General features: G+C 61.5%; 83 protein-coding genes and 3 tRNA genes. 56 read left to right on the forward strand and 30 right to left on the reverse strand.

The window, feature by feature from the left end; all coding sequences use genetic code 11:
- The 7 genes from WC026_RS07005 to hemC form a co-directional block, all read right to left on the reverse strand.
- Positions 1-470, reverse strand: a 470-nt coding sequence (locus WC026_RS07005) for a hypothetical protein (RefSeq protein WP_372710117.1), incomplete at its 3' end; no start/stop codon positions are given.
- A 202-nt stretch (positions 471-672) separates the two neighbouring features.
- The gene (locus WC026_RS07010) at positions 673-2427 is read right to left on the reverse strand and encodes a pentapeptide repeat-containing protein (protein ID WP_372710118.1); all 1755 of its coding nucleotides are present in this window, start codon (positions 2425-2427) and stop codon (positions 673-675) included.
- Between the two features lie 389 nt (positions 2428-2816).
- Positions 2817-2892: transfer RNA gene (locus WC026_RS07015), tRNA-Thr, on the reverse strand.
- A gap of 139 nt (positions 2893-3031) precedes the next feature.
- Entirely contained in the window at positions 3032-4756 is a 1725-nt protein-coding gene (locus tag WC026_RS07020) for a heme biosynthesis protein HemY (RefSeq protein WP_372710119.1), read from the reverse strand.
- Between the two features lie 20 nt (positions 4757-4776).
- Entirely contained in the window at positions 4777-6507 is a 1731-nt protein-coding gene (locus WC026_RS07025; RefSeq protein WP_372710120.1) for a COG4223 family protein, read from the reverse strand.
- Positions 6508-6628: 121 nt separating this feature from the next.
- Complete coding sequence (locus WC026_RS07030) at positions 6629-7369, reverse strand: uroporphyrinogen-III synthase (RefSeq protein WP_372710121.1); 741 nt, start codon at positions 7367-7369, stop codon at positions 6629-6631.
- Positions 7369-8301, reverse strand: coding sequence for a hydroxymethylbilane synthase (gene hemC / locus WC026_RS07035; RefSeq protein ID WP_372710122.1), 933 nt, complete (start codon positions 8299-8301; stop codon positions 7369-7371). The genes WC026_RS07030 and hemC overlap by 1 nt, the downstream gene beginning before the upstream one ends.
- A 111-nt stretch (positions 8302-8412) precedes the next feature.
- Here hemC and tsaD point away from each other — a divergent pair, with 111 nt between their 5' ends.
- The 5 genes from tsaD to acs all read left to right on the forward strand — a co-directional run bounded on the left by tsaD (position 8413) and on the right by acs (position 13999).
- Positions 8413-9516 carry a tRNA (adenosine(37)-N6)-threonylcarbamoyltransferase complex transferase subunit TsaD gene (gene tsaD / locus WC026_RS07040; protein ID WP_372710123.1) on the forward strand — a complete coding sequence of 368 codons (1104 nt, stop codon included), beginning with the start codon at positions 8413-8415 and terminating at the stop codon, positions 9514-9516.
- A gap of 48 nt (positions 9517-9564) precedes the next feature.
- Entirely contained in the window at positions 9565-10575 is a 1011-nt protein-coding gene (locus WC026_RS07045; protein WP_372710124.1) for an NAD(P)H-dependent glycerol-3-phosphate dehydrogenase, read from the forward strand.
- Between the two features lie 254 nt (positions 10576-10829).
- Positions 10830-11267: an EVE domain-containing protein gene (locus WC026_RS07050; protein WP_372710125.1), complete on the forward strand. Its 438-nt coding sequence runs from the start codon at positions 10830-10832 to the stop codon at positions 11265-11267.
- Entirely contained in the window at positions 11213-11935 is a 723-nt protein-coding gene (locus tag WC026_RS07055) for a methyltransferase (protein WP_372710126.1), read from the forward strand. The genes WC026_RS07050 and WC026_RS07055 overlap by 55 nt, the downstream gene beginning before the upstream one ends.
- A 114-nt stretch (positions 11936-12049) precedes the next feature.
- On the forward strand, positions 12050-13999 hold the full coding sequence (gene acs / locus WC026_RS07060) for an acetate--CoA ligase (protein ID WP_372710127.1): 1950 nt from the start codon (positions 12050-12052) through the stop codon (positions 13997-13999).
- A 97-nt stretch (positions 14000-14096) separates the two neighbouring features.
- Here acs and WC026_RS07065 read toward each other — a convergent pair whose 3' ends face one another.
- Positions 14097-14318 (reverse strand): DUF1674 domain-containing protein, encoded by a 222-nt coding sequence (locus WC026_RS07065; RefSeq protein ID WP_372710128.1) that lies wholly within the window; start codon positions 14316-14318, stop codon positions 14097-14099.
- A gap of 133 nt (positions 14319-14451) precedes the next feature.
- Here WC026_RS07065 and htpX point away from each other — a divergent pair, with 133 nt between their 5' ends.
- The 4 genes from htpX (at position 14452) to purH (ending at position 20340) form a co-directional block, all read left to right on the forward strand.
- Entirely contained in the window at positions 14452-15441 is a 990-nt protein-coding gene (gene htpX / locus WC026_RS07070; protein ID WP_372710195.1) for a zinc metalloprotease HtpX, read from the forward strand.
- Between the two features lie 13 nt (positions 15442-15454).
- Positions 15455-16855, forward strand: coding sequence for an RsmB/NOP family class I SAM-dependent RNA methyltransferase (locus WC026_RS07075; protein ID WP_372710129.1), 1401 nt, complete (start codon positions 15455-15457; stop codon positions 16853-16855).
- Between the two features lie 81 nt (positions 16856-16936).
- Positions 16937-18646 carry a heparinase II/III family protein gene (locus WC026_RS07080; protein WP_372710130.1) on the forward strand — a complete coding sequence of 570 codons (1710 nt, stop codon included), beginning with the start codon at positions 16937-16939 and terminating at the stop codon, positions 18644-18646.
- A 110-nt stretch (positions 18647-18756) separates the two neighbouring features.
- Positions 18757-20340, forward strand: coding sequence for a bifunctional phosphoribosylaminoimidazolecarboxamide formyltransferase/IMP cyclohydrolase (purH, locus tag WC026_RS07085; RefSeq protein WP_372710131.1), 1584 nt, complete (start codon positions 18757-18759; stop codon positions 20338-20340).
- A gap of 66 nt (positions 20341-20406) precedes the next feature.
- On the opposite strand, the gene WC026_RS07090 is transcribed toward purH, so the two are convergent.
- From WC026_RS07090 to WC026_RS07120, 7 genes are all read right to left on the reverse strand, one after another.
- Complete coding sequence (locus tag WC026_RS07090) at positions 20407-21867, reverse strand: MFS transporter (protein WP_372710132.1); 1461 nt, start codon at positions 21865-21867, stop codon at positions 20407-20409.
- Positions 21868-21929: 62 nt separating this feature from the next.
- Positions 21930-22583 (reverse strand): TPM domain-containing protein, encoded by a 654-nt coding sequence (locus WC026_RS07095; protein WP_372710133.1) that lies wholly within the window; start codon positions 22581-22583, stop codon positions 21930-21932.
- A 2-nt stretch (positions 22584-22585) separates the two neighbouring features.
- The gene (locus WC026_RS07100; protein ID WP_372710134.1) at positions 22586-23431 is read right to left on the reverse strand and encodes a YgcG family protein; all 846 of its coding nucleotides are present in this window, start codon (positions 23429-23431) and stop codon (positions 22586-22588) included.
- A gap of 36 nt (positions 23432-23467) precedes the next feature.
- Positions 23468-24088, reverse strand: a complete 621-nt coding sequence (locus WC026_RS07105) for a LemA family protein (RefSeq protein WP_372710135.1) — start codon at positions 24086-24088, stop codon at positions 23468-23470.
- A 950-nt stretch (positions 24089-25038) separates the two neighbouring features.
- Positions 25039-25374, reverse strand: a complete 336-nt coding sequence (locus tag WC026_RS07110) for a hypothetical protein (RefSeq protein ID WP_372710136.1) — start codon at positions 25372-25374, stop codon at positions 25039-25041.
- Positions 25375-25510: 136 nt separating this feature from the next.
- Entirely contained in the window at positions 25511-25879 is a 369-nt protein-coding gene (locus WC026_RS07115) for a hypothetical protein (RefSeq protein WP_372710137.1), read from the reverse strand.
- A gap of 278 nt (positions 25880-26157) precedes the next feature.
- Positions 26158-26232 (reverse strand) — tRNA-Gly (locus WC026_RS07120).
- A 156-nt stretch (positions 26233-26388) separates the two neighbouring features.
- Between WC026_RS07120 and WC026_RS07125 the strand changes: the two genes are divergently transcribed.
- The 34 genes from WC026_RS07125 (at position 26389) to pnp (ending at position 64579) form a co-directional block, all read left to right on the forward strand.
- Entirely contained in the window at positions 26389-26904 is a 516-nt protein-coding gene (locus tag WC026_RS07125) for a prolyl-tRNA synthetase associated domain-containing protein (RefSeq protein ID WP_372710138.1), read from the forward strand.
- 5 nt (positions 26905-26909) lie between these two features.
- A complete protein-coding gene (trxA, locus tag WC026_RS07130) occupies positions 26910-27824 on the forward strand; it encodes a thioredoxin (RefSeq protein ID WP_372710139.1) in 915 nt (304 codons plus the stop codon).
- Between the two features lie 26 nt (positions 27825-27850).
- Positions 27851-28534, forward strand: coding sequence for an LON peptidase substrate-binding domain-containing protein (locus WC026_RS07135; RefSeq protein WP_372710140.1), 684 nt, complete (start codon positions 27851-27853; stop codon positions 28532-28534).
- Between the two features lie 31 nt (positions 28535-28565).
- Positions 28566-28793 (forward strand): Trm112 family protein, encoded by a 228-nt coding sequence (locus WC026_RS07140; protein WP_372710141.1) that lies wholly within the window; start codon positions 28566-28568, stop codon positions 28791-28793.
- Between the two features lie 420 nt (positions 28794-29213).
- Entirely contained in the window at positions 29214-30914 is a 1701-nt protein-coding gene (locus tag WC026_RS07145; protein ID WP_372710142.1) for an ATP-binding protein, read from the forward strand.
- A gap of 78 nt (positions 30915-30992) precedes the next feature.
- The gene (locus tag WC026_RS07150; protein ID WP_372710143.1) at positions 30993-31961 is read left to right on the forward strand and encodes a GNAT family N-acetyltransferase; all 969 of its coding nucleotides are present in this window, start codon (positions 30993-30995) and stop codon (positions 31959-31961) included.
- Positions 31962-32210: 249 nt separating this feature from the next.
- Complete coding sequence (mutS, locus tag WC026_RS07155) at positions 32211-35051, forward strand: DNA mismatch repair protein MutS (RefSeq protein ID WP_372710144.1); 2841 nt, start codon at positions 32211-32213, stop codon at positions 35049-35051.
- Positions 35048-37846, forward strand: a complete 2799-nt coding sequence (locus tag WC026_RS07160) for a [protein-PII] uridylyltransferase (RefSeq protein WP_372710145.1) — start codon at positions 35048-35050, stop codon at positions 37844-37846. The genes mutS and WC026_RS07160 overlap by 4 nt, the downstream gene beginning before the upstream one ends.
- Before the next feature lie 141 nt (positions 37847-37987).
- Positions 37988-39574, forward strand: coding sequence for a murein biosynthesis integral membrane protein MurJ (murJ, locus tag WC026_RS07165; RefSeq protein ID WP_372710146.1), 1587 nt, complete (start codon positions 37988-37990; stop codon positions 39572-39574).
- 68 nt (positions 39575-39642) lie between these two features.
- Entirely contained in the window at positions 39643-40680 is a 1038-nt protein-coding gene (gene trpS / locus WC026_RS07170; protein ID WP_372710147.1) for a tryptophan--tRNA ligase, read from the forward strand.
- 64 nt (positions 40681-40744) lie between these two features.
- Positions 40745-41245 carry a universal stress protein gene (locus WC026_RS07175; protein ID WP_372710148.1) on the forward strand — a complete coding sequence of 167 codons (501 nt, stop codon included), beginning with the start codon at positions 40745-40747 and terminating at the stop codon, positions 41243-41245.
- 132 nt (positions 41246-41377) lie between these two features.
- Positions 41378-41932: a NifU family protein gene (locus WC026_RS07180; protein ID WP_372710149.1), complete on the forward strand. Its 555-nt coding sequence runs from the start codon at positions 41378-41380 to the stop codon at positions 41930-41932.
- Between the two features lie 73 nt (positions 41933-42005).
- Positions 42006-42596: a malonic semialdehyde reductase gene (locus WC026_RS07185; protein WP_372710150.1), complete on the forward strand. Its 591-nt coding sequence runs from the start codon at positions 42006-42008 to the stop codon at positions 42594-42596.
- An 11-nt stretch (positions 42597-42607) separates the two neighbouring features.
- Positions 42608-43306, forward strand: a complete 699-nt coding sequence (gene tsaB, locus WC026_RS07190) for a tRNA (adenosine(37)-N6)-threonylcarbamoyltransferase complex dimerization subunit type 1 TsaB (RefSeq protein ID WP_372710151.1) — start codon at positions 42608-42610, stop codon at positions 43304-43306.
- Entirely contained in the window at positions 43303-43791 is a 489-nt protein-coding gene (gene rimI / locus WC026_RS07195) for a ribosomal protein S18-alanine N-acetyltransferase (protein WP_372710152.1), read from the forward strand. Before tsaB ends, rimI begins: the two co-directional genes overlap by 4 nt.
- Positions 43792-43907: 116 nt before the next feature.
- Complete coding sequence (locus tag WC026_RS07200) at positions 43908-44366, forward strand: Fur family transcriptional regulator (RefSeq protein WP_372710153.1); 459 nt, start codon at positions 43908-43910, stop codon at positions 44364-44366.
- A 5-nt stretch (positions 44367-44371) separates the two neighbouring features.
- Positions 44372-45250 carry a lysophospholipid acyltransferase family protein gene (locus WC026_RS07205; protein WP_372710154.1) on the forward strand — a complete coding sequence of 293 codons (879 nt, stop codon included), beginning with the start codon at positions 44372-44374 and terminating at the stop codon, positions 45248-45250.
- A 72-nt stretch (positions 45251-45322) separates the two neighbouring features.
- Positions 45323-46672, forward strand: coding sequence for a tRNA (N6-isopentenyl adenosine(37)-C2)-methylthiotransferase MiaB (gene miaB / locus WC026_RS07210; RefSeq protein WP_372710155.1), 1350 nt, complete (start codon positions 45323-45325; stop codon positions 46670-46672).
- Positions 46673-46797: 125 nt separating this feature from the next.
- Positions 46798-47799 (forward strand): PhoH family protein, encoded by a 1002-nt coding sequence (locus WC026_RS07215; RefSeq protein ID WP_372710156.1) that lies wholly within the window; start codon positions 46798-46800, stop codon positions 47797-47799.
- A complete protein-coding gene (ybeY, locus tag WC026_RS07220) occupies positions 47799-48314 on the forward strand; it encodes an rRNA maturation RNase YbeY (protein WP_372710157.1) in 516 nt (171 codons plus the stop codon). The genes WC026_RS07215 and ybeY overlap by 1 nt, the downstream gene beginning before the upstream one ends.
- Before the next feature lie 21 nt (positions 48315-48335).
- Positions 48336-49361 carry a hemolysin family protein gene (locus tag WC026_RS07225; RefSeq protein ID WP_372710158.1) on the forward strand — a complete coding sequence of 342 codons (1026 nt, stop codon included), beginning with the start codon at positions 48336-48338 and terminating at the stop codon, positions 49359-49361.
- Positions 49361-51004 (forward strand): apolipoprotein N-acyltransferase, encoded by a 1644-nt coding sequence (gene lnt / locus WC026_RS07230; RefSeq protein WP_372710159.1) that lies wholly within the window; start codon positions 49361-49363, stop codon positions 51002-51004. The genes WC026_RS07225 and lnt overlap by 1 nt, the downstream gene beginning before the upstream one ends.
- 110 nt (positions 51005-51114) lie before the next feature.
- A complete protein-coding gene (locus WC026_RS07235) occupies positions 51115-51579 on the forward strand; it encodes a helix-turn-helix domain-containing protein (protein ID WP_372710160.1) in 465 nt (154 codons plus the stop codon).
- A 203-nt stretch (positions 51580-51782) separates the two neighbouring features.
- Positions 51783-53000 carry a methionine adenosyltransferase gene (gene metK, locus WC026_RS07240; RefSeq protein ID WP_372710161.1) on the forward strand — a complete coding sequence of 406 codons (1218 nt, stop codon included), beginning with the start codon at positions 51783-51785 and terminating at the stop codon, positions 52998-53000.
- A gap of 139 nt (positions 53001-53139) precedes the next feature.
- A complete protein-coding gene (gene trmB, locus WC026_RS07245) occupies positions 53140-53808 on the forward strand; it encodes a tRNA (guanosine(46)-N7)-methyltransferase TrmB (protein ID WP_372710162.1) in 669 nt (222 codons plus the stop codon).
- Positions 53809-53935: 127 nt separating this feature from the next.
- Complete coding sequence (rimP, locus tag WC026_RS07250; RefSeq protein WP_372710196.1) at positions 53936-54577, forward strand: ribosome maturation factor RimP; 642 nt, start codon at positions 53936-53938, stop codon at positions 54575-54577.
- Positions 54578-54581: 4 nt separating this feature from the next.
- Positions 54582-56213, forward strand: a complete 1632-nt coding sequence (gene nusA / locus WC026_RS07255) for a transcription termination factor NusA (RefSeq protein ID WP_372710163.1) — start codon at positions 54582-54584, stop codon at positions 56211-56213.
- A gap of 32 nt (positions 56214-56245) precedes the next feature.
- Positions 56246-56926, forward strand: coding sequence for an RNA-binding protein (locus WC026_RS07260; protein WP_372710164.1), 681 nt, complete (start codon positions 56246-56248; stop codon positions 56924-56926).
- Positions 56927-56937: 11 nt separating this feature from the next.
- A complete protein-coding gene (gene infB, locus WC026_RS07265) occupies positions 56938-59664 on the forward strand; it encodes a translation initiation factor IF-2 (protein ID WP_372710165.1) in 2727 nt (908 codons plus the stop codon).
- A 163-nt stretch (positions 59665-59827) separates the two neighbouring features.
- Positions 59828-60370, forward strand: a complete 543-nt coding sequence (locus WC026_RS07270) for a YcxB family protein (protein WP_372710166.1) — start codon at positions 59828-59830, stop codon at positions 60368-60370.
- Between the two features lie 62 nt (positions 60371-60432).
- Positions 60433-60783 carry a 30S ribosome-binding factor RbfA gene (rbfA, locus tag WC026_RS07275; RefSeq protein WP_372710197.1) on the forward strand — a complete coding sequence of 117 codons (351 nt, stop codon included), beginning with the start codon at positions 60433-60435 and terminating at the stop codon, positions 60781-60783.
- Between the two features lie 5 nt (positions 60784-60788).
- Positions 60789-61709: a tRNA pseudouridine(55) synthase TruB gene (gene truB, locus WC026_RS07280; RefSeq protein WP_372710167.1), complete on the forward strand. Its 921-nt coding sequence runs from the start codon at positions 60789-60791 to the stop codon at positions 61707-61709.
- 210 nt (positions 61710-61919) lie between these two features.
- Positions 61920-62201: a 30S ribosomal protein S15 gene (gene rpsO / locus WC026_RS07285; protein WP_372710198.1), complete on the forward strand. Its 282-nt coding sequence runs from the start codon at positions 61920-61922 to the stop codon at positions 62199-62201.
- Positions 62202-62374: 173 nt separating this feature from the next.
- Positions 62375-64579, forward strand: coding sequence for a polyribonucleotide nucleotidyltransferase (pnp, locus tag WC026_RS07290; protein ID WP_372710168.1), 2205 nt, complete (start codon positions 62375-62377; stop codon positions 64577-64579).
- A gap of 174 nt (positions 64580-64753) precedes the next feature.
- Here pnp and WC026_RS07295 read toward each other — a convergent pair whose 3' ends face one another.
- The 5 genes from WC026_RS07295 to fabA form a co-directional block, all read right to left on the reverse strand.
- On the reverse strand, positions 64754-65014 hold the full coding sequence (locus WC026_RS07295) for a hypothetical protein (protein ID WP_372710169.1): 261 nt from the start codon (positions 65012-65014) through the stop codon (positions 64754-64756).
- A gap of 145 nt (positions 65015-65159) precedes the next feature.
- A complete protein-coding gene (locus tag WC026_RS07300) occupies positions 65160-66005 on the reverse strand; it encodes a glutamate racemase (RefSeq protein ID WP_372710170.1) in 846 nt (281 codons plus the stop codon).
- A gap of 48 nt (positions 66006-66053) precedes the next feature.
- The gene (gene fabI / locus WC026_RS07305; protein ID WP_372710171.1) at positions 66054-66923 is read right to left on the reverse strand and encodes an enoyl-ACP reductase FabI; all 870 of its coding nucleotides are present in this window, start codon (positions 66921-66923) and stop codon (positions 66054-66056) included.
- Between the two features lie 134 nt (positions 66924-67057).
- Positions 67058-68290 carry a beta-ketoacyl-ACP synthase I gene (gene fabB, locus WC026_RS07310; RefSeq protein ID WP_372710172.1) on the reverse strand — a complete coding sequence of 411 codons (1233 nt, stop codon included), beginning with the start codon at positions 68288-68290 and terminating at the stop codon, positions 67058-67060.
- Positions 68291-68352: 62 nt separating this feature from the next.
- Positions 68353-68877 carry a 3-hydroxyacyl-[acyl-carrier-protein] dehydratase FabA gene (gene fabA / locus WC026_RS07315; protein ID WP_372710173.1) on the reverse strand — a complete coding sequence of 175 codons (525 nt, stop codon included), beginning with the start codon at positions 68875-68877 and terminating at the stop codon, positions 68353-68355.
- Between the two features lie 264 nt (positions 68878-69141).
- Between fabA and irrA the strand changes: the two genes are divergently transcribed.
- Positions 69142-69588, forward strand: a complete 447-nt coding sequence (gene irrA, locus WC026_RS07320) for an iron response transcriptional regulator IrrA (protein WP_372710174.1) — start codon at positions 69142-69144, stop codon at positions 69586-69588.
- 28 nt (positions 69589-69616) lie between these two features.
- Here the strand turns inward: irrA and WC026_RS07325 are convergent, their stop codons facing one another.
- Positions 69617-70213, reverse strand: a complete 597-nt coding sequence (locus WC026_RS07325; protein ID WP_372710175.1) for an SH3 domain-containing protein — start codon at positions 70211-70213, stop codon at positions 69617-69619.
- 174 nt (positions 70214-70387) lie between these two features.
- Here WC026_RS07325 and WC026_RS07330 point away from each other — a divergent pair, with 174 nt between their 5' ends.
- A complete protein-coding gene (locus tag WC026_RS07330; RefSeq protein ID WP_372710176.1) occupies positions 70388-71386 on the forward strand; it encodes a 2-hydroxyacid dehydrogenase in 999 nt (332 codons plus the stop codon).
- A 37-nt stretch (positions 71387-71423) separates the two neighbouring features.
- On the opposite strand, the gene WC026_RS07335 is transcribed toward WC026_RS07330, so the two are convergent.
- The 4 genes from WC026_RS07335 to coaBC form a co-directional block, all read right to left on the reverse strand.
- Complete coding sequence (locus WC026_RS07335; RefSeq protein WP_372710177.1) at positions 71424-72260, reverse strand: ThiF family adenylyltransferase; 837 nt, start codon at positions 72258-72260, stop codon at positions 71424-71426.
- 119 nt (positions 72261-72379) lie between these two features.
- Positions 72380-73381 carry a cysteine synthase A gene (cysK, locus tag WC026_RS07340; protein ID WP_372710178.1) on the reverse strand — a complete coding sequence of 334 codons (1002 nt, stop codon included), beginning with the start codon at positions 73379-73381 and terminating at the stop codon, positions 72380-72382.
- A gap of 133 nt (positions 73382-73514) precedes the next feature.
- Positions 73515-74093, reverse strand: coding sequence for a dUTP diphosphatase (gene dut / locus WC026_RS07345; RefSeq protein WP_372710179.1), 579 nt, complete (start codon positions 74091-74093; stop codon positions 73515-73517).
- Positions 74090-75370, reverse strand: coding sequence for a bifunctional phosphopantothenoylcysteine decarboxylase/phosphopantothenate--cysteine ligase CoaBC (coaBC, locus tag WC026_RS07350; RefSeq protein WP_372710180.1), 1281 nt, complete (start codon positions 75368-75370; stop codon positions 74090-74092). Before coaBC ends, dut begins: the two co-directional genes overlap by 4 nt.
- Before the next feature lie 122 nt (positions 75371-75492).
- Between coaBC and WC026_RS07355 the strand changes: the two genes are divergently transcribed.
- The 3 genes from WC026_RS07355 (at position 75493) to glpD (ending at position 80019) form a co-directional block, all read left to right on the forward strand.
- Positions 75493-76014 (forward strand): copper chaperone PCu(A)C, encoded by a 522-nt coding sequence (locus WC026_RS07355; RefSeq protein ID WP_372710181.1) that lies wholly within the window; start codon positions 75493-75495, stop codon positions 76012-76014.
- Positions 76015-76527: 513 nt separating this feature from the next.
- A complete protein-coding gene (locus WC026_RS07360; protein ID WP_372710182.1) occupies positions 76528-78456 on the forward strand; it encodes a sodium/substrate symporter small subunit in 1929 nt (642 codons plus the stop codon).
- Positions 78457-78525: 69 nt separating this feature from the next.
- The gene (glpD, locus tag WC026_RS07365) at positions 78526-80019 is read left to right on the forward strand and encodes a glycerol-3-phosphate dehydrogenase (RefSeq protein ID WP_372710183.1); all 1494 of its coding nucleotides are present in this window, start codon (positions 78526-78528) and stop codon (positions 80017-80019) included.
- A 17-nt stretch (positions 80020-80036) separates the two neighbouring features.
- On the opposite strand, the gene WC026_RS07370 is transcribed toward glpD, so the two are convergent.
- Both WC026_RS07370 and WC026_RS07375 read right to left on the reverse strand, forming a co-directional pair.
- Positions 80037-80558: a hypothetical protein gene (locus WC026_RS07370; RefSeq protein WP_372710184.1), complete on the reverse strand. Its 522-nt coding sequence runs from the start codon at positions 80556-80558 to the stop codon at positions 80037-80039.
- 286 nt (positions 80559-80844) lie between these two features.
- Positions 80845-81975: a sensor histidine kinase gene (locus tag WC026_RS07375; RefSeq protein ID WP_372710185.1), complete on the reverse strand. Its 1131-nt coding sequence runs from the start codon at positions 81973-81975 to the stop codon at positions 80845-80847.
- A 359-nt stretch (positions 81976-82334) separates the two neighbouring features.
- Here WC026_RS07375 and mprF point away from each other — a divergent pair, with 359 nt between their 5' ends.
- Positions 82335-84965, forward strand: a complete 2631-nt coding sequence (mprF, locus tag WC026_RS07380) for a bifunctional lysylphosphatidylglycerol flippase/synthetase MprF (RefSeq protein ID WP_372710186.1) — start codon at positions 82335-82337, stop codon at positions 84963-84965.
- Positions 84966-85029: 64 nt separating this feature from the next.
- Positions 85030-86340, forward strand: a complete 1311-nt coding sequence (locus WC026_RS07385) for an AcvB/VirJ family lysyl-phosphatidylglycerol hydrolase (RefSeq protein ID WP_372710187.1) — start codon at positions 85030-85032, stop codon at positions 86338-86340.
- 23 nt (positions 86341-86363) lie between these two features.
- Here the strand turns inward: WC026_RS07385 and WC026_RS07390 are convergent.
- The 3 genes from WC026_RS07390 to ubiG form a co-directional block, all read right to left on the reverse strand.
- A tRNA-His gene (locus WC026_RS07390) sits at positions 86364-86440 on the reverse strand.
- A 131-nt stretch (positions 86441-86571) separates the two neighbouring features.
- The gene (locus WC026_RS07395; protein ID WP_372710188.1) at positions 86572-87231 is read right to left on the reverse strand and encodes a rhomboid family intramembrane serine protease; all 660 of its coding nucleotides are present in this window, start codon (positions 87229-87231) and stop codon (positions 86572-86574) included.
- Positions 87232-87249: 18 nt separating this feature from the next.
- On the reverse strand, positions 87250-88029 hold the full coding sequence (gene ubiG, locus WC026_RS07400; protein WP_372710189.1) for a bifunctional 2-polyprenyl-6-hydroxyphenol methylase/3-demethylubiquinol 3-O-methyltransferase UbiG: 780 nt from the start codon (positions 88027-88029) through the stop codon (positions 87250-87252).
- 208 nt (positions 88030-88237) lie between these two features.
- Between ubiG and WC026_RS07405 the strand changes: the two genes are divergently transcribed.
- The 6 genes from WC026_RS07405 (at position 88238) to WC026_RS07430 (ending at position 96111) form a co-directional block, all read left to right on the forward strand.
- Entirely contained in the window at positions 88238-89500 is a 1263-nt protein-coding gene (locus WC026_RS07405; RefSeq protein ID WP_372710190.1) for an aspartate kinase, read from the forward strand.
- A gap of 69 nt (positions 89501-89569) precedes the next feature.
- Entirely contained in the window at positions 89570-91864 is a 2295-nt protein-coding gene (gene ptsP, locus WC026_RS07410; protein ID WP_372710199.1) for a phosphoenolpyruvate--protein phosphotransferase, read from the forward strand.
- A gap of 219 nt (positions 91865-92083) precedes the next feature.
- Positions 92084-92665, forward strand: a complete 582-nt coding sequence (locus tag WC026_RS07415; RefSeq protein WP_372710191.1) for a helix-turn-helix domain-containing protein — start codon at positions 92084-92086, stop codon at positions 92663-92665.
- A gap of 62 nt (positions 92666-92727) precedes the next feature.
- Positions 92728-93807, forward strand: a complete 1080-nt coding sequence (gene prfA, locus WC026_RS07420) for a peptide chain release factor 1 (protein ID WP_372710192.1) — start codon at positions 92728-92730, stop codon at positions 93805-93807.
- 13 nt (positions 93808-93820) lie between these two features.
- On the forward strand, positions 93821-94708 hold the full coding sequence (gene prmC, locus WC026_RS07425; protein ID WP_372710193.1) for a peptide chain release factor N(5)-glutamine methyltransferase: 888 nt from the start codon (positions 93821-93823) through the stop codon (positions 94706-94708).
- 443 nt (positions 94709-95151) lie between these two features.
- On the forward strand, positions 95152-96111 hold the full coding sequence (locus WC026_RS07430; protein ID WP_372710194.1) for a DUF4167 domain-containing protein: 960 nt from the start codon (positions 95152-95154) through the stop codon (positions 96109-96111).
- The last annotated feature ends 259 nt before the right edge of the window (positions 96112-96370 follow it).

Genomic DNA, 96370 nt, shown 5'->3' on the forward strand with positions numbered 1-96370 from the left:
AAACCGCGCAGCAATAAGGCTCCATAAGCAAGAAGGCCCCCGATATCGGGGGCCTTCTTGCTGGCGTCGGTGCTGCACTTTTGCTCCGGAAATCTGCTGCACATTCTCTCCGGCGTTGACAGAAGGGAGCAGTTCTTTTCAATCGACACCTTCTGCAAGGTTTCAAATTCGCCTTTTAAACGTCCAAGCTCGGCGGCGGATTGACCATCACCCTTGATGAACAGCAACGACGGCCAGAAAAGAACAAGGCCAACCCCCATTGCAACCGAGTCACTCGTGGCCTTTGAGTCTTGAACACCCGCTAATTCAGACGCTCGGGCCGATACCCGTTGAGCTTCAGTTCCGATCTGTTGGCAATTATAATTGCTATATTGGAGTGGGGAGACATATTGCGGGGCAATGTCAGTCGACGATGAAGCGCACCCCGCTATTATCACGCAGACAAGAGTCAACCCCATTACCTTTTGCATTATAACCTCCCCCAGCACAACGCGAGCAACCTAGTTGTGCTCGGAATGATTCGCTGTTGTTGAGGGGGAATTATCCACTGTCGCGTAACGCGATATGCAGAGGCTTGGGGGGCATCGTCCTCCCCCATTTCGGTTTTGCAATTAGGCTAATGCAATCTAGCTTCTGGCAAGCGCCCCGCAACGCCGACTTTCGCTCAAGCTGCTAGCGAATAAGCAAACGTCCCCGAATTGATGCGCCGATAAAGAACACCAAAATAAGGGTGAGAATTTTCTGCGTAGCCTCAAGCAAAGTCGCGACCATGCCTTGACGTCCTTGTGGCCCGCTATTTCCTAGGCAGGCATCGATACGAGCGTCGCGGGCTTCATTTTCGGAGGCGACAATCAAAGCATTCTTCACTGACAAATCTAATGCCGCCGAAAACGCGTCGCCCTCTGCACCATTGCGACATGGGAGCGTTTGGTGTGAGGCAAAATTCGCAAGACCATCTCTGCTTAATGGAAGCGTGCCACTGTTCGTCAAATACAATGGCGGGAAAATTACAAACGCGAACAAGAAAAGCCACAGCGTAGGACGGAGCCAACTCTGCCCGTAATTTGCAATCAACCCATAGAACCGGCTGGCGACACCACCGCCTAGTTTCAGTTCGCGGACCAGAAAATCTGCCTCGGTGCGTTTCTCGTCCGCTTGGCCTGCGATCTTCCGGAGCGCGCCAATCCGTGACAGCGTATCTTCCCGCGAACCGGGCAGCTTCTCGTTCTCGGGGAGTTGGGCTTCTGAAAGATTTGGCGCCAACGTCAAGTTAGCCTGCCTAAAATCAGGATATTGCTTGAAGCGAGCGGCAGCCAGATAGACGTCAGACCGCATTTGGGCACGCTGAAAGATTGCGTCTCCGGAGAATGTGCAATCTTCGAAGTCCACTTGCTCTTGAAATCGGGCATGCGTGAAGTTAGCCGCCACGCACTCGTGAAAATGGGCCTCTGAAAACGAAACCGGACCGTTGCACGCCATGTTCCCGAAGTTTGCTATGACGTCGCGTGGCTTACCCTCGGAATACCAAGGCTTGAAGTGAGTTCGCTCGAATGAGGCGGAGCGATGAAGGTTTGCGTCACCGAATTTCGCATCCTTGAAAGAGACGACCTCTGCCTCACCCGGCGCAGACAGAAATACCGCGCCGTCAAAATTTGCAAAAAGATCAGCCGTTCCATAGCTTGGCGACTGTTCGCTGTCGTCCTGCTCTTCGGTTTGCTCTAGCGAAAACCAGCTTCCTTCGAACGTCGCACCTTTGTGAAACTCAACAGCTTCGAAATCCGCATTCCCCGAGAATAGAACCGAATTGAAGGCAGCCGGTCCTTTGAAAATTGCCTCCGAAAAGCGTGCGTGGCTGAGTTGGTAACGAAACGTTGCATATTCGAAATCGGCTTCGCTGAAGAACTCCGACTTTCTAAACTCTGCCGCACCGTTGAAAGTGACCTTGGAGAAATTTGCGGTGCTGCGAAATTTTGCACCATCGAAACAGGCTGACGAATAGAATCTTTGGCCTTTGAATGTGACCATCGATACGAATTCAGCGTTTTTGAAGTTTGCGCGGTAAAGCGCGGATTTATCTTTGAAGTAGACTGACGAAAAGAATTTGGCGCCGGCGAAATCTGCTATGCTGCCAGTCCCCTTGTCGTTCCAAACTCTATGGAAGCGCACCGGACCGAGAAATCTCGCGCCGGCAAAGCTGAAGCCGCGAGTAAATCGGACGTTCTTTAATTCGACCGGGCCATTGAATGTCACGCCACGGAAGTCGGACATGTCCGAGACGACCGTGTTTTCCAGGCGCAGACCATCGCGCATCTTGATGGCTGGCGGTTCTAGCGTCTCTGGTTTGCTTTGAGTTTGAAGAAGCTCTTCGTCGTCTTCTTCCTCTTCGATGGCCGACCTAAAACGCGCAACACCGTCCGACGCAGCCATGAGACGTTCCCCCCACTCATGCTCAACGCGATTGTTAAAGCGCAGGGGCAGAACGTTGTCTATGCACTCTCGTATGGCGATTGATTTTTATTCTCAGAAATCGAGCGCCGTCTATCTGAACCGATACAAACTACACGGGTCCCATAGGCGCGTTTTGGCTCCCGGGTGCCCTCGTGCTTATTCGCGAAGGGAGGCGGCCTTTCGCCTATTTGGCTGGCGCATGGGGTCTCGGCCATCTCGCGTCATTGGCGGGACGACGGCGCTGCTCGTTCGGCGTTTCAATCCAACTCTTCACGCCGCGCGCGAGACGGACCGCCGCGATTGCAAAAAACGCACTCCCGAGGAGATGCCGGTTCGTTCAATAGCGGACTGATTTCAATGGGATGTGATGGTGCCGCTTGGGTGACTCGAACACCCGACCCCGTCATTACGAATGACGTGCTCTACCGGCTGAGCTAAAGCGGCAAACCGCCCGAAGGATTTAGACCTCGCGGGAAGGCGCGAGGGATACCCTCACCGGTTCAGAATTGCAAGCCTCCAGCATGCGTCCGTTTCGATCGCTTGGCGGGCACGGCAAGCTGCATGTGCGACCTTTCGTGACGGCCTAGCTGACTGCACGGAAACTGCGGCGCGCTATCGGCTGTTCGGGTTCTGGCACGGGCGGTTCCGTTCCCGGATCGTCGGGTGCGCGTGGCGTGACGAAAAGCTTCGAACCGTCCTTTTGAACCGATTGAACGGGGCGAATTTCGCGTGGAGGTTCAGTCGCCGGGACGTCGGCTGTTGCGATTTTTTCGGTGGTGGCGGCGGGCTTTGCTGCCGTGGCTGGCGCGGCGTGCTCGGCCGGCTTTTCCGCGACTGCAGCCACGGTCGCGCTTGCCGCCTCAGGGGCCGGCTTGACGGTGACCGTGACAGGCTCGGCGTCGATGACGTCCGCCTTCGTTTCGCTGGGGTTATCGCGGGAAGAGGATGCAGGCGTCTCGGCCGGAGCCTCGATCGCGATCAGCTCTTCGATGCGGCGCGCCAGGATTTCGTTGCGCGTCGCATCGCGTGTCTCGACGGGGACGCGCCACTGGAAGGCATCAAGTCTGCCGTCGACCGGCGAAATCGGTTCCCAATGATCGGAGATGACACCGTCGGCGATCCATGCCGGATCGCGAGCCGCGTTCATCGCACGCGCCAGCCATTCGCGGACGCGGCCTTTCTCGCCGTTCTCGCCTGCTTCGATGCGCGCCATCAGGGTTGCGACGCGCTGGGTCAGGCGCTCGGGCAGCAAGGGCTCGAGAACGCGGCGGGCTTCGTCGTACATCCGGGCTTCGATCGCGGCGGTCGCCACGGCAATCGGGCTCTCGATCGAATGCGGATTGAGCGCCGCGAGCTGACGTTCGCGATCGAACCGATCGCGCGTGCTGTCGCCGACGCGGGCGTATGCATAAGCCGACGCGAGATCGGGATGGGGAGACTTGGCCCACGTCTTCTGCAGGACCTTCGCGGCCTTGGCGGTATTTCCGCGCGAGGCCAGGATGCGTCCGGCGATGGCCGCGGCGGGCACGAGGTCGGGTGCAAGGCCATGGGCTTCAAGCGCCAGAGCGAGCGCCCGGTCGGGAGAATCTTCCTCGACATTGCGGGCCTTGGCGGTGAGAAGAACGGCGCGCTTGCGGTCGGCATCGGCCTTCGCGATGTGCCCGGTCTTGCGCGCGTGCTGCAACGTCTCGAGAGCGGCGGTCCAATCCTTTTGTTTGCACTGCTGCTCAAACAGGGCGGTCGCCGACCAGCCGAGCTTCGGGTTGGCTTTGAGCGCGCGGTCCGCGAACTGGCGGGCGGCCTCGTCGGCGCCCTGGCGCTGCGCCTCGAGGAAAAGTCCGCGCAGGCCGAGTTGCTCTGTCTCGGGCGACGCCAGCATTGCCTCGTAGATGCGCCGAGCGGTTGCGCGGTCGCCGGACAATTCCGCCGACTGGGCGCGCAGAAGGTGGGTCAGCGGTTCGTGCGGCAGCGATTTGCGGGCCTGCAACGCGAAGCGCGACGCCAGCGTACCGTCGCCTGCACCGATCGCGATCAGGCCGCTCGATACGGCATCAAGGCCTTTGCGCTGACGCCGCTGCACGAGCCGATCGCCGATGGCGGCCGGGCTGTTCCAGAGCGCGCGAAACACCGACCAGAAGAAAACGATCGCGGCGACGGTCGCGGCGAGGAGAACGACGGCGCGGAATACCGACGTCTCGATATCGTATCCCTGCCAGACGATCTGCAGCGTGCCGGGGCGATCGGCGAGCCAGGCAAGGCCCGAAGCGATCAACGCAATTGTGACGAGATAGACGACGAGGCGCACCATGACGCAAACCCTTCGCTGGACTAAGGCGCTGACTTGGCCACGGGCGCGGCGCCCGGAGCAATCGATGATTTGAGCTGTGCTTCGAGCTGGGCGAGCGTGCCGTCAACGCCAACACGCGCATTCAATCTGTCAAGGAAGGGACGAGCTGCGTCCTGTGCCGGTTGCGACAGGTCTTTCGAGGTTTCGAGAACATCGCTGAGACGACCGTCGTTCAGCGCGACCTGCATCCGTCCAAGCACGGCTTCGGTGCTCTTGTCGTCGGGCTTCAGATCGACGCGGCGGACGCGAACCACGGATTTTGCTTCCGCCCAAAGGCGATCCATCACCCCGGAATTCTGAGCGCCGGTTTCGGCGTCCATAGCGGCGTTGGCCGCCGGGCGGAACTCAGTCTTAAGCTCGGCGAGCGTCGGCGCGCCGGTGTTCTGCAAGTCCTTCAGCGCATTCAAATCGAGCGAACCGGCAGCGATATTTTCGATCTCGGCGAGTTGCGACGAATATTTCTGGCCGCTGTCGATGACGCGTTTCAAATTTTGCAGTTGCAGGGCGAGGACGACCTGCTCGGCGGTCTTTTGCCGTGCGCCCTCGCTTTGGACGACCTGCTGAATGCTGTTTTCGAGAGAGGCGGTGCGCTCCGCAACCGGCGCGACGGCGGCGGCGACGTCGGCTGGCTTCGCGACGTTCGCTTTCAGCGTATCGAGCGCCGTCGCGACTTGGGCCGTCTGATCCTGAACGGTTTTGAGATCGGTGGCGACGCGAGCGGTCGCATTTTTGTTGGCGTCGATGTTGGCGTCGATGCGCGCGGCATCGGTCTTGAGGCTCGCGACGTCCTTGTCGAGGCGCTGGGTGCCCGCCTGCGCGGTTTCGCTCGCGGCGGTGGCGACCTGCACGCGGCTGTCGACGTCCTTCGTCACGTTCGCACGCAAAGCGGCGAGCTGTGTCGGCAAGCTGGTCTCGAGATCCATGACTTTCGCCGTCAGACCGGCCAATTGCTCGATGCGGGTCGGATTTGGATCGTTGACGCCGGCATCAGCCAGAGCCTTGAGCTTGTCCTCGAGTTTGCCGACGCGCTCGATGACCTGTGTCGAGCCGCTATCCGATGCGGCGGACGCAAGCGCGGCTTTGGTTTCCGCGACGAGACGTTTCTGGCTGTCGGTCAACGCGGGGATCGTCTGCGCGGTCTTCTCGAGATCGGCGAGGCGATTGGTAACGGCATTGAGATCGGACGCGGGCGCGTTCTTCGACACTTTTCTTTCAAGTGCGCCGAGGCGCTCGGAAAGCGATGCGGTGTCGTTGGCGAAGCGCGACGATGTCGTTTCGAGTCCGAGTTCCGGGATCACCCATTGCAAGGCCAGGAACGAAAGCACGCCGCCAACGATACCGGCGACGAGATGGCTGAAAAAGCTGCCGCGCCGTTCGACGACGACTTTCGCGTTTGCCGGTTTGTCGGTCGTCGATGATGCGGACTTCGCTTGGTCGGACTTTTGCGGTTCGGCTTGCATCCTGGCCTCAGAGTTCGATTGGGGGCGGGCGCTTTCTGGCGTCGCATAGGTCGAAGCGGCGGCGGGGAAGGGGACTTGCTGTTCGGGCAATGAGCTGGCGCGGGATGCGCCCTTTGACGCCCCGGGATCGGCGCCTTTTGCGACCGGCGTGATCTTGATCTCGGTCGCTTTCAGGTCGAGCGTCGCATAGGGACGTTTGGCGGGGGCTCCGGGAGCGCTGCCCGAGCCCTTATTCGATTTGTCGTCTGCCATTAGTACTCACGACTCCGTACGAAACTCGCAACGAGATCCGGGAGCTTTAAAATTCCCGGAAAACTATCGAGCCTGCTGAACTTTGCTGGCGGGCCTCGAAATCGCTCCTGCTTGCGCCTTCTTACTCTGCTTCCAGACGTGCCGCGAGACGTTTCAGCACGATAAGTATTTCTTCCTGGTTAGGGCGGTTGGCAACAATGATGTTTTGCGGTTCGAGGCGAGACTTCAGGACGTTTGCGACGGCTTCAGAAATGCAGAGGTAGCTTATTCCTGAAAGATCGTTCGGTTTTGCGGCGACGGGGGCAATATTTGCCCAGGTTTCGGCCGTTCGCGGCGACATTAAAACGACGACATCGATGGCGCGATCACGAAGCGCATCGGCAACGCGGGGCGATAACGTTTCCGCTGCAACAGATCGATAGGCGACGACCCGCCGGATCTTTACGCCCTGTTCGGCGAGAACCTTTGGGAGGTCGAACGCCAGTTGTTCGGCCGCAAGGTAAACGAATGTTCCGCCAACGGCTTTCGCTCTTCGCACGATTTCGGGAACAAGCTCGGCACCGGTGCCCGGTCCCTCAAAGATGTCCTGGAATCCCATTTCGCGCGCCAAGGACGCGGTCCCGGGTCCGACGGCGAGCAGCGGCCGCGTCAACGCGGGTGCGAGCGCCGGGGACGCTGCCAGCGCTCGCAAGGCGTTGCGGCTGGTGATGATCAGTGTCGACGCGTCATCGATAGAAGTCGGAGGGATGTCGTTCGGGACGATGCGGATCAGCGGCTCCAGGCTGACCTCGCAGCCGAGCCGTTCAAGCTCCGCTTTCAGCGTTTCTCCGTCGCCCTTGGGACGCGTGACCAGAACGTGCATCAGGCGCTCGAGCGGACAAGAATGGCCGGATCGGCCTTGCTCAAGACTTCATCGGCCGCGGCGAGGCCGATGTCTCGGCCCGCGTTCGAGGCGCCGGTGCGGGAGACGTCATATCTTTGCCTGCCGTCGACGGACAGGATTTGTCCGCGAAACGACAGGCGGTCGCCGTCGATCGTCGCATGAGCCGCGATCGGTGTGCGGCAGGAGCCTTCGAGGCGCATAAGAAAGGCACGTTCTGCGGTAACTGCGCGTTCTGCCGCGATATCGTTCAGCGGCGCGACGAGTGCTTCGGCTTCCTTGTCGTCGGCGCGGATTTCAAGACCGATCGCACCTTGCGCGGCGGCGGGCAGCATGTCTTCGTCGGAAACGATTGCGGTGATCCGATCGGCAAGACCAAGCCGGTTCAATCCGGCAACGGCGAGGAATGTCGCCTCGGCGACGCCGTCTTTCAGCTTGCGCAAACGCGTTTCGACGTTGCCGCGAAAATCGATGACGCTGAGATCGGGACGCACGCTGAGCACTTGCGATTTGCGCCGGAGCGACGACGTTCCGACGACCGCACCGGTAGGCAGCGCGGCGATGTTCGCGTGTTTCAGGGCGATGAAGGCATCGCGCGGATCTTCGCGCGGCAAGACCGCGCCGATCGTGAGCCCGTCCGGCAGCGCCGTCTGCATGTCTTTCATTGAATGCACGGCGATGTCGATTTCACGGGCAAAGAGCGCGTCCTCGATTTCCTTGGTGAACAAGCCTTTGCCGCCGATGTCCGACAGGGGCCGGTCGGTCACGCGATCGCCGGTGGTTTTGATGATTGAAATCGCGATAAAGTCCTCGGGAAGGCCGTGCGCCTTGGCAAGCCGGGCTCGGACTTCATGGGCCTGGGCCAGCGCCAACGGCGAGCCACGTGTCCCGATACGAATGCGGGCAGCTTGCAAAGAGGTTTCTCCGGATGCTAGGCGGGGCGCTCGGCGCGCTGGCCAATTCGGGCGCCATTAATGCTCTAAAGGAAACTGAATTCCAACCTCGCCCCGCAAGAACTTAACGAGATGATGCCGCACGTCGATTCCGCTCAAGGTTCCTCGCTCGTTCTCGGGATTGAGACGAGCTGCGACGAAACGGCTGCGGCCGTTGTCGAGCGGCGGTCCGATGGACAGGGCCGCATCCTGTCCAATGTTGTTCTATCTCAGTTCGACAAGCACGCGATCTACGGCGGCGTGGTTCCGGAAATCGCCGCGCGCGCCCACACCGATTGCCTGGATCGGCTGGTGGAGGTTGCCTTAACGGAAGCAAAAATCGGATTTTCCGATCTTTCAGGGATCGCTGCGGCGTCGGGACCGGGGCTTATCGGCGGTCTCATTGTCGGGGCGACGACGGCCAAGGCGCTGGCGCTCGCGACGGGGAAACCGTTTCTTGCGATCAATCATCTCGAGGCGCATGCGCTGACCGTTGGTTTGACCGACAGCGTCAGGCCGCCCTACCTGATGCTTCTCGTCTCGGGCGGGCATACGCAACTGCTGCTGGTCGAGGATGTCGGGCGCTATCGCAGGCTTGCGACGACGATCGACGACGCGCTGGGCGAGGCCTACGACAAGACGGCGAAGCTTTTGGGTCTGCCGATGCCGGGTGGTCCGGCCGTCGAGAACGCGGCACTTAGCGGTAATCCCAAGCGGTTCAATCTGCCGCGTCCGATGGCCGGGCGCGAGGATCCGCATTTTTCATTCGCAGGTTTGAAAACGGCTGTGCGGCACGCGGCGGCGAAGATCGCGCCCTTGTCGCAGACGGATGTCGCCGATCTCTGCGCATCGTTCCAGGCGGCAGTTTGCGAAAGCGTCGCGGACCGCGTGCGGCGTGCGATGCGCGTTGCTCTTTCGTCGCTTCCCGAAGATCGGCCGAAACCTTTTGTCGTTGCCGGTGGTGTTGCGGCGAACAAAGTTCTGCGCGCCGCACTTGTTGGCGTATCAGAGGAATTCGGCTTCACGTTTCATGCGCCGCCGCTCGGGCTTTGCACCGATAACGGGGCGATGATCGCGTGGGCTGGAGCTGAACGGCTGGCGCTCGGGCTTATCGACGGACTCGAGGCGCCTGTCCGGCCACGCTGGCCGCTCGATCCGGACGCCGTCAAGGCGGCAGGTGCGGGGATCAAGGCATAAGTCTGAAGCACGCTTCATCATGGCGTGCTAAGCTTTGGCGGCATCGGAGTGGGGGACGCGTCTTTGCAATTGCGATCGATCAGCATCATCGGCGGAGGCGCGTGGGGAACAGCGCTGGCGCAAACGCTCTCGTACAACGATACCGGCGTGACGCTGTGGGCGCGCGAGCCGGAAATCGTCGAGGACATCAATGCGCGTCGCGTCAATCGCGTCTTTCTGCCGGGCGTGGACCTCAACGCGTCCATCCGCGCGACCGGCGAGCTTGCGAAGGTCGCGACGGCGGACGCAATTCTCGCTGTCGCTCCGGCACAGCATTTGCGCGGCGTACTAACTGAGCTGGCGCGACATCTGCGAGGCGGCGTTCCTATCGTCATCTGCTCGAAGGGGATCGAGCAGGAGACCGGCAAGTTCATGGGCGACGTGCTCGAAGACGTCGTGCCGCAGGCAACCCGCGCCGTGCTCTCCGGTCCAAGCTTTGCCGCCGATGTCGCGCGCGGGTTGCCGTCAGCACTGACGCTTGCCTGCCGTAATGAAGCCGTGGGGCGGGCGCTTGCCGCGTCGCTCTCGTCGCGCCAGATGCGGCTTTATTGGTCGAGTGACGTGCTTGGCGCGGAGCTTGGCGGCTCGGTCAAGAACGTGCTCGCGATTGCAGCCGGGATCGTCGAAGGGCGCGGGCTTGGAACCAGCGCGCACGCGGCCATCGTTACGCGTGGCTTCGCTGAATTGCGCCGTTTCGGAGAGGTGATGGGCGCGCGCCCGGAAACGCTGCTCGGGTTGTCGGGCCTCGGGGATCTGATTCTGACGTGCGGCAGCGCCCAGTCGCGCAACATGTCGCTCGGCCGAGCATTGGGCGAAGGGCGGTTGCTTGCAGAAATTCTCGGTAGCCGGTCGGCTGTGACCGAGGGCGTCTATACGGCTGCCGCGCTCGTTCGCCTGGCGCGTAAAAAGAATGTCGAAATGCCGATCGCGGAAGCGGTGCACGAGATCATCGAGGGGCGGCTCGGCGTCGACGAGGCGATTTCCGGACTGATGCAGCGTCCGCTCAAGGCCGAAGACTGAGGACGGCGTCGCTACCGTTCGATAAGCGGCGACGCCTTTACCGAATTTCAAGATAGTTCCGACAAGGTGTCCTCAACAGGCGGCCACGACCCCACAGGGTCCAGGCGCCACGCTTGCGCAAAGCGTCCGTTGTCGTGTCGCGTCCAAAGACCCCGTGCTCGTCGAGCATGGGGTCTTTGATTTTTTGCGACGGGTTGAGCGGATTTGCGTTTCACGCTAGGCATCGCCTCGATGATTTATAAAGGCGCCTGCCCATGCCTGCCTATTGGCTGTTGAAATCAGAGCCCGACGCGTTCTCGTGGGACGCGCTCGTGTCGCGGGGCGCCAAGGGCGAGTCCTGGGATGGCGTGCGCAACTATCAGGCGCGCAACAACATGCGTGCGATGAAAATCGGCGACCTCGGATTCTTCTATCATTCTAATGAGGGGAAGGACGTGGTCGGGATTTGCCGCATCATCGCGCTGGCACACCCGGAAGCGAAAGACGAAACCGGAAAATGGGAGTGCGTCGACGTCGCGGCTGTCGCGCCGGTGCCGGAACCGGTGACGCTTGATGCGATCAAAGCCAATCCGAAGCTCGTCGGCATGGTGCTCGTCAACAATTCGCGCCTTTCGGTTCAGCCTGTTTCCGCCGATGAATGGAAAGAAGTGTGCCGCATGGGCGGGGTCGATGCACGGAAGTTCAAGGTGTGAGCAGCGAGCGTCTCGACCGCGCGGACCCGCAATCGCTCGCGGATTTCATCAAAGCGAACACCAAATTGCTGGCGCCGCCTCTGGTTCCGGAAATCGTCCTGTATCTCGCCGCGGAGTCGCTGCCAATTTGGCAGAAAACGGAAGATCAGCTCGGCGAGATGAACGTGCCGCCACCCTATTGGGCCTTCGCCTGGGCCGGGGGACAGGCGGTGGCGCGCTACCTGCTCGACACTCCTGAAATCTGCCGGGGGCTGCCGGTGCTCGATCTCGGTTCGGGGTCCGGCATATCCGCGATCGCCGCCGCAAAAGCCGGAGCCGCCCGCGTTCTTGCCGCCGACATCGATGCCCTGGCCCTTGCCGCTATAGGACTAAATGGTAAAGCGAACGACGTGCAGATCGACGTCACGGGGGCCGATCTCCTGGCGCAACCGGGAGCGCGGGAAGGCGTCGTGATCGTTGGGGACCTTTTTTACGAACGGAACCTTGCCGATCGCGTCCTCAGGTTCATAGATTCCGCGAAATCAGAGGGGTGCGTGGTGTTCGTCGGCGACCCGCAACGGAGTTATTTTCCGCGAGACCGCTTCGAAAAGCTCATTGAATATCAGGTTCCCGTGACGCGCGAACTCGAGGATGCGGAAATCAAGCGGACGGCGGTGTGGCGGGCCTGAATGCTGCGATTTCGCCCGGTCCTACCTTCGAGCATGTTGTGGGGCACGGATTGTCGCATCATAATGAGCGGAATAATGGCCGCATTCTAGACGGCTAGCCGGAGGAACGTTCGAATGTCCGACAAAGTCTATCCTGTCCCAGCGGAGTGGGCGGAACGCGCTTACATCGACGCCGACCAGTACCGGAAAATGTATGAGCAGTCCGTGTCCGATCCGGAGGGGTTTTGGTCGGACGCCGGCAAGAAGCTCGATTGGATCAAGCCCTATAGCCGCGCCAAGAATACCTCGTTTGATCCCGGCAACGTCGATATCCGCTGGTTCGAGGACGGGACGCTGAATGTTTCGGTGAACTGCATCGACCGGCATCTGGCGAAGCGCGGCGATCAGGTGGCCATCATTTGGGAAGGCGACAGCCCGAACGATAGCGAGACGATCACCTACCGGCAGTTGTCCGAGCGTGTGCAACGGTTCGCGAACGTGCTCAAGAAGCACGGCGTCAAGAAGGGTGACCGCGTCACGATCTATCTTCCGATGATTCCGGAGGCAGCCTACGCGATGCTCGCGTGCACGCGCATCGGCGCGGTGCATTCAATCGTTTTCGGAGGCTTTTCGCCGGACAGCTTGCAGAACCGTGTCGAGGATGCGGAATCGACGGTCATCATCACGGCGGATGAAGGTTTGCGCGGCGGCAAGCCCGTTCCGTTGAAAAAGAACGCCGATGCCGCGCTCGCCAAATGCGCGGGCGACAAAAAAATGCTCGTCGTGCGCCGCACCGGCAATCCGGTGGCATGGATCCCGGGACGGGACCTTTGGCTGCATGAGGAACTGGAGTCGGTTTCAGCCGAATGTCCGCCGGAAGAAATGAGCGCGGAAGATCCGCTCTTCATTCTCTATACGTCGGGATCGACAGGAAAGCCGAAGGGCGTGGTGCACACGACGGGCGGCTACCTGCTCTTCGTCTCGATGACGCATCAATACGTTTTCGACTATCACGACGGCGACATCTACTGGTGCACGGCCGACGTCGGCTGGGTGACGGGCCACAGCTACATCGTCTATGGGCCGCTTGCGAACGGCGCCACGTCGCTGATGTTCGAAGGCGTTCCGACGTATCCGAGCGCGTCGCGGTTCTGGGACGTCATCGACAAGTGGAAGGTCAACATCTTCTACACCGCGCCGACGGCGATCCGCTCGCTGATGGGAGCGGGCGATGATCTCGTCAAACGCTCAAGCCGCGCATCGCTTCGGCTTCTCGGATCGGTCGGCGAGCCGATCAATCCCGAGGCTTGGGAATGGTATCATAACGTCGTCGGCGAAGGCCGCTGCCCGATCGTCGATACGTGGTGGCAGACGGAGACTGGCGGCATCATGATCTCGCCGCTTCCGGGCGCGACCGATCTGAAGCCCGGTTCCGGAACGAAGCCGTTCTTTGGCGTGCAGCCTGCGCTCGTCGACGACAAGGGACAGTTGCTCGAGGGTGAGGCCCAGGGCAACCTCGTTATGCTCGACAGCTGGCCCGGGCAATCGCGCACGATCTACAAGGACCACGACCGGTTTGAAAAAACGTACTTCTCGGCCTACCCAGGAATGTACTTCAGCGGCGATGGCTGCCGGCGCGACGCCGACGGTTACTACTGGATCACCGGCCGCGTCGACGACGTCATCAACGTTTCGGGACACCGTATGGGAACGGCGGAAGTCGAGAGTGCGCTGGTCTCGCATCCCAAGGTCGCGGAGGCCGCCGTCGTCGGATACCCGCATGATCTCAAGGGGCAGGGCATCTATTGCTACATCACGCTCATCATGGGTGAGAATGGCGATGATGGTTTGAAGAAAGACCTTGTCGCGCACGTGCGCAGGGAAATCGGACCGATCGCGTCTCCCGATCTCATCCAGTTTTCGCCGGGCCTGCCGAAAACGCGATCGGGCAAGATCATGCGCCGCATTCTACGCAAGATCGCGGAAGACGATTTCGGAAATCTTGGCGACACCTCGACGCTCGCCGATCCAGCGGTCGTCGATGAGCTGATCACGAACCGGCAGAATAAACGCGACGTAGCCTAGAGTGCTTCCGGAAAAGTGGGAACCGGTTGCCCGCTAAGAAGCACGAGAAAGCAAAGAGCTAGAGCCTTTCCGCGATTCCAGCAAAATCGGAAAGGCTCTAGAAGTCCGAGGCGATGCCACCCGTTTCCCAATCGCCGAAACGGGTCGGCTCGGGTCCAGAGCGCCCGCCGACTTCGGCCGGTCGCGCCTGATTGGCGGCCTGCTGGCGGCGTGCTTCGGCCTCCGCCAGGGCCCTTTGGGCTTCCGGCGTCAGCGACCGCGCCTCGCTTTTCGCCTCTGAAGGCTCGACGTTGCTCTCTCGATCAGGATCGGTGTTCACGGCGGAGGTGCCCTTTAATTATGGCCGGAGACCGGCTCCTTCAGGCCTTTATACGATCTTGACGGGACCATATATATGCTGCGGTCGGCCGCACGATGGCCGGTGGTCGCTTATGGGATCGTCACGAATGCCGATGAACTATGCCAGGACAGCGCTTCTTCTAGCCGTGCTCACCGCGATTTTCGTGGCGCTCGGCGCTGCCGTCGGCGGAAAGTCCGGTCTGGTCTTCGCCTTCTTCGCGGCGATGGTCATGAATGCGTTCAGCCTTTGGAAGTCCGATACGGCCGTATTGCGCATGTTCAAGGCGCAGGAGGTCGACGACCGGTCGGCTCCGGAATACGTGCAACTCGTTCGCGATCTCGCCAAGCAAGCCGGACTGCCGATGCCGCGTGCCTACGTGATGAACAATCCGCAGCCCAACGCATTCGCGACCGGGCGCAATCCATCAAACGCTGCGGTCTGTGCGTCGACAGGGCTGCTCGAAACGCTGAACCGCGACGAGCTTGCGGGCGTCATGGCGCATGAGCTTTCGCACATCAAAAATCGCGACACGCTGACGATGGCCGTCGCGGCCACGATCGGCGGCGCGGTTTCGATGTTCGCGCAGTATTTGCAGTTTGGAATGCTGTTCGGCGGCGGACGCAGCGGTGAGCGCGGCGGGCTCGGCGTTCTAGGGACGCTGGCGGCGGTGATCATTGCGCCAATGGCGGCCGGGCTCGTGCAAATGGCGATCAGCCGGTCGCGCGAATATCAGGCCGACCGCATGGGCGCGATGATCTGCGGCAACCCGCTGTGGCTCGCATCGGCGCTCCGGAAGATCGACAGGTCGGCACGACGGATCGAGAATCCGGAAGCGGAATCCGTTCCGGCGGCTGCGCACATGTTCATCATCAATCCGCTCAACGGGCACGGCGTCGATAATCTTTTCTCGACACATCCCAACGTCGAAAACCGTATCGCCGCGCTCGAATCTCTTGCCCACGAGATGGGCGTAACGTCTGCTTCGCGCGGTGAAGCGGAGCCGACGGATTGGGACGCGATGCCCGATACGTCCGACGACAGTCGCGGCGAAGTCTGGATCGGCGGTCAAAAGTACACGAAGCCTCCGAGCCCGTGGGGTTGACGTGTCGAAAGCGATGAGCAACGACCGCGGCGCCCGGTTTGGTAAGCGCACTCCGCAGCGTCCGCGCGACGCGTTGAAGCCGTCACCGTCACCTTCGCCAACGAGCGGCGATGGCTTGCCGGCACGCGACGTCGCCGTTTCGGCGCTGTTTTCCGTGCTTGTCGAGAAGCGTCCGTTCGACGACGTCTTTGCAAAAGCCTCGGCGGCGCGGGCTCTAGCGCCGCGCGATCGCGCTTTCGCGCGGCTGATCGCGACGACGGTTCTGCGCAATCGCGGGTCGCTGCAGGCGGTGCTCCGGACTTACCTCGAAAAGCCATTGCCCGAGCATCTCGGCCGACTCGAACACATCCTTCTCGCTGCGGCCGCGCAGCTTTTGCTGCTGCAAACGCCTCCGCATGCCGCCATTTCGCTTGCGGTCGATCAGTGCCGGGCGGATCGCAACGGGCGGCGCTTCGGCAATCTCGTCAATGCCGTGTTGCGGCGCTTGAGCGAAAGCGGCAGCGGGCGTTTTGCGTCGCTCGATAATGCCACGCTGACGTTTCCGGACTGGCTGCTCGACAGGTGGAGCCGCACGTATGGGGTGGCCGAGGCCCGGCACATCGCGCGTGCGTCGCTCTCCGAGCCGCCGCTGGACATCACTGTCAAATCCGACACCGATACGTGGGCGTCGCGCCTCAACGGCATCGCGTTGCCGACGGGCTCGATACGCTGCTCGCATGTCGGGCGCATTGAAGAACTCGATGGTTATGCCGATGGCGCATGGTGGATCCAGGACGCCGCAGCCGCCTTGCCGGTGAAGCTTCTCGGCGATGTGAGCGGGCTTTCGGCGCTCGATCTTTGCGCCGCGCCGGGAGGCAAGACGGCGCAACTGGCGGCGGGCGGTGCGCGCGTCGTCGCCGTCGACAAGTCAGCGGGACGATTGACGCGCCTCAACGAGAACTTGCAGCGGCTTGGGCTCTCGGCTGAGGTGTCCGTGGCGGATGCGCAAAGCTATACCAGCGAGATGACGTTCGATGTCGTTCTGCTCGATGCCCCGTGCACGGCGACGGGAACGATCCGCCGTCATCCCGACATTCTCTATCTGAAGCGGCCGGAGGACGTTGCGGCGCTTGCGGCGTTGCAGGCCAAGCTGTTGCGGCAGGCGGCTCGGCTCGTGAAGCCCGGCGGCACGCTGCTCTACTGCACGTGCTCGCTGGAACCCGAAGAAGGTGAGGATCAGATCGCAGCCTTCCTTGCGGAGCATGGCGATTTTCGTCGCAGGCCGATCGCGCTTGGCGAGGCCGTTGTGCCGCTGTTGTGGCGAACGGCCGACGGCGATCTCCGGACGCTTCCGTCTAATTTTCCGGAACTTCCTGAAGGACTTCGTGGCCTCGACGGCTTCTTTGCGTCGATGCTGGTCAAATCCGATTGTTAACGGATAGCTGGTCGCCGCGCCTTGTTTTCGTGCCGTCGCAAGGCTAGGTCGGAAGCTATCGCGCGTCAGCCAGGGAAACGCATGCCGAGCCTCAACGTCACGGAGCGTTTGAAAATTCGCTCGCTGTCGGTCGAGCGGCTGCGGCGCCGGGCTCTGACGCGCACGCTGTCGTCGCCGACTTTCCGCTGGCGTTACGCCGGAGCCGGAGCCGACCAGATTCTCATCGTGCCCCAGGAGCTGCGGGCGGCCGATCCGAGTTTCTGGAGCGAGGTTGCGCACGGCCATTTCGGTCTGGCTTCGCAAATCGCCGACCTCAAGGGCGCGTCGCCGTTCCGTGTCCAGCCTCCGAGCCTTGCTTGGGCGCGTGAGCTTCATGGTTTCGGCTGGCTTCGTCATCTTGCGGCGACGGAAGAAGAGGAAGCCGAGGCGGCGGCGCGCGAACTCGTTCTCGATTGGATCGCGCTGCGGAATACCGCAAGCGGCATCGCCTACGAACCGGAGATCGTCGGACGGCGGCTCATTTCGTGGATCGCGCAGGCGGGCATGCTGCTTGAAAATCTCGACGCGCGCTCCTATTCGGCGGTCATGTCGAGCATGGGTCAGCAGATCGTCACGCTGAAAGCGACGTGGCGCAGCGCACCGGACGGAATTCCGCGATTGATCTGCCTGATCGCGCTGGTGCTCTCCGATCTTGCGGTCTCGGGTCACGACCGGCAGCTTAAGGATGCGCAGGAGGCGCTGATCGAGGAATTGCGCCGGCAAATCCTCGAAGATGGCGGGCATGTGAGCCGCAGCGCCAGCGTTCTCGCGGATCTGATCCTCGATCTGCTTCCGCTCGGCCAGTGCTTCCATTCTCGCGGCCGCCAGCCGCCCGAGGAGATCAGCGCCTCGGTCAAAAAATCGCTGGGTTTCCTGCGATTCATGCGTCTTGGCGACGGCATGCTGGCGCGTTTCAATGGCGTCAGCACCGGGTCTCCCGCGACGGTCGCGACCGTGCTTGGCTATTCGGGTTCCGATCTCGAAGTGCCCGCTAAGGCGCGCGCGTCCGGTTACGTCCGGCTGGAGCGCGGCGATACGGTCATCGTCGCAGACGTCGGATCGCCGCCACCGCTTGAAATGGCGACGGAGGCGCAGGCTGGCGCGCTTTCGTTCGAACTGTCGTCGCGGCAATATCTCGTTCTGGCGAACGGCGGTTTTCCGGGGCCGGCCGATCAGAGCTGGGTTGCCGCCGCGCGCGCGACCGCAAGCCACAATACGCTCGTGCTTGCGGAAACGTCGTCATCGCGCCTCGTGCGTCACCCGCAGCTCGAGGCGATGATCGGAGGCATGCCGATCAAGGGTCCGGACAACGTCTTCTCGGCCTCGGGCGACAAGGATGGTCATGTCTTTATCAATACCAGTCACGACGGGTATTTGAAGCGCTTCGGGCTGATCCATTCGCGCCGTCTTTCGTTATCCGCCGACGGCAATAGGCTCGAAGGCGTCGACGCGCTGAGACCGCCGAAAGGGCAGCTCCGGCTTAAGACCGATCTTCCCTACGCGATCCATTTTCATCTGCATCCGGATTGCCTTTGCACGCTCGATCAGCCGACCGTCTGCCGTGTGAAACTCCCCGACGGGCGCGTTTGGATTTTCAGCACCAAGGATGCGGCGCTGACGATCGAGGAAAGCATTTTCTATGTCGACAGTGCAGGCCCGAGGCCGTCGCTCCAAATCGTACTTCGCGGAACGACGTTCGGTGAAACCGACGTTCACTGGTCGATGCGTTGCGATCCCGCCATGCTTGGCTAAGCCGCAGGATTGCTCGGCATAACGCGGCACAATCGCGCGTTTCTCTTTGAGTAGGATGGTTTTGCGCGTGAGAGCGTGATAACCGCGTCTCGCAACCATGCGGGGTGACTATGGCCGATCCGACAATACGACGCGCGCTGCTCTCGGTTTCCGACAAGGGTGGGCTTCTTCCCTTTGCCAAGGCATTGGCCGAGCGGGGTGTCGAGATCGTATCGACCGGCGGCACGGCGTCGGCACTGAAGGCGGCCGGGCTAAACGTCATCGACGTTTCGGAGCTGACTGGCTTTCCCGAGATGATGGACGGCCGGGTGAAGACGCTGCATCCGCGCGTGCACGGCGGGCTTCTCGGTATTCGCGGCAACGCAGAACACGAAAAGTCCGCGAGCGATCACGGCATCCTTCCGATCGATCTTTTGGTGGTGAATCTCTATCCGTTCGAGGCGACGGTCGCGAAGGGCGCGTCCTATGAGGACTGCATCGAGAACATCGACGTCGGCGGTCCAGCGATGATCCGCGCGGCCGCGAAAAATCACGAGAGCGTCGCGGTTATCGTCGAGACCGAGGATTATGCGCGGCTGCTCACCGAGCTTGCCGAGAACGGTGGTGCAACGAAGCTGGCATTCCGCAAGCAGCTCGCGGCGAAGGCCTTCGCGCGCTCGGCGGCTTATGACGCGGCGATCAGCAATTGGTTCGCGGGCGTGCTCGAAACGGCTGCGCCGGAGTGGCGGGCGTTTGGCGGCAAGCTCGCGCAGTCCCTTCGCTATGGCGAGAACGCGCATCAGTCGGCGGCGCTTTACATTTCGGATCGCGGCCGCGCCGGTGTCGCGACGTCGCGACAGCTGCAGGGAAAAGAACTCTCCTACAACAACATCAACGACACGGATGCAGCTTTCGAGCTGGTGTCGGAGTTCGATGCGAAATTTCCGGCGGTGGCGATCATCAAGCACTCCAATCCGTGCGGGGTGGCGATCGGCGGTTCGCTGAAGGACGCTTATCTGAAGGCGCTTGCGTCAGATTCCGTCAGCGCGTTCGGCGGAATCGTGGCGCTCAACCAGGCGATCGATAAGGACGCGGCGGAAGAGATCACGAAAGTCTTCACCGAGGTCGTCATCGCGCCGGACGCGACGGACGAGGCGAAGGCGATTTTCGCGGCGAAGAAAAATCTGCGGCTGCTGTTGACGGGCGGCCTTGCGGAGGGGCGCGCCGCGGGCCTGCTCGTCAAGTCCGTGGCGGGCGGTTTCCTCGTGCAGACGCGCGATAACAAGAATTCCGATGATCTCGATCTCAAGGTCGTCACGAAGCGGGCGCCTTCGTCAGCGGAGCTTGCCGATTTGAAGTTCGCGTTCAAAGTCGCGAAACATGTCAAGTCGAATGCCATTGTTTACGCGAAAGGCGGCGCGACGGTCGGTGTCGGTGCCGGTCAGATGAGCCGCGTCGACTCGGCGCGCATCGCAGCCTGGAAGGCGGCAGAGGCCGCGAAAGCGCTGGGTTTGGATGCGCCGCTGACGATTGGTTCGGTCGTGGCGTCGGATGCCTTCTTCCCGTTTGCCGATGGCTTGATCACGGCGGCGGAAGCGGGCGTGACGGCGGTCATACAGCCGGGCGGTTCGATGCGTGACGACGAGGTGATCAAGGCAGCTGACGAGCGCGGGCTGGCGATGGTGTTCACCGGAGTTCGTCACTTCCGGCATTGAAGCCGTTCGCTTCCCCCACACCTGACCCCTCCCCGCAAGGGGGAGGGGAAATATTGGGGCTACGACTTAGCTTGTGTGCGGCTTCGTTCGGACGAACAGCATCAGCACGACGCCGGTCAGCAGGAATGCGAGCACGGCCGACATGCCGATGCGTTGGCTGCCGGTTTCCTGCGTCAGGAACGCGACGGCGAACGGCGCGAGGAAGGCCGTCACCTTTCCGGAAAAAGCGAAGAGGCCGAAGTATTGCGTGATCTTTTCCGCCGGCGCGAGGCGGGCGAGAAGCGAGCGGCTGGCGGCCTGCACGGGCGCCGCGACGAGGCCGACCAGGACGGCGAATGCGAGGAAGACTTGCTCGCCTATCGACGAGAATGGCTTTGATCCCGGCACTTTTTCCGCGACCTCGGTCGTGAACAGGATGTGCGTTTTATCGACCGAGAGAATTCCAATCGCTCCGACAACGAGCGCCAGGAGCGCGCAGACGATGACGGTCTTGGGTCCAAACCTGTCATCGAGACGGCCGCCGATCAGCGCGCCGAATGCGCCGACAAGGGTGAGAACTATGCCGAAGATACTCAGTTCCAATGGTCCCCAGCCGAAGACCGACGCGCCGTAAATACCGCCGAACGCGAAGATCGCGGTCAGGCCATCGGTAAAGATCATGCGCGCGATCAGGAAGATCATCAGGCTCGGCATTGACGGCAGAGATTTGATCGTGTGCCAGAGTTCCGTCGCCGCCGAATGCCGCGGCTCGGTTGAGCTGCGCGGCACTCGCTTGTCCGGGACGAACAGGAAAAACGGGATGATGAAGATCGCGAACCATACGGCGGCGAACGGGCCGGTGATGCGGTCACTTTGATGCGAGGTGCCGTCGAGGGTCAGCAGCGGATCGAGGCCGAGAAGCGTTGTCGTTGCCCCCGGTATCGGGACAAGGAAGCCGGCGACGAGCGCCAAGCTTACGAGGCCGCCGAAATAGCCGACGGCCCAGCCCGTTCCTGACAAGCGTCCGAGTTCGCTTCTCGGCACGAGGCCGGTCATGATCGCGTTGGAGAAGACGCTCATCAGCTCGGCGGCCAAGGTCGCCACGACGAAGCCCGCGAGCACGAGCAGGATCGTGGTCAATGGCGCGCCGGGTGTGCCGAGCCAGAGCGTGCTCAATCCTGCGAGAAAGACGAGCGAGAGCACGCCCATCCAAGGCTTGCGCGCGCCGCGGCCGTCCGCCGCCGCGCCGAGAAACGGGCTCAGAATTGCGATCAGCAGGCCGGCGACCGAAGCTGCGTAGCCCCAGAGCGCCTGTCCGCAGGCAGCCTTCTCGCTGCCTTCCGCGATCAGCGTGCCGCAGACTGGGTTCTGGACGATGGCATTGGCGAAATAGGGAGCGAACAGGAAGGTCTGCACCAGCGTGTAGTGCGGCTGCGTCGCCCAGTCGAACAGCATCCACGATACGAGGGCTCTTGGCGGCGCGCGTTCGGGTTCAAGAGCTGCCGCCGATGTTCCGTTCGCGGCTTCGCCGACATCGCCTGTCGCCATGGATTTCCCCTTCGTTGGTGCTTGCGAGCGCGTGCCCGGCGCGCCTCAGCAGATTTGGGCTGTCAATCCCTAAGCACGATCAGATGGTCGGGAAGCTCGTTCGGGTCGATCGAACCTGGCGGGAAATGCTCCGACAGATGCGCGCCGATACGCTCGATGGCGTGGACGAAGCCGTCGGTCGCTTTTCCGGCACCGATCTCGCTCGTGAATTCATCGACGATCGATTGCCATGTTCCTTTCGGGACGCGCCCGTCGATGCCGCTGTCGGCGATGATGTCGACGCGCTGCTCGGCGAGCGACACGAAAATCAGGACGCCCGTGCGGCCGGTCGTCGTGTGAAGGTTCTGCGCGAGGAACTGTTCGGCGGCGCGACGGCGCGTGTTGGCGCGCAGGATCGAACGCGGCACGAGCGCCATCCGGATTTTCGGGTGCCATGCGAGAAAGAACAGCGCCAGAAAGACGATCAGCTGGATGAGGAAAATGATCTGAACCTTCATCCAGGTGAAATAGATGAGCGGCCAGGGAACGATTAGCGCCAGAAGCGCCGCCCACATCAGCGGAATGTGCTCGTAACGGCTGCTTTGATCCGCGACGACGGCGACGATCTCGCCGGACGTTGTGCGCTCGGCGTTCGTGATCGCCTGGGAGATCCGCTCGGCGTCTTTGCTGTTGATGAAGCCCATCGATCGCAATCGTTCCGTTGTTTTCGCCGTCATCGTTACCAGCTTCCCGATGCTCCGCCGCCGCCAAAGCTGCCGCCGCCACCGGACCAGCCGCCACCTCCGCTGTCGCCGCCGGACCAGCCACCTCCGCCGCCCCAGCTTCCCGTGCCGCCGGGAATGACGACGATGCCGCCGCGCCGGCGCCGTCCATCGGGCGTGCCTGCCTGCATGGACTGGGAGTTCCTGTAGTTGATCCATAGGATAAACGCGACGAACATCAGGAAAACGAGCAGCTGGAACATCTCCGCTGAGTCGTCCTGATGAGGCTGTCCGCCTTGCGCCCGGCGCTTCACCTCTTCGGGATCGCCGAGAACGACCGTTCTGATGTCGCGAACGCCGTCCTTGATGCCGCCCGCGTAGTCGCCGCGCCGGAACTTAGGCAGGATGGCATTCTGGATGATGAGCGCCGCCATCGTGTCGGTCATGAAGGGTTCGAGGCGGCGGCCGACCTCGATGCGGACCTTGCGGTCGTTGGGCGCGACGATCAGCAGAATGCCGTTGTCCTTGCCCTTCTGGCCGATGCCCCATTTGCGCGCGAGGCCGATGCCGTAGTCCTCGATCGCGTAGCCCTCGAGCGATTTGACCGTGACGACGGCGATCTGGTCGGTCGAGGTTTGCTCGAGTTCGGCGAGAGTGCTTTCGAGGTCAGCCTTGTCTTGCGGCGAGAGCAGTCCGGCCTGATCAGTGATGCGGCCGGAAAGGTCCGGATAGTTCGGCGCCGCGTAAGCCGGGGCGATCATAAATGCGCACGCCGCAAGCAGGGCCAGCAGTGCGTTGCGCACGCTCGCCCAAGGCTCGCGACGTGACATCAAGGACCGAGCGGCGATTGCTGCGCCAGTCATTGGATTGACTCCGCCAAGGCGTTCAAGCCGCAGCCGTTACGACTTGCCGAAATCGACCTTAGGCACCTTCTGGTCCTCGGCCGGGATATCGAATGTCGCCATTTCCTTCGCCGAAGGATAAAGCGCGGTTTTCCAGAGGCGTCCGGGGAAGGTGGTGATCTCAGTATTGTAAGCGCGGACGGCGTCGATGTAATCGCGGCGGGCGATGGCGATACGGTTTTCGGTGCCAGCCAGTTCACTCTGCAGCGCCAGGAAGTTCTGTCCCGACTTGATGTCCGGATAGCGTTCGACGACGGCCATCAGCCGCCCAAGCGCGCCGCCGAGCGTCGATTGCGCATCCTGGAATTTTTTCATCGCGTCCGGATTGGTCAGGATGTCGGGCGGAATTTGTATGTTCGTCGCCTGCTTGCGCGCTTCGGTGACTTCGGTGAGCACCGTCTTTTCCTGGTCGGCGAAGCCTTTCACGGACTCGACGAGATTGGGGATGAGGTCGCTGCGGCGCTTATATTGGTTCAGGACCTCGCTCCAGTTGGCCTTGGCCTGCTGCTCATATGTTGGAATCGTATTAATTCCACAGCCGGCCATTGCGAGCGCAGCTCCGATGATCGCGAATAACGCGAGCGGCCGTACGACAAACTTTCTGGTGATGGCGGTCATGACGCGGGTCGTCCTGTTCTGGCGCCTCGCGGGCGCGCACGCAGTGAGCTTCGCAAGGCCGTTACGGCCCGCCCTTTCCTATGAGCTTCCAGGACTGCGTTCAAGTGACGGAACGTAGGGGACGCCGCCTTTCAACGATTAATGCGCCTCCGGCGTACCCCGTCGGTTGCAAAGCGATGCCTCGGATGGCAAAGCCGCATTTCGATGCGGCCTTTTTCAATTCCGGCAAAATCGCGCTAAGTTGGAAGCCTGTTATTCGCGGGGGGATGAATTGGAATGAGTTGCTTCCAGCGCGATAACGATACATCGACGCGTATCGGGAAGGCGGTCGCGAATACGGGAATACTGAAAACCGCGGCCACCATAATCATACATGCCAACGCAGCCTGCATGACCTGAATGATGTGCTTCAATCGAATGCACCCTTCTGTGACATTGCGGGTGCATTTTGCAGATCGAGTATGGCTTCAGGTGGGCGCCTCTGCGGCGCAGAGAAGAAAGTGCGGCGAAGGAACACCGCCGCACTTCTCAGACTGTCACGACCAGCGGCAAAAGCGGCGGCCATGTCTCCACCAGCAATGACGGTGGCGATGATGCCAGTTGCGGCGCCAATACACGTCCTGTGTGGGCGAAGCCTGTTTGGAGATCAGGTTTAGAGTGTGGATGTTTCCGTTGACGGTGGCGCTGGCGTATCCTGCACCGAGCACCATCGTGACAGCGAGAATTGCTATCCCCAATGTCGTCCTCATTACGTCGTCTCCTCGATTGGCGGCGCCGCCTTGACGCCGGGAGCAACTATAACGAGCGCGTTTTCGTGCTTCTCCATACGGATTTGTGAGAAAGTGTATTTTCGCGGGACGGGTGCATCCGCGATACGCTTACATTTTCGTATGGCGACTTATGCTTGTTCCGACGTGAATGAATTGCAGCTGTATTTTTAAAGCCGCAAATTACCAGCGAAGCCATTCGAGCGATTTCGGCCCGCGGCAAAAATCCTGGCGATGCAAATAGTGGCAGCGGCGGCCGTCGAAATAATCATCTCTGGCAAATGGGTCGCCGGCATAGGTCGAGAAGCCGAACCCATACCCATGAAGCGGGCCGCGACGCGAATAGCCTTTGCGCTTGTGAGCGGCGTGTTTGTGACGGGTCGCGGCATGCGCGGTGTGTGGGTGGTGCTTATAGGAGTGGTGCGCGCGAGGGTGAGGGAGCGTGCTGGCGTTTGCAGCGGGCGCGAGCCATGCCAATGCCAGAGTCAAACTGGCGAACGCGATCGTGCTCTTGGTCATGTGCTGCCTCTCGATGCGACGTGGTGCGGCCTGCGTGGACTGCAAGGATAAATAGTCTTGATTGCCAGAGCGCAAGAATGGCTCCGGACGGTTAAATCCGGAGCCAGCCCGCTCAACTTCGATATTGAATTGCGGTTTAGTAGCTGCAGTAACGCCGTCCGTGGCGCCAATAGCAGTCGGAATAGTCGAAATCATAATAGTCGTCGTCATAATAGTATGGATCGCCCAGGTAGATGCCCGGGCCCCAACCGTACCAGCCGCCGCGCCAGTGGCCGCCACGCCCTCCGTGGCCATGCCCGCCGTGCCATCCGCCGTGAGGACCGCTGAAGTTGCGGACCATCCGGGCACCGCCCAAATTTCCGCCTCTGAAGCCGCCGCCATGCATGCCGGAAAAACCGCCGCCGCCGCCATGACCGCCGAATTGCGCGGCTTCAGCCGCCGGAACAAATGCTGCTAACGATAACGCTGCGCCGATCGCAGCCAGTGCGCTTACATATGTCTTCATATGAACCTCTGCGTTTCCGAGCCGCGTTCGCTGTTTCGCATTGCCGACGGCTCTTCATGCATGAGCAACGCATTCTTCTGGCGAAGGTTGCGGAACGTGTGAGAGCGTTGCAGCAGATCTGAGAAATTCGCACGGCCCGGACGAGAATGTCCGGTGAGAAGGTGCGCGGCTGCAAAGTGGGGAATGGGCACGCATTTCCTGCGCCGCAGGAGCGGTTTCCAAGCGCGAATTTCGGCGATTATGGCATTGGCAACAGGGTGGGGCGTCCCTGTAAAGTCTGGAGCGGGCGAAGGGATTCGAACCCTCGACCCCGACCTTGGCAAGGTCGTGCTCTACCCCTGAGCTACACCCGCAAATCCATGACCTCGACACCTTGCGGCGCCGAGAGACACGCCTTATGGCGCAAGTGCCAACCCATTGCAAGGGGCGGAAAGCGACTGACCACCACGCCGCAGGACAGGCGCCGGGAGAGACTGCTAACGGCTTTAAAGCGAAGGAAGAATGCCGATATGCCTCTCACCCGCGACGAACTGCTGGCCCGGCTCAGTGAACTTGGTATCAAGACGACGACGATCGAGCACCCGGCCGTGTTCACCGTCGCCGAAAGCCAGACGGTCGAGATTGCGTTGCCTGGGGCTCACACGAAGAACCTGTTTCTCAAAGACGAGCGCGGCAGGCTTGTCCTCGTCATCGCAAAAAGCGCCACGGGCGTCGATCTCAAAGCGCTTGCCAAACGTTTGGGCATGGGGCGTTTTTCGTTCGGAAAGCCGGAGCTGCTGATGAGCACGCTTGGTGTGACGCCGGGATCGGTGACGGCATTCGCCGTCGCAAACGATGAAGAGGGGCGTGTGAATGTGGTCATCGACGAGGCTCTGATGGCGCATGACAGCATGAACTGTCACCCGCTGGAGAATACGGCGACGACCAACATTGCGTGTGAGGACCTTTTGCGGTTCATTCGATCCACTGGCCATGAGCCCCGCGTCATGGCGCTGACCGCCGCCGACGTTGCGGCGAGGAGTTGAGATCCATGGAATTCGGCACGAAAAAGTCTGGCCCGGGAGCTGCTGCTGCCGGGGACGTCATCAAGGATACGACGACGGCGTCGTTCAAGGCGGATGTGATCGACGCATCCAAGTCGACGCCCGTGATCGTCGATTTCTGGGCATCATGGTGCGGCCCGTGCAAACAGCTGACACCGATGATCGAAAAAGTCGTGCGCAGCTACAGCGGCAAAGTCCGGTTGGCGAAAGTCAACGTCGATGAAAACCAAGCGATTGCGGCGCAGCTTCGCGTGCAGTCGCTGCCGACGGTCCTGGCGTTTCGCGACGGTCAGCCGATCGACGGGTTTGTCGGCGCGCAGCCGGAAAGCGCCATCAAGGCGTTCGTCGATCGCCTGATCGCCGACGATGCCGATCTCGGTCTTGGCGAACTGTTGAAGTCGGCTGAAGACCTGCTGGAGCAAGGTGATCTGCAAGGCGCGGCGGAGATCTTCGCGACGGTCCTGCAAGAGGATCGGACCAATGCCGAGGCTCTAGCGGGTCTCGCGTCCTGCTATTTGCGCAGCGGCGATGTCACGCGCGCCAAGCAGACGTTGGCGCTGGTGCCGCCCGACAAGCGCGACGTGGCCGCCGTCAGGAGCGTCGAAGCCGCCGTGCTGCTCGCGGAAAAAGGTTCGACAGCCGGCGATCTCTCGGCTCTGAAGCGTCGACTCGAAGGAAATCCCCAGGATCATCAAGTCCGTTACGATCTTGCCGTCGGGCTGGCGGCCAACGGCGAACGAGGCGAAGCCCTTGATCTTCTGCTTGATCTCGTCAGGATGGACAGCCAATGGAACGATGAGGCGGCGCGCAAGCAACTTTTGCAATTCTTCGATGCCTGGGGTCCGAAAGAGCCGCTCGTGAACGAAGGACGCCGCAGATTGTCGTCGATCTTGTTTCGTTGAGAGCACGCGTGCCTGCGGAGATGAATTTGACGCTTACTGAACGTTATGCGCGGCCGGCGGATTTGCCGGCCAGAATTCCCATATTTCCGCTGCGCGGCGCAATTCTGCTGCCACGCGCAACCTTGCCGCTCAATATCTTCGAGCCGCGCTATCTGGAAATGATCGACGATGCGATGTCGGGCGCGCGTGTCATCGGCATCCTGCAACCGATCCTCGCGGACGACGAAGATCAGGAAAGTCCGCTCGACAAGGCAGCGAAATTACGCTCCGTCGGTTGCGCGGGGCGGGTAACGTCGTACCAGGAACTCGACGATGGCCGGCTGATCATCACGTTGACCGGTATCACGCGGTTCGAATGCGTGGGCGAAGCCGAAACGGAAAAACCGTATCGCATCATGAGCGTCAGCTATGACCGGTTCGCGCAGGATTTGACGGAAGGGCTCGGAGAAGAGCTCGTCGACCGGAAAAACCTGCTGCGCGTGCTGAAGATCTATCTCGAGGTCAACCGTCTGAAGACGGACTGGTCGACGATCCAGCGCGCGTCTAATGAATTTCTCATCAACGCGCTGTCGGTCATGTGCCCATACGGACCGGAAGAAAAACAAGCGCTGCTTGAAGCGAAAGATTTGAAATCACGCGCCGAGGTGCTGGTGGCGCTCGCGGAAATCGATTTGGCGTCGAATGGGAGCAGTGGTTCGACGCTGCAGTAAGGCATGGTAGAATCGCGCGAGGTTGTCGCACGTGGTCTCGGACATCGAAAGAGAAGACGAACAGGCGAGCGCGGTCGATCCGAGACTCCTCGAATTGCTCGTCTGTCCGCTGACGAAAACACGGTTGATCTATGACGCGCCGGCGCGAGAGTTGATCAGCAGGGCGGCTGGGCTCGCTTTTCCAATTCGGAACGGCGTTCCATTAATGATCGAGGATGCCGCGCGCGCCTTGACTGATGACGACCTCAAAAAGCGTTAGAATTATTATGTATCGCGCTTGGCGGCATGCTGATGACTGCTACGATTTCTAAGAAATTGGTCATAAAGTTTGATCATTTTTGCCGCTTAACCAAATCTCTTTAGAGTCCATAAAACATGATCGCCGACTGTCCGGCTCCGCATTCCAGGGGCAGCGGCTTTGTTTCAAAAATTCATTCAGGCGAGATTTTTTGATTGGCGCCCGCCGCGCCGGGCGATCGCGTTTGTTCAGCGTCTAGCGAAGTCTCGGCGCGTTGCGCAGGCATTGGCGTCGGCGGGTATCGTTGCCGCGATCTGCGGTTTGGCTCGCGAATTGTTGATACCCAATTCCGGGATGCCGCTTGTCGTTGCCGGGATTGTTTTCCTTTCGCTCAGCTCAATATGGGGCTTGCTTCAAACCGGCCCGACGGATCGCGGCGCGATGCGCCGTTCGGATGATCTGGGTCATCACGAAACAGCAGTTCTCGAAGATGCGAAGGATGCTCATTGGGAATTCGCGGACCGTGCGTCGCAGTATCGTGAGCTTCTCGATGTACAACGCGATTTCGTCGTCCGCCGTTTGGCCGACGGGCGCCTCGTTTTTGCAAACCGCGCATTTTGCGAAGCGTTCGGTGTTCGCAGCGACGCTCTACTCGGCTCGAGGTTCGAGCCGCCCGTGCTTGCGGAGGATGATCATTCGGATGCTGCCGCTTATGACTGCCGCGGCGCGCAACTCGTTCATACGCAAAAAGGGAAACGCTGGATCGCCTGGGATTTCCAGGAGATTAGGGGCGAACATGGCAGTGTCGAATTTCAAGGCGTCGGGCGCGATATTACGGTCGAGCGCGGGATCGAACGCGAGCTGAAGGAAGCGCGCAACCAGGCCGAAATGGCGAGCCGCGCCAAGTCCCGTTTCCTAGCGTCCATGAGCCATGAGATCCGCACGCCGATGAACGGCATCCTCGGAATGATCAGTCTTATGCGCGATACGCCACTCGATGCCGAGCAACGGACGTGTGCGCGCATCGTCGAAGATTCCACGCGGGCGTTGCTCAATCTCATCGACGACATTCTCGATTTTTCAAAAATCGAGGCCGGCAAACTCGATCTCGCGAATAAGGCGTTCTCGCTCAAGACCTGCGTCGCGCAGGCGATGCAGCTTCTGGCGCCGAGCGCTGCGGCAAAGCGCTTGTCGTTTACCTCGACGGTCACGGGCGACGTGCCGGAGTGGGTGCTCGGCGATGAAATGCGCGTTCGTCAAATTGCCCTGAACCTGCTGTCGAACGCCATCAAGTTCACCGAGAAGGGCGGCATCGGTGTCTGTGTCTCGCTCCTAGAGGAGAACGGCGACTCCGGCCGCGATTGCGCAGTCGCGATCAAAGTCACTGATACGGGCGTTGGGGTTCCGGCAGAGTTCATTGCGCACTTGTTCGATGAGTTCGAGCAGAGCGCCGTGACGAGGACGCGTCAACCTGGGGGGACGGGACTCGGGCTTGCGATCTCGAAACGCCTCGCGCAGGCGATGGGCGGCGACATCCTCGCTGAATCGGATGCCGATCAAGGTGCTTCGTTCACAGCGGTTCTTCGTTTCGATGTCGCCGAGCGGCCGGACTCCTATGTCCCGGTCGCGCCGGTCTCGCGACTTCCTTTCGCGTCCGAGGTCAGGGTCGCAACCGACATCGTAATGGACATGGGAACGGCCGGCAACGGCGGCGGCTTCAATGTTCTCATTGCCGAGGACAATCCGATCAATGCGCTGCTTGCCCGCAAGATCGTCGCGCGAGCCGGCGGGACTTCGACCATCGTTGGAGACGGCCGCCTTGCGATTGCGGCCGCGCGTGAGACGCTGCAGAATCGTCAACCTGCATTCGATCTCATTCTGATGGATGTTTTGATGCCCGTCGTCGACGGTTTGACGGCAGCGAAGGCGATCAAGAAGCTTTTTGACGAGCGCAGGAATTCCGGGCTCATTTGCCCGCCCATCGTCGCGCTCACGGCCAACGCTTTCGCGGAAGACCGCGAGCGCTGCTATACGGCCGGAATGGACGACTATCTTGCGAAACCGTTCGAAGCCCAGCAGCTGCACGAGGTGCTGTTGCGCTGGATGCCGCAACGGGCAAAAACTGCGTCACCTGCGGCCTAGTCCGCGCGTTAAAAATCTCAAAACTGTCACGGAATCATGCTAGCTCCGGCAGGGGGAGTCAGGTGAGGAAGGTGTGCGATGTGGCAGCCTATTGCGGCCCGCGAGAAGCGGCGCGCAGGATTGCCGGTAAAGTTTCTGGCGGGACTCGGAGCCCTTGATGCGCTGAAAAGCTCGTCGCGGGGCTTCAAGGTTTTTTCTCGCAGCATCGAGCCTAAGATTTACGGCCGCGTAGGAAATCTCGAGGTTCGGCTGGCGCGGACGTGGTCCGAAATCAAGCTGGCTCAGCGGCTCCGCTATCAGGTCTTTTACGAAGAGATGTCGGCGACGCCATCGCGGCTGGCGCAATTCCGCCGGCGTGATGAAGACGCTTACGATGCCATCTGCGATCATTTACTGGTCGTCGATCTTGACCAGACAAAGCCAGCGCGGAGCGGTCGACCGGAGCGCCCGAAGGTCGTCGGCACATACCGCATTCTTCGCCAGGAGGTCGCCGAGCGCGGACCCGGGTTCTATTCGGCGAGCGAGTACGAGATTTCCGCGCTTCTCAACGCTAAGTCACGGACGCACCGCTTCATGGAGCTGGGCAGATCGTGCGTGCTTGCGCCCTATCGCAGCAAACGTTCCGTCGAGCTTCTCTGGCACGGCCTGTGGACGTATGTGCGGGAAAACCACATCGACGTGATGATCGGATGTGCGAGCTTCGAGGGTATCGACCTCAAAGAGCACGACGTGGCGCTCAGCTATCTGCACCACCACGCTCTGGCGCCAAAGGAATGGCGCTGCCGGGCGCGCGACGAGCTTTATGTTCCCATGGATCGCGTGCCCGCAGGCTCCATCGATATGAAGGCCGCGCTGCGAGCCATGCCGCCATTGATCAAAGCCTATCTGCGCCTCGGCGCGTATGTCGGAGACGGTGCGGTCATCGACCGGCAATTCGGTACGACGGACGTCATGATCATCATGCCGGTCGCAAATATTGATCCACGGTATTTCGAGCACTACGGAACGCCGGCGGAGACCAAGAGCCGGATTGCCGCCGACGCCTGATTGAGGTGAGCCGCGAAATTCGCAGACCGGTCGCGCAAATCGGCAACACTCGCCGTTTGACGTGAATTGTCCCGTTGCAGAGCCCCAAGCAGGCTCGGCGCGTCCGGAGCATTGGCAACGTGGCTCTGGATAGCGGATGCCCAGCCGGTTGCCGTCCAAGCTGCCGCAACCTATGCATAGCGCTGGGTCTCTCCGGATTATGGGATATTTGTCCGGGGGCCGCTGGGGCTAACCGGAACGATCTTCTGAATGTCGAAACACGACGTGCAACGCCGGAACCGGCACGTTGAACCGGACGCGCCGCCAGCTCCGACGGAGGCTGGCGCGAACGCGGGCGCCGAGCGCGCAGCCGCGATCACCGACGCGACGCCGTCGATGGCGCAATATCTTGAGATCAAGGCTGCCAACCCGAACAGTCTGCTCTGGTATCGCATGGGCGATTTCTACGAGCTGTTTTTCGAGGATGCGGTCGCCGCATCGGAAGCGTTGTCCATCGTTCTGACGAAGCGCGGCAAGCATCAGGGCCAGGACATTCCGATGTGCGGCGTGCCCGTGCATCGCGCCGACGAGTACCTGCAGCGGCTCATCCGGAAGGGGTATCGCGTCGCCGTTTGCGAGCAGCTCGAAGATCCGGCGGAGGCGCGCAAGCGCGGCGCCAAGGCCGTCGTCAAGCGCGACGTCGTTCGCCTGGTCACGCCGGGCACGGTGACGGAAGAGGCCCTTCTCGACGCCAAGGCGCGCAACTATCTGACGGCCGTCTATTGCGAAACGCCGCACGAGATCGGAACGACCGACGCCGAGGCGCGCCTCGCTCTTGCTTCGCTCGACATTTCGACGGGCGAGTTCGAGGTCGGCGACGTTGCTGGCTCCGATCTCATCGGAGAACTGATCCGGCTGGCGCCGAGCGAGGTCATCGTCGCGGACGGCTTGCTCGGCGATCAGAATTTCGTTCGCGCGGTTGACTATGCGGGCGGCAAGGTGACCCCAATCCCGGATGCCTATTTTAACTCCGGCGCGGGCGGACGCGATCTCAAGGCGTGTCTCGGCGTCGCGGATCTTTCGGCCTTCGGAGCCTTCTCGGCTTCCGAGCTGGCGGCGATCGCGGCGGTTCTGAAATACGTCGATCTCACGCAGATGGGGCGGAAACCACTCATCAACCCGCCGCGTAAAACGGCGGGGGCGCGGCTGTTCATCGACGCAGCAAGCCGGGCCAGTCTCGAACTCGTCCGGGCGGCATCGGGGGAGAAGTCCTCGACGCTGCTCGCCGCCATGGATCGCACGGTGACCGGAGCCGGATCGCGCGAGCTTCAAGCGCGCTTGTCCAGTCCCTTGACCGATCCGGCTGCGATCGAGGCGCGGCTCGATGCCGTCGCGTGTCTGCTTGACAACCGCCGTCTTCTGGACGAACTCCGCGCCACGCTCCGTTCGGCGCCCGATCTGGCGCGTGCGTTGCCACGTCTTGGGTTCGGACGCGGCGGACCGCGCGATCTTGCGGCCGTGCGGGACGCGATCGATGTCGCGCGGCGCGCGGTATCGCTGCTTCAGCAGTCGGCGCAGCCGCTCGGTTTGCCGGCGAACCTCAAGTCCGTTTGCGTGCGGCTGGCGCAGGTTCCTGATGATCTTATCAAGGCGCTGGGCACGGCGCTCGTCGATGAGCCGCCATTGCTTCGCCGCGATGGGGCTTTCGTGCGTCCCGGATTTAGTAGCGACCTCGACGCAGCGCGTGCGTTGCGCGACGACAGCCGCAAAGTCATGGCCGAGCACGAAGCGCGCTACATCAAGGAAACCGGCGTCAAGACGCTTCGTGTTCGCCACAATAACATCCTCGGTTTTTTCATCGAGGTGACGCAGCTCAACGCGAAGCCGCTTCTCTCGCCGCCGCTGAGCGACAGATTCCGGCATCGGCAAACGATGGCGAACGCGGTGCGTTTCGCGACGGCCGAGCTTCTTGAAACGGAAGGGATGATCGCGTCGGCAAGCGAGCGTGCGCTCAATCTCGAGCAGGAAATCTTCGTGGATCTCGCCGGGAGTATCGGCGCGGCGGCGGCGGATTTGGGGGCAGCCGCGGCGGCGCTTGCTGAACTCGATGTCTTCGCGGCGCTGGCGCAACTTGCGCTCGAACAGGATTATGCCCGGCCTCAGATCGACGCGAGCATGGCCTTCGAGATCAGGGGCGGCCGTCATCCCGTGGTGCAGCAAGCGCTGGCCAAAAGCGGGGCGCCGGCGTTCATCGAAAACGATTGCGTTCTTGGTGGCGCGGCGCGCGAAACGCCGTCAGACGCAGAGGCTGCTCCCGATGCGCGCATCTGGCTCGTCACGGGACCGAATATGGCGGGTAAGTCGACGTTTCTCCGGCAGAACGCGCTGATCACGGTGATGGCGCAGATGGGGTCTTACGTTCCAGCCCGATCAGCGCACATCGGCGTCGTCGACAGGCTGTTTTCGCGCGTCGGAGCTTCCGACGATCTGGCGCGCGGGCGCTCGACGTTCATGGTGGAGATGGTCGAGACGGCGGCGATCCTCAATCAGGCGAGCGAGCGCTCGCTCGTCATCCTCGATGAGATCGGGCGTGGAACCGCGACGTTCGATGGATTGTCGATTGCGTGGGCGACGGTCGAATATCTGCACGGCGTCACGAAAGCGCGCGCATTGTTTGCGACTCACTATCACGAGCTGACGGCTCTGGCGCGCAAACTTAACGGTATCGCCAACGTGACGATGGACGTCACCGAATGGCGCGATACGATCGTCTTTCTGCATAAGGTTAAAGCCGGTGCGGCGGATCGATCTTATGGCATTCAGGTCGCCAAGCTGGCCGGGTTGCCTCATGACGTCGTCGTCCGGGCGCGGGAAGTCCTCGATCGACTCGAGAAGGCGGACCGCCGGCCGCGCGCCGGTGACGATGGGCTTGAGGATCTGCCGCTTTTTTCGGCCGTGCGCCCCAAAAGCGGCCTTAACGAGCGGGCACCTTCCGCCGTTGAAAAGATGCTGCGGGCCATGCATCCTGACGAGCTGTCGCCCAAAGCGGCGCTCGAGAAAATCTATGAATTGAAGGCGCTGGCCGAAACCGAAAAGAAGACGAAGTCTTGAACGAAGAGACGCTGACCAGGCTCATTCCTCCGCCCTATTTCGACGGGGTCGCGGCGCGTCACGAGCTGACGAAACATTTTAACTCCAGCACGTCGGCGGTCGAAGCGCGTCCCAAGGTCATCGAAAGCCTCAAACGTCTGGTGAAGGTCGGACGCGAGTCGGCGCGGACGGCGCTTGAAGTCGATGGCAACGGGCGGCGGTGCGCTGTCGGGCTCTGCCAATTTCAAGACGAGCTGATCCGGTTGATCTACGATTACACCGTTGTCCACGTCTATCGGGCGACCAATCCGTCGGACGCGGAACGCATGGCCATCGTTGCGACCGGCGGCTATGGGCGCGGCCTGCTCGCACCGGGATCGGACATCGATCTTCTGTTCCTGCTGCCCTACAAGCAGACGCCCTGGGGCGAGAGCGTTGCGGAATACATGCTCTATCTGCTCTGGGATCTGGGCTTCAAAGTCGGGCATGCGACGCGCACCGTCGATCAGTGTCTCAAGCTCGGTTACTCCGATATCACTATCCGCACCTCGCTTCTCGATTCCCGCTTGATCCTCGGCGACAAGCAGCTGTTCGCGGAATTCGAGAGCAGATTTCGCGCCGAGGTCATCAATGGGACAGCGCGGCAATTCATCGACGCCAAGATGGCCGAGCGCGATCAGCGCATGCGACGTTCGTGGGAGAGCCGCTATAAGGTCGAGCCGAACATCAAAGATGGCAAAGGCGGGCTGCGCGATCTCCATACGCTGCAATGGCTGTCGAAATATATTTTTGCCCAGGACGTCGGTTCGGCCGCCGTTGAAGCGGGTATTTTTACGCCGGAGGAAGTCCAGACGTTCCGCCGATGCGAGGATTTTCTTTGGCGCGTGCGGTGCTTTCTGCATTTCATGACGGGGCGGCCGGAAGAAGTTCTCTCGTTTTCGGTGCAGCCGGCCATGGCGCAAAGTCTTGGCTACACCGACCGCGGCGGGATGCGCGCCGTCGAGCGTTTCATGAAGCACTATTTTCTCGTTGCAAAGGATGTCGGGGATTTGACGACGATCCTCTGCGGCGCGCTCGAAATGCAGCAGCTGAAGTCGGCGCCGACCTATAAAACGCTTTTCAATCCGCTCAACTGGAAGACGCGCCGCGAGATTCGTCAGCGGACTGATTTTCGGGTCGACAACGACCGATTGAACGTGGCGGACGCCGATGTCTTCGCGCGCGATCCGGTCAATCTCATCCGCTTCTTCGCGCAAGCGGCGAGCATGGGGATTTATCTTCATCCGAGCGCCATCCGATTGCTGCGAAGCTCGCTCCGGCTCATCGATGACAAGCTGCGCGCCGATCCGGAAGCGAACCACATTTTTCTTTCGCTCCTGACAGCGAAGGGTAATCCTGAAGCCTCGCTGCGGCACATGAACGAAGCTGGCGTGCTGGCGCGGTTTCTTCCCGAGTTCGGCCGCATCGTCGCGATGATGCAGTTCAATATGTATCATCACTATACGGTCGATGAGCATCTGCTCCGGACGCTCGGCAATGTCACGGCGATCGAGCGCGGAGACCTGGCGGCAGAACTGCCGTTGTCGACGTCGGTGTTCCGGTCGATCAAGAACCGGCGAGCTTTGCTCGTTGCCGCGTTTCTACACGACATCGGCAAGGGTCGAAAGGAGTCGCATTCGATCGTTGGTGCGCGGATCGCGCGCAAAGTCTGCCCGCGTCTTGGATTGACGGCGGCCGAAACGGAACTTGTCGCGTGGCTCATCGAAGAGCATCTGACGATGAGCAACTTCGCACATTCGCGAGATGTGTCCGATCCCGACACCATCCGCGCGTTCGCAAACATCGTGCAGAGTCCCGAGCGTTTGAAGCTGCTACTCGTGCTCACCAGCGCCGACATCATGGCCGTCGGCCCGGGCGTTTGGAACGGTTGGAAGGGACAGTTGCTGCGCACGCTCTATCACGAGACCGAGCCGCTGGTTGCGGGCGGGCATACGCAAATTCCGCGTGGCCAGCGTATCGATGCCGCGCTTGTGGCGTTGCGTGAAGCGCTCGCGGACTGGCCCAAAAGCGATGTCGATGATTTCATCGCGCGCAGCTATCCGAATTATTGGCTGCGTACCGATACGGCGACGCAAGTTGCGCACGCGCATGTCGTGCGCGACGCGATCAAGTCGCGTACCAAGCTCACGACGTCGGTCAAGACTGATGCGTTCGCGGCGATCACGGAGCTGACTGTTTTCGCACCCAACCACGCGCGGCTGCTCGCGCTCTTCGCGGGTGCGTGTGCCGCGTCGGGCGCAAATATCGCGGGCGCGCACATCACGACGACGCGTGACGGGTATGCGCTCGATACGTTTCTTCTCAATCGCGAGTTCGACGACGATGCGGACGAGCTTCGCCGCGCGAAGCGGATTTCCGATACGATCGAGCGGTTGCTCGAAGGCAAGGAGAAATTGCCGGTGCTTCTCGAGCGCCGCAGAGCGAACGCGCGCAGCGTCGAGGCCTTCGCGGTCGAGCCGGAGGTCATCATCAATAATGAGCTGTCGGGCAGGTTGACCGTCATTGAAGTTTCGGGGCGCGACCGCCCCGGGCTTCTCTATGAGCTGACGTCGGCGCTGTCCGATCTGTCGCTGGACATCGCCTCGGCGCATGTCACGACGTTCGGCGAAAAAGCTGTCGACGTGTTCTATGTCACCGATCTCACCGGAAAGCAGATCGTCAGCGAAGCCAGGCAGCGGACAATACGAGATAGGCTCCAGTCGATCATGCTGGACAATGACGCTTCTGTCGCGCCGGAGCGGCTCGCCCACAGCTGACATGGGGAAGCGTCCGCTGTAGAGAAACCGGGCCGGGCGGGCTCCGTTCGAACGAACGAGTGGCGGGCGGGCCGGTCCGCGGCCGTGGGGGAAGGACTTGCGCTTGCATACGGGATCGAACCTCTATACGCGGCTTCGGCCATGAAGCTTTACAGGTCGTTCGCTACCGTCGGGGGATGGACGCTGCTCAGCCGCGTGTTCGGCTTCGTGCGCGACATTCTCATTGCCGCGACGCTCGGCTCCGGCTGGGTGGCCGACGCGTTCGTCGTCGCCTTCCGCTTTCCGAACCTCTTCCGGCGGCTGTTCGGCGAAGGCGCGTTCAATTCAGCGTTCGTTCCGATCTTTGCAAAGAAGCTTGAAGGCGAAGGGCCGGAGGCCGCTCGTACGTTCGCCGAAGAGGCGATGGCCGGATTGCTGTTCATTCTGCTGATCGTGACGATCTTCGCGGAATTGACCATGCCGTTTCTGATGTACGGGCTTGCGCCCGGCTTCGATGCGACGCCGGACAAGTTCGAACTCTCGGTCGTGCTGACGCGCATCACGATGCCGTATCTCCTGTGCATGTCGCTCGTCGCGCTGATGTCGGGAGCATTAAATTCGGTCGGGCGTTTCTTCGAGAGCGCCGCGGTGTCCGTCGTGCTCAATCTGGTCATGGCGGTTGCGACCCTGCTCTCGCTTTGGCTTGGGTATAAGCGCGAGCCGGAAGCCGGCATCATCCAAGCCTGGGCGGTTTTCGTCGCGGGTTTCCTGCAGCTCGCGCTGCTGATGTGGGGCATGCGTAACGCCGGAATGTCGCTCGGTCTCAGGTGGCCGCGCATGACGAACGATATGCGCAGGCTCGTGAAGCTTGGGATTCCAGGCGTCATTTCGGGCGGCGTGACGCAGATCAACATCGCGATCGGAACCATCATCGCATCGCTCGAGCCCGGCGCGGTGTCGCAACTCTATTATGCCGATCGCGTCTATGAATTGCCGCTGTCGATTGTCGGCATTGCCGTCGGCATTGTGCTGCTGCCGGACGTGGCGCGGCAACTCAGAGCGGGCAATACGGCAGCTGTTATGGACAGCCAAAACCGCTCGCTCGAATTCGCGATGCTGCTGACGGTGCCCGCCACGCTGGCGCTCGCCGCGATCCCGCACGATATCGTCCGCGTGCTGTTCGAGCGCGGAGCGTTTCACGCCGAGGATACGGCGACGACGGCGTCGGTGCTCGGGATGTTCGCGCTCGGCTTGCCGGCGTTCGTGATGATCAAGGTTTTCTCGCCGATTTATTTCGCGCGCGAGGATACCAAGACGCCGATGCGCTTTGCGGTCATCAGCCTGACCGCAAACACCATCGGCTCGATCGTGCTGTTTTTCGTGTTGCGGGAACTTGGCATGATGCCTCAGCTCGGCATCGCCATCGCGACGACGCTCGGCGGCTGGCTCAACGCCTATCTGCTTTGGGCGAAGCTTCGTAAACATAACGATTTCATCGCCGATGCGAGACTTCGCAGGAATTTTCCGCTGATCATCGTTGCCAGCGTCGCGATGGTCGTGGCGTTGCTGGCGACGAGCTCCATGCTGGCGCCATATCTCGGAGCCGAGGCCCGGTTTCTTGAAAAGACGCTAGCGCTGGCAGTCGAGATCGGCGTGGGAGTTGCGGTTTTCGGCCTCTTAATCCTGGCTTTCGGCGTCATGTCGCTTCGTCAGCTCGGAGCCTTCGTGGGGCGCGGCGGCAAAGCTTGAGAGCAGGCTTGCCTCCGGGCGCTCAGCACGCGATAACGCGGCCCGATCCTCACAACACGGTAATTCCCATGAAAATCGCGCCGCTCGTTTTTTCCGGTATGCAACCGACCGGAAGCCTGCACCTCGGCAACTATCTCGGCGCGATGGTCAACTGGATCGAGATGCAGAAGACGCACAGCTGCATCTACTGCGTCGTCGATCTGCATGCGATCACGGTTTGGCAGGACCCGGCCGAGTTGCGGCACGCGATCCGGCAGGTGACGGCAACGTATATCGCCGCCGGACTCGATCCGAAGAAGAGCATTCTGTTCAATCAATCGCAGGTCAGTGCGCACGCGGAGCTTGCCTGGATCTTCAATTGCGTGGCGCGGCTCGGCTGGCTCAATCGCATGACGCAGTTCAAGGAGAAGGCGGGCAAGGATAAGGAACAGGCTTCCGTCGGGCTTTACGCCTATCCGAACCTGATGGCGGCGGATATTCTGGCGTATCGCGCGACGCATGTGCCGGTTGGCGAAGACCAGAAGCAGCATCTCGAGCTGGCTCGCGACATCGCGCAGAAGTTCAACAACGACTTCAACAAGGAGATCGTTGCGGCGGGCTTCGAGGACGGCATTTTCTTTCCACTGCCCGAGCCTGTCATCACGGGACCGGCGACGCGGGTCATGAGCCTGCGCGACGGCACGAAGAAGATGTCGAAGTCCGATCCGTCGGACCTGTCGCGGATCAACATGACCGACGACGCGGATACGATCGCGAAAAAGATCCAGAAGGCGAAGACCGATCCGGAACCGCTGCCGAGCGATGAAAAAGGTTTCGAAGGACGCCCCGAGGCGGAAAATCTGGTCGGCATCTATGCGGCGCTCAGTGGCCAGCCGGTGGCCGACGTTCTGAAAGATTACGGCGGCCAGCAATTCTCGTCCTTCAAAAAGGCTCTCGCCGAAGTCGCGACGGAGAAAGTCGGCCGTATCGGGGCGGAGGCTCAGACGCTGATGGGCGATCCCGCCGAGATCGACCGCATTCTGGCCGACGGCTCGGCGCGGGCGCGTGCCGTGACCGAGCCGGTGATGGCCAAGGTCAAGGATATCGTCGGCTTCATCCGTAGCTGACGCCCGGCGGAGGTGCGCTGAGCGCGACGTTGCGGCGAAGCGGAAGGAGTGGCAGCATCTGAGGATGAAACCACGCCGCTCTTTCGAAGAAGGCCATCGTCGCAAGTTCCTGATCGTCGTTGACGAGAGCCAGGAAGTTGAGAGCGCGCTTTATTATGCGGCGAGCCGCATGCAGCGCTCGTTCGGGTCTATCGTCATGCTGTACGTGATCGAGCCGGGAGAGCTGCTGCACTGGTCCGGAATGCGGCAGGTGCAACTCGAAGAAGAGACGACGAAGGCCAAGGCGCTGTTTCGTCTTTTTCGCAGAAAGCTGTCGCTCGCGGGGTTCGACGGTGTCGAAATCGAGGATGTGATTCGCGAGGGGCGCCTCGCGGAAGAGGTGGTCAACGCTATTGCCGAGGACGAGGACATCGCGGTTCTGGTTCTCGCGGCGTCCCTTGATGCCAAAGGGCCGGGACCACTTGTCGCTTCTCTGGCGGCAGGGCGGGCCGCGGGCGGGTTTCCTGTGCCGGTTACGGTCGTGCCGGGGCAACTTTCCCTCGCCGAGATCAAGGCGTTGGCTTAAAATCGTCCCGAGGCAAGGCCAAACAGCCGCGCTCGACAGCGCTTTCGGCCTTCCTATATTAGAGGAATTCTAACGGACGATGTGCCGGATGCTGCTATCCTGCAGTCGTGAGCCGAACCCAAGCGAGATGCCATGTTCATTCAGACCGAAGCTACGCCTAATCCGGCGACCTTGAAGTTCATTCCGGGCAGGGACGTGCTTGCCGGAGGGACTGCCGATTTTCGCACCCGGACGGATGCAGCAGCCTCGCCGCTCGCGACCCGGCTGTTCGCGATCGATGGCGTGGACGGCGTGTTCCTCGGCTCCGACTTCATTTCGGTGACCAAAGGCAACGTCGATTGGCAGCACCTGAAGCCAATGGTGCTCGGCGCCATCATGGAACACTACATGTCCGGCGCTCCGATGAGCGACGAGGAAGACTCCAACGATGAGGCGGCGGAGAATTACGATCCGGAAGACGAGGCGACCGTCGCGACCATCAAGGAGCTGCTCGAGACGCGCGTGCGTCCGGCCGTGGCGCAAGATGGCGGCGACATCACCTTCTCGGGATTCCGCGACGGCGTCGTCTACCTGCATATGCGTGGCGCGTGCTCGGGATGTCCGAGTTCGACGGCGACGCTTCGCAACGGGATCGAGAATCTGCTCAAGCACTTCTGTCCCGAGGTCGCTTCGGTGCAATCGGTTTAGAGCCGAAAAAGATTCATCAGTGCCCCGCTTCGGCGGGGTTCTTTATATCTGCATTGGAAATAACGAGGATCGAATGGCACAACCCCTCGACAGCGCGGTGCTCGATCAATTGTTCGACAAGGCGCGTACGAACAATAAATGGCAACCGCGCGAAGTGCCGGACGAACTCCTGGCGCGAATTGTCGATCATATGAAATGGGGGCCGACGAGCGCCAATTGCTCGCCGGTTCGAATTGTTTTCGTCAAATCGAAAGACGCGAAAGAGCGCTTGAAGCCGCATCTCAGCGAAGGCAACGTCGCGAAAACGATGGCGGCGCCTGCGACGGCCATTATCGCCTACGACCTCAAGTTCTATGAGTATCTGCCGCGGCTTTATCCGCCCGCGGACGCCAAAAGCTGGTTTGCCGGAAAGAAAGAGCACGCGGATACGACGGCCTTTCGCAACGGCACGTTGCAAGGCGGCTATTTTATTCTGGCGGCGCGTGCGCTGGGCCTCGATTGCGGCCCGATGTCGGGTTTCAACACTGCGGGTGTGGATGCCGAGTTTTTCTCTGGAACGGATATAAGGTCGAATTTTCTTTGTAATCTTGGTTACGGCGATCCGGCCGGCGTTTATCCACGCTCTCCAAGATTTAATTTCGACGAAATCGCCAGGATCCTATAGTCTGCCTAAGGATGAATATTCTTTCGCTCGACACATGTTTTGACGCGTGCTCGGTGGCTGCCGGGAGAGGGCTCAGGACCCTTACCCCAGCCATTTCTTTTGCATTCGAGCCGATGCAAAAGGGGCATGCGGAACATTTTCTTCCGATGGTGCAGGCCGTCATGGCCGAGGCGAACCTGGAGTTCAACGCGCTCGACCGCATCGCGGTGACGTATGGACCCGGGACGTTCACCGGCACCCGCATTTGCGTTTCAGCGGCACGCGCGTTTGCGCTTGCGACCGGAGCCGAGATCGTTGCGATTTCCAGCCTGCGCTTGATGGCGATGAGTTCTTTCATCCCAGCGGCGCAGACGCGTCATGTCGCGATCGCGACCGATGCCCGGCGCGACGAAGTCTATTTCGAGGTTTTTGACCGGCATTCGTTGCAAAGCGTCGGCGGCCCGCGATGCGCGGTAATTGCAGATGCCGCGCGGATGCTCGGGTCATCGCCCATCGTCATCGCAGGGTCGGGGGCGGAAGCGCTGGCCGAGGCGGTGCGCGGATTGGGCGTCGAAGCGACCGCGATCCTTCCGGGGCTTTTGCCCGACGCGTTCGACGTGCTGTTCATGGCCGCCGAATTGCCGACGTCCGCGACGGTCAGCCCGCTTTACCTACGCCCGCCCGACGCGAAACCGCCGGCGCCAAGTCCGTTCGTCGGAGCCGGAGCATGAGCTCCAACGTCACGCCGTTCCGCAACGTCAAACACGCCAGCATGCTTTGGGCCGCACCGGAACGCGCCGAAGAGATCGCGGCGCTGCATGTCAAACTTTTCGATCCGCCGTGGGATGCGGCCGCGATCAAGGGGCTGCTGGAACATCCGGCTGCGACGTCGCTGATTGCCGTTGCCGGCTCGCCGAAAGCCGTCATCGGGTTCGTCATCGGCCAACTCGCGGCCGACGAAGCGGAAATCCTTTCGATTGGCGTTTCGCCAAACTGGCAGCGCGCGGGCGTCGCGGCCGGATTGCTTGAAGGTCTGGCGCGTGCGGCGCGCCGGGGCGATGCAAAGCGGATTTTTCTCGATGTTGCCGAGGACAACGAAGCCGCACGGGCGCTCTATCATAAGCTCGGATTCGTCGAGGTCGGGCGGCGCAAGCGATATTATCAGCGCGTGGGCGCCGAGCCCGTCGATGCGCTGACGCTGGCCTGGACGCTTTAGCGAAAGTGGACGGAACGCCCCATATAGACGCGGCACCCCGCTGCTGCCTATAACGCGATCCAGTCCCAGCGATTCAGGTTCAGACTGAGAGCCGCCTCAATTCGATGCCGGATGCCATGTCCGCGAGACGCGCGAAAAGCCTTACGCCCATTGAATCCCGCTGCGCCGAGTACGGCCTGCGCATGACGGGACAGCGCCGTGTCATCGCGCAGGTGCTTTCGTCGGCGACCGATCATCCCGACGTCGAGGAAGTGCATCGGCGCGCACACGCGGTCGATCCGCGTATTTCGCTTTCGACCGTCTACCGGACGCTGAAACTTTTCTCGGCGAAGGGCATCCTTGAGCGGCACGATTTCGGACACGGACGCGGCCGCTACGAAGCGACGATGGGCAACCACCATGACCATCTGCTCAATGTCGAGACCGGGCAGGTGATCGAATTCTCGAACGCCGATATCGAGGCTTTGCAGGAGCGCGTGGCGCGGGAGCTTGGGTTCGAGCTCGTCGGACATCGCCTCGAGCTTTACGGCGTGCCGTTGGCGAAAAAGAAAGCGGCAGGCCGCAAGGCCGAGTGACGCCGATGGCAACGGGATCGCTTCGCGCCTCTGCCGTGCTCACCGCATTTTTTGGGCTGACGGTGCCGTTGATGCCGGTGCAGGCGCTTCTGCTCAGGGTGTCCGACAGGGCGGCACGGCGCTTTCCGCACTGGTATCACCGGCAGGTGTGCCGGCTTCTCGGCGTTAAACTGAACATCGAGGGAAGCGTCGCGAAGGGCGCGCCGGTTCTGCTCGTCTGTAATCACACCTCGTGGCTCGACATTCCCGTGCTTTCGGCGCTGGCGCCCGTCTCGTTTGTTGCGAAACTCGAGGTCGGAGGATGGCCGTTCGTCTCCGCGCTGGCGCGGTTGCAGCGCTCGGTCTTTGTCGACCGGACGAAGCGGCTGGCGGCGGGCGATGCGGCGAACGCGATCACGACGCGGCTGCAGCAGGGCGACACGATCGTGCTGTTCGCGGAAGGAACGTCGAGCGACGGCAATCGCGTGCTGCCGTTCAAGACCTCGCTGTTCGGCGCCGTCGCGGGCCAGGGAATGCCAGCCGCGGATCAGGTCGTCGTGCAGACCGCGGCGGTCGTCTACACGCACATTCACGGGATTCCGGTTACGCGCGCCGACCGGCCGCGTCTCGGCTGGTACGGCGACATGGAAATGACGTCGCACGCGTGGGGGGTTTTGAAGTCGGGGGCCATTACGGTCACCATCAAGGTCGGGCCGCCGGTGCCGCTTTCTGAATTCAAGGATCGCAAGGATCTGGCGCTGAAAAGCGAACGCGCCGTGCGTCGCGACGTTCTGTCTATTCTGCGTGGCAGGGAGGACGGCGATTTGACGCCGGTCGAGCCATCGGATGAGGCCCGGCGCGCCAAGCTGACGGTGCCGGTGCGAAAAAGCGACAAATGGACATGAGCGGCCGCTTTTGTGCTATGCGCGTTCTTCAAAATGTTTTTGTTGCAACCTTTTTCCGGCTGATCTGACGACGTGAACCGTCCTGAACGCAAAACCTACTTTCTGAAGACCTTCGGCTGTCAGATGAACGTCTATGACAGCGAACGCATGGCGGAAGCGCTGGTGCGCGACGGGTATCGCGAAACGTCCGACGTCGACGGCGCCGATCTCGTCATTCTCAATACCTGCCATATTCGCGAAAAGGCGGCGGAGAAGGTCTATTCCGAACTCGGCCGTATTCGCGACGTGAAAACTGCGCGCGCCAAGGACGGCAAGAACACCGTGATCGCGGTGGCGGGTTGCGTGGCGCAGGCCGAGGGGGCGGAGATCACGGCGCGGCAGCCGGCCGTCGATCTCGTGATCGGGCCGCAGAGCTATCACCGGTTGCCCGAACTCATCACGCGCACAACGGTCGATCGCAAGCATATCGTCGAGACGGAATTTCCGGGAGACGAGAAGTTCGCGCGCATGAAAGCGCCGCGACGCGTTTCGTCGCCGTCGGCGTTTCTGACTATTCAGGAAGGCTGCGATAAGTTCTGCACGTTCTGCGTGGTGCCCTATACGCGCGGTTCGGAGTATTCGCGATCCGTCGCGAAAATCGAGGCGGAAGCGCGCGAACTCGCCCGCGCAGGCGCAAAAGAGCTTGTGCTCCTCGGTCAGAACGTCAACGCCTATCACGGCGAAGGGGCTGGCGGACGGACGGCGAGCCTCGCGGATCTGATTGGAACGCTGGCGGCTATCGAGGGCGTCGCGCGCATTCGCTACATGACCAGCCATCCGCGCGACATGAGCGACGATCTGATTGCCGCGCACGCGGAGGTGCCGCAGCTGATGCCGTTCCTGCATCTTCCGGTGCAGTCGGGCTCCGATCGCATTCTCGCGAAGATGAACCGCAAACACACGGCGGCCGAATATGTCGATCTGATCGCGCGCGTTCGCAAGGCGCGTCCCGACATCGCGCTGTCGAGCGATTTCATCGTCGGGTTCCCGGGTGAGACGGACCAGGACGCCCGGGACACGATCGCGCTGATCGAGGCGGTCGGCTTCGCCCAGGCGTTCTCGTTCAAATACAGCGCACGGCCCGGAACGCCCGCCGCCGGGCACGATGATCAGGTCGATGAAACGGTCAAGTCGGAACGGCTGCTGCGTTTGCAGGCGGTGCTCGATGCGCAGCAGGTTTCGTTCAACGCCCAGAGCCTCGGCGGAGTCGTGCCGGTTCTGTTCGAGCGTAAGGGGCGGGAGGCTGGTGAATTTGTCGGGCGGACGCCCTATCTCCAGCTTGTTCATGCCGCCGGAGAGGGCGACCTTGTCGGGAAAACGGCCAATGTCGCGGTCAATGAAACACGCCGGTCGAGCCTTTCGGGTGTCATTTCGGCGGCATAATGTGACTATAATGCGGGGCTCCGACGTGGTGGGTTAACCACAGGAGCCTGTGCCGGTCGCCGTCGGCGCGTGGTAACGTCGGCAGGCTTGGTCGATTCGATTGATCGTCAAAAGGAGTGTCGGGATTGGCAGCATTTCGCGGGGCGTCCGCGCCAGCGTCGAGACGGCCCAACAAGCCGGAACAAGACACCGCTCGCGTCGTCGTACCCTTTGAAGACAACCGCCTGCTGACGCAGTTGCTCGGCGAATACGACAGCCATCTCGCACTCATCGAAGACCGCCTGGGCATCAACGCGCATGCGCACGGAAATGTCGTGATCCTGACGGGCGCCGCAAATTCCTGTGACATTGCCCGCGGCGTTCTGGAAAAGCTCTATGCGCGCATCGGCAAGGGCGAGACGGTCGGAGCCGGCGACATCGACGGCTTGATCCGCCATTCCCGGTCTGAAGACACTGCGAGCGACGGGCAGGCGCAGGTTGCGACGCGGCGCAAAGTCGTCAAGGCGCGGACGCCGACGCAAAGCACCTACATCCGGGCGATCGACAAGAAGGACCTTGTTTTCGGTCTCGGTCCGGCCGGCACGGGCAAGACGTACATCGCCGTCGCGTTTGCCGCGCATTGTCTCGAACGCGGTCTCGTCGAACGCATCATCCTGTCGCGACCGGCCGTCGAAGCCGGTGAGCGGCTGGGTTTCCTGCCGGGCGACATGCGCGACAAGGTCGATCCCTACCTCAGGCCGCTTTACGACGCGCTTTATGACGTTCTGCCGCCGGAAAAGGTCGAGCGCGACATCGAGACGGGCGTCGTCGAAATCGCGCCGCTGGCGTTCATGCGCGGCCGCACACTTTCCAATGCGTTCGTGATCCTCGACGAAGCGCAGAACACGACCAGCATGCAGATGAAGATGTTCCTGACCCGTATCGGCGAAGGCTCGAAGATGGTGGTGACCGGCGACCCGTCGCAGATCGACCTTCCGTTCGGGACGAAATCGGGGCTCGTCGAGGCTGTCGATCTGCTGGCGAACGTCGATGATATTTCGATCGTGCGGTTCGCGGCCCAGGATATCGTGCGTCGTGATCTCGTTGCGAAGATCGTCGACGCCTACGAAAAGCCGAAGACCGGCTGATGTCGGAACCTCCACAACCGGCGATACCTCACGTTCTTGAGGTCGATGTCGTCGAAGATGACGGCGATTGGTCGTCGTTGCCGGACGCGTCGGACCTCATCGCGAAAGCCGCCGCAGCGGTCGCGCAGGAACTTGGCGGCAACGCCGGCTCAGGCATGGTGGCCGTGGCGCTGTCGTCAGATGCCAGCGTCGAAGCCCTGAACGGGCAATTTCGCGGCAAGCCGAAGCCTACCAATGTGCTTTCCTTCCCCGCGGGTGAGGGTTCGCCGGAGGGTTTTGTCGGCGACGTCATCCTGGCGGCCGAGACGCTTCGCCGCGAAGCCGACGAGCAAGACGTGCCGCTTTCCCATCACCTGCAACATCTCATCGTCCACGGCATCCTGCATCTTTTCGGCTACGATCACATCTCAGCCGACGATGGCGAACGCATGGAAGCCATTGAAATTTCTGTTCTTTCAAGGCTTGGCGTCGCAAATCCCTACACGGGCGCCCTGGAAACCGGTACAAGTGACTGAGCATCCCCCGAATTCATGGCTATGACCGACCGTACACACGACAAGTCTACATCCGACATCCTCGCCGAGGGAGGCCGCCAGTCCAGCGTCTCCACCTGGCTGAATATTCTCCGCGCGAAGCTCGGTTTCGCTGTTCCCCAGAGCGTCCGCGACGCTCTCGAGGGGGCGCTCAGAACCGATGCATCGACCAGCTTCACCGATACCGAGCGCAAGATGCTGGAACGCCTGTTGCGTTTCGGGTCCAGCCGCGTCGTCGAGCTTATGGTGCCGAGGGCCGAGATCACGGCGCTCGACGAGAACGAGTCGATCGCGGAGCTTCTGGAGACGTTCGAGGAAGCGGGCGTCTCGCGAATTCCGTTGTTCCGCGAAACGCTCGATGATCCGCGCGGTATGATCCACATTAAGGATCTGTTCCGGTGGTTCATGACGGAAACGTCGGGCCGTCCGCTGCGCTCGGCAAAGACGGAGGGCGCGGAGGAAACGGCCGTTCCGAGCAAAATCGTATTGCAGAACATCGATCTCAGCCGCCCGATCACGACGGTCAAAATCCGCCGCCAGATCCTTTATGTGCCGCCGTCCATGCCCGCCGTCGACCTGCTGATCCGCATGCAGTCGACGCGCATTCACATGGCGCTCGTCGTCGACGAATACGGCGGCACGGACGGGCTGGTCACGATCGAGGATCTCGTCGAGCAGGTCGTCGGCAACATCGAGGACGAGCACGACGACGATGAGGAAGTCAATATCGTTTCCGATCCGAAGCTCGGCGTCGTTGCGGCGGGACGCACGGAAATCGAAGAGCTTGAGAAGCATCTCAAGCTGAAGCTTACGCCGGAAGACGAGGAGAGCGACGTCGATACGCTTGGCGGCTTGATCTTCTCCATGCTCGGCCGGGTTCCGGCGCGTGGCGAGCTGATCCATCATCCGTCAGGCATCGAGTTCGAAATTCTCGATGCCGATCCGCGTCGCGTGAAGAAGGTCAAAATTCATCCCGCGCGGGCGTTGCCGCAAAGCACCAAGACATTAGCCGAATCGCCGAAGGCCTGATGCAGGCTGAGAGCCAGACAACGCGTGCGGCGTCGCCGGGAGCGCCCGTGGCGGCTCTACGTGCGCGCGTGATGGGGCTTGCCGGCTGGAAGCGGGCGGCCGTGGCGATCGCGGCGGGCGGGCTTTCCGCATTGGCATTCGCGCCGATTTTTGCCTTTCCAGTGCTTTTCCTGACGTTTCCCATTTTCGTCTGGCTGATCGACGCAAGCCCCGGATGGCGGCGCGCGGCAAGCGCCGGATGGCTGTTCGGATTCGGCTATTTCTTCTTCAATCTGTTTTGGGTCGGCGAGGCGTTTCTCGTCGAAGCGGACAAATTCGCGTGGTTGCTGCCGTTCGCGGTGACGCTGCTGCCGGCCGGTCTGGCGCTGTTCTGGGCAGCTGCGGCTGCGCTGGCGCGACGGTTCTGGCAGCAGGGCATTGCACGGGTTTTCGTGTTCGCGATTGCGCTTGGCGTCGCCGAATGGCTACGCGGCCATGTCCTGACGGGGTTTCCCTGGAACGTCGTTGGCTATTCGCTGACGTACCCGCTGCCGCTGATGCAGAGCGCGGCGCTGTTCGGGGTCTATGGGCTGACCGCCATCGCGGCTTTCGTCTTTCCGGCGCCGTTGGTGATGATGGCGGACCGGGACGAGCGGCTGCGCTGGGCGGACATTACGCGAGCGATCGCCGTCGCCGTCGTCCCGATCGCGATGCTTTGCCTTTACGGAGCCTGGAGGCTCGCCGCGCCGGAAGACTTCGTTCCCGACGTCAAGCTGCGCATCGTTCAGCCGAGCGTGCCGCAGCGCGAGAAATGGATGGCCGAATACCAGCGGCGTATTTTCGACGATCATATCGCGCTGTCGCTCGGTAATCCCAAGGGCGAGAAAGATTCGCTCGCTGGGATCACGCATCTCGTCTGGCCGGAAGCTGCGATGCCGTTCTTTCCGCTCGAAACGCCGGAAGCGCTCGATGTCCTCGCCGCGATGCTGCCCCAGGGCACGACGCTGATCACGGGCGCGATTCGGCACGATCCGCCGCTCGGACCGGACCGGCGGCTGCTTCCGACGACGCGCGTACTGAACAGCATTCTCGTGTTCAACGAGCAGGCCAAGGTCGATGCGGTGTACGACAAGATTAAGCTCGTGCCGTTCGGCGAATACGTGCCTTTGGAATCGGCGTTGTCTCACCTTGGCATTCAAAAGCTGACGCACGGGCGAGGCGCTTTCGCCGAGGGCGTTACTCCGCGACCGCTGATGAGCATTCCTGGGTTGCCGCGCGCGCTAGGGCTCGTTTGCTACGAAGCTCTGTTTGGGGGAGACGTTGTGCAGGGCGAGGGGCGACCGGGTGTTTTGCTCAACGTCACGAATGACGGATGGTTCGGCCAGTCGACGGGGCCTTACCAGCACTTCCACCAAACCCGTATCCGCGCGGTGGAAGAAGGCGTGCCGCTGATCCGCGCCGCCAACAACGGGATCTCGGCCGTGGTCGATCCCTATGGCCGGGCGCGCCAAACGCTCGGTCTCGACATTCGGGGCGTCATCGATAGCAGGCTGCCTCAGGCGTTGCCGCCGCCCGTCTATGCGAGGGCGGGCGATTGGATGCTAGCGCTGGTTCTTGCGGTATTTTCGATACTGGCGGTTGTTTCCGCGAAATTTCGCCGTTAATCAAGGATTTGAAGGCAACTTGTCACGGCCTCGCTCGACGATTGACCTTAGTCACTCGTACACCTAGGAAGTGTGCAAGCTACTCAGGTTTTACTGTTGGCTGTAGAGCGATGGCGGACGACATTTTGATCGCACAAGATTCAGGCGAGGAAGTTGTACGCGGTTCGCGCCGTGCGAACCCCATGGACGTTCACGTCGGTACGCGTGTCCGGTTGCGCCGCATGCTGCTCGGCATGAGCCAGGAAAAGCTCGGCGAGCACCTGGGCCTTACATTCCAGCAGGTTCAGAAATACGAAAAGGGCGTGAACCGGATCGGCGCCAGCCGTCTTTTCGACCTTGGGAAGGTCCTTGGCGTGCCAGTGCAGTTTTTCTATGACGAGGCGCCGTCGGGCGTTCAAACGACGGGCAACGCGATCGCAGGCTTCGCCGAGCAGCCCGGCGAAAGCTACGTCGTCGATTTTCTCGGAACACGCGAAGGGTTGGAGCTGAACAAAGCTTTTGCCCGCATTTCCGATCCCAAGGTTCGGCGGTCGATCGTCGATCTCGTCCGCTCACTGGCGGGCGAAGAGAGCTGAGCGAAGCGGCGTTTCCGCTATCGCGGCGCGGCTTGCGAATTTCGCGAATATCTTTCGCGTGGCGGTCCAAGGCGGACGGCTTGCTCGCTGTAAACTTGACCGCAAAAGCTAGGACTGCGACAAACCGGCGCTTTTCCGAAGGTTGGCACCTGCTACATCCGCCTTGCCTTCCGTTGGGCACACCGGAAGCAACTTCCTTCAACATGGGGGCCAAAGTGGCGCGAAAGTCTTTCCTCTTCACAAGCGAATCCGTTTCCGAGGGCCACCCGGACAAAGTCTGCGACCGTATCTCGGATGAAGTCGTCGATGCGTTCTATCGCGAAGGCCAGAAAGAAGGTCTCGATCCGTGGAGCATCCGCGCCGCGTGCGAAACGATGACGACGACCAATCGGGTCATCATCGCCGGTGAATCGCGCGGCCCCAAGGACGTCACTGTTGCAGCGATCCAGGCGATCACGCGCGACGCCATCAAGGATATCGGTTACGAGCAGGACGGCTTCCACTGGGCGAACTGCAACATCGAGGTTTTGCTGCATTCGCAATCCTCCGACATCGCGCAGGGCGTGGACGCCAAGCAGCCGACCAACCAGGAAGAAGGCGCGGGCGATCAGGGCATCATGTTCGGATACGCCTGCAACGAGACGCCGGAACTGATGCCGGCGCCGATCTACTATGCGCATAAAATTCTTTTCGATCTCGCGACGGCGCGGAAGGGTAAGGTCGGCGATGCCGCCAAGCTCGGTCCGGATTCGAAGAGCCAGGTGACTGTCCGTTATGAAGACGGGAAGCCAGTCGGCGTGACGCAAATCGTCGTGTCGCATCAGCATATCGATGAGGACCTCACCTCGCGGCAGGTTCGCGAGATCGTCGAGCCTTACGTTCACAAGGCGCTCCCCCAGGGCTGGATCGGCAAGGACACGATCTGGCACATCAATCCGACGGGTAAGTTTTTCATCGGCGGTCCAGATGGCGATACCGGTCTTACCGGCCGCAAGATCATCGTCGATACGTACGGCGGCGCGGCTCCGCACGGTGGCGGTGCGTTCTCTGGCAAGGACCCGACCAAGGTCGATCGCTCGGCCGCGTATGCGGCGCGCTATCTCGCGAAGAACGTCGTCGCGGCGGGCGTCGCGGATCGCTGCACGATTCAGCTCGCTTATGCCATCGGCGTTGCGAAGCCGCTGTCGATCTATGTCGATACGCACGGCACCGGCAAAGTCGATGAAGCTGCGATCGAAGCGGCGCTCGGAAACGTCATGGATCTGACGCCGCGGGGGATTCGCGCGCATCTCGATCTCAACAAGCCGATCTATGCGCGGACGTCGGCCTATGGCCATTTCGGTCGTCCGGCCGAGAAGGACGGCGGCTTCTCGTGGGAGCGCACGGACCTCGCCCCGGCGATCGCCAAGGCTGTTGGCTGAGCCGCAGGCCCAGCGGAAAAATTTCAAAGCGGCTGCGAAAGCGGCCGCTTTTGTTTGCAGCCATTGAAGTCTAACCACGTTCTGACATGGCCGAGTCAAAACCGGTCGTCAGGTTATGGACGTTTCGAGCAGCCGATCGATGATTGAAGACGACGATCACGACCACGAGCTTCGGTCGTATGGACGGCGGCGGGGGCGCAAGCCGAGTGCGCGGCAGGAGGCGCTTTTGCGCGACGTCCTTCCGCGCGTCGCGGTCGATCCTCAATCGTTGCCCGAGGCTGCCGCGACATGGCTTGAGATCGGTTTCGGCGGCGGCGAGCATTTGCTGGAGCAAGCGCGTCGTAATCCGCAAGCCCTTCTCATCGGCTGCGAGCCTTACGAGGACGGCGTCATCAAAGTGTTGACGGCCGTCGAGGGCGAAGGGCTCAAGAATATCCGCGTTCACATGGGCGACGTGCGCGACATACTGCGTCAACTCGCGCCGGGTTCGCTCGATCGCGCTTTCGCGCTGTTTCCGGACCCATGGCCGAAGCGCAAGCACCGCAAGCGGCGGCTGGTTAATTCTTCGTTGCTCGATCTGCTGGCGCAGGCGTTGAAGCCCGGCGCCGAGCTTCGGATTGCGACGGATATCGGCGATTATGCCCGGACGATGCTTGAGGCTTTCCGGCTGGAGCCGCGTTTCATCTGGCGGGCCGAAGGCCCCGATGATTGGCGTCTGCAGCCTACCGACTGGGTCGAAACCAAATATGAATCCAAGGCCGCCGAGGCGGGACGGCGGCGATATTATTTTCGCTTTTTGAGGGCCTGACGATATTCGAGAGCCTTGCGCATCGGCTCGATTTCGCCTATCTAGCGGTCATTCCAATAACTCGATGATCAAATTGAGAGTGGACCTCCGGGCCCGCGTCGAACGGACATTAAGCTCAGGACCTCCATTGCAGGACGAGATCGTCAGCAACGTACCGCTTGAAGAAGGCGGCCCCGATACGCGCCGTTTTCTGCGCGAGACCGGCGTTGCCGCCGAGATCGCCGCGATTGTGGAGCCGGTGCTTGAAGATCTGGGCTTCCGGCTGGTGCGCGTGAAAGTGCAGGGCGGCGGCGCGACCGCTGATAAAATCGTACAGCTGATGGCTGAGCGTCCCGATGGCTCGATCACCATCGATGACTGCGAGACGATTTCGAAGCAGGTTTCGCCTGTGCTCGATGTCGCGAACCCGGTTTCGGGGGCGTACCGCCTCGAGGTTTCGTCTCCCGGTATCGACCGGCCGCTCGTGCGTCCGAGCGATTTCGAGGACTGGTCCGGACATGAAGCAAAGATCGAATTGACCGAGCCCGTCGGCGGGCGCAGAAAATTCAAAGGCATGCTCGAAGGCTTCGAGGATGGCGAAGTTCGCATCGAAGCCGATACGGGTGAGCACGGCATTCAACATCTGGGCCTGCCCGTACATTTGATTTCGGATGCGCGGCTGGTGCTGACGGATGAACTCATCCGCGATGCGCTTGCTCGCGCCAAGAAACGCCACTCTGACCGGCCCGGTGACGGCGCCGAACTCGACGAAGACGATCTGGAGGATTGATCCCATGGCCACGGCAGGCATCAGCGCCAACAGGCTTGAGCTTTTGCAAATCGCCGACGCTGTCGCGCGCGAGAAGACGATCGACAAGAAGATCGTCATCGAGGCGATGGAAGATGCCATCCAGAAGGCCGCGAAATCGCGCTACGGCGCGGAGAACGACATCCGCTGCGAGATCGATCAGAAGACGGGCGAAGCGAAGCTGACGCGCGTGCTGGCCGTCGTCGAAGCCGTCGAGAACGATGCGACGCAGATCAACGTCGAAGACGCCAAGAAGCGCAATCCGGAAGCTAAAGCCGGCGACATGATCGCCGAGACGCTGCCGCCGCTGGAGTTCGGCCGCGTCGCGGCCCAGAACGCCAAGCAGGTCATCGTGCAAAAAGTGCGCGAGGCCGAGCGCGACCGGCAGTTCGCCGAGTACAAGGATCGTGTCGGCGACACCACGAACGGAACAGTGAAGCGGGTCGAATACGGCAACGTCATCGTCGATCTCGGCCGCGCCGAGGGCATTATCCGCCGCGATGAAATGATCCCGCGCGAGAACGTCCGGCTCGGCGACCGCATCCGTGCTTTCATCTATGACGTCCGTCGCGAACAGCGGGGTCCGCAGATTTTCCTGACGCGTGCACGTCCGGAATTCATGTCGTCGCTGTTCCGCGCGGAAGTGCCGGAGATTTACGACGGCGTCGTCGAAATCAAGTCGGTTGCGCGCGATCCGGGCAGCCGCGCGAAGATCGCGGTTATTTCGAAGGATTCTTCGATCGATCCGGTCGGTGCCTGCGTCGGTATGCGCGGCGCGCGCGTGCAGGCGGTCGTCAACGAACTCCAGGGCGAGAAGGTCGATATCATCCAGTGGAACCCGGACGCGGCGAGCTTCATCGTCAACGCGCTGGCGCCTGCGGAAGTCACCAAGGTCGTGCTTGATGAAGATTCCAACCGCATCGAGGTCGTCGTTCCGGAAGCGCAGCTGTCGCTTGCCATCGGCCGGCGTGGCCAGAACGTGCGGCTCGCGTCGCAGCTCACGGGCTGGGACATCGATATCCTGACGGAACAGGAAGAGAGCGAGCGGCGTCAGAAGGAGTTCGCGGAACGCACGCAGCTCCTGATGGATGCGCTCGATGTCGATGAAGTCATCGCGCAGCTTCTGGTGACGGAAGGTTTCGCGAACGTCGAAGAAGTCGCCTATGTCGACATTTCGGAGATTGCGCACATCGAAGGTTTTGACGAAGGCACCGCGGAGCAAATCCAGACGCGCGCGCGCGAGTTCCTGGAACAGCAGGAAGCCGAGCGCGACTCGAAACGCCGCGAACTCGGCGTCGTGGACGAATTGTCGGAAATTCCGGGCATCAATACCGCGATGATGGTGGCGCTTGGCGAGAACGGCATCAAGACGGTCGAAGATTTCGCCGACTGCGCGACCGACGAGCTCGTCGGCTGGACGGACCGCAAGAAGGACAAGGACACAGAGCCCGTCAAACATAAGGGCTTCCTCGATGGCTTCGAGCTGTCGCGGACCGACGTTGAGAACATGATCATGGCGGCGCGCGTTCATGCCGGCTGGATCAAGGCGGAAGATCTCGAGAAGCCTGCGGAAGGCGAACCTGAAGCCGCGTCGGAAGACGCCGGCGCTCAGGGCTAAGGGAATGTCCGGAGGAGCAGACAGAGCGCGTGATGGAAGAGCGGCAAGACCAGCCAGCGACGGACCGGGGCGACAACGCCTCCGGGCCGGAACGCATGTGCGCCGTCTCGCGGCAAAGCCTTGATCTGAACCTTCTGATCCGGTTTGTGTTGTCGCCTGACGGTGCCGTCGTCCCCGATCTCGAACGGCGGCTGCCGGGGCGTGGTGTTTGGATCGGATGCGACCGTCGGCTTGTTGAAAAAGCCGTCAAAGCCAATACGTTCACAAAGAGCCTTAAAACTCGCGCCGAGGTCTCATCAGACCTTGCCGAACGCGTCGACGGCCTCATGGTTAAGCGCCTTATGGGGACGCTGTCGCTCGCAAATAAGGCTGGAATTGCGCTTTCGGGCTTCGAGAAAGTCTCGACGGCCCTGGATAAGGGACCTGTGGCCGTGGTGCTGCACGGGGCAGAGGCGTCACCGGACGGGCGATCCAAGATCGACCGGAAATTTAAAGCTATTCAAGGATCTCGGGGGCTCACGGCGTCGATCGTTGATGTTCTATCAATCGATCAAATGAGCTTGGCTATTGGCCGGGGAAGTGTGGTACATGCTGCCCTCACACCCGGAGGCCTGTCGGAGCGGTTTCTCGAGGAAGCGGAACGCTTGACGCGTTACCGGTCCTCGGCGACAGAGACCGCCAATATATTTTCTGAAACGCAAAGCGAAGGCTGAACGGACAACGCATGACGGATTCGAACGACCAGACCGATAAGACCATTCGCGGCGGAGCGCGCAAGCCGCTGTCGCTGCAGCGAACGGTCGAGTCTGGGCATGTGCGGCAGAACTTCAGCCACGGGCGATCAAAGTCCGTCGTCGTCGAAAAGAAGAAGACGCGGCGGTTCGGTTCCGGACCCGAAGCCGGCGATGCGCCTCCGCTTCCGGTGACAGCAGAAGCGCCTCCGCCGCCGGTTAGAACTCCGTCTGCTCCGCCTTCGCGGCCGCAAGCGTCGAACCCATCGCAAGCGCGCACGCTTTCCAGCGAAGAGCGCGCGGCTCGCGAGCGCGCACTTGCTGCTGCGCGTGCGGAAAGCCCGACGCGTGTCGAAGCCGAGCCGGTGCGTTTCGAACCGGTGCGTCCGCCTGCGCCCGAGCCGCGTGTCGAAGAAGCGACAGTGCAAAGCGCACCGCCCGTTGCCGCGGCTCCTGTTGCGCCGAAGCCGGCGGAAGCTCCTGCTCCCGCGCCAGTCGCTCGCGCGACGACCGCGCCGCGCGAACGACGTGATAACAACGCGCCGCAATCGCGCGATGGTGGACGCCCGCCGTTTCAAAGGCAGGGCGCTCGACCGACGGGCAACACGGCTTACATGCCGCGTGAGGCCGGACGCCCGCGCGAAATCGAACTGCCGGCGCCGCCGCGGCGCGGCGCTGCTCCCGCCGATGCAACAACGATCGAGAAGCCGACTCGTCCGGCGCGGCCCGTGGTCGCCGCTCGTGAACAAGTCGAGGACGACGATAGCCGCAAGCGCGGTCCGGGCGGCGCAAAGGTTCCGCGCCCCGCCGTCAAGACGAACGACGACGGCCGTCAGCGCCAGAAGCTGACGATCACGAACTTCGATCGCGAAGCTCAGGTCCGCTCGCTCGCTTCGCTGAAGCGCAAGCGCGAGAAGGAAAAGCTGAAGGCGATGGGCATTCAGCAGCCGCGCGAGAAAATCGCTCGCGAGGTGGTCATTCCGGAAGCGATTACGATCCAGGAACTGTCGAACCGCATGGCGGAGCGCGCCGTCGACCTCATCAAGTATCTGATGCAGCAAGGCGCGATGCACAAGATTACCGACGTGCTCGACGCCGATACGGCAGAGCTCATTGTTCAGGAATTCGGCCATACATCGAAGCGCGTTTCTGAAGCCGACGTCGAAATCGGTTTCGTTGGCGATATCGATGCCGATGACACGGCGCTGGAGCCGCGTGCTCCCGTCGTTACGATCATGGGCCACGTCGATCACGGCAAGACGTCGCTGCTCGATGCGATCCGTTCCGCGAACGTCGTCGCGGGCGAAGCCGGCGGCATCACGCAACACATCGGCGCTTACCAGGTGACAACCTCGAACGGCGACAAGATCACGTTCATCGACACGCCAGGCCATGAAGCCTTTACCGCGATGCGTGCGCGCGGCGCCAAGGTGACGGACATCGTCGTCCTGGTCGTTGCGGCCGACGACGGCGTCATGCCGCAGACGGTCGAGGCGATCAATCACGCCAAGGCCGCGAAGGTTCCGATCATCGTCGCGATCAACAAGATCGACAAGCCGCAGGCCGATCCCAATCGCGTGCGCACCGATCTCCTGTCGCAGGAGATCGTCGTCGAGAGCATGGGCGGCGAGACGCTTGAAGTGCCGGTTTCGGCGCTGAAGCGGACGAACCTCGACAAGCTGCTCGAAGCGATCCACCTGCAGTCCGAAATTCTCGATCTCAAGGCGAACCCGGTTCGCACCGCCGAAGGCATCGTCATCGAAGCGAAGCTTGAGCGCGGCCGCGGCCCTGTCGGTACGGTTCTCGTCCAGCGCGGCACGCTGCATGTCGGCGACATCATCGTCGCCGGTATGGCGTGGGGCCGCGTCAGAGCGTTGCTCGATGACCACGGCGCGAACATCGACACCGCCGGGCCGTCCGTGCCTGTCGAAGTTTTGGGCTTCGATTCTGCTCCGGACGCGGGCGATCAGTTCGCCGTCGTCGAAAACGAAGCGCGCGCCAGAGAGCTGACGGATTATCGCGTCCGCAAGCGCCGCGAGACGCTGGGCTCGGCGGGCACCAAGAGCACGCTCGAGCAGATGATGCAGCAGCTCAAGGACGCCGAGCGCAAGGAATTTCCGCTCGTGGTCAAGGGCGACGTGCAGGGTTCCGTCGAGGCGATCGCGGGAGCACTGCGCAAAGTCGGCAACGACGAAGTCGAAGCGCGTCTCGTGCATTCGGGCGTCGGCGGAATCACCGAGTCGGATATCGCTCTTGCCGCGGCATCGAAGGCCGTCGTCATCGGCTTCAACGTTCGCGCCAACGCGCAAGCGAAACAGGCCGCCGACAACCAGGGCGTCGAAATCCGCTACTACAACATCATCTACGATCTCGTCGATGAAGTGAAAGCGGCGATGTCGGGGCTTCTCGCTCCGACGAAGCGCGAGGTGTTCCTCGGCTACGCGTCGATCAAGCAGGTCTTCAACATTACGAAGATCGGCAAGGTCGCGGGCTGCCAGGTCACCGAGGGCAAGGTCGAGCGGGGCGCCAAAGTTCGCCTGCTGCGCGACAACGTCGTCATTCACGAAGGCACGCTGGCGATCCTGAAGCGCTTCAAGGACGACGTGAAGGAAGTCGTCGCGGGCCAGGAATGCGGCATGTCGTTCGCGAATTACCAGGACATTCGCGAAGGCGATCAGATCGAATGCTTCCAGGTCGAGACGATCGCAAGAAGTCTTTAGTCGCTCGCGCAAGCTGTTCCGCTCGCTAAGAAGCGCGCGGGTTTGCTCCGCGAGGGGCGCGGCTTGCCGCGGCGGCCCTTAGCCGCCCGGCTCTTTGAGCCGAAGTATTGTTCATTGATTGACTGAGAGGCCGTGCGCGGTTCAAGTCCGTGACGGTCGGAAGATGACAGAAGCGATCCAGTTACCCCTCAAATTGTCGTTCCGTCTGACGCGCGCTGACATCGCGGCGTACGAACGCTTGCCGCGCGAGTTTCCGCGCGCGGGCGTGCTCGCGTTTTTCGGTGTGTTTTTCCTCATCGGAGTTGCGCTCGGCGCGTTCGAGGATGAGTTGAGCGGATACGTTCCGCAATGGCTGGCCGATTATCAGCATTTTGTGTTGATCCTCGCGGCGGCCGTCATCGCTTATGTACTCATTACGCTGGTGTTGACGCTGCGGACGAACTGGCGCATCGCGCGGGCGGCGCTTCCGGCCGGTGAGACGGACGTCGACGTGTCGCAAGCCGGACTGCGGGTTACCGACGGCGGGTCGTCGCGAGACTTCGGCTGGGCGCTCATCGCGAAAGTCATCGAAACGGCAGATCATGTGTTCCTGTGCCTGACGCCGCGAACGGCGCTCATCCTGCCGCTCAGGGCGTTCGCGTCACGTGATGACAAGACTGCCTTCGCGAATTTATCCGAGAGTTTGTCTCGCGGCGCCGAGGCTTGAAAGAGGAATTGGCAGTGCGATCGAAAAACAAAACCGTCCCGTCGAAAGCGCCATCGCAGCGCATGCTCCGCGTCGGCGAGCTCATCCGGCATAAAATTGCCGAGATGCTATCGCGTGGCGATATCCACGACGACGTGCTCGCGTCGCATGTGACCACGATCCCGGAAGTTCGCCTGTCTCCGGATCTGAAACTTGCGACGGTCTACGTGATGCCGCTCGGCGGTAGCGACGTGAAGCCCGTGATCGAGGCACTCACGCGCAACAAGAAATACATTCGCGCCGAAGTCGCGCATACGCTCAATCTTCGCTACGCGCCCGATCTCCGCTTCCGCGAGGACGAAACGTTCGAAGAGGCTACGCGCATCGATCGGCTGCTCGACAGCGAAAAAGTACGACGGGACACGGGGAAATAATATCGATGGGACGCCGCAAAAAGGGTTCGCCGATTCACGGCTGGCTGGTGCTCGACAAGCCTCAGAGCATCACGTCGACGCAGGCCGTCGGCATCATCCGGCGCGTTTTCAATGCGCAGAAGGCGGGGCATTCGGGTACGCTCGATCCGCTAGCAACGGGCATTCTACCGATCGCGCTCGGGGAAGCGACGAAAACGGTTTCGTTCGCAGTCGATGGCGAGAAAGCCTATCGCTTCACCGTCCGCTGGGGCGCCGAGACCGAAACTGACGACACCGAAGGCGCGGTTGCGAAAACCAGCGATCTCAGGCCTGATCGCGGCAGCATCGAAGCGCTGTTGCCGCAGTTCCACGGCGAGATCATGCAGGTGCCGCCAGCCTATTCGGCGATCAAGGTCGATGGCGCGCGGGCCTATGATCTGGCGCGCGATGGGGAAACGGTCGTGCTCGACGCGCGCCCGGTTTTCATCGACAGCCTGCAACTGGTCGATATGCCGGACGCGGCGACAAGCGTGTTCGAGGCGCGTTGCGGCAAGGGAACGTATGTGCGCGCATTGGCGCGCGACATGGGCCGCCTTCTCGGCTGCTATGGGCACGTCATCGCTTTGCGGCGGACGCGCGTCGGCCCATTCGATGAAGCCATCGCGGTCACGATGGATGCCTTGATGGCGGTATCCGACTCGGGTGATCCCGAACGGCTTTCGCGTTTGCTGCAGCCGGTCGAAACGGCGCTTGCCGATTTGCCGGAGTTGCTCGTGTCGCAAACCGATGCCGCAAGCCTGGCGCGCGGGCAGACGGTGCTGATCCGAGGGCGGGATGCGCCGATTTTGTCGGGGCCTGCTTATGCAACCTCCAAGGGGCGGCTGATTGCGCTCGGCGAGCTTGCGAAAGGCGCGCTGCATCCGACCCGCGTTTTCAATCTTGGCTAAGTCGTAACTCAGCGGTTCATGAGCAAGATATTGAAATTGCTAGAAAATATGCACCGTAATTCAATCTCGCGTTTATCCGGGGTTCGTGTATAAGTAGCGCCGACCGCGCGGGGTGCTCGCACTTTCGCGCGGCTTTCATTTGCGACCCCGCTGGACGACATCCCGGCCGTGGCCGCTGCCATTCCACTCCAAATTCGAAAGGAGCAACCGATGTCGCAGATCGCACCTCACCGCCGTGAGGCGAAAACGGCTGTCATCAAGGACAGCGCAACGAAGTCCAACGACACAGGCTCGCCGGAAGTTCAGATCGCGGTGCTAACCCACCGCATCAACGAGCTGACCGACCATTTCAAGATGCATAAAAAAGACAACCATTCCCGCCGCGGGTTGCTGAAAATGGTCAGCCAGCGCCGTCAGCTGCTCGACTACGTGAAGAGCAAGGACAACGCGCGTTATCAGAAGATCATCGAAAAGCACGGTATTCGCCGCTAAGCCGCGAAGTCGCTTCGCGCTCAAGACGGGGCCAATACATGGCCGTACGCGCAAAGATCTAAGAGAAGAGAGACGTTGGCGCCCATTGGGTGCCGACGCAATAGGTGTTCGTCTGGCATGAGGCCGGCGAGCAAGTCCGACCGAACAGAAAAAGCAAAAACGAAAGATCCAACATGTTTGATATCCATCGAGTCGAAATCGATTGGGGTGGCCGCAAGCTGAAGCTCGAAACCGGCCACTATGCACGCCAGGCCGACGCGGCCGTGATGGCGCAATACGGCGACACGACGGTTCTGGCGACCGTCGTCGGCGCACGCTCCGTGAAGCCCGGCATCGACTTCTTCCCGCTCACCGTGAACTATCAGGAGCGCACGTACGCGGCTGGTAAGATCCCCGGCGGCTATTTCAAGCGCGAAGGCCGTCCGACTGAAAAAGAGACGCTGACGTCGCGTCTCATCGATCGTCCGATCCGTCCGCTTTTCGTCGGCGGCTTCAAGAATGAGACGCAGGTCGTCGTGACGGTGATGTCGCACGATCTCGAAAACGATCCCGACATTGTCGGTCTGGTTGCTGCTTCAGCGGCACTGACGCTTTCCGGCCTGCCGTTTCTCGGACCGATCGGCGGCGCCCGCGTTGGCCTCATCAACGGCGAACTCGTGCTGAACCCGATGGTCGACGAGATGAAGGACAGCGCGCTCGATCTCGTCGTTGCCGGTACTGCCGATGCGGTGATGATGGTCGAATCGGAGGCCAAGGAGCTTCCCGAAGCGCAGATGCTCGAAGCCGTCGTGTTCGGCCACAAGCACATGCAGCCCGTGATCCAGGCGATCATCACGCTCGCCGAAAAAGCCGCGAAAGAGCCGTGGGACATCAAGATCCCCGACAAGGCGAAGTATGCGGGCGAGGTGAAGAAGCTCGCCGAGAAGACGCTCAAGCAGGCGTTCTCGACCAAGGAAAAAGGCAAGCGTCAGGATCTCGTCTCGGAAGCCAAGAAAGCGATTTCCGAAGGTATTTCGATTCCGGCCGACGATCCGAACGAGAAAGTTCTGCTCTCGGACGCCTTCAAGGCGCTCGAGATGGAAATCATGCGCGGCGACGTCCTGAAGACGAAGATGCGCATCGACGGCCGCGACCTGAAGACGGTCCGCCCGATCCTTTCGGAAGTTCACGTTCTGCCGCGCACGCACGGCTCGGCGCTGTTCACGCGCGGCGAGACGCAGGCGCTGGTCGTCGCAACGCTCGGCACGGGCGAGGACGAACAGTACATCGACAGCCTCGAAGGCACGAAGAAAGAGCGCTTCCTGCTGCATTACAACTTCCCGCCCTACTCGGTCGGTGAAGTTGGACGCATGGGGTCGCCGGGCCGCCGCGAAATCGGTCACGGCAAGCTTGCTTGGCGCGCCATCCATCCGATGCTGCCGTCGCAGGAAGACTTCCCCTACACGCTGCGCGTCGTTTCCGAGATCACCGAGTCCAACGGCTCGTCGTCGATGGCAACGGTCTGCGGTTCGTCGCTGGCGCTGATGGATGCGGGCGTACCGCTGAAGTCGCCGGTCGCGGGCATCGCGATGGGTCTGATCAAGGAAGGCGACGATTTCGTCGTGCTTTCGGACATTCTCGGCGATGAAGACCATCTCGGCGATATGGACTTCAAGGTGGCGGGCACGGCAAACGGCGTGACCTCGCTGCAGATGGATATCAAGATCACGGGCATCACCGAAGAGATCATGCGCATCGCGCTCGATCAGGCGCATGATGGCCGCATCCATATCCTCGGCGAAATGGCAAAGTCGTTGACGGGCGCGCGCGAAGAACTCGGCGAGTTCGCGCCGCGTATCGAGACGATCAAGATCCCCGTCGACAAAATCCGCGAGGTCATCGGTTCGGGCGGCTCGGTCATTCGCGAGATCGTCGCGGAGTCGGGCGCCAAGATCGACATCGAGGACGACGGCACGGTGAAGATCGCGTCGGCCAATCGCGAGTCGATCGAGAAGGCGCTGGCGCGCATTCGCGGCATCACGTCGGAGCCCGAGGTCGGACTGATCTACAAGGGCAAGGTCGTGAAGGTGATGGAGTTCGGCGCGTTCGTGAACTTCTTCGGCGCGAAGGATGGCCTCGTTCACATTTCGCAGCTTGCGCCGGGGCGTCCGGAGTCGGTCGGCGCGGTCGTGAAGGAAGGCCAGGAAGTTTACGTCAAGCTTCTGGGCTTCGATGATCGCGGCAAGACGCGTCTGTCGATGAAGATCGTCGATCAGGCGACGGGCCAGGAAATTCCGCGTGCGGAAGGCGAGCCGGAAGAAGTCTTCGAGAGCCGTCCGCCGCGCCGTGAAGGTAGCAGCCGTGGCGGTCCTCGCGGTCCGCGTCGCGATCGCAACTGATCGAATTCAAGAGCTAAAAGAAAAGGGCCATCCCATCGGGTGGCCCTTTTTTAGTTCAGAAGTTCTTAGAGCCTTTACGATTTCGGCGAAATCGCGGAAAGGCTCTGGCTGTTTGTTTCGACGTGCTTCTTATCGGAAAACCGGTTTCCACTTTTCCGGAAGCACTCCAGTGGCTCAGTACCAGTAGCACTTGCCGTGCTTGCAAACGTGGTTGGTGCACTGGACGCGGCCGATGCCCTTCACGTGCTTGTGCCAGCCATTCAGGCCGCGACGGCATTTGCGATGCCAGAAATGCGCCTGCACGACGTTCGACGATTGTGCGCTGACGTCCTTGAGCAGGCTCAGCAGTGCTGGCGACGCCGCGTTCGCCGATGCGCCTGAAAATGCGACGCCGGCTGCGAGCGCGACGGCCGCGAGCCAAACATTCTTTTTCATGGGTGTACTCCTCTCTCCCAAACGCCGGAGGTTTTTTTGGTTTAGCGAGGTCACGCTAGCCTCGAGACATCAGGCCGCCAACAGATCAATTGCCGGGACACGAGAACGGTGCGCCGCTGTTGCAACTTGGCGTCTCAGTTAGCTCTCAGGCGTGCGCGAAGGCGGGAACATCCGGCCAGAAGACGCGGGCTTTTTCGCTAACCTCGACGGGATCGCCGGTTGTCAGCAATTTCAGCGATCCCTGTTCAGGGCCGTTCAGATAATGCGATCGCCGCGCGAGATAATCTTCGAAGCTGTCGGAAACGACCTCGGGCTGCGAAAGGATGCGCGTGAACGGCGGCAGGTGTTTGCGAAACAGATGCTCGACGAGCGGGAAGTGCGTGCAGCCAAGGATCGCACGATGCGGCGGCATTCCGTCCGTCTGGTTCAATAGCCTGGCGATGCCTTCGCGCACGAGGTCTTCGAGATGTGCCTCGGGCTGTTTTTCCTCGATTGCGCCCGCAAGCTCCGAGCAAATCTGCTGGACGACGGTCACCTTTGGGCAGCGCTTGCCGATCTCTTCTGGATAGACGCCGGACGTGACCGTGCGTGTCGTTCCGAAGACGCCAATGGTGTCGGTGTTGTACTTCTGCGGATATTGCGGCGACGTCACAGCCCAGGGCGTTTGCGTTGCGGCTTCGACGGTCGGCGCGACGATGCCGAGCACGTTATGCGTTCCGGCCCAAGCGCTCCGTGGCAGCCACTCCTGTTGCAGGCGTCTCAATGCGACGGCGGTTGCCGTGTTGCAGCCCAGGAGAACGAGTTTGGCGCCGCGCCCGAACAGATCCTCGACGCAATCCCGCGTGTAATCGACGATCGCATCCGACGGGCTATTGCCGTAGGGGACGTGCGCGTGATCGGCCAGATAAACGAAGTCGGCGGCTTTGAACCGCTGGGTGAGGACGCGCAGAACGGTAAGGCCGCCAAGACCTGAATCAAAGACGCCGATCATGGCGAGTGTTTGCGACGCCCGGCGACGAACGTCAACGGCTTCGAAGTCTTACTCGGCGGCCGCGGAGGGCGATACGCTCGGTCCCTTGGCTTCGCTGTCGTGCTCTTTGAGGCTATGGAGCGACGGCATCGACACTGTGTTATAGCCGCAGTCGACGAAGTGGACTTCGCCTGTCACAGCGCCGGACAGCGGCGAGAGCAGGTAGAGGGCGGAGCCCGCAACCTCGTCGAGCGTCGGGGTTCGCTGCAACGGCGAATTATCGCGCTGGAAATTGAAGATGACGCGAGCGTCGGAAACACCGGCGCCCGAAAGCGTGCGCATCGGTCCGGCTGACAGCGCGTTGACGCGGACGCCCTGCGGTCCGAGATCGGCGGCGAGGTAACGGACGGAGGCTTCGAGCGCGGCCTTCGCAACGCCCATGACGTTGTAAGAGGGCACCCAGCGGGTCGCGCCACCGTAAGAGAGCGTGATCAGCGAACCGCCGTTCGGCATTAGCGCGGAGGCGCGCTTCGCAATCTCGGTGAACGAGAAGCACGAGATCACCATCGAGTTGATGAAGTTCTCGCGGGTTGTGTCGGCGTAGCGTCCGGCGAGTTCTTTCGGATCGGAAAAGGCGAGCGCGTGGACAACAAAGTCGAGGCCGCCCCATTCGTCTTTGATGCGCTTGAAGACGTTGTCGACGCTGGCGAGATCGAGGACGTTGCATTCCTCGATGATCTTCGAGCCGAGCGACTGAGCGAGCGGAGCCGCGCGGCGACCGAAGGCGCCACCTTGATAGGTAAACGCGAGTTCGGCACCCTGGCCCGCGAGAACGCGTGCGATGCCCCAGGCGATCGAGCGATCGTTGGCAACGCCCATCACAAGGCCGCGTTTGCCCGCCATGATCGGACCCGGCTTAGCGATGTCGATGTCAGTCATTGAATGCCTCGTTTTATCACCAAATGTGCGCCCGCGGACGTCAAACCAACCGCTTCCACGCTTATAAACTCTCATTATAAATCGCCAGCCCGCCGGACGACGACAAGCAGGCAAGGCGCAGGATCGCGCGTTACTCAGGCATCGTGGCGGCCGAAAATCAGAGTGGCATTGGTGCCGCCGAAACCGAAGCTGTTCGACATCACACAGTTAAGTTCAGCGTTGTCGATGCGACTCAACGCGATCGGAACGTCGGCGAACGCCGGGTCCAATTCGTCGATGTTGGCGCTTTCACAAATGAAGCCGTTGTTCATCATAAGGAGGGAGAAAATCGCCTCCTGAACGCCGATCGCGCCCAGCGAATGGCCGGTGAGCGATTTCGTCGCAGAGATCGGCGGGATGGCTTTTCCGAAGACGGCGCGGATGGCGTCGATTTCCTTGGCGTCGCCGACCGGCGTACTGGTGCCGTGCGGGTTGATGTAGTCGATCTTGGGCAGGCCCTTGCCGTCGAAACCTTTGAGGGCGAGGCGCATGCAGCGCTCGGCGCCTTCACCGGAGGGCGCGACCATGTCGTAGCCGTCCGAAGTCGCGCCGTAGCCTTTGACCTCGCCGTAGATTTTCGCGCCGCGCGCCTTGGCGTGCTCCAGCTCCTCGAGAACGACGACACCGGCTCCGCCTGCGATCACGAAGCCGTCGCGGTTTTTATCGTAAGCGCGGCTCGCCTTATCGGGCGTCGCATTGAAGTGCGTCGACATCGCGCCCATGGCGTCGAACAGGTTCGACAGCGTCCAGTCGAGTTCCTCGCAGCCGCCGGCGAACATGACGTCCTGCTTGCCCCACTGAATGAGCTCTGTCGCGTTCCCGATGCAGTGCGTGCTGGTCGCGCAGGCCGAGGCGATCGAGTAGTTGACGCCCTTGATCTGGAAAGCCGTCGCGAGTGCAGCGGAGGGTCCGGAGCACATGGCTTTCGGAACTTCGAACGGCCCGATCTTTTTCGGTCCGCCCGTTTCAAGCGTCGTCTCGGCGGCTTCGACGATGGCGCGTGTCGACGGGCCGCCGGAGCCGAGAATAACGCCCGTGCGTTCGTTGACGACGGTCGACGGTTCGAGACCCGCATCGCGGATCGCCTGATCCATCGCGATCCAGTTCCAGCCGACGCCGGGGTTCATGAAGCGGCGAGGTTTTCGCGGCACCATGCTTTCCCATTCGAGATGGGGGGCGCCGTGAACCTGACATTTGAAGCCGAGATCAGCATATTTCTCAGCGCGCGAAATGCCCGACTTCGCCTCTCTCAGGGAAGCAAGCACTTCCTGAGTATTGTTTCCGATCGAGGAAACAATGCCCATTCCGGTGACAACAACGCGCCGCATGCGCTCCTAATCTCCTGCGGTTTTTGCAAAGCCCGCGAGGCTATCGGGGCAGTGCGCAACGCTTAAGGGCCTTCGCTCGATTTGAGTAGGACCCTCAGATCCTTGGCTGTGTATATCACTTCGCCGTCAGCTTTAAGGACGCCATCGGCTTCCGCGAGTTTCAATTTGCGAGCGATCACCCGCTTGATGTCGATGACATATTCCAGCAGCTTGACGTCCGGCGTCACTTCGCGCGTGAACTTGACCTCGCCGACGCCGGACGCGCGGCCCTGGCCGCTGAGGCCGAGCCAGCCGAGAAAGAAGCCGGTCAATTGCCAGAGGGCATCGAGACCGAGGCATCCGGGCATGACCGGGTCGCCCTTGAAATGGCAGGCGAACAGCCAATCGAGGCGCTCGTTTCCTGCGACTTTAAGCTCGGCGACAATCTGGCCTTTGCCGTGCGCGCCGCCCGTCTCGGAAATTGCTGCAATGCGGTCGACCATCAGCATCGGCGGTAGCGGAAGCTGAGCGTTTCCGGGACCGAAAAGCTCGCCACGGCCACAGGCCAAAAGATCGTCAAATTCGTAGCTCGAACGGCGCTCCGCCATGCAATCCCCTCGTCTCCTCCCAGCCCAGGTGAGATTTATTCTAAACAGTCTCACGCCGGTCGTGCGGGAGCGGCTCGTAACACAACCCCGTCATAACGCCTAGCACACCCCGGTGTGGCGTTGTAACGACGAGATTTCGCACCAAATAATGTATTGTTGTCGCAAGTTGCGGGTTTTCGAACGTCATACTATACTTAAATGCGAAAGTGCGTTGTGCCGCGATGGGTGCAACGTGGGAACTTCAGAGCGATTGTTCAAACAGAAATGTCCGAGAAATCACCGGCTGAGCCGGACGTCAGATCGACAGTCACGATACCTGGTATGCTGCGGCATGCGGGTTTGCGTCCGACGCGACAGCGTCTGGCTCTCGGCCGGCTTCTGTTCGGAAGCGGCGACCGGCACGTAACCGCCGAACAACTGCATGCGGAAGTTTCGTCACTCGGCGAGCACGTGTCGCTGGCGACGGTCTACAATACGCTGCATCAGTTCAAAAAAGCTGGCTTGGTGCGTGAACTCGCGATCGAGGGCTCGAAGGCGTACTTCGACACCAACACCTCGAACCACAACCATTTTCTGCTCGAGAGCAACGGCGAGCTGATGGATATTCCAGGAGACGCGATCCGCGTCGATGGATTGCCGCAGCCGCCGGACGGGATGAAGATCACGCATGTTGACGTGGTCGTTCGCCTCACCAAGGACGAAAGCCGCTAAGCGGCTAAACGATCGGCGGACCGGTCAATCATTTGATCGTTTCGCCTTCATACGCGCCCCAGAGCTTTTTCTGCTCGATGTAGCCGGTGTAGGCATCGACCGTCACGCGGCACCAACGTCCGTCACACGAATGGAGATCGGCGATCACGCCGGCTTCGACGTTGACGACGACGTTCGAGCGTGCGCTGTCGCTGGCGTGAATCGGAACCAACGGCGGTTTTGTGCTGGCCTTGCGCTCCCAAGGCAGCACCAGGGCCGTCCTGCGGCCGGACAGAAACGATTGCAGGACCCATCCTGTGGCGCCCTCGGAATCGCGGACCTGACGCCAGCTCTCGAATTCCTTGACGATCTCCAGAGGCAGGCCGGCGCGGCGATAAACCCAGCCGGTCGGGTAATCTGTGCCCGGCCCGTTCCTGAGATTGACCCGATCGGACTTCAGGCTGACGAAGCGTGGCACGGCCAGGCCGCTGCCGGATGGAGCGGCGGAGGTTTCGCCAGGCTCGGCGTGCACGGGGGCGAGCGCGGCTGCGGCGATCACGGCCACATAGCAAATGGCGGCCGCCAAGGTCCGTATGCTCCGGCCTTCGGGCACGAGATTTGATCGAGAAATGAGCGATGCGGTCATCTGAAGCGTTTCACGTGCTTCTCATTGGCGATGGGTTCAGAGATAAAATGCCGTCGCACTTAGTGAATCAGCACTTTGTCTTCGCGAAGGCCATCTGATAGACACGGGGCCGCACTTTCTCAAGCGGGCACGCCATTGGGCCGAATTGGTCGGCCGTTGTGCAACGGAAAGCGAATGCCAACTTCCACAAAAAAACCTGTCGTCATCGTTACGCGCAAACTTCCCGACGTGGTCGAGACGCGTATGTGCGAACTGTTCGATACGAAGCTCAACGTCGAAGACAAGCCGTTGACGCAAGCGCAGCTCGTCGAAGCGGTGAAGACCGCTGACGTTCTCGTGCCGACGGTGACGGATCGCATCGACCGCGCCGTGCTGACGCAAGCGGGTCCGCGTCTCCGGCTGATCGCGAACTTCGGCACCGGTGTCGACAACGTCGATCTCGATACGGCGCGCAATCGTGGCATCCTGGTTACGAATACGCCCGGCGTTCTGACCGAAGATACCGCCGACATGACGATGGCGCTGATCCTCGCCGTGCCGCGCCGGCTCGCGGAAGGCGCTGCCTACATGCGCGATCCGGCGACGAAATGGTCGGGATGGTCGCCGACGTGGATGCTCGGGCATCGGATTTACGGCAAGCGCCTCGGCATCATCGGCATGGGACGCATCGGTCGCGCGGTGGCGCGGCGTGCGCAGGCGTTCGGGCTGCAGATCCACTATCACAACCGCCGCCGTTTGCCGGAGGACATCGAGTCCGAATTGGAGGCGACGTTCTGGGAGAGCCTGGACCAGATGCTGACGCGCGTCGACATCGTGTCGATCAACTGTCCGCATACACCCGCGACGTACCATCTCCTTTCGGCGCGGCGTCTAAGGCTGCTCAAGCCTTCGGCCTACGTCGTCAACACGGCGCGCGGCGAGGTCATCGACGAGAACGAGCTGGCGCGACTTCTCGAAACGGGCGCGATCGCCGGAGCCGGGCTCGACGTTTTCGAGAACGAGCCGGTCGTCAATCCGCGGCTGCTGGCGTCCGAGCGCGTCGTAGCGTTGCCGCATATGAGTTCGGCGACGATCGAGGGCCGTATCGACATGGGCGAGAAGGTCATCATCAACATTAAGGCGTTTGCTGACGGTCATGCGCCGCCGGACCGCGTCCACGTCGCCATGCTCTGATTGCTTGATCGCTTCGGCTTTTGGGCGGTTTGCGCAGTTATTCTGCGGCGCAGGCGCTGCCACCTGTCGGCCGGTGAAGCGAGAGATCGGTGATCGTCGGCGTGCGGCCGGATAGCGGATTGTCGGGATCCCACGGGATCGACACGACTTCGAAACGGCTGGCCAGCACGTCGCAGATCAGAAGTCGCCCCGCGAGGCTTTCGCCAATCCCTAAGATGTCCTTGACGATCTCGGCTGCTTGCAGCGTGCCGATGACGCCCGCGACCGGACCAAGCACGCCGGCCTCGGCGCAATTGGCGACCAAGCCGGCGGGCGGCGCTTCCGGGAACAGACAGCGCAGCGTCGGATAGGGCGTGCCGTCGGCACTCGTCTCGTGTGGCTTGAAGAGCGAAACGTAGCCGTCGAACGCGCCGAGCGTCGCGTAGGCGAGCGGACGTTTCGCGAGGTAACAGGCGTCCGAAACGAGATAGCGGGTCGCGAAATTGTCCGAGCCGTCGGCGACGATGTCGTAGCGGCCGATGAGATCGAGCGCGTTGACGGCGTTCAGGCGTTCGGCGTGAACTTCGACATTCACCAGCGGATTGAGGCGGTGAACGGTGTCGCGGGCGCTTTCCACTTTGAGGCGTCCGGCGTCGGCGGTGTCGTGAGCAATCTGACGCTGCAGATTATCGAGCGAGACGCGGTCGTCGTCGACGATGCCGATCGTTCCGACGCCCGCCGCCGCGAGGTACATCAGAACGGGTGAGCCGAGGCCGCCCGCTCCGATGACGAGCACGCGCGCCGCCTTGAGTTTCTGCTGGCCGGGCGCGCCGACGTCGCGCAGCACGAGGTGGCGCTTGTAGCGTTGCACCTCCTCGGCCGTCAGCGTCGTCATTTGTCTTGCCTTTAGATCCTAGAGCCTTTCCGATTTTGGTGGAATCGCGGAAAGGCTCTAGCTCTTTGCTTTGCCGTGCTTCTTAGCGGAAAACCGGTTCCCACTTTTCCGGAAGCACTCTAGCTTCGGGGCTGCGGTTCGACGAACAGCTCGCTCGAGAAATAACGCTCGGCCGAAGAGGGTGCAATTGTGACAATGGTTTTACCGGCGTATTCCGGCCGTTGCGCAACCGAGATGGCGGCCGCTACGTTGGCGCCTGTCGAAATGCCGCCGGGAATGCCCTCGACTTTCGCGACGGTGCGCGAAACTTCGAATGCGGTGTCGCTCGCGACGGTCACGACTTCGTCGATCAAGCCGGTATCGAGGTTGTCGGGAATGAAGCCTGCGCCGATGCCCTGGATTTTGTGCGGACCTTTGGGCTGGCCGGAGATGACGGCGCTGGTCGTCGGTTCGACGGCGATGACCTTCAGGCCGGGGATGCGCTTCTTGAGGATGCGGCCGCAGCCGGTCAACGTGCCGCCGGTGCCGACGCCGATCACCAGAGCGTCAACTTTGCCTTGCGTGTCATTGTAGATTTCTTCGGCGGTCGTTTTCTCGTGAACGAGAGGATTCGCGGGATTGCTGAACTGGCCGGGAATGACGGCATCCGGGAAGGACTTCGCGAGTTCATCGGCTTTCGCTAACGCGGCGGGCATGCCGCCCGCGCCAGGTGTCAACTCGAGCTCAGCGCCGAGATGGGCGAGGATTTTGCGGCGCTCGAGCGACATCGTTTCGGGCATCACGAGGATGAGGCGATAGCCGCGCGCCGCTGCAACGAACGCCAAACCGATGCCGGTGTTGCCGGAGGTGGGCTCGATCAGAACTGTTTTGCCGGGCGTGATGCGTCCTTCGGCTTCGAGAACGTCAATCATGGCGACGCCGATGCGATCCTTGACCGACGAAAGCGGATTGAAGAATTCGAGCTTCAGAAGAATGTCGGCCTTGAGATTCGCGGAGGCTTTGATTTTCGAAAGGCGCACGAGCGGCGTGTGGCCGATCGTTTGATCGATGCTGTCATAGACGCGTCCGCGTCCCCATGTTTTCGTGGCCGCGAGTGTCTTGATATCGGGCGTCTGTGTCATTGTGTTCTCTTGGTCTGCGTTGGGTGCGGAAGCGCACTTTCGAATGTGGCGGCTTTTCTCGCAGTTTCAGAGACTATCCTCAAGTCCTTCGCGGCGCTAATAAGCATTTAATAAGCATAGCTTTTTTTCGTATTTAGCGGCTTTGCAAACTCTTCTTGCTGGAAAATTTTGATTTCTTATTGACCAGCTTTTTCGCAACGACATTTTGTTTTTTCGTCTTCGGGGAGGATGTGCTTGTTTTTATTCCGGTCGAGCCGAAACCGCCGGTGCCACGCTTCGTTCCGGTAACCTGCGCGACTTCTTCAAGATCGGCGCGGACGATCGGTGCAATGATCATTTGCGCGACCCGTTCGCCGCGATTGACCGTGAACGGCTTTTTGCCGAGGTTGATCAATATGACCGAGACCTCGCCGCGATAGTCGGAATCGATCGTGCCGGGACTATTCAAAACCGTAATTCCGAATTTCGCGGCAAGTCCGGATCGCGGTCGCACCTGAGCTTCGTTTCCCGGTGGCAATTCAAATATCAATCCGGTCGGTATTAGCGCGCTGCCGCCGGCTGAGAGTGTGATCGGGTTTCCAGCGGGGACGGCGGCGACGAGGTCGAAACCGGCAGCTTCCGCGGTTTGATACGCGGGCAATGGAAGGTCAGCGGCGTGCTGTAGGCGCTGGACGTTGACCTTTATTTTTTTTACCTCGGGGCGTCGAATCATTCCGCTGCGGCTCGCTTCAACGTCGCCAGATGATTGGCGGCGCGCGTGACGATTTTTGTCGCGACCTCGGCTTTGCTCATCTCAGGCCAGCTTTCGGTTCCTTCGCTCGTCAGAAGATGAATTGCGTTATGTTCGCCGCCCATGATTCCGGTTCGCGAGGAAACGTCGTTTGCGACGATCCAGTCGGCGCCTTTCGATTTCAATTTCTTTTTTGCGTGAGCGAGGACATCGTTGGTCTCGGCGGCGAATCCAACGACCAGAGTCGGGCGTCCTTTTCGAAGCTGCGCGATCGTTTTCAGAATGTCGGGGTTTTCTGTGAGCGTCAGCTCGGGCGGCGCATCCGAACCGGACTTTTTGATTTTCGATGTGTTCGGCGTGGAAACGCGCCAATCGGCGACGGCGGCCGCGAATATCGCGAGGTCGGCGGGAAGCGCAGCCTTGACCGCGCCAAGCATCTCTTCCGCCGTCGATACGCGCACGACGTGGACACCTTGCGGCGCGGCGATTGAGACGGGTCCAGAGACGAGCGTAACGTCGGCGCCGAGCCGTGCGGCTGCGGCGGCCAGTTCATGACCCTGTTTTCCCGAGGATCGGTTGGCAATGTAGCGCACGGGATCGATGGGTTCGTGCGTCGGACCGCTGGTGACGAGGACGCGGCATCCGGCAAGCGGCTTGCCTTCGGCAGGAATCGCAAATTGGCTTTCGATCGCGGCGAGCAATTCCGGCACCTCGACGAGGCGGCCCGGTCCGGCTTCACCGCGCTCCGCCATCTCTCCCACCGCCGGCCCGACGAAATGAACGCCGTCGCGCTTCAGCTGTTCGACGTTGCGGCGCGTCGCCGGGTTGAGCCACATGCGCGGGTTCATTGCAGGCGCGACGAGCACGGGCTTGTCGGTTGCGAGCAGGATCGCGGTCGCGAGATCATCGGCGTGGCCACCGGCCATCCGCGCGATCAAATCCGCCGTTGCTGGTGCGGCGACGATCACATCGGCATCGCGCGCCAGGCGAATGTGTCCGATCTCGCGCTCGTCATCGAGGTCGAAAAGATCGGTGAAGACGCGCTCGTTGGTCAGGGCCGCGACGGACAGGGGCGTGACGAACTGCTGAGCAGCCTTGGTCATGACGACGCGAACGTGATGGCCGCGCTCCCTCAGGCGCCGGATGAGATCCAGGCACTTGTAAGCGGCGATACCACCGCCGATGAGGAGTAAAATGCGCTTCGCCGATGCCAAATTCGTAAGACCCGATGACGATCCGAGAGGCGGAGACTTTATCATATTCCGTGCTGCCGGAAGTTAAGGCGGTTGGGCCGACAACCAAAATATGCGGGTAGTCCCGCATGGTCGACAGGGCCCATCTGGCCTATATGCGTCCCAACATTCGTTTTGGAGGCTCATCCATGCGCTTTAGAATTCTGCTTTTGAGCTTAATGGCGTTGCTGCCGGCGACGGCTCATGCCCAGGAGACCACAAGCAAAGGGGTCACCGTCGCGAACTCCTGGGCACGTGCGACGCCCGGTGGCGCGACTGTCGGGGCGGTTTTTCTCGAGATCCGCACGGACAAAAAAACCGCCGACCGGTTAACAGGGATAGCGTCTCCGGCCGCCGACAAAACCGAAATTCATTCAAGCTCGATGGAGGGCGGCGTCATGAAGATGCGTCGCCTCGATACGATCGATCTGAAGCCCGGCAAGACAATCGCATTGAAGCCGATGGGCGATCACATCATGCTCTTCGGCCTGAAGCAGCCCCTGAAAGAAGGCGATACCGTCGATCTAACGTTGACGTTCGAAAAGGCCGGTACCATTGCCGTCAAAGCTGGCGTCAAGGGCATTGCGGCGATGGGGCCTGCCGCGCATCAGCATCATTCCGGCGGCGGCATGGACTCAATGTCGCATGACGGATCGATGTCACATGATTAGACGTACGGCGACATGCACCATTCATGGCATTTTCCGTGATCTGACGGTCTCCGGTTGAGACGAATTTTTTATGTCGCGCGGTTACTTGACGCAGAACGGATGATGGTACATGGTGCGCCCACCTTCGACGGCCGGACCGGTCGTTGGTTCCAATAAAAAAGAATAAAGGTCCAAGTCTAGGGACGAAACTATTGGGGTGGAGCGCTCTGTCGCTCCACCCCAATTCAGTTCAGACGCAATGTAAATTGCGTACGGTGTAAATTCCGCACGATGCAATTCCCGCCCGATTCAGTCTTGCCGCATTCTATTTCGTCCTTCGGTAGCGCGGAGAATGATCTCAGAAGCGCAACGGCAACGGCCGTTCAACCGGTGCGATCTGCAAGCCAAAGCAATCCTGCCCCTCAACCCTCACCAAAATTCTGGACGCCGCGCCGATGGGCTGCCTTGATCGGGGCGTCTTTCTCGCGGCAATAACGCGCGCCGTCAGGCTAGGATCGGGGCCGAGGGGAGAAAATGCGCCGACAAGGGGACATTACCGACGCCAGCCGACCGTCACGCAGCCTCATCATCGCGAGCGTGGCGATCTGGCTGATCGTGACGCTTGCGCTGCCGCTGTCGGCTCTGACCCTCAATTTCTTCCGGCTCGGCGGTTCGCCGCTCGGCTTCTGGATCGCCGCCCAGGGCGCGTTGGTCGCTCTGGTCATTCTTGCGTTCTTCTACGCTTGGCGTGCCGGAGGCGTCGCGCCGGCCGAACGTGTCTGGCCGAGCTTCGCGTTTGCGGGCGAGGCGACCGGCGCGGCGGCGATCATCGGTTTTACGGGATTCATTGCCGCCATCGGATATGACGCGCTGGCGTTGCCGCTCGGGCTCGTCGCGGGCTTGACGTTGCTCGCGATCCTCGTCGCCCCGCGCTTCGTCCTCTACCCGGTGCGCTCGATCGGCGGTTTTTTCGCCATTCGATACGGTGGGAATTTCGCGCGCCGGCTGGCGTTGCTGATTACGGCGGCGGCGACGATCGTTCTGCTCGCCGCCGACCTGAAAGCCGGTGCCTATGCCTTGCAAAGTCTGGCGCGTATCGAATCGGCGGAAGCCGTGACGATCCTCGTCGTCAGCGTGGCGGCCGTCTGGCTCGTCGGCAGTGTGCTCAATGTGCGGACGCTTGCGGGCATCAGTTTCGCGGCGATGGTCGTCGGGGTGCTTGTCACGCTCGTCGCCATCGCGGCGCGTGCGCGGGGCTGGACCATTCCGCACCTGACGCTTGGAGCGGCGCTCGAAAATCATCTCAGCCTCAACATGACGCTGGTCGTCAACCGCCTTGCCGATGTCGATGCGCTGACGCCGTTGGCGTCGCCCTTCCTGCAGCTTTCGATGCGGAATTTCGCGGGACTTCTGCTTGCCGTTGCGCTTGGCGTGGTGGTGGCTCCGCATCTTCTCGGACGCCATATTTCCCAGTCGGCCGTTGCGCCGGGAGGTGCGGTGCGGCGGACGGCGTTGGCGCTGATCGGGGTTGCCGTCGTCGTGGTCAGTCTGCCGCCGCTCGCCGTTTACAACCGCGTCGCTTTCGAGACGGTGCTTTCGAAGGGCATAGAGGACGCGGTCATCCCGAAGAAGTTCGCCGAGGCCAGCGACCTCGGATGGGTGAAAATCTGCGACAAAAACTCTCGCGACGTCGCCGAGCTTGCGACGGCCTGCGCCGCTGCTCCGGAGCAGCGTGGCTTTCTCAGGCTGCAGGACCTCGTCTTCTCGACGGATGGGTTCGTCGTCGCGGCGCCGTTCATGGCCGGTCTCGATCGCGCGTTGCAGTATCCGTTGCTGATTGCGGTTCTTATCGCGACCTTGCTGATGGGCAACGCGCTTCTCGCCAGTCTTGTTGATGCCGATGCGGAAGTCCGAAAAAATGGATCGCAGGCGCGAGGCGATCTCGATTTTCGTTCGGCGACGCTCGGGGCAAGCGTGCTCGCCGGAGGATCGATTATCGCCAGCGTTTCGACGCTCGGCAGTGGCCTGCTTTTCGCGGAGGGGTTCGCGCTCACCGCCGCAGGGCTTTTCGTGCCGATCGTTCTCGGTCTTTATTGGCGGCACATGAATTCCACGGGGGCCAGTGTCGCGATGGCTGCGGGTGCCTTGATTACAGCAGTCTATCTTCTTGGCGTGCACGTTTGGCCGGTCGAGTTCTTCCGGATCTCAGGCTCATTGTCGGACGCGGGCGAGGAAGCGGCACAGCAATTCAGCGAGCTTGATACGGCTTTCGCTCTGGCCGCCGATCCGCACGCGCGCGCCGTGGCGTGGACCGCGCTGCGGGACCATGCGGCCACCGTTGCCAACTGGGGCGGATTGAAGCCGGCCGCGATTGTGCTGGTAGCTGTGCCGGTGGCATTCTTCCTGTCTGTTGCCGTCAGTCTTCTGTTCCGCAATCGAAAGACGGTGCAACCTGCGCGCTGAGGCTTCGCGCCCAGGGCTCGAGTCGCCTAAGCTCGTTTGCGGACGGATGATGCGGAGCGGCGCCACGGAATGTCCTACGAGATCTATGATCTTGTCGTGATCGGCGGCGGTATCAATGGCGCCGGTATTGCTGCGGACGCGGCGATGCGTGGACTGCGCGTATGCCTCGCCGAAGCCGACGATCTGGCCGGCGCGACGTCGTCGGCGAGTTCGAAGCTCATTCACGGTGGTCTCAGGTATCTCGAGCACTACGAGTTCCGCCTCGTGCGTGAAGCGCTGGCGGAGCGCGAGGTGTTGCTTTCCAAGGCGGCGCATATCATCCGGCCGATGCGTTTCATTCTGCCTCATGCTGCTGGCATGCGGTCGCGGCCGTTGATACGGGCCGGGCTTTTTCTCTACGATCATCTCGCGGCGCGCCGGACGCTGGGCGGTTCGCATGCGATTAATTTCGGTGCAGATCCTGCGGGTGTGCCGCTGGCGTCCAAACTGAAGCACGGGTTCAGCTATTGGGACTGTGCGGTCGACGATGCACGTCTTGTCGTTCTCAATGCCATTGCCGCGCGTGAGGCGGGTGCGCGCATTGTAACGCGGACACCGGTTCGCGCGCTTCGCGCCGAGGATGGGTTTTGGATCGTGACGCTTGGAGATGAAACGCGTCAGGCGGCGCGTGCGGTTGTCAATGCAGCGGGTCCTTGGGTCGGCGATGTCGCGCGGCTCGGGAAACCGTACGGTGTGCAACCGGCGGACGTGCGACTGGTCAAGGGCAGTCACATCGTCGTGCCGCGCATTACCGGCGCGAACGATGCGTATACCCTGCAAAATGCCGACGGCCGCGTCGTGTTCGCGTTGCCGTATGAAACCGACTTCACGCTGATTGGTACGACGGAGCAGCAGCAGACGGAAAGTCCGCGTTCCGCGCGCGTGACGGCCGACGAGGAAAGCTATCTTCTCAGCGCCGCAAACCGGTATTTTCGCGTGCCGCTGAAACGTGAGCAGATCGTCTGGAGATTCGCGGGCGTCCGGCCGTTGGACAACGACGGCAGCGACAATGTTTCGGCGATTACCCGTGACTATCGGCTCGTTCTTCAGTCGGATGGCACGCCGCCGATCCTGCATGTCATCGGCGGCAAGATCACAACGTATCGCAAGCTCGCGGAAGCGGCGCTCGATCTTCTCGCGAAATATTTTCCGGCAGCCCGTCCTGGCTCGACGAGAACGGCGCCGCTGCCGGGCGGCAATTTCGAGGGGCGCACATTCGAAGCGTGGTTCGACGACTTCGCGCGCCGTCATGTTGGTTTTGAAAGGAGCACGTTGCTGCGGCTTGCGCACCGGTACGGTACGCGAACCATGCGCGTCATCGAGGGCGCAGCATCAGAACGTGATCTTGGAGTGGATTTCGGCGCGGGTCTCAGCGCCCGGGAGGTCGCCTATCTCAAATCCGAGGAGTGGGCGGACGTGGCCGACGATGTTCTCTGGCGGCGGACCAAAACGGGTCTGCACATCGCTCCGGAGGCGCGTTCAAGCGCCGCCGATGCAGTCCAGGTTTATCTCGACAAGTTGTGAGAGACCCGCGTTTGCGATCACATCAAGCGGCGACGTTTGGCGCGAAGTGCGCATGTCGCTGGGCAGACGGACTCGAGGCACAACAGCTGGTTGGCTTTGCTCAGCGCTGCGGCGAGAGCCTGGGCGCCGTTGAGCGTGTCACCGATGTCGTCCGAGCCGATCAAGGCCGCTGCCGAAGCCGTCAATGCTTGACGCTCGTCATGCTGGCATGCCGCGATGATCGAGATTGCCAGACATTCGTCGCGGCAGAAGCTGCGGCAACCGGACGGCGAGATTTCGATATCGCGCTGGGCGTTGGCTTTGACGGCGCGAACGAACTTGGACAGATCGAGAAGCAGGGCTTTCGCGTGCTCGGGACCGAGAATGCCCGAGAACGAGTTCCAGGCATCTTCCCAGCACTTGATGTCGCCAGTCGAAAGGCCGGCGAGCCAGCATCGAAATCCGACGCCGACGAGACGCTCAGGTGCTTTTGCAGGCAGCGGCACGACCTTTGCGGTCGAATGCGCGAGAGTTCGGGTGTTTGCTGAAGGACTAGCCACGGGTGCGTACCTCCGTTGGCTGAGCCGGTCTGAGAGGACGGCTATTTGCGCGACGGACCGCGCAGGAAACTGGGTTCATTTTCGGCTCCAATATGCGGGGTTCAAGGCCCCGGTATCGGTTGGCGCCTGAGGTTGGCGCGTGATGCCGCTACGGCACCGTAAACGTGTGCTAACCTGATCGGAACGGGCAGGTCAACCGTTAGCGAACGGCACGCATAACATTAGAATTCTTATAATTTTTAAGTACCTATGCTCGGGAACTTATGTCCAAAGCGGGCGACCATTTTCAGGACGGCCATTGGGCAAATCCAGGGAACGTGATCCGCGCCAGTGTTCCTATTTCGGGAGCGCCCTCGATTTCGAATTCGGCGCTCATTTCGTTGGCGAGCCGTTGGACGAGCGGCAGCCCGATGCCGCTGCCGCTTAGCCAAGGCTGCTTCGCGACGCTCTGTTCCGATGCGGTTGCCGTCGCCGCGCTGCCGCCGATCCCGCAGCCGGTGTCGCGCACCGCGAGAAACACGCGACCGTCGGCGCGATATCCGGTTTCGACGTGGACGTCGCCTCCCGGTGGCGTGAACTTGATGGCGTTGGTCAGAAGGTTGAGCAGGATCTGGCGCAGTGCCGTCGGATTAGCGACGACGTGCGGCCGGCTTTTTTCCGCCTGGAACGCCAGGAGGAGATTGCGCGACTGCGCGAGGGCTTGAACGCTGGAGACGGTCCGCTCGACGACCGCGTTGAGGTCGAGCGCGATCAGGCGCGGCGGTGCAGTCGCCTGCTTGCGGCTTTCCGAGAGAAGCGACGTGATGACGTCGAGCGCGTGCGTCGCGTTTTCGTGGATGTCGGCGGCGTAGTTCAAATAACGGGCATTGCCCATCGCGCCCAAACGCTCGTCGCGCATGACCTCGGCCGCCGCCGCGATCGCCGTCAGCGGCGTTTTCAGCTCGTGCGCGAGCTTCGCAAGATGGTCGGGATCGAGAAGCGATGCCGGAGCTGGACGCAGATCGGAAAATGCCGACAGGGCATTGTGCGCATCGATCGGAGTTGCTTCGGGGTCTGCCGTGTCCATGACGTGCAGGACAAAAAGTCCCGACCGGTCGACCGCCTGCCGTGTGACCGTGCAGCGAAGCGACTTCAAACGGCCGTTGCTCCAGAACGTCAACTTTTCGATCGACTTGCCATTGGCATTGCCGAGCGCGGCGATCTCGCGCAATCGCGCAAGAGCCGGGGTCGATGCATCGAGAGTAAGAGGGAATTCCGCGTAGGCGAACAGGCCCATGGCGTGCGTGCCCGCGGTATCGGCAGCCACGATTTCGGCGCGTTCGGGGTCGACAACGATGACGCCGGGATCGGTCCCGATGTCGAGCGCCGGATCGTTGTCGCGCGGGTGCTGGAGTGCGGGTGTAAGTGCAGCCGTCATAGCGGAATTCTTCAAATCCCAAGTGCTACTCAGACACCTTGCCCGATGCATGTAAGCGATTTGCCGGCCGCATTTATATGGAATTCGCTTATTGTCCACTGTTGTCCGACGCGTGCGGCGTTCATGGACGCGGACATCGACCGTCCTGCGGCCATTTCTGGCTTTCGTTGGTGGCACAAGGCGGCAAACAGCGTACCTGCAACAGCACAACTGGCACAGGCGGGACGGTCCTGACGCAGGACGTTGGGCGAACGCGGAAATTTTACCAACCTGCCACGGCTGCTTTTTCGCGCTGGGAGTAGTAGTAGGGCGGGCTTTGCCGTGAGGGGCGGCAAGGCACGCTGGGTTTGGAGTTCAAGTTGCAGACGGCGCGCCAAAAGGATGACGGGGACAAAGCCGGCATCAACGGTGGGGTCTTGGATCGCATCGACTGGTCGATCGTCGGGGCGATCGTCGCGCTCGCGGCATTCTCGTATGCGGCCACCGTTCTCTACAAGACTCTCGACAGCATCTCGTGGGATCAGGTCCGTCAGACAATCGTCGCGTTTCCGACAGCGCGGCTGGCTCTCGCAGGACTTGCGACCGCCGTCTCGTATCTTGCCCTGGTCGGGTATGATCTTATCGCATTGCGATTGGTCGGCGCTCGTCGCGTTCCGCTTCGCACGACCGCCATCACGTCATTCATCAGTCATGCGGTGACGTTCACGTTTGGGTTCGGGGTTCTGACCGGCGGTGCCGTCCGCATGCGTCTTTATCGCCCGTGGAAGGTCTCGACCGATCAGGTTCTGGCCGTCGTCCTGCTGTGCGCCTTGAGTTTCTGGGCCGGACTCGCGGCGATCGCCGGCATCTGCCTGACGCTCGATCCGGAGCTGGTCGCCGCCTTGGTCGGCCTCAACGCGGCGACCTGCCGAATTCTCGGTCTTGCCATTCTGGCGGCTCTAGCGATTTGGCTCGCGATCGCGACGCGCAAGCGGACGGTGATCGCCATTCGCGACTGGCAGTTGCCGTTGCCGGGAGCGGGCACAACGCTTGCAGCGATTTTTGTCGGCATGGCAGACGTCGCCGCTGCGGCGGCCGCGCTGTGGGTGCTGTTGCCGAACGATGTCGCGGTCACGCTGCCGGGATTTCTGGTCATCTTTTCATTGGCGATCGTGGTCGGCGTGCTCAGTCACGTGCCCGGCGGATTCGGCGTGTTCGATGCCATCGTTCTGCTCGGTATCGCCAAAGGGGCGCCATCGCCGGAGCTTGTCAGCTCGCTGCTGCTTTTCCGGCTCGTTTATTATTTCGTGCCGGTCACGATCGCGGCGATGATGCTCGTTGCCTACGAAGTCCGGGCCAGATCGCGGATCTCGCGCGACGACAGCAGCCAGACCGCCGCGCTGTTCGATTCGATCATTCCACCGCTGGCGGCGGTCGCTACGTTTTTCGGCGGGCTGGCGTTGCTCATTGCGGGGACGCTGCCGGCGGAACGCATCGCGGTCGTGCGCAATTTCATCCCGTTGCCGTTCGTCGAAGCCTCGCATTTCATCGCGAGTCTCGTCGGGACCATCCTGCTCGTTGTTGCGAACGGCTTAGCGCATCGGCTGCGGTCGGCGTGGCAACTTGCTCTTCTGCTGCTCGGCGGAGGCGCCATCTTCTCGGTGACGAAGGGCTTCAATTTCGGGGAAGCCTTCATCTGTCTCGCCGCGGCGGGATTGCTCATTCTCGGCCGGAAGGAATTCTATCGCCAAGGCGGCGTGTTCGCGGCTCGTCCGTCGGCGTCTGTTTTGCTCGCCGTCGGGGTCGCCGTGGGAGCTTCGGCCTTCATCGGCCTCGCCATCTATCGCGGTATTCCCTACGACAACTCGCTGTGGTGGGAGTTCGCGTATCACCAGGATGCGTCGCGCTTTCTGCGCGCCACGCTTGGCGCGGCGACGATCGCGATCGTCATCGCGGCCTACCAGCTGATGCACAAGGTTGCGCCCGAGCGGCGCAACGTTTCGCCATCCGAGATGCAGGACGTCGAGGCGATCGTCCGCGCGTCGACGCAGATCACGTCGGAGCTTGCGCTCATCGGCGACAAGCGATTCCTATTTTCGCAAAGCGGCGACGGTTTCGTGATGTACGACGTGCGCGGCTCAACGTGGGTCGCGATGGGCGATCCGATCGCGAACGGCAGCGCCGATCTCATCGACCTCGTCTGGCGGTTCAAGGAGAATGCGGACGAGCGTCGTGGTTCGCCTGTTTTCTATCAGGTCGCGGCCGACAATCTTCCAGTCTATCTCGATGCGGGGTTCTCGCTGATCAAGCTCGGCGAGGATGCATGGGTCGATCTCGAAGCCTTCACCCTCGACGGCAAGGTCGGGCGGCGGCTCAGGCAGACGAGGTCGCGCGTTGAGCGCAGCAATGTGTCGTTCGAAATCGTCAAAGCTGAAAATGTCACGAAATTTTTCCCTGCGTTGAAGCGCGTGTCGGATGCCTGGCTGCAGGTGCATGGGCGGCGCGAAAAGGGCTTTTCTCTCGGCTTCTGGAACGAAGACTATCTCGGACGGCATGACGTCGCCGTCGTTCGTCACGATGATCGCATCGTTGCTTTCGCGAATATCCTGCGCAAGCCTGTAGCGGCGACGGCGTCGCTCGATCTGATGCGGCATGTGCCGGACGCGCCGGAGAGCGTCATGGATTATCTGGTCGTGATGCTGCTCGAACAAATGAAGGCCGAGGGCTACAAATGGTTCAACCTCGGTATGGCGCCGCTCTCCGGGCTGCCCGAGCACCGGCTTGCGTCGCGCTGGGCGAGATTCGCCGGGCTGTTCTTTCGTTACGGCGATCGGCTCTATAATTTCGAGGGCGTGCGCATCTTCAAGAGCAAGTTCAAACCGGAATGGCGGCCGAAATATCTTGCCTACGAGCAGAGTCTGCGCCTGCCGCAGACGCTGCTCGATATCGCCGGGCTTATCAGCTCGAGCCCGCAGCGCGTCGACGCGGAACGGCAGCGGCATGAGGTCTAGCGTGTGGTTGAGCGGCGTTCGTTGCAGATCTGTGCTTGCTGCAACCTTAGCGCTGGCGGCACTCGTGGCGGCGAACGTTGCGACGGCGGCAACGTCCGTGACGCATCCGCGCTTCGGAACCGTGGAACTCATCACGCCGAAAGCTCGCGCGTCGGCTTTCGTGATTTTGTTGAGCGATCCGAATGATCCGACATCGTCCGGTCGCGATATCGCGACGGCGCTTGCGGATCGCGGCGCGGCGGTCGCCGTCATCGATGCCGCTGCGGTCCGGTCCGTTCTGCAATCCTCCGACGGCGCCCACGCCTGCATCGACTTGTTCGGCGATCTCGAAAGCCTGGCGCGCACGGCGGAGCGGCAGATCGGGATGCAAAGCTGGCAGCAGCCGGTTTTGCTTGGCATCGGGGGCGCAGGCGCGGTGGCGTATTTCGGATTGGCGCAAGCGCCGTCGAACACGCTCGCGGGTGCGGTGAGCTACGGGTTTTCCCCGACGCTCGTCTCGACGCGTCCCTTTTGCGATGTTACGGCGTCGGCCGGCGCGAAGCCCGAGGCGTTCACATATGCGCCGGCGCAACTGGCGGGACGATGGATCGCCGTTACGGCAAAGCCTGATGATCCGAGTCTAAAGCCTTTTCTGGAGGCTCATCCGGGCGCGAAGGCGGTCGCGGGATCGTCCGAAGATAAGGCGTCGCGAGACGTTGCGATCAAGGCTGTCTTCGAGGTTGCGGCGACGACGGGTGCCGCGCTTAGCGATCTGCCGCTTGTGGAGCTGCCGGCGAAGCATCCCAAAATCCTGGTGATCTTTTTCTCCGGCGACGGCGGCTGGCGCGACATCGACAAACAGCTCGGCGAACTGCTGTCCAAGGATGGCGTCGCCGTGATCGGCGTCGACGCGCTGCGCTATTTCTGGAGCAAGAAGGAGCCTCGGACGATCGCGGCGGATATCGATCGCATCGTCGCTCACTACGGACCTGCGTGGGGCGTGAGGTCCTTCGCGCTCGCGGGCTATTCCTTCGGCGCGGGTATCATTCCGCTGACGTGGCCGAAGCTCGCGCCTGCTACGCAAAGCGAGATCAAGCTGATCGCGATGCTCGGGCTGGAACCGGTTGCGCGTCTGCGGATGTCGATGGCGGGCTGGCTGGGATTGAGTTCTTCCGCCGATATTCCGCTCGGCCCGTACCTCGCGCAACTGCCGAAAGAGCGCGTGATGTGCGTCTATAGCGTCGAGGAGCAGACGGAGAACAACACCGGCTGCACGCTGCCCGAACTCGACGGCGCGATGCGTGTCAGCCGGACGGGCGGGCATCACTTCGGCGGCGATTACGATGAGATCGCGCGGATCCTTCTCGAACGGCTCAGCGCCGCGAGCGGGAAGTGACGGAAAAGTTCGCTAAGGTTGAATGGTACCGCCTCCCAGATTTGAACCGGGGACCTCTAGATCCACAATCTAGCGCTCTAACCAACTGAGCTAAGGCGGCACAGGCTTTGTTTACAAAGCAATAAATCGAGGATGGTGCGGCCGTCCATGGTTTTCGGATCGGTGCTCCTCGATGTCAGGGTCCAGCTATCACCACAGCTCTCTCCATGGGTCAAGGGCCGAATGCCCCTGTCAGATTGTTCGCGACGGGCCGCCGCGCCCGCCGAGAAGGAAGGCCAGCACAAGTCCCGCCACGAAGCCGCCGACGTGGGCCATGTAGGCGACGCCGCCGACGTCGGCCGTTTCGTCCGTTCGGGCGATCGACCCGACGCTGCTGAAAAGCTGCAGCACGATCCAGAAGCCGATGACGGCGAGCGCTGGGAGCGAGACAATCTGGCGGATGACGAACACGTCGACGCGGGCACGCGGGAACAGCAAAATATAAGCGCCGAGCACGCCCGCAATCGCGCCGGAGGCTCCGACGTTCGGGATGCTGGAGCCGCTGTTGACGTAATACTGCGCGAACGTCGCCGCGATGCCGCAGGCAAGGTAGAAGGCAAGGAAACGGAGGTGTCCGAACCGATCCTCGACGTTGTCGCCGAAAATGTAGAGATACAGCATATTGCCGAGGAGATGCATCCAGCCGCCGTGCATGAACATGGCGGTAAAGAGCGTCGGCATGTTACCAGCGGGATCGTCGCTGAAGCGGCTCGGAATGAACGACCAGTCCTGGATGAACCGGTCGCCACCGTTGAGTTCGACAAGAAAGAAAAGAACGTTGATGGCGATCAGGCCGTAGGTGACGACCGGCGTGGATCTGAGCGCACTGTCGTCGTCACCGATCGGAAACATGCGCGCCCCCTGTTCTGGCTATGCCGGCACCGGCCTTTTCGCGGACATCAGATAATTCACATCCGTGTCGGGATTGCGAGCCCAGACGTCGCGCATCGGGGTGTAGGTGATGCCTTCGAACTGCGGTTCCGTGAGACCGGCGGTCTCGGCGTAGCGCCGCAGTTCGTCGGTGGTCACGAACCGGTCCCACTGATGCGTGCCACGCGGCAACCAGCCGAGGACATACTCAGCGCCGACGATGGCCAGCGCCCACGCCTTGAACGTGCGGTTCAACGTCGAAAATACGGCGAGGCCGCCGGGGCGGACGAGGGCCGCGCATTCGGCAATGAATTTTTGCGGGTCGGGGACGTGCTCGACGACTTCGAGGCAGGCGACGATATCGAACGTGCGTTTTTCCGCGACGAGGTCTTCGACGCGAACCGGACGATAGTCGATGGCAAGGCCCTGTGCTTCGGCGTGACTTTTGGCGATAGCGATGTTGCGTTCGGACGGGTCGATCGCCGTTACGGTGGCGCCCATCCGGGTCAGCGGCTCAGAGACGAGGCCGCCGCCACAGCCGATGTCGAGTGCTGTCAGGCCTACGAGCGGTTTCAGGATTTTCGCGTCGCGGCCGAAATGGGCGACGGCCTGGTCGCGGATGAACGAGAGCCGGGGCGGTCCGATCTGATGCAGCGGCCGGAATTTTCCGTTGGGATCCCACCACTCTGAAGCAATCTGGGAAAAGCGGCGCACTTCCTCAGGATCGAGGTTCGCGGCTTCGGGCGTCGGATCGGCGTGCGGGCGGGTGGCGGCGGTCATTCTGGGCTCCGGTTCGCGGCTAGTCGCCAGCGGCGCGGGGGACTTGTCAAGCGCGGCACGATCCCGCTCGCCATTTTGAATTGCTACTGGCAGTTGCCGGGGGGCTCGCGAGCCGCTAAGAAGCCGGGACTCAATCCAGATATCAAGGCTCGACAGGTCCTTTCTGGGCCTTTCCGAGCCTATAGCAGGTGCAGGAAAGCCGTTCAGGATGGCGACCGTTGTGATGAAGTTCGGCGGCACCTCGGTCGCCAACATCGAGCGCATCCAGAACGTGGCGCGGCACGTCAAGCGTGAGGTCGACGCCGGCAACAAGGTCGCTGTGGTCGTCTCGGCGATGTCGGGCGTTACGAACCAGCTCGTCGCCTGGGTCAAGGACGTCTCGCCCCTTTACGATGCGCGCGAATACGATTCCGTCGTTGCGACTGGCGAGCAGGTGACGGCGGGACTTCTGGCCTTGGCGCTGCAAGCCATGGGTCTCAAGGCGCGGTCCTGGACCGGCTGGCAGGTGCCGATCAAAACGGATGCGGCGCACGGGGCGGCACGGATCATCGATATTCCGGGCGGCGATCTCAAAAAGCAGATCGATGCCGGAGAGGTCGCGGTCATCACCGGTTTCCAGGGCATCGAAACGGAGAGCAATCGCGTTGCGACGCTCGGCCGGGGCGGCTCGGATACGAGTGCGGTTGCGATTGCGGTCGCGCTCGAAGCCGACGTCTGCGATATTTATACGGATGTCGATGGTGTCTATACCACCGATCCGAGGATCGTGCCGAAGGCGCGGCGGCTGGCCAAGGTTTCCTACGAAGAGATGCTGGAAATGGCTTCTCTCGGTTCGAAGGTGCTGCAGACGCGCTCTGTCGAGCTGGCCATGGTCTACAAGGTGAAAACGCGCGTTCTGTCGAGTTTCGTCGCGCCGGACGCGATGCAACCTTTCAGACCCGATAACGTCGAAAATATCGGAACTATCGTTTGCGACGAGGATGAGATCGTGGAACAGCAAGTCGTGAGCGGCATCGCCTATGCCAAAGACGAGGCCAAGGTCACGCTGCTGAAGGTCGACGATAAGCCGGGCGTCGCGGCGCGCATTTTCGGGCCGCTGTCGGACGCGAGCATCAACGTCGATATGATCGTTCAGAACGTCACGCCGGATGGCAAACACACCGACATGACGTTCACCGTGCAGGCGGCGGAGCTGCCGCGCACGCTCGACGTTCTGAAAAAGGCCAAGGCCGATATCGGCCACTTCGACGTCAAAAGCTCGGCGGACGTCGTGAAAATCTCGGTGATCGGCGTCGGCATGCGCAGTCATGCGGGCGTTGCGGCTCAGATGTTCAAGACTCTTGCCGAAAAAGGCATCAACATACACGCCATCTCGACATCCGAGATAAAAATCAGTGTATTGATTGATGCTGTCTATGCCGAGCTTGCTGTTCGCACGCTGCACACCGTCTACGGTCTCGACAGCGACTGAGCGCGGATTCGTTCCGGCCGCGCTTTTCTTAGCCACTGATGGACCGTCTAGATGGGCGGTACGACGAGCATGATCGCGCGGCCCAACGATCCAAGACCGCTTCCGAGCGAAACTTCGCTCAGGGTGATCATGCGCGGCTTGCGCGAAATCATGTCCGAGGGCGGCGAGGGCCAGGAGAAGCTCGACCGCATCGTGCGCCAGATCGCCGGCGTCATGGTCGCCGACGTGTGCTCGATCTATCTCAAGCGCCAGGACGGTTCGCTGGAGCTATTCGCGACCGAGGGTCTTAACCCGTCAGCCGTCCACAACACGCGGATGAAGCGTGGAGAAGGCCTCGTCGGGCGATGCTCGGAGCTGGGCGTGACGGTCAACGAGCCCGAGGCTTCGAGCCATCCGGCATTCTCCTACCGGCCGGAAACCAGCGAAGAAATCTACCACTCGCTGCTGGCGGTGCCGATCTCGCGCTCGGGCAAGGTGCTCGGCGTGCTCGTCATCCAGAACAGGATGTCGAAGGAATATTCCGACGAAGACGTCGAGGTGCTGCAGGCGACGGCGATGGTGGTCGCGGAAAATCTCGCTTCGGGTGCGGTCGCGGGTACGGTCGCGGCGCTCGAAGGCTCGCTGTTGCAGCCGATGATCATCGAGGGCGAGCCGCTGTCGGAAGGCATCGCGCTCGGGCATGTGGTGCTGCACGAGCCGCGCATCGTCGTCACGCATCTCCTGTCGGACAATCCCGTCGCGGAAATGGAACGGCTCGAGCAGGCGCTCACAAAGCTTCAGGTGAACATCGATGAGATGTTCGAGCACGAGCATATGTCGGCGGTCGGCGAGCATCGCGACGTGCTCGAAGCCTACCGCATGTTCGCGCACGACAAGGGCTGGCACCGGCGCCTACGCGAGGCGGTCGAGGGTGGGCTGACGGCGGAGGCCGCCGTCGAGCGCGTGCAGAACGCCATGCGCACGCGCATGCTGAAGCAGCACGACAATTATTGGAAGGAACGGCAACGCGATCTCGACGATCTTTCGGACCGGCTGCTGCGTGTGCTCGCGGGACGGCTTAAAAGCTCGGAAGACAGCAGTGGCCTGCCCGCAGAAGTCATTCTCGTCGCGCGCACGATGGGGCCTGCCGAGCTTCTCGATTATGATCGCAACAGGCTACGCGGTCTGATCGTCGAAGACGGATCGAGCCAGAGCCATGTCGCCGTCGTGGCCAAGGCGCTGGGCATCGCCGCGATCGGCCAAGCTGCCGGTATCGTCGATAGGGTCACGGCTGGAGATGCCGCTATCGTCGATGCGGTGACGGGCGAGGTTCATCTTCGTCCGACGAATGAGGTCATTGCCGCCTATTCCGATAAAGTGCGTTTCCGAGCGCGGAAACAGAAGCGCTATCAGTCGCTGCGCGGCCGGCCGGCAATTACGAAAGACGGCATTCGCATCGCCTTGCTGATGAATGCCGGGCTACTCGTCGACATGTCGCATCTGATCGAATCCGGTGCCGATGGCGTCGGGCTCTATCGCACCGAATTACAATTCATGCTGTCGGACGCTTTTCCGAGGCTCGACCGGCAGACGCAGCTTTACCGCTCGGTGATCGAGGAAGCGCAGGGCAAGACGGTCGTGTTCCGCTCGCTCGATATCGGCGGCGACAAGGTGCTGCCATATCTCCGGCAGCCGAAAGAAGAGAACCCGGCCTTGGGGTGGCGCGCCATCCGCATGTCGCTCGATAGGCCCGAGCTTTTCCGCCTGCAAATACGTGCGCTTTTGAAGGCCGCCGCCGGACGCGAACTCAGGGTGATGATCCCGATGGTTTCGGCGTCCTATGAACTGGGCGCGATCCGGGCCTTGATCGAACGCGAAAAGACGTTTCTGACGACGCATGGCCACCAGCTGCCGAGCAACATCCTGGTCGGGGCGATGTTCGAGGTTCCGGCGCTGCTGTTCGATCTCGACGCGTTTCTGACGCGGGTGGATTTCGTGTCGATCGGCTCGAACGACCTGATGCAGTTCATGTTCGCGGCGGATCGCACCAATGCACGCGTCGCGAGCCGTTTCGACGTCTTGACCGCGCCGCCACTCAGAGCGCTCAGAATGCTGATCAAAGCGGCCAAGAAACATAAAGTGCCGCTGACGCTTTGCGGCGAGATGGCGGGCAGTCCGATCGAAGCCATGACTCTCATCGCTCTCGGGCTTCGCTCGCTGTCGATGGCTCCTGCTTCGATCGGTCCGATCAAGACGATGATCCTGTCGCTCGATGCGGAAAAAGCGACGGCTTACCTCGAGGATCTTCTCAAGGAAGATGTCAAAGACATCCGCATGTCCTTGCAGCAGTTTGCTGAAACCGAAGGCGTCGCGATCGACGGCTGAGTCGCGTCGAAAGCCTTTGACAAAAATACTTTTTTAACCAAGATAGAGGTGAGGGTTGAGGGGCCGGTGCGTAGTGCCGGATTGTGTATGCGTCGAGGCGTTGGGCGGAACGTTTCGGTCGGCGGCCGTGTGCGGGTGGAGCGCACGGCTCGCGATCGCAGCGAGTTCTCAAATCAAGTACAAGTTTCTAAAGACCGTGAGCTGATTGCCCGGTTTTTTATGGATCTTCGCCGCGCATTGCGGCTAACGCTGCCGCAAGCTGCCTATTATCTCAAGGTCCAGACGAGCGTCGTCGAAGCACTGGAAACCGGACAAGTCGAATATCTTCCGCCGTGGCCGCAGACGGTGCAGATCGTCATGGGTTACACGTCGATGGCGGGTGTCGATGGGCGGCCCGTGTTGAACGCCGTCGGCAACCTGATCATGATGCTCCAGCCGTCGCCGGACGAGCCCGAGGAGCACGCGGCGGGACATGAGATACCGGCTGGCGGACATTTCTTCCGAGCCGGTTCGGCCATTGCGAGCGGGGCCCGGCGGCTGCCGAAGGATGCCATGCACCAGATCCGCGAGAGGCCGCAGCGGGCGCTTTACGCCCTGTCGCTGCCGCTGTTCGTCCTGCTTTTTTTCCACGCCTCGATTTTGCAGGTCATCGCGCAGCCCTTCAGCTCGGCCGTGGGGCAGGTCAGCGTTTATTTTCAGGAGCATTTTGCGCCGGTTCAGGACGGTTTGCGCTGGATCGACGTAAATGATCCCCGGTCGCGCCGGACCGATAAATTGCGGATCGCAGGCGGTTCGTATTAGATGCGCCCGAGAGTGCCGCGGTCGTCTGATCGCGGCCCAGCCGGACCGCATCATCGGACATCATGACTTCATTGCCGCGCGATAAACTCGACCGCCTTTTCGAACGCTGGATGGCGATCCAGGACGAACTCAATCATGGCGTGTCGCAAGCTCAATACGTCAAGCTGACGAAGGAATTCGCGGAGCTGTCGCCGGCTGCCGCGCAAATCGAAGCGTTGCGCAAAGCAGAAGCCGAAAGCGCCGATCTCGAACAGCTCTTTCGCGATCCCTCGGCTGACAAGGATATGGCCGATCTTGCTTACGCGGAGCGCGCAGCCCTTGCCACCCGGATCGGCGAACTCGAGCAGCAGCTTCGGATCGCGCTTCTGCCGAAAGATGCGGCGGACGAGAAAAGCGCGATCCTCGAAGTTCGCGCCGGAACGGGCGGCGACGAAGCGGCGCTGTTCGCTGCCGATCTCTTTCGCATGTATTCGCGCTATGCCGACCTCAGGGGCTGGAAGGTGGAGGTCATCTCAGCATCGGAAAACGATCTCGGCGGTTACAAGGAGATCGTCGCATCGATTACGGGCGAGGGCGTGTTCGCTCGGCTTAAGTTTGAATCGGGCGCGCACCGCGTGCAGCGCGTTCCCGCGACGGAAGCGAGCGGGCGCATTCATACGTCGGCCGCGACGGTCGCGGTGCTGCCTGAAGCCGAAGACGTCGAAATCGACATCAAGGCTGACGACATCCGCATCGACACGATGCGGGCCGGTGGCGCCGGCGGTCAGCACGTCAACAAGACGGAAAGCGCGGTGCGCATGACGCATCTACCGACCGGAATCGTCGTCGTATCGGCGGAAAAATCGCAGCATCAGAACCGCCGCCTGGCGATGAATGTTCTCAAGGCGCGCGTTTACGAGCTTGAGCGCGCGAAGGCGGCAAACGAGCGTTCGGACGCTCGCAAATCGCAGGTCGGCTCCGGTGATCGCTCGCAGCGGATTCGGACGTACAATTTTCCGCAAGGACGCGTCACCGATCACCGGATCAACCTCACGCTCTACAATCTCGATGAAGTCATGATCGGGAACGGGCTCGACACACTGGTCGACGCGCTTATCACCGATCATCAGGCGACGATGCTTGCTGAACTCAACGCCGCCTAACGGATCGAAGATCGTGGCCGGACAAAAGCAGGAAGTCTTCGAGCGCGATCAGACGGTCGGCGATGCGTTGGCGAAGATGACGCGGGCATTCGCGGCCGAAGGGATCGAGTCGGCGCCGCGTGACGCGCGCATTTTATTGCAAGGCCTGCTTGGCATTGACGGCACGGCGCTATTGACCAGACCGGAACAGTTGCTTGGCGATGCGGCGGAGCGCGTCGGCGATGCCATGCGCCGAAGGCTTGCGCATGAGCCGGTGTCGCGCATTCTCGGCGTGCGTGAATTCTACGGACGCGAATTTATCGTCACGCCCGACGTGCTCGATCCGCGTCCGGATACGGAAACGGTTGTCGACGTCGCGCTCGAGATCGTTCGCGCGAATGGTCTTCAATCGGAAGCGCTTCAGATCGCGGACATCGGGACCGGTTCCGGCATTTTGATTGCGACACTGCTCATGGAACTGCCCCATGCGCATGGAGTTGCGACGGACGTCAGCGGGGCGGCGCTCGCGGTTGCGCAAAAAAATGCAGAGTGCCTTGGGGTCGCGAGCCGGACGAGCTTCATTGAGACACGCGGTCTCGATGGCTGCGCCGGGCCTTTCGATCTCATCGTCTCGAACCCGCCGTATATCGCGGCGGGCGACATTTTGGGCTTGGAGCCGGACGTACGCGATTACGATCCACAGCTTGCTCTTGATGGCGGCGCGGATGGTCTGGATGTCTATCGCGAGATCGCGGAAATTGCCCGAAATCCGCAACGGACAATGCGCCTCGTTCTGGAGATCGGGGCGGGTCAAGCCTCTGATGTAACAGATATTTTCATCTCAGCAGGCTGGCGGCCGTTGAAGCAGCGGAAGGATCTGGGCGGCCATGTGCGCGTTGTTGCCATGGAGATACATCCTTAAGCTCTTCAATCATTTCTATTTGCGGAATTACGTTTCCGGAGTAAGGTATCAGCTGACGAGTTTGATCGGATGTGCCTGAATCAGGCGACCCCCCGCGAATGCGGTACTGGAAGCCGGCCGTCCTATCTCAGATCATCAGCGCAAATTTCGCGGACGTTATCGTCCGCTGAATGGCGGGCATCGAGTTGATTGTTCTCGATACCGCGAGTGCTGCACAGACGCTCCTTGCAGATGTTTTGGACGTGAGTTGCTGTCCAACGTGGTGAGGACACCGTAGTTTGCCCCGGTCGCGGGCGTGAGAGCCAAGGGGCTACAGCCTGTGGGGCACAGGCGACTTTAGGACCGTCTTTTAAAATGGAATTGGATCGGAGGATCCATAACGCGGCCCATCGCTGGTGAGCACGCGTGGACGTTAGAATATCAACGAGTGTGAACGGGAGCCCATGAGGCAAGGACAACAGAACCGCCGTGGCCGCGGTCGAAACAACAACAATAATAATAACCGCAAATCGCAAAATCCTTTGATGCGCAGCTTCGAGAGCTCGGGTCCGGATGTGAAGATCCGCGGCACGCCCTCTCATATTGCCGAGAAGTACGTCTCGCTGGCTCGCGACGCGCTGTCATCCGGCGATCCGGTGCTTGCGGAAAACTATCTCCAGCACGCCGAGCACTATAACCGCATCATCCTGAGCTATCGCGAGCAGATGGTGCAGCAGGGTGGCGTCGATCCCCTCGGTAACGGCGCCGCGCGCACGCACACGCTTGCCGGTCCGGAAGGGAGCGACGGCGACGAGTTTGGTGACGACGAAAGCGACGAGTTCGGCGTCCAGGTGCAGCAGCAACAGCCCGCCGGCGACGGGTCGCAGCCGCCACAGCAGCAGCCTTTCGCACAGCAACCGCGCAATTTCGACAATCAGAACCGGTACGAAAACCGCCAGCCGCGCAATGATCGCGATCGCAACGACCGCGATCAGCGCTACAACAATAACCGGAACGATCGCGGCGATCGGCAGGATTTCCGTGGCGACCGAAACGACCGGAATGACCGCAACGGATCGGCCGGCGGCGAAAATCGCTTTCGCGACGATCGCCGGCAGTACGGCAACGGTGGCGACAACCGGTCGGAAGGCGGCGGCTTCCGCCGTCGCGAGCGCTATCAGGATTCCAATGGCGCGGACCGGGACGTCGGCAATGGTGGTTTCCGCCAAGACGCCGGTCAGGCTCCGCAGCCTCAGGCGCAACCGGCAGCGGTACCCGAACGCGCAGCGCCTCCGCCGCCACCAGCCGTGACGCCGGAGCAGGAGCAGCCGGCGTTCTTGAGGCGTCCGGTTCGTCGTCCGCGTCGCGAAGAGCCGACCGAGGTCGTGGCAACGCCGCCCGCCGCGAACGAAGACAAAGACTAAGACGCGCCAGGCGTTCGCAGACAGCAACGCGTTTCAGCGCAGGAACCTATCACGCTGATTTCGCCTGCGATTCATCCGGTGGGATGGGTGCGTCGCGCGCTGCGAGAGGCATGGCTGTTGACGGTCGTTGCGGACGCCCAAGCGGGCGTGCGCCGGGTGGCTCCCAAGTCTGGCCTCTCAAGTCTGGCCTCTCAAGTCTGGCCTCTCAAGTCTGGCCTCTCAAGTCTGGCCTCTCAAGTCTGGCCTCTCAAGTCTGGCC

Origin of the sequence: Hyphomicrobium sp., from assembly GCF_041674905.1 — a bacterium.
In the GTDB taxonomy this organism is placed as follows: domain Bacteria; phylum Pseudomonadota; class Alphaproteobacteria; order Rhizobiales; family Hyphomicrobiaceae; genus Hyphomicrobium_B.

Excerpts from the sequence above, each read along its gene's own strand:
- WC026_RS07030 (WP_372710121.1), bottom strand. The coding sequence starts at position 7,369 with ATGCACGTTCTGGTCACGCGTCCCAAGGGCGACGGAGAAACGCTGAAA.
- WC026_RS07125 (WP_372710138.1), top strand. The coding sequence starts at position 26,389 with ATGCCTCTCACCCGCGACGAACTGCTGGCCCGGCTCAGTGAACTTGGT.
- glpD (WP_372710183.1), top strand. The coding sequence starts at position 78,526 with ATGTCCTACGAGATCTATGATCTTGTCGTGATCGGCGGCGGTATCAAT.
- nusA (WP_372710163.1), top strand. The coding sequence starts at position 54,582 with ATGGCCACGGCAGGCATCAGCGCCAACAGGCTTGAGCTTTTGCAAATC.
- fabB (WP_372710172.1), bottom strand. The coding sequence starts at position 68,290 with ATGCGGCGCGTTGTTGTCACCGGAATGGGCATTGTTTCCTCGATCGGA.
- rimI (WP_372710152.1), top strand. The coding sequence starts at position 43,303 with ATGAGCTCCAACGTCACGCCGTTCCGCAACGTCAAACACGCCAGCATG.
- acs (WP_372710127.1), top strand. The coding sequence starts at position 12,050 with ATGTCCGACAAAGTCTATCCTGTCCCAGCGGAGTGGGCGGAACGCGCT.
- trmB (WP_372710162.1), top strand. The coding sequence starts at position 53,140 with ATGATTGAAGACGACGATCACGACCACGAGCTTCGGTCGTATGGACGG.
- WC026_RS07050 (WP_372710125.1), top strand. The coding sequence starts at position 10,830 with ATGCCTGCCTATTGGCTGTTGAAATCAGAGCCCGACGCGTTCTCGTGG.
- WC026_RS07175 (WP_372710148.1), top strand. The coding sequence starts at position 40,745 with ATGAAACCACGCCGCTCTTTCGAAGAAGGCCATCGTCGCAAGTTCCTG.
- WC026_RS07235 (WP_372710160.1), top strand. The coding sequence starts at position 51,115 with ATGGCGGACGACATTTTGATCGCACAAGATTCAGGCGAGGAAGTTGTA.
- ubiG (WP_372710189.1), bottom strand. The coding sequence starts at position 88,029 with ATGACCGCCGCCACCCGCCCGCACGCCGATCCGACGCCCGAAGCCGCG.
- WC026_RS07405 (WP_372710190.1), top strand. The coding sequence starts at position 88,238 with ATGGCGACCGTTGTGATGAAGTTCGGCGGCACCTCGGTCGCCAACATC.
- WC026_RS07145 (WP_372710142.1), top strand. The coding sequence starts at position 29,214 with ATGCGCCGTTCGGATGATCTGGGTCATCACGAAACAGCAGTTCTCGAA.
- ptsP (WP_372710199.1), top strand. The coding sequence starts at position 89,570 with ATGATCGCGCGGCCCAACGATCCAAGACCGCTTCCGAGCGAAACTTCG.
- purH (WP_372710131.1), top strand. The coding sequence starts at position 18,757 with ATGGCCGATCCGACAATACGACGCGCGCTGCTCTCGGTTTCCGACAAG.
- trpS (WP_372710147.1), top strand. The coding sequence starts at position 39,643 with ATGAAAATCGCGCCGCTCGTTTTTTCCGGTATGCAACCGACCGGAAGC.
- WC026_RS07330 (WP_372710176.1), top strand. The coding sequence starts at position 70,388 with ATGCCAACTTCCACAAAAAAACCTGTCGTCATCGTTACGCGCAAACTT.
- WC026_RS07075 (WP_372710129.1), top strand. The coding sequence starts at position 15,455 with ATGAGCAACGACCGCGGCGCCCGGTTTGGTAAGCGCACTCCGCAGCGT.
- WC026_RS07355 (WP_372710181.1), top strand. The coding sequence starts at position 75,493 with ATGCGCTTTAGAATTCTGCTTTTGAGCTTAATGGCGTTGCTGCCGGCG.
- WC026_RS07110 (WP_372710136.1), bottom strand. The coding sequence starts at position 25,374 with ATGACCAAGAGCACGATCGCGTTCGCCAGTTTGACTCTGGCATTGGCA.
- tsaD (WP_372710123.1), top strand. The coding sequence starts at position 8,413 with ATGATGCCGCACGTCGATTCCGCTCAAGGTTCCTCGCTCGTTCTCGGG.
- WC026_RS07415 (WP_372710191.1), top strand. The coding sequence starts at position 92,084 with ATGGATCTTCGCCGCGCATTGCGGCTAACGCTGCCGCAAGCTGCCTAT.
- htpX (WP_372710195.1), top strand. The coding sequence starts at position 14,452 with ATGAACTATGCCAGGACAGCGCTTCTTCTAGCCGTGCTCACCGCGATT.
- rbfA (WP_372710197.1), top strand. The coding sequence starts at position 60,433 with ATGCTCCGCGTCGGCGAGCTCATCCGGCATAAAATTGCCGAGATGCTA.
- WC026_RS07325 (WP_372710175.1), bottom strand. The coding sequence starts at position 70,213 with ATGACCGCATCGCTCATTTCTCGATCAAATCTCGTGCCCGAAGGCCGG.
- WC026_RS07300 (WP_372710170.1), bottom strand. The coding sequence starts at position 66,005 with ATGATCGGCGTCTTTGATTCAGGTCTTGGCGGCCTTACCGTTCTGCGC.
- coaBC (WP_372710180.1), bottom strand. The coding sequence starts at position 75,370 with ATGATAAAGTCTCCGCCTCTCGGATCGTCATCGGGTCTTACGAATTTG.
- irrA (WP_372710174.1), top strand. The coding sequence starts at position 69,142 with ATGTCCGAGAAATCACCGGCTGAGCCGGACGTCAGATCGACAGTCACG.
- WC026_RS07115 (WP_372710137.1), bottom strand. The coding sequence starts at position 25,879 with ATGAAGACATATGTAAGCGCACTGGCTGCGATCGGCGCAGCGTTATCG.
- WC026_RS07185 (WP_372710150.1), top strand. The coding sequence starts at position 42,006 with ATGGCACAACCCCTCGACAGCGCGGTGCTCGATCAATTGTTCGACAAG.
- WC026_RS07100 (WP_372710134.1), bottom strand. The coding sequence starts at position 23,431 with ATGACTGGCGCAGCAATCGCCGCTCGGTCCTTGATGTCACGTCGCGAG.
- WC026_RS07225 (WP_372710158.1), top strand. The coding sequence starts at position 48,336 with ATGACCGACCGTACACACGACAAGTCTACATCCGACATCCTCGCCGAG.
- infB (WP_372710165.1), top strand. The coding sequence starts at position 56,938 with ATGACGGATTCGAACGACCAGACCGATAAGACCATTCGCGGCGGAGCG.
- WC026_RS07200 (WP_372710153.1), top strand. The coding sequence starts at position 43,908 with ATGTCCGCGAGACGCGCGAAAAGCCTTACGCCCATTGAATCCCGCTGC.
- WC026_RS07025 (WP_372710120.1), bottom strand. The coding sequence starts at position 6,507 with ATGGCAGACGACAAATCGAATAAGGGCTCGGGCAGCGCTCCCGGAGCC.
- WC026_RS07430 (WP_372710194.1), top strand. The coding sequence starts at position 95,152 with ATGAGGCAAGGACAACAGAACCGCCGTGGCCGCGGTCGAAACAACAAC.
- WC026_RS07180 (WP_372710149.1), top strand. The coding sequence starts at position 41,378 with ATGTTCATTCAGACCGAAGCTACGCCTAATCCGGCGACCTTGAAGTTC.
- fabI (WP_372710171.1), bottom strand. The coding sequence starts at position 66,923 with ATGACTGACATCGACATCGCTAAGCCGGGTCCGATCATGGCGGGCAAA.
- metK (WP_372710161.1), top strand. The coding sequence starts at position 51,783 with ATGGGGGCCAAAGTGGCGCGAAAGTCTTTCCTCTTCACAAGCGAATCC.
- truB (WP_372710167.1), top strand. The coding sequence starts at position 60,789 with ATGGGACGCCGCAAAAAGGGTTCGCCGATTCACGGCTGGCTGGTGCTC.
- WC026_RS07375 (WP_372710185.1), bottom strand. The coding sequence starts at position 81,975 with ATGACGGCTGCACTTACACCCGCACTCCAGCACCCGCGCGACAACGAT.
- WC026_RS07095 (WP_372710133.1), bottom strand. The coding sequence starts at position 22,583 with ATGACGGCGAAAACAACGGAACGATTGCGATCGATGGGCTTCATCAAC.
- tsaB (WP_372710151.1), top strand. The coding sequence starts at position 42,608 with ATGAATATTCTTTCGCTCGACACATGTTTTGACGCGTGCTCGGTGGCT.
- WC026_RS07260 (WP_372710164.1), top strand. The coding sequence starts at position 56,246 with ATGGAAGAGCGGCAAGACCAGCCAGCGACGGACCGGGGCGACAACGCC.
- WC026_RS07335 (WP_372710177.1), bottom strand. The coding sequence starts at position 72,260 with ATGACGACGCTGACGGCCGAGGAGGTGCAACGCTACAAGCGCCACCTC.
- WC026_RS07020 (WP_372710119.1), bottom strand. The coding sequence starts at position 4,756 with ATGGTGCGCCTCGTCGTCTATCTCGTCACAATTGCGTTGATCGCTTCG.
- cysK (WP_372710178.1), bottom strand. The coding sequence starts at position 73,381 with ATGACACAGACGCCCGATATCAAGACACTCGCGGCCACGAAAACATGG.
- WC026_RS07270 (WP_372710166.1), top strand. The coding sequence starts at position 59,828 with ATGACAGAAGCGATCCAGTTACCCCTCAAATTGTCGTTCCGTCTGACG.
- WC026_RS07360 (WP_372710182.1), top strand. The coding sequence starts at position 76,528 with ATGCGCCGACAAGGGGACATTACCGACGCCAGCCGACCGTCACGCAGC.
- WC026_RS07080 (WP_372710130.1), top strand. The coding sequence starts at position 16,937 with ATGCCGAGCCTCAACGTCACGGAGCGTTTGAAAATTCGCTCGCTGTCG.
- WC026_RS07105 (WP_372710135.1), bottom strand. The coding sequence starts at position 24,088 with ATGACCGCCATCACCAGAAAGTTTGTCGTACGGCCGCTCGCGTTATTC.
- dut (WP_372710179.1), bottom strand. The coding sequence starts at position 74,093 with ATGATTCGACGCCCCGAGGTAAAAAAAATAAAGGTCAACGTCCAGCGC.
- ybeY (WP_372710157.1), top strand. The coding sequence starts at position 47,799 with ATGTCGGAACCTCCACAACCGGCGATACCTCACGTTCTTGAGGTCGAT.
- mutS (WP_372710144.1), top strand. The coding sequence starts at position 32,211 with ATGTCGAAACACGACGTGCAACGCCGGAACCGGCACGTTGAACCGGAC.
- murJ (WP_372710146.1), top strand. The coding sequence starts at position 37,988 with ATGAAGCTTTACAGGTCGTTCGCTACCGTCGGGGGATGGACGCTGCTC.
- prfA (WP_372710192.1), top strand. The coding sequence starts at position 92,728 with ATGACTTCATTGCCGCGCGATAAACTCGACCGCCTTTTCGAACGCTGG.
- WC026_RS07150 (WP_372710143.1), top strand. The coding sequence starts at position 30,993 with ATGTGGCAGCCTATTGCGGCCCGCGAGAAGCGGCGCGCAGGATTGCCG.
- WC026_RS07205 (WP_372710154.1), top strand. The coding sequence starts at position 44,372 with ATGGCAACGGGATCGCTTCGCGCCTCTGCCGTGCTCACCGCATTTTTT.
- WC026_RS07090 (WP_372710132.1), bottom strand. The coding sequence starts at position 21,867 with ATGGCGACAGGCGATGTCGGCGAAGCCGCGAACGGAACATCGGCGGCA.
- WC026_RS07010 (WP_372710118.1), bottom strand. The coding sequence starts at position 2,427 with ATGGCTGCGTCGGACGGTGTTGCGCGTTTTAGGTCGGCCATCGAAGAG.
- pnp (WP_372710168.1), top strand. The coding sequence starts at position 62,375 with ATGTTTGATATCCATCGAGTCGAAATCGATTGGGGTGGCCGCAAGCTG.
- WC026_RS07295 (WP_372710169.1), bottom strand. The coding sequence starts at position 65,014 with ATGAAAAAGAATGTTTGGCTCGCGGCCGTCGCGCTCGCAGCCGGCGTC.
- lnt (WP_372710159.1), top strand. The coding sequence starts at position 49,361 with ATGCAGGCTGAGAGCCAGACAACGCGTGCGGCGTCGCCGGGAGCGCCC.
- fabA (WP_372710173.1), bottom strand. The coding sequence starts at position 68,877 with ATGGCGGAGCGCCGTTCGAGCTACGAATTTGACGATCTTTTGGCCTGT.
- WC026_RS07395 (WP_372710188.1), bottom strand. The coding sequence starts at position 87,231 with ATGTTTCCGATCGGTGACGACGACAGTGCGCTCAGATCCACGCCGGTC.
- trxA (WP_372710139.1), top strand. The coding sequence starts at position 26,910 with ATGGAATTCGGCACGAAAAAGTCTGGCCCGGGAGCTGCTGCTGCCGGG.
- WC026_RS07055 (WP_372710126.1), top strand. The coding sequence starts at position 11,213 with ATGGAAAGAAGTGTGCCGCATGGGCGGGGTCGATGCACGGAAGTTCAA.
- rpsO (WP_372710198.1), top strand. The coding sequence starts at position 61,920 with ATGTCGCAGATCGCACCTCACCGCCGTGAGGCGAAAACGGCTGTCATC.